The following is a 115,343-nucleotide window of genomic DNA, read 5'->3' on the forward strand; positions in this document are numbered from 1 at the left end:
GAATACACGGTCCTGGTCGACGACAACCTCTACACCAATCAGATGGCCCGGTTCAACCTTCTGGCTGCTTACAAGGCCTACCGGCACCTGCGCGAGAAGCACTCCGACCTGATTGGCGCCATCCGTGAAAGGTTGCACTTCGACGACGCTGAGACCGACAAGTGGTCTCGTGCGGCCGAGGCCATGTTCGTCCCCTTCGACGATCAGGAGGGGGTCCATGCCCAGGATGCCCAGTTCATGCAACGTCCCCGCTGGCACTTCGGCCAGTTCACGGCCAGGCCCCTGCTGCTGCACTACCATCCGCTGGTCATTTACCGGCACAAGGTGCTCAAGCAGACCGACGTGGTCATGGCCCTCTACCTGCTCAGCTCCTGGTTCACCCCGGAGCAGAAGCTGGCTGACTTCGACTACTACGATCCGCTGACCACCGGGGATTCGACCCTGTCTGCAGCCTCCCAGTCCATCCTCGCCGCCGAGGTGGGGCATGATCAGCTGGCCATGCAGTACTTCCGTCGGTCCTTGTTTACGGACGTGGACGACCTGCATGCCAATACGACCGATGGCATCCACCTGGCCGCCTGCGGAGGCGTCTGGTCCAGTCTGGTCTGTGGTTTTGGAGGCCTGCGCGACACCGGTGGGACCGCGCTGAGCATTAATCCCCGCCTGCCTTCTTCTTGGCGCTCGCTGACCTACGAGCTGGAGGTGCGGGGCACCAGGTTCCAGGTTGCTGTAACGACAGACGGTGTCGATCTGAAGCGCTTGTCGGGACCGGAGCTGGACCTTCTGGTTCAGGGGCATCCCCGCCATATATGACCTACGGATTTCGGGCCTAGACACGCCCGGAATCCGGGGTTGCATCTGCTCCGGGCTCCAATAAAATAGGCAACGCTTGACGAATCCAGGGCGGACATGCGCGGCGTTGCAGAGGCGGGGAACATAGCCGGGCGTCATCATCGGTCAGTCACTCTCCCGGACGGTCACGGCAATGAGAAGAGACCAGATCAGAGAAGTTCAACAGGGAACGTGAGGGTGTCCTCCAATGTATGTCGATTCTGCGAAGAATCAGCACAGCAACAACCTTCGATGGATTCTCCCCTACTGCAGGCCGGACGCCGGTAGAATAGCCGCCGCCCTCCTGCTCTTTGCGGGGGATAAGGTCCTGGTCATGCTTATGCCCATTTTGGCGGGCATGATCGTGGATCAGGTCATCGGCCAGGGGCACGAGGACCGGCTGCCCAGGCTTTGTTTCGCCATGATAGCCGTCACCCTCGGGCGCAGCGTCTGCCGCTACGGCTATCAGATGTTCATGGAGCGTTTCGGTCAGAACACCATCTATCGACTGGTCAGCGACGAGTACGAGAAGCTCCACGACATGGACTTCACCTACTTCAATCACACCCGCAATGGCGACATCATGAGCCGGATGACCTCGGACACCGATGCCATCCGCCACTTCGTCTCCTGGGTCTCCTACAACATCCTGGATGCCGTCTGCCTCTTCGCCGGCTCCTTGGCCGTCATGTTCACCATCGAATGGCGGCTGGCCCTGGCCCTGCTGGCCGTGACGCCGTTCCTCTTCTACTTCACCTGGCAGCTTTCCAAGCACGCCCACCCGCTCTTCTATGCCATCCGCAACTCCCTGGCATCCCTTAATTCCATGGTCGAAGAGAACATCGAGGGCAACCGGGTGGTCAAGGCCTTCGTCCGCGAGCCCTATGAGACCGAGAAGTTCGATCGGCATAACGATGACTATATGCAGCGCAACATGGACTCCGCCCGCAACAGCCGCACCTATATGCCCTGGCTGGACGGCTGCTCCTACATGCTCCAGCTGATTACCCTGATTCTGGGTGGCTGGTTGGTCATCCGTCAGCAGATGACCCTGGGTGCCCTGGTCTCCTTCAACAGCTTCCTGTGGATGATTGACGGCCCGGTGCGCCAGTCCGGCTGGCTTATCAACGATGTGGAGCGTTTCAACGCCTCCTGTGTCAAGATCCGTCGGCTGCTGACGGCCGAGCCCAGGATCGTCGAGCGCAAGAATGCCCAGGCCGGTGTGGTCCAGGCGGCCAAGGTCCGCGCCAAGGTCAACGGCGAGCAGACCGGTGACCCGGTCAGGATTCACGGGGACATCCGTTTCGACCATGTCAGCTTCGCCTTCCCTGACGACCCGGAGACCCCCATCCTCAAGGACATCGACTTCCACGTGGCGGCCGGCACCCGGCTGGGAATACTGGGGGAGACCGGATCGGGCAAGTCCACCCTGGTCAGCCTGGTGGCCCGCTTCTACGACCCAACCGTGGGCCATGTGCTCATCGATGGAATCGACGCCAGGCAGTGGCCTTTGGACCTGCTGCGGCGGCAGGTCAACATCGTGGCACAGGACACCTTCCTCTTCTCGGACACCATCGGCGACAACATCGCCTTCGGAGCTCACCGCGACGACGAGCAGTACGTCAGGACCATGGCCTCCATGGCCGGCGCTGACTCATTCATCAACCGGATGCCCGAGGGCTATGACACCGTGGTGGGCGAGCGCGGGGTTGGCCTGTCGGGTGGACAGAAGCAACGGCTCAGCCTGGCACGGGCCCTGGCTGACGACCCGGCCATCCTGATCATGGACGACACCACATCGGCTGTCGACATGGAAACCGAGGCCACCATCCAGCGGCATCTGCAGGAGATGGAGGGCACCAGGACCATGGTCACCATCGCCCACAGAATCTCCTCCATCAAGGATTCCGACCTGATCCTGGTCCTGGACCACGGCAGGATCGTGGAACGCGGGTCCCATGAGGATCTGGTCCACGCCCACGGCCGCTACTACCGGATATACCGCAAGCAGTTGGGACTGCAATCCGGACAGTCGGCAGGATTCTGACACATCAGCAGGTTTGACAAGGTGAGACGATGAAGCAGCAAGAGCAACGTTCGGCTGGCACCGCTCGCAGGAACACCTTCCGCGAGGACGAGGACCTGGAAGAGCAGATCGACTTCGGTGACATCAAGCGCATAGGGGCCTATCTGAAGCCCTACCTGCGCCAGGGGGTGATCATCCTGGCGGCGGTCCTGTCCATGAGTGCCATCGCCGTGGCCATTCCCTACATGACCAAGACCATGATCGACACGGTCATCCCTTCCAAGGATCCGGTCCGGCTCTTCGCGCTGGGCGCGGTCTTCCTGCTGGCAATCGTGGTCTATGAGCTCCTCCTGCGCTACCGGACCGTGGCCATCACCCAGGTGGGCCAGCTCATGCTCAAGGACATGCGCAGGGACCTCTTCACCCACATCCAGACCCTGCCCTTCTCCTACTTCGACTCCCGGCCCCACGGCAAGATTCTGATTCGGGTGGTCAACTACGTCAACACCCTCTCGGATACCCTGAGCTCGGGTCTGATCAACGTCATTGCGGACATCTTCACCTTCCTGCTGACCCTGGTGGTCATGTTCGTCATCGACTGGAGGCTGACCCTCTGGTCCCTGGTCCTCATGCCCCTGCTGGTGCTTTACGTGCTGGTCCTCCAGCGCTTCCAGCGGCGGGCCTTCCAGCGTCTGTCCAACAAGCAGAGCAATCTGAACGCCTACATCCATGAGTCCATCGCAGGGGTCAAGACCACGCAGACCTTCGTCAGGGAGCGCGAGCAGTTCCAGACCTTCCAGGAGCAGCAGGGCCAGGTTCGCAGCGCCTGGATGCGGGCCGTGCACATCCAGTACCTGATGTGGCCAGGAGTGCAGAACATCTCCACCATCACCATCGCACTGATCTACTATCTGGGGATCACCGGCCTGGGTGGCGTGCAGGTGACCACGGGCATGTTGATCGCTTTCGTCGGCTATGCCAACAACTTCTGGAACCCCATCATCAACATCGGCAACTTCTACAACCAGCTGATTACCTGCTCGGCCTACCTGGAGCGCATCTTCGAGACCCTGGACGTCCACCCGGAGATTGAGGACCGCCCCGGGGCCATAGAGTTGCCACCGATCAAGGGCAGGGTGGACTTCAACGACGTGGTCTTCAAGTACGAGCCCGGAGGCCGCAACATCCTCAACCTGGTGGACTTCCATGTGCCGGCAGGCAGCACGGTCGCCCTGGTAGGGCCCACGGGCGCCGGCAAGACCACCATCGTCAACCTTCTCTCGCGCTTCTACGACGTGACCGAGGGCAGCGTCTGCGTGGACGGGCATGACGTGCGCGACGTGACCCTGGCCTCCCTGCGCCGGCAGATGGGGGTCATGCTTCAGGACACTTTCATCTTCACCGGCAACGTGCGCGAGAACATCCGTTACGGCCGCCTGGATGCGACCGACCAGCAGATCGAAGAGGCCGCCAAGGCCGTCCATGCCCACGAGTTCATCATGGAGCTGCCCGACGGCTACGATACCAAGGTCGAGGAGCGCGGATCCACCCTCTCCGCCGGTCAGCGGCAGTTGATCGCCTTTGCCAGGGTCCTGCTGGCCGACCCCCGCATCCTGATCCTGGACGAGGCGACCAGCAGCATCGACACCCGCACCGAGGAGGCCCTCCAGGCAGGACTGGCCCATCTGCTCAAGGGGCGGACCTCCTTCGTCATCGCCCACCGGCTGTCCACCATCGAGAATGCGGACCAGATCTTCTATATCGATCACGGGCAGATTGTGGAGCACGGCACCCATCAGGAGCTCCTGGACAAGAGGGGCGCCTACTATCGGCTGCACGAGTCCCAGTACGCCATGATCCGCACAGCCAACGGCGATTAGGCGCAATCGGCACAGCCTGGCGATGATGCAGGACAGGATAACCAGGTTCGACAGGATTCGGCTGTCTCTGCCCAATAGCAGGCTGACCTATGTGCTGGTTCTGGTCTCTAGCTAGCAGAATTACATCGTTATAAAATCAGTAGCGACAAGTCAAAGCCGACAGGTTCGGCAGCCAGGGCAAAGGAGCAGACCTTGAGCAATACGGTTCATAAGGACGTCGAAGGAGCCGACCCCTACGGGTATCTGATGGTGCACTTCATCGAAGACCCCCAGGGGTATGCCGAGCGCCTCTACTTCGACCTGTCCCGGGGTGACGACCCTCTGAAGTGGGATCCGCTGTACGGGGGCAGGCCGCTGCTGACCTCGAACCTGGGCACCACCGGTCTGCGGGATCCCTACATGGTGCGTGACCCGCGCAACGGCCGGATCTATGTCATGGCCACCGATCTGCGGGTGTTCGGCGGCGATCAGTCGCAGGGTAGCGGTTGGGAGCACTGGTCCCGCCATGGCAGCACCAAGCTGATGATCTGGTCCACTGACGACCTGATCCATTGGTCAGGTCCCTGGCCCTTGGATGTGTCCTTGCAGCAGGACGGCAGCAGGGTCCCGCTGGGCATGGCCTGGGCGCCGGAGTGCCTATGGGTGCCCGACTATGAGGGACCGGGACAGGGGGCCTTCGTCCTCTACTGGTCATCCAAGCTCTTTGACCGGGATGATCCTGACCATGCCGACCCGTCGGCCTACGACCGGGTGCTCTGGGGCTCGACCACCGACTTCAGCCAGGAGCATTTCCGCTATGGGGGAGTCCTTATCGATACCGGTCGTAATGCCATCGACACCACCATGGTCCAGTGCCCTCTGCCTGGGGGCGGCCTGCGCACCTACCGGGCCACCAAGGACAACGGCTTTGGCAGGGGCATCTGGCTGGACAGCACCGACAATCCTCGATGGTGGCTGCCACAGGCCCGGTGGACCACCATCCAGGAGCGAATCGGCGCCGGCTGGTGCGCCGATGGCAACCCCTCGGGTGTAGAGGGTCCGGCCCTCTATGCCGACCATGCCCGTAACCGTTGGTATCTGCTGGTGGATGTGATTCCTTCAGTGGGCTACAGGCCCATGGTCAGCGACGATCCGGACACCGGGTTCGACTATGCCCGGGAGCAGGACTTTCATCTGCGCCCCCATACCAAGCACGGCGGAGTCCTGTCCCTGACCCGGCAGGAATACGAACGTCTGCGCCCTCTGGCGCAGCAGAACTGAAGCAAAAGAACTGGGAAAGGAGCAAGATATGGACAAGGCCTGGAGACCACCTATGGGGTGGAATAGCTGGGACAGCTACGGGACCACCGTCACTGAGCAGGAGGTGCTGGACAACGCACAGGTCATGCGCGATAGGTTGCTTCCGGTGGGCTGGGATACGGTTGTCATAGACATCGCCTGGTACGACCCGACCGCCAGGGCCCATGGCTACAATGCCAAGGCGCCTCTGGTCCTGGACGACTACGGCCGGCAGCTGCCGGATCCGGTCCGGTTCCCATTGGCGGCCGAGGGTCAGGGGTTTGCCCCTCTGGCCGCTCGAATCCACGATCTGGGGTTGCGCTTCGGCATCCACGTCATGCGGGGTATCCCCAGGCTGGCGGTCGAGCGGAACCTGCCCGTCCTCGGCACCTCTTATACAGCCGCCCAGGTGGCTGACACCACCCACGTCTGTGCCTGGAACCCCGACAATTACGGCCTGGACCAGTCCCATCCGGGAGCCCAGGCCTGGTACGACGCCCAGGTTGACCAGTTTGCCCGTTGGGGAGTGGACTACCTGAAAGTGGACGATATGCAGGCCCCCTTCATGGACCGTGAAATCGACGCCTATGCCCGGGCCATCCGCAAGGCCGAGCAGGCCCATGGGCATTCCATGACCCTCTCTCTGTCCCCGGGCACCCGGGTGCCCACCACCCACCTTGGTTTCCTCCAGGATCATGCTCAGCTCTGGCGGATTTCGGACGATCTCTGGGATCGTTGGCAGGATCTTTATGCCCAGTTCGCCCGTCTGGCCCGCTGGGCTCCCCTGCAGCGCACAGGTCACTGGGCTGATGCGGACATGCTGCCCCTGGGGCATATCGGCCTGCGGGCCGAGCGGGGCGGGGACCGGTCCAGCCTTCTGACAGCCGACGAGCAGCGCACCATGCTGACCTTATGGGCCATGGGGCGTTCGCCGCTTATGGTGGGCGGCGACCTTCCCAGCAGCGATGAGGCCACTCTGTCGCTGCTGGACAACCCGGTCCTGCAGGAGGTTACCGCCGGCTCGGCCGACAACGGTGAGATCATCCGGGAGCCGGTCGAGGGCGGGGACGGCCAAGACAAGAAGGTCTTAGGCGAGGAGATCGTCTGGAGGGCTCTGGCCAGCGACTGGGCTGACGGAACCCCCTCGGCCCATGCCGACGGGGTCTATGCGGCTGTCTTCTGGACCGGGGATCGCCCCCGGCGGATCAGGACGGCCCTGTCCTCCCTGGTGGGACTGGATAAGGCGGACGGGACCTGGACCCCGGTCGATTTGTGGCGGGACCGAACCACCGAGCCTGCCCAGATCAGCCTGGAAGGACAGGGTGTCGATCGGGAGCTGGTGGCCCTTGTGCCCGCACACGGCGTGGTCTGGGTGGCGCTGGATCCCCGCTGAGACTGCTCAGCGCTTGGAACCCCAGATGCAGACGTTGTCGCCCAGGGCGCTGAAGGTCATGACCGTCCGGTGATCCTTGTCCCTGGGTAGCCGGGCGAAGACCCCCTGGTAGGTCACGGTCCCGTCCTCCTCCTTGAGGTCCATGGACAGCCGTCCCTGGTCGTCGACCTGCCAGTGGCCCTGTCGCGCTCCGGTCACCTGGCCGCCGGGCTCCAGTCGGATGTCCACGGCCTTGACCACGCCCCGGTATCGGGTGCTGTGAGTGTCGGTCACCTTGCGCGGCCCCTTGAAGAAGATGGTCGGATCATGCTCCACCAGCTCATAGGTGCCGGCCTCGTCCTTGGCGGGGCCGCCGGCCTTGGTGCCCAGATACTCATAGGGGGCAGCCACCAGCCACCCGTCCGCTGTGGGCATCAGCTGCCGGACCCGGATCTGATGCTCCTCCTTGCGGTCGGAGAATCTGGTGTGGTAGACCACGTAGTCCCGGCCGTCCTTGTCATGCAGGGCCGTGTTCCCGCCCTGCGAGACCTCGATGTCGCTCTTCTTGTCCCCGCTCCACTGGTAGGAACCCATCAGGCGGATGCCTGTCTTGCTGGTCCAGTTGTCGGCCTCGCCGCTGGTGGCGATGGCCGGGTTGCCCTGCTGGTCCAGGTAGGGGCCGGTAATGGAGTCCGAGCGGAACATCCGCATCTGGTAGCCGCCGGTCTGCACCAGCTTGCCATAGGAGAGGAAGAGGTACCAGTGGCCGTTGGTGTGCAGCAGCGCCGATCCTTCGCCTGAGTTGCCGAAGCCTCCGGCGAGTTTGTGCCCGTAGTAGGCGTCGGACTGGTTGGTCTGGGTGGGGTAGGTGGTGGAGTAGTCGCGCAGCCCGGTCTTGGGGTCCAGGCGGATCATCCAGATGCCGCCGAACCAGGAGCCGAAGCTCATCCACAGGCCACCCTGCCCGTCATCCTTGACACAGGCGTCAATCGCATTGATACCCGTATCCGTGTAGGACTGGTAGCGGTCCAGCTTCGGGTCAGAGCCCAGCACCTTGGGAACGTCGGTGCTCATGTAATTGGCCCGGGTGAAGCCGGAGTAGACCACTGGTCCCACATAAGTCCAATCGCCGTCCACCCGGTCGGCGGTCAGCAGGACGATGACCGAACGATGCTCTGCCCCGTTCAGGCTCAGGTACATGCACCACTTCTTCATGGTGGCGTTGTAATAGACGTCGGGCGCCCACATGTTGCCGGTCACATCCGGATTGGAGGACTGCTTGGGCCAGTCCTTCCATATCTGTGCAAAGATCTTCTTGTAATCGCGGCTCAGATTGTTGGTGAAGGGGGTCCAGTTGACCAGGTCGGTACTGCGGGCATAGGCCCGATGCGAGCCGAAGACGTAGTAGTTCTTGCCTGAGCGAACCACGGAGGGGTCGTGGACCGAGACGCGCTTGGGCTCCTGGGTGGCGGCATTTGTGCCGCTGGCCGATGGCTGCTGGTTAGAGCAGGCGCCCAGCGCTCCTGTCAGCAGCACCGCCAGACCCGCCGTCAGGGCAGTCAGGGCCTTCATGGCCCGTCCGGTGCGTTTGGGTCTTCTCATGGTTCCTCGCTTTCCGTGGAGGCAGTCCGATCGACATCGATGACGACCCGCGGCGTATGGCCGACCTTGCGGCTCGGTTCGAATGAGCGAACAACCCGGCCTCATCCATGCGGGCGTCGGGCGTCGGGGGACTGATCTCCATGTATAATTTCTATCGTTAGAAACGATAGTCGTCGGCGTTGAAGCCGGCAAGCCGGATGGAAGGAATCGTCATGGGTGAGGATGCTCTGGACGGTGGACGAGATTTCGGGGATGGGGTTGCACTCATGTGCTACACCCGGCATCCCACTGATCGGCAGGAGGCCAACAACGAGGATATCGCCCTGAGCATGCACCTGGCGCTGCGCTCGCGGGCGAATGGCCATTGGGAACCCCTGAACGGCGACTATGGCATCTTCTTCGCTGCGGCTGTACCCACCAAGGCAGTGCCGGATAGTGCCCGCGGGGCCTGCACGGCCGGGGCCGCCCTGCCAGGCGAGGAGGCACCGCAAGAGGGCGAACACAATCCTGGACTGGACGCTCACCAGGCATCGCAGGCGGCCCAGGAACTTGCGGTGGTACCAGGGCAGGATCTGATCCTTAAGAGTCTGATCGACCCGTTCCTGCTGCCTCTGAGAGACGGTACCTTCGTCATTCTGGCCACCAGGGTGGCCAGGGGCGGTCAGCAGGACGGCTCCCAGGCTGACTCCTTCCTGATGGCTCTTTCGCCGGATCTGTTGACCTATAGACGACTGCCGCAGGTCCATATCCTGGGCGCTCATGGTGTCCACCGGCCCAGGGCGCGGCTTCTGGACGATGGCCAGGGCTGCCGGCTTTACTGGGACGACGACCGCGGGCGGCTGTGCACGGCCACGGCGGATGACCCGACGCGGATGGGCACAGTGACCGGCATGAAGGTCCTGGAGGATGACGCTCCCCTGGCCCAGGGCGACCCCCTGCCCCTGGATCGGCGGCGCGCCCTGGAGGAGGACTGCGGCATGAAGGGCATTCTGGCTGGCAACGTCGTGTCGGTCAGCGCCGATTGCGAGCGTGGCCTGCTGGAACGCTTCGGCCGCATCTACAACACCGGCGTGAAGGTGGATTCGGTTCAGGTCCGTCGGGGCGACGGCCTGGAGTCGGTCCGGCAGGCCCAGGCGCGGCTCCTCTACAGCGACGGGTCCACCGCCTTGCGCGGGGTGGACTGGGACCAGGGCCAGTTGGATCGTCTGGCCGGTGACCTGGCGCAGGGTCGTCTGAATCCTGGAGCGACCAGGCTGATCGGCGGACGGGTCCGGCAGACGGCCTACCCTGTACCCTTCGCCCGGCAGCGTGCCGATCCCTCCATTTTCCGCTGGTCCTGGAGGGGCGAGCGCCTGTTCATGTTCATCGCCACCGAGGATGCGGATGGCAATTGTGTCGACCCCTTGAACGGGCACACGCACATGCCTCTGCGGGTTGCTGACACGATCGAGGGTCTGAGCGATCAGGCCGGGGGCCATGAAAAGGAAGTGGACCTGCTGCGCAGGGGCGATCGCAACAGCGAGGGCCGGGTCATGACCGGCTGCTTCTGGGCTCCGGAGATTCACCTGATTGGCGGCAGGCTCTCCATCCTCTTCATGCCTTGCTTCGATGGTCCGCAGACCAACCCGGACGGGACTGCCAACGATCGGGCTGGAAAACCGGACATGTGGACGGGCTGCTGCCACATCATGCAGTTGCGCCGCGACGACCAGGGCCGGGATCTGGACCCTCGCCGGCCTGAGAACTGGGACAGGCCCCGACCCATCCTGCGGGCTGAAGGCACCCCTCTCAACCCCATCCAGCGCATCAGCCTGGACATGACGGTCCTGCATGATACCGGCCGCTGGTATTACGCCTGGCAGCAGCTGGGTTCGGTCTGGATCGCCGCCTTCGACCCGGCCCGCCCCGACCGTCTGACCAGCACGCCGCGCCAGATCATCGTCCCCGAGTTCGCATGGGATAACATGATTGCCGAAGGGCCCAACGCCGTGGTTCATGACGGCCGGATCTTCCTGATCTATTCCGGCTCCCTGGTGGGCATCGACTACACCACTGGACTGGTAACTGCACCGGCCGGAGTCGGTGCCGATCTATGCGATCCCGGTGTGTGGAAGAAACTGGACTACCCATTGCAGAAGTCCGGGAAGTACAATGGTCACTGGCAGCTGGGCACCGGCCACGGCATGTGGTCCCAGGACGAGGACGGCACCATGATCTACGTCTTCCATAATGCCGAGCATGACCAGGACCGTTACCTCGGCCGCGACAGTCAGGTACGGCGGGTACATTGGTCTGCTGAGGGGATGCCCGTATTGGATATGCAAACGGGTGAGGAGCTCGACCCCACCCGCGCCACGGTAACCTTGGAGGTCAGGGTCTTATGAGTTTAGCCGCTTCCCCGGGCACCGGACGTGGTTCCACCCCGACCATGAAGGATGTGGCCCAGGCTGCAGGAGTGTCGGTCAAAACCGTTTCCAACGTGGTCAATGATTACGAATTCGTTTCCGAGGCCACCAGGGGCAGGGTCAATAAGGCCATAGAGGAGCTGGGCTACCGGGTCAACGTACCGGCCAGAAATCTGAGGCTGGGCTACACGGGAATGATCTCCCTGGCCATACCTGATCTGACCATGCCCTACTTCGCTCAGCTCTCTTCCCTGGTCATCGAGGAGGCCAAGAAACTGGGCATGAGGGTGCTGGTGGAGCCCACCCTCTACTCACGTGAGGGTGAAATTGAGTCCCTGCACGGCTCCCAGCGGTCCATGATCGACGGCCTCATCTACAGCCCACTGGAGCTGGGCATGGAAGACCTGGACCAGCTGCGGGTGGACTACCCCCTGGTGGTCGTGGGGGAGCGGATCTTCAGCGATCAATTTGATCATGTGGCCACGGAGAATGTGGAGGGTGCCAAGCACGCCACCGCCTATCTGATCAATACCGGCTGCCGTCGTGTGGCGGTCATCGGCACCCACCCTGGCGAAAAGCTGGGGTCGGCCGCTCTTCGCCTGGAGGGGTACAGGCAGGGTTTGGAGGAGGCAGGCCTGGACTACGATCCCCGGTTGGTAGCCCCATCGCGCATGTGGCACCGTATCGACGGGGTCAATGCCATGAACTCCCTGCTGGACCAAGGCATCGTCCCCGACGGGGTGGTGGCCCTGAATGACATGCTGGCGGCAGGGGTTCTGCATTCCATACAAATGCACGGTATGTCGGTGCCGGACGACATCTCGGTCATCGGCTTCGACAATTCGGACGATTCCCAGTATCTGTCGCCTTCGCTGACCAGCATCTCGCCCGGGCTCAAGGCCGTGGCAAGGCTCTCCGTCCGGGTCCTCAAGGACAGAATCAATGGGGTGCGTCCGCTGAACACCAAGGAAGGCCAGCACGTCTTCCGGAAGGTGTCCTCCTCGCTGGTGGTCCGTAAATCAACCCGTGCCTTGCCTGGAAACGAAATCGCCGTCTGAGTGCTGACGTTCTTTTTCGGGTTCTCTGGGTTTCTTGATTTCTAACGTTGTAATATACTGAAGAAGATTTCGAATAATTTGAGGCAGCATCGGCGGACCACGGAGGCCTGCCGGTCGGAGCGAGGTCGCTTCGATGCCGATATGGAAAGGTGTGAGCATGCGTCATCAATCGTCATCAGACGCGGGACGACGAAGCCGAGGAGGGGTTGCAGCGGCGGCCCTCGTGGGCATGGGCATGATACTGGCGGGCGGTACAGTTGCATCTCCAGCCTGGGCGGATCAGTCCCAAGCCGGCGGCGGAGCCACAGCCACGATGCCGACCAGTCAGCCGCAGCCCCTGCTTGGCTATGATTTTTCAGCTCTTGCCCCAGAAGCCAGGGAGGCAAAAAATACCGTCTCAGGCTCATCCTTTGGCCCGGCCCGCATCCTGGACGCCGATGGTCGGCCGGCCGGGGCGGTCAAGGCCGACGATGCGCTCCTGCTCGATGGATCCACCTATGTCAAGCTTCCTGATGGCATACTGAGCGGACACGCCAGCGCCACGGTGTCCATCCGCGTGCGCAACGACCGATTCAATGCCTCAGGCCCCTGGACCTATCTCTGGTCACTAGGGGGGACCGGCCAGCGGGCTGTCGGCTCCTGGACCGCCTCCACCCACACCTCCCTGTACACCTCCATCACTTCCAAGGCCAACGGCCAGGGTGAGACCTATCTGCCGGCATCCAAGGACCTGCCCGACAACCGCTTCTCCACGCTGACGGCCACCATCGATGGCAAGGACAACATGGTCCGGCTCTATATCAACGGTCTGCAGGTGGCTGAGGGCAAGGCCACGGTCAATCCAGCCGCCTTTGGCGACCACCATCACAACGTAATCGGCCAGTCCCGATACCCTGGCATAGGCGACGCGCTCTTCCATGGCGCAGTACAGTCATTCGCCGTCTACCCGCAGGCCCTGGATGCCGATCAGATCGCTGCCACGCTGCCCTCGGAGGACCTGGGCGAGCTGATTGACCAGCAGGCCACATCGCTGGCGGTCCCAGCCGCTGTGGACGGTGATTTCAACCTGCCGGTCTCAACTACTGTTGCCTCAGTGGTGTGGACCTCTTCGGCTCCCGGAACAGTCAGTGTCGATGCAGCCACCGGCATGGCCCATGTGGTCCGCGGCAAGCGGGATGTCCCCGTTACGCTGACGGCCCGGCTGCAGGCGAGCAAGGCCTCGGGGCCCTCCCTGGACGCTGAGGCCATCCAGCAGGACTATCGGCTTATTGTCAGGGGCACCTCCAAGGACGGTCAGAATGCCTACTCGCGCGTCTCCGTGCATGACCCTTCCGTGGTCAAGGCCGGTGGGCGCTACTACATCTTCGGCTCCCACCGGGCCTGGGCCCGCAGCACCGACCTCAAGCATTGGGAGCCCTTCACCAACAATCTGAGCTGGGATTACCAGCGCATTCTGGATCCCATCTGGAAGGCATGGCCCAAGCAGTCCTCCAATCCGGATGTGACCGGCAACATGTGGGCGCCCGAGGTCTACTACAACGCCACCATGAAGAAGTGGTGCATGTACCTGAGCCTGAACGGGGGAGGATTCCCCTTCCAGAAGTCGGTCATCGTCCTGCTGACCGCCGACGACATCGAGGGGGACTGGAGCCTGGTGGGCCCGGTGGTCTACTCCGGTTTCCAGAAGTCCAACGTGGCGGCGACCGACGTTCCCAAGGTGCTGGGCCCCAATGCCGATCTGTCGCGATATGCCAGCCTCACGGATACGGGTATCAATGCGATTGACGCCTGTGTCAAGGATGACGGGCAGGGGGGCCTGTGGATGAGCTTCGGCTCCTGGTTCGGCGGCATCTGGATGATCCGCCTGGATCCCAAGACCGGGCTGCGCGACTATTCCACCACCTACCCCACCCAGGCCAACCAGTCCGACGCCTACTACGGGCACAAACTCGCCGGAGGCTTCGGCAACTCAGGCGAAGGAACCGCCCTGGTCCATCAGGGCGACTGGTGGTATCTGATGCTTTCTTACGGCGGACTGGGGCAGACCGGGGGCTATCAGATGCGGGAATTCCGCTCCCGTTCCATTACCGGCCCCTACCTGGACCAGAATGGCAAGCCGGCCGTCTACGCGCGTGAAATGAATGATCTGGATGCCAACCGGGGTCTGCGGATCGACTCCTCCCTCGCCCAGCCCGGACAGGACCAGGTGCTGACCTCCCAGGGGGGCAACGCACTTTTGATTGACGAAGATCTCGTCTTCAACGTCTACCACACTCGCTTCGTGCGCGCTGAGGGCAATCTTGAAGAGCACCAGGTCCGGGTCAAGCAGATGGTGCAGACCTCTGACGGCTGGTTGGTCATGACGCCCTTCGAATACCGGGATTCGGTGGGCAGGGTCTCCTCCAGCCAGGTGGTCGGCGACTACCAGGTGGTGGTTCATGACCCTGTCCACTACTATGCGGGATCTGGCTTGTCCAGTCCGGCCATCTACCGGTCGGTGTCAGTGAGTCTGCTGACCGACGGTCGGCTGGGCGGCCAGGTGCAGGGCTCCTGGACGGCGACCGGCGGCGATCTGACCATCAAGGTGGACTCGGCGGATCCGGGCACTCTGTTGCATGGTCTCTATCGGGCCAGACTGGGCCGACAGCTTGATGAGCAAGGCCATCCGGTCGTCTTCTTCTCAGGGCTGGGCGGCGATGTCTTCACCGATGCCGGTGCCGATGTCTCCAAGACGGCAGGCGCCGCGGCCATCTGGGGTTCGCGTCCCCTGACCGATGCCAAGGTTCAGGAGGAAGTCGACAGTGGCAACGGTCATGCGACTGTTCCCGCCTCGAACTCCACTCGTGAACCCGCAGGCCGGTCCGGCAAGGAAGGCAAGGCCGGTCGCCTGCCCTCGACTGGATCGGCCCTGTCGGCTCCCGTCGCGGCCGCATCTGCGGCCCTTGTATTGGGTCTGGGAGCACTGGTCTTCACTGCAATTCGCCGAGCCCGGGGCTGAACCCGAACGGGCGCTGCCGAAGCCGCCCTCCGCCTTCGCCTTCGATCGCCCCGGCGGATGGTGAGCCGTCCAATAATATTCAACGTTGTATATTGGTCGTACAGACCAGTACCTTCGTCTTCGTGATAGGAACACATGATGAGCGCATACCACAATCCCCTGGTACTCCAGAGGGCCGATCCTTGGGTCATCAGGCACAAGGGCCTCTACTATTTCACCGCCTCCTACCCGGCCTATGACAGGATCATCCTGCGTGCCGCCGCCAGGCTGAACGACCTGCAGGCCGCACCTGAGCACACCATCTGGCGCAAGCACGAGTCCGGCCCCATGAGCAAGTACATCTGGGCACCTGAACTCCACCGGATCAACGGGGCCTGGTACATCTACTTCGCGGCAGCCGAGCAGGACTTCGGTTCTGCTGATCTGCCCACCCACCGCATGTACGTACTGGAGAATACCGGCGAAGATCCCATGGATGGCGAGTGGACCGAGAAGGGGCAGATCCACACCCCGATCGATTCCTTCTCCCTGGATGCCACTACAGCGGTGATCGGGGGCAGCCAGTACCTGATTTGGGCCCAGAAGGATCCGGCCATCGAGGGCAATTCCAATCTCTACATCGCCCGCATGGCCAACCCCTGGACCCTGGCCACCAATCCCGTCCTGCTCTCCAAGCCCGAATACGACTGGGAATGCATTGATTTCAAGGTCAACGAGGGGCCGGCTGTCCTGCTTCACCAGGGTATGGTCTACCTGACCTACTCGGCATCGGGCACCGGGGTCCCTTATGCGGTGGGCATGCTGACCGCCCGTGAGGAGGCCGACCTGCTGGATCCGGCCTCCTGGATCAAGAGTGACCATCCCGTCTTCAAAACGGCAGAGGAGAACCATCAGTACGGGCCCGGCCACAACTGCTTCACAGTCAGCGAGGACGGCAGCCAGGATCTGATTGTCTACCATGCCCGCAACTACACCCAGATCGAGGGGGACCCCCTCTTTGATCCCAACCGTCATGCCAGGGTGGGGCTGGTCACTTGGACCGACCATGGCCCGGACTTCGGGCGGCCTTTGCCTGACGATCGGTGGACCCCGACAAGTCGTCAGATCCTGCCTCCCGACGGTAGTCATTGAGCGGCATTGCCGGGCCATGCCCGACACGCTTGTACATCGTTGGAGAAGCGAGTATTATATAATTTGCAACGTTAGAAAGATGTCGGTTTACAAAGGCGTGGGCTACGTTCACGTATCTGGGAGCGTGACCAAGCGATGCAAGCCATTGGACCAGATGGGCAGGACATGGCTGTTCCGGCCGCCATCGGTTCCTTTGTAACCGTTGCTTGATGTCGAAAGGACAGAGACAATGAAGGCAATCAGAAAGGCTGCGGTAGCCGCAATCGCGCTCGCCACGCTCAGCACCGTAGGGCTCTCGGCCTGCGGTTCCGGCAGTGGAGGCAAGGATGCCAAGGGCAAGGACGGCGTCACCAACATCGTCATGTGGCACGGATTCTCCGAGGCTGATGGCAAGACTTTGAAGAAGATCGTCGAGAACTTCAACAAGTCCCAGAAGCAGTACCACATCGATGCCCAGCTTCAGCCCTGGAGCACCATCGGCGAGACCATGGTCACCAAGGTCACCTCGGGTGACGGCCCCGACTTCGTCACCACCGGTGCCGACAACGGCCAGGGCTGGTCCATCGACGGCACCTTCCAGTGCGTGCAGGACTTCTATGACGATCCCTCCAACGAGACCAAGAACTACCTGCCCAACGTCACCAAGCAGACCGAGTTCACCATTGACGGCAAGAAGCAGCAGTGCGCGGTCCCCATGGGCTACGCGCCCTCCACCGTCTGGTACAACACCGATATGTGGAAGGCCGCTGGCCTGACCGAGCAGGACTATCCCAAGACCTGGGACCAGCTCCTGGATGTGGCCAAGAAGCTGACCAAGGGTGATGGTTCCCAGTACGGCATGGCCCTGTCCGACTCCGGATGGGCGGCCTTCATGAAGGGCAACGGCACCGGTCTTTACGACACCAAGGGCAAGGTCACCATCAACTCCGAGCAGAACAAGGCCTTCCTGCAGAAGATGCGCGAGTTCTACAAGGGCGGTTACTCCAAGACCGGCATGGATGACACCGCTGCACGCGAATCCTTCGAGTCGGGCCAGTCGGCCATGGTCATCGTCGGCCCCTGGGAGGATCAGGCAGCCACCGACAAGGGCATCAAGCACGATCTGTTCCCCGTGCCCAACGGGGACGGCACCTATGTCTATCCCGATGGCAGGAAGGGCTCCAACACCGGTTCCACCGGCCTGTATTGGTGGGTCACCTCGCAGGTCAAGGACGAGGCCAAGAAGAAGGGCATCTACGCTTTCTTCAAGTACTACAACAATCATGACAACCAGGTCATGTGGTCCCTGGGCTCCGCCTATCCGCCGAACAACAAGACCGTGACCACCGAAGAGCTCTCCAAGCGCCCCCTGATCGCCAAGGTCTCCGAGAACACGGACAACTCCTACATCGGCATCGCCGGCCTCAAGGGCGGCTTCGGGGATATCTCGGCCACCCTGGATTCGGTGACTCAGAACACCGCTCGTACCAACGATGACATTTCCGCCTCGCTGTCCAAAGCCTCCAACAAGATCCAGAAGTATCTGGACGAGTACAAGGCTGAGGACTGATTGACCATCCACCCCTGAGGAACCGGTTTGGCGGCCAGTAGTGCCGCCGGCCGGTCCCCTCATGGCTGACCGTCGCCCGGGCCCGGCGTCCGGGCGGCACTTTGGAGTACTTATGTCCACTACCACTGGGATCCCACCCGCGCAGGGCGCCGACGCGGTCATCAAGGACAACAAGAAAACCCTTTCAAGGCGCAATATCCGAATCGGGCTGAGCTTCATAGCCCCGGCCCTGATCGTCCTGTCGGTCTTCGTTTTTTACCCGACCATCAAGACCTTCTTCACCTCGCTGACTACAGACCGCATCAACCGCAAGGGCATCTTCGTCGGTCTGCACAACTACGCCGAGCTTTTCACCAACGCGGACTTCTGGACCGACTTCCGCAACACGGTCGTCTACGCGGTCGTCTACGCGCCGCTGGTGGTCATCGTGGCCCTGGCCTTCGCCCTGTTGCTCAACCGCAAGGACATCAAGGGGGTCGGCTTCTTCCGCACCTGCCTGTTCATGCCCTACATCATTTCGCTGACTGTGGCGTCCATCGCCTGGAGCTTCCTCCTCTCGCCCTCCCTGGGTCTGATACCCTACTGGGGCAAGGTGCTCTTCGGCATCCAGCACATGGATCTGCTGGGAACCAAGTCCACGGCCCTGGCCACCATCATCTTCATCACCGTATGGAAGAACTTCGGCTATTTCATGGTCATCTTCCTGGCCGGTCTGCAGGGGATCAACCCGGACCTGTACGAGGCGGCCTCACTGGATGGGGCCAACGCCTGGCAGCGTTTCCTGCACATCACACTGCCCGGGTTGATGCCCACCTTCAACTATGTGGTCATCTTCGGGCTGATCGGATCCTTCCAGGTCTTCGACCAGGTCTTCATTCTGACCTCCGGAGGCCCCGACCGCGCCACGGAAACCATCGTCTACCGCATCTACACCGAGGCCTTCGGCAACGGCAAGATGGGCTACGCATCGGCCCTGTCCTATGTCCTGCTGATCATGACGCTGATCATCGGCATTATCCAGCTGGTCTGGAACAACAAGCATGAGAAGGAGGAAATCGGATGAGCCAGTCGACTCCTACCGCAATCGAGCACGATAAGTTGCTCAAGAGGGCCCATGCCCGACACATGGTGGCCAGGGTTCTGACCTACTTCCTGCTGATCCTGATGACGGTGATCATCATCTTCCCCTTGCTGATTGTGCTGATCACCTCCTTCACGCCCAACAAGCTGACCCAGACCTGGCCGCCCAAGGTGATTCCTTCCTCATTCACCCTGGACAACTACACCTCGCTCTTCCAGCGGATGCCTATCGGCAGGCAGCTGATGAACACGGTGATCTTCGCCGGGGCTGTGACGGTCTTCTCGGTCTTCTTCGACTCCCTGGCCGCCTACGGGCTCTCCAGGATCGACTTCAAGGGGCGCGGGTTCCTGCTGGGAATCCTGATCGCCACCATGATGATCCCTGGCATGGCCCTGCTGATCCCGGTTTACAAGCTGCTGGCAAGCATGGGGCTGGTCAACTCCTACTGGGGCATCATCATCCCCAGGCTGGCTGATGTGGGCGGCATCTTCCTGATGCGTCAGTTCTTCATCTCCCTGCCCAAGGATCTGGACAACGCGGCCCGCATCGACGGTGCCGGCGAGTTCCGCATCTTCTGGCAGATCATCCTGCCCAACGCCAAGTCCTCGGTGCTGGTGGTGACCATGTTCAACTTCATGGGCAACTGGAATGATCTGCTCTGGCCGTTGATCATGACCAGCCGCCCGGAGACCAGGACCATCACCGCCGGTCTGGCCATGCTGACCGGCCATGGCTCCTCGGTCACGCCTTACGGCGTGGTCATGGCGGGCGCCCTGATCTCGGCGCTGCCCCTGCTGATCATCTTCTTCTTCATTCAGAAGAGCTTCGTGCAAGGCATCGCCATGACGGGCATCAAGTGACCGACGAGGCCGTCATCATCGGCACCAGGTACAGGGTTCCTTGAGGATGGACCTCTCTGACTGGCGCCCAAGGGGCCGACGGGGGATAAGCAACCTCCGTCGGCCCCTTGTTCGTTCTGGATTTAGACTGGGCTGGTGAACGTCGCGGACGGGGAGGTCAGGTATGGATGAGCGTCAGGACGATCAATATGGGCTGAGCTCCGAGCAGGAGGATGCCCTAGGGGTTCTGGCATCGGCGGATCCCCACGCCGGACAGTCCAAATGGACCATCCTCAGGCAATTGCCGCCGGATAAGCGTTGGCCCTACTTCGCCCAGCACTTCCTTCCTGGTATTCTCGCCGCTGTTCTGGTGCTGGCCCTTGTGGTCAGCCTGGTCGTCACCAGACTGACCAGGCCGCCGGACCCGCTTATTTCAGTGCAAGGCTTCAATATGAGCGCCCATGAGGAGGGGTTCGACCGTCTCAAACAGGGATTCATGCGCGATCGGGGAATCAAGGATGGTCGGCTGGTGGACATGGAGGCGACCATGACGCTGAACGGCCAAGGCTACGACGATTCGGCCAAGGCCCTGACCCGGGTCAGCGCAGGCCAGATCAACATGGTGATCGCCCCCGTGGGCATCTTTCCGACTCTGTGCAAGCGCGGGCTGGTGGCCAAGCCCTCGCAAGGATTGAAGGGCGACGACCTGCGTCGGTTGGCTGGCCAGGGTGTTCTGGTGGATTCCAAAGGCCGACAGGTATCGAATCCGTCCCATGCCATGGGTCTGGATCTCTCCCGCTCATCGCGCTGGCGGCAGGTGCCTGGTCTGCCCGATCATGCCATCCTAGGGCTGAGCAAGGTAGCCGACACCATAACCTACGTCCGGGCCTTCGTTGACTATATGGATTTCGACTGAGTTCCCGGATCCCTTTGAAGCGTGTTTGTGGTATGAATTCCCAGGGCGGATTCCCGCCCTAGCAGGTGGTAGCCCACGATCACTGCGCGAGGGGTTCGGCCCGAATCTTCCTGTCTTTCCTGCTGACGGACATGATCCAGCATCATGAAGATGGCCATCCGCACCATCTCAGCGAAAAGTGAAATCCAAGGCCACGATGGTCAGGGTGGGGAGGGAGTGGGCTCCGGTTCAATCCCGTCTCCGCAGGCAGCCAATTCGGGTGAATCTGCTGCTACGCCACCGAGGCTTCGTCCACTGGCGTGACCTGGGCTGTGCCCTGCCAGTGGGGGCGCCGGGAGGAATGACCTCTCCGGAGCGGATTGTGGACAGACACCGGGTGCTGCGCTGCCGGACATCGGACTCCATGACATGCGGAGGCATATAGATGGGGAGGAGGATTGCCTTTACCCTCATGTGGGCAAGGCTGACTGGTATGGAGCTGTATATGCACGAACCTGCAAAGAAGCGAGTCAGCGGGTCAGAGTCCGCTTCAAAATCCGATACTCGCTCTCGGTGATGGGCATAATGGAGCCGTGGCGCTTGGTCAGCCGGCCGAAGTTCATGTCGTTGACCAAGGTCCAGTCCTGCTGCCGTCGGGATGACAAATCCGCAGAGCGGAAGGGCAGGTAGCCCCGGCCCTCGGCGAACTGGTCGCAGATCAGGCCGAAGGGCATGGTCCGACCGTCGGGTACGGCGGCATCCGTATCGTTGTAGAGGAAGAGCTCGGGTCCCTCCAGATAACGCGAGGAGTAGCGTCCTTGGCCGAAGATGTCGGTCAGATTGGATAGGTAGGACCAGGCCTGGTCGTCGTCCGTACGCACCAGCTCATGGGTTACCGCATAGGGGTTACGGGTGCGTTCCAGGGTGATCTGGTCATCCTTGGAGGCCCGGTACCACCAGCCGTCGGGCGCCTTGAGCATGGTTGTGTCGATGATTCCGTTGCTGCGGTCGATCCACTTGACTGGACGTGAGAAGGTGATCAGGTCAGCGCTGGTGGCGTAATACATGTTGATGCCGTCGCCCAGCTCGTTGACCAGGTCGGCCGCGGCCGGGTCCTCGGTGCTGTCGGCGGCAGCCGTGGCCCAGAAGACTATCCATCGCTTCCTGTCGGCATCCCAACAGGCCTCCGGCGCCCAGGCCATGCCGGCCTTGGGAATGGCCGAGGCCACATCAACCAGGCGGGGTCTACCCCAGTGGGCCAGGTCAGGCGAATCCCAGATGACCAGGCCGGTGGATCCGTTTACGGTGGCCCTGCCCTCCTGCCAGCCGCCCCTGTGGTAGACGGATAGGTCGGTGGCGATGATGTGGAAGAGGCCGTCTGGTCCACGGACGACATAGGGGTCGCGTACGCCGCCCTCGCCTTCGCTCCAGGTCAGCACCGGGTCTCCCTGGGCCCGCAGGTCATGCCAGTGCAGGCCGTCGCGGCTGAGGGCGAAGTAGAGCTGCTCGTCCGTCTCGGCCTGTTCATGGCCGGTGAAGTGGACGAAGAGGTAGGCGCTGGTAGCTTCGAACGAGGGCTGCCAATCCATAGACATAATCCACCTTTCCTGCTTGCGACAACGGTACCGCGGCGGCGGGGGACTGGCGGACGGACGGCGGATGCTTCTTCGCTCTTCCGTTCCTGCCGTTCGAGGGCCGCCATGGGTGATTTTAGCTGCCGGCGTTCCCTTTGTCGGCGCCACCCACCCGGGCGGGTCGTGGTTTGGGTCGCACGGGACTCTAGACTGTGGACCATGAGCAGGCATCATCGCGACCGCAGCTGGGCTCCCGACCCGGAGCCCCTGCCCGAAGGCATTGGAGTCATCGACGATCACACCCACATGGCCTCTGTTGTTCCTTTCGCCCAGGAGATGGACCGGCAGGCCAGGGAGCGCGGGCAGGATCCGGTCCCCGTCCGCACGGTCGACCAGCAGCTGGAAAGGGCTGGGGCCGTGGGCGTGGTCGGGACCATCGACGTGGGCTGCGAGCTGCCTAACCTGCAGACGGCTGTGGACCTGGCCCTGGCCCATCCCGGGGTGGTTCACGCAGCTCTGGCCATTCATCCCAATGAGGCCGTTCTGCATGGTCATCGAGGGGTGCCGGGACCGGACGGACTGCCACTGAAATATCAGCCCTGGCATGAGGTCCCCTTCGAGCAGGCGCTTGAGGAGGTCACCCGCCTGGCTCGCGCATATCCCGACCAGGTGGTGGCCATCGGGGAGACGGGCATGGACCTCTTCCGAACCGGTCAGGGGGCTGAAGAGATCCAGCGGCAGGCCTTCCGGGACCACATCGCCCTGGCCAAGGAACTGGATCTGCCCATGCAGATCCACGACCGCGACGCCCACCGGCAGGTCATTGAGACCCTGCTGGAGGATGGCGCTCCCGAGCGCACGATCTTCCACTCCTATTCAGGTGATGCGCAGATGGCCCAGGTGGCCGCCGAGCACGGTTGGTATCTGAGTTTTTCCGGGACGGTCTCCTACAAGGGCAACGAGGGAATCCGCCAGGCCCTGTCCGTGGTCGGCATGGACCACATCATGGTGGAGACCGATGCACCCTACCTGAGTCCTATGCCCTACCGGGGACGCACCAACTCCCCATACATGATTCCTTATACCCTCCGAGCCATGGCCGATGCCTTGGGTTGCCCCCTGGCCCAAGTGGCCAAAGCGACGGCGGCCACCACGTGCCGGGTTTATGGCTTGTGAGGGATGTCCGACGGACGCTGCCAGGCGGTATTAAGCTAATGGTGTGTCGCGGTCTGAATCGCCCCTGCCGAGTGTGGGGGGAGAGTGCTACGGTTGTCGTCGCACGTGTGCGCGAACAGCAACATACGGCACCCGGAAGTAGATGAGTGAAGGCATTGGCCGATGGAGGGCTCTATGGCGGATGAGCGGCATGAGTTGGCGGCTCAGGATGATGGCAGGGGCGCTGACGAACCACCCCGGTTATCCAGCGAAAAAGCGGCGAAGCCGACGGCGGCCTCCCGTAAGGGTCGGCTGACGAAGGAGTCGATACTTCCCCCGGAGAGCTTTACCAAGGCCCCAAAGATCTCGGCCAAATCCCGCACGCGCGAGGAGGAGAACGAGCTCAAGCGGGTCCGGCGCGAGGCCCAGCGTGCGGCCCAGCGTCGCCGCACCCCGCCAAAGGGCCCTCTGGGCCGCTGGTGGCGACGGGTGCAGTCCTCGCCTGACAGGATCAGCCTGGGCATGTGCATCGTGGCCCTGGGTGTGGTCTACGGCGACATCGGCACCTCGCCCCTGTACACCATGCAGGCCTTCGTGGCCGGGCAGGGCGGCATGGCCCGTGTGGACAGGGCTGCAGTGCTGGGTATGCTCTCCCTGGTCTTCTGGTCCATCACGCTGATCACCACGGTCAAATACGTTCTGGTGGCCATGCGCATCGACAACAAGGGCGAGGGTGGCATCTTCGCCCTGTATACCCTGGTCCGGCACTACGGCAAATGGCTGGCCATCCCTGCCATGGTCGGTGGCGCAGCCTTCCTGGCTGACTCGGTGCTGACTCCGGCGGTCTCCATATCCTCGGCAGTCGAAGGCCTGAAGACCATCCCCGTCCTGACTCCGATCTTCCGCGAAAACGGAAACCTGACCATGGTCATCACCTTAGTGATCATCCTGATTCTGTTTGCGGTCCAGTCGCGCGGAACGGAGCGGATCGGTAAGGTCTTCGGAAGCGTGGTCATGGTCTGGTTCGCATTCCTGGCCTTGATCGGCATCTACTGCATAGGCAACGACTGGTCCATCTTCGAGGCCCTGAATCCGGTCTACGGGATTCGCTTCCTCTTCAGCCCGCAGAACCCGGTGGGTCTGACCATCATGGGCACGGTCTTCCTGTCCACCACGGGAGCCGAGGCTCTCTATTCCGACATGGGTCACGTGGGTCGGGGCAACATCTATGCCACATGGCCCTTTATCAACGTCGCCCTGGTCTTCAACTACTTCGGCCAGGGGGCCTGGATCCTGCGCAACAGCGACAATAAGGCCCTGCAGGGTGTGGACGGGCTCAACCCCTTCTTCCAGATGATGCCCACCACCGTGCGTTACGTGGCTGTCCTCCTGTCGGTGACGGCCGGCGTCATCGCCTCGCAGGCCCTGATAACGGGTGCATTCACCATGGTCTCGGAGGCCACCGGCCTCAACTGGATGCCGCACCTGCAGGTGCGCTACCCGGCGCGGACCCGTGGCCAGCTCTATATCCCAACCATCAACTGGGTCCTGTGCGCGGCCACGCTGACGGTGCTGGCCATCTTCAAGGATTCCGAGCACATTTCTGCCGCCTACGGATTGGCCCTGACGGTGACCATGATCACCACCACCGTTCTGCTGGCCGACTATATCTGGCACGACGGCAAGCGGGCGCTCTCCCTGCTCTTCGCTGCTGTCTTCCTGGCCATCCAGATCCTCTTCTTCATGGCCTCCATGGCAAAGTTCATGCACGGCGGCTGGTTCACCATGCTGCTGACCGCGGCCATCCTCTACATCATGTACACCTGGGATGTGGGCACCAAGGTGGAGCGCTCACAGCGTCGGCATATGACGGCAAAGGAGTGTCTGCCCGCCCTGGAGATGCTCCACAACGACTTCCGTGTCCCCTATTACGCGGACAATCTGGTCTATCTGACCTCGGACGCGGAGATGCGGCGGCTGGACACCGATATCTTCTTCTCCATCTTCGCCAACCGGCCCAAACGTGCTCGCGCCTGGTGGGCGGTCTCGGTCCAGACCACGGATGCTCCCTACACCCGCAAGTATTCGGTGGAGAATTTCGGCACCAACTACCTCTTCCGTGTGCGCATGAGGCTGGGCTTCAAGGTTGACCAGAATGTGGCCACCTACCTGCACCAGATCATGCATGAGCTGATCGACAGCGGCGAACTGCCCAAGCAGCCATCCATCTACCCCAAGGTGGACGAGGATCCGCAGATCGGCACAGTCACCTACGTGCTGGTCCACAAGGCCCTGATGCCCGAGTCGAAGATCGATTCCCGCGGTGCCTTCTCGCTGAAGGTCAAGTACGCCATCCGCAAGGTGGCGGGCTCGCCGATCAAGTGGTTCGGTCTGGCTCCCTACAACCCCATCGTGGAGGTGCAGCCCCTGTTCGTTTCCACCAGGGCGGTTCCCAAGCTGACGCGAGTGGTTCTGCCTTCCCGCAAAATCAAGGGCGGCAAGCATCACAAGGACTGAGTGAGTGGAATCTCACCCTATGGATCCTGGCCCAAATCGGGTCCGGGCCATAGAATTGACGGCATGGAACCTGGTGCCCGGCCTTTCCGGGCTACCGTCGAAAGGTGATGTGATGACACAAGCTCAAGCCAATATCGGAGTCGTGGGTCTGGCCGCCATGGGCGCCAGCCTGTCCAGGAACCTGGCACGGCACGGCAATACCGTAGCGGTTTACAACCGTCACTATTCGCGCACCGAGACCCTGATCAATGATCATGGCCAGGAGGGGCGGTTTGTCCCGGCCAAGACGTTGCAGGAGTTCGTGGCCTCGTTGACCAAACCCCGCACCGCCATCATCATGGTCAAGGCCGGTGATCCCACCGACCAGATGATCAACGACCTGGCCGACCTGATGGAGCCGGGGGACATCATCGTCGACGCCGGCAATGCCTACTTCAAGGACACCATCCGCCGGGAGAAGGCCATCCGCGCCCGTGGATTGCACTTTGTTGGCTGCGGTGTCTCCGGCGGCGAGCAGGGCGCACTCCTGGGGCCCTCCATGATGCCCGGTGGAACCGATGAGTCCTGGAAGACCCTGGGACCCATCCTGGAGTCCATCGCCGCCAAGGTCGACGGCGAACCCTGCGTCACCCACATCGGCACAGACGGTGCGGGTCACTTCGTCAAGATGGTCCATAACGGCATCGAGTACTCCGATATGCAGGTGATCGCCGAGTCCTATGACCTGATGCGTCGCGGTCTGGGCATGGAACCCGAGGCCATCGCCCAGGTCTTCGAGGAGTGGAACAAGGGGGATCTGAACTCCTACCTGGTGCAGATCACCGCCGAGGTACTCCATCACACCGATGCCGCCACCGGCAAGCCCTTCATCGACATCGTCACCGATCAGGCCGGCATGAAGGGCACCGGTACCTGGACTGTGCAGACCGCACTGGATCTTGCCGTGCCCGTGACCGGCATTGGTGAGGCCGTCTTCGCCCGGGGACTTTCCTCTTCGTCTGAGCTGCGCAGCCAGGCTGCACAGGAGGGACTGAAGGGTCCGCAGCCCAAGGCCGTCATGGCCGATCTGGCTGCCGACCCCGAGGCCCGCAAGTCCTTCATCGAGGACATTCGCCAGGCCCTCTATGCTTCCAAGATCGTGGCCTACGCCCAGGGATTCAACGAGATGCAGGAGGGAGCCCGGGTCTATGGCTGGAAGCTGGACATGGGCGCCATCGCCCGCATCTGGCGCGGCGGCTGCATCATCCGGGCCAAGTTCCTGAACCGGATCTCTGATGCCTACGCCTCTGGCCGTGAACCGGGCTCCCTGCTCTTCGACCCCTTCTTCAAGCAGGCGGTCGAGCAGGCCCAGGATTCATGGCGGCGTGTCGTGGCCAGCGCCACCCAGGCCGGCATCCCCATCCCCGTCTTCGCCAGCTCCCTGTCCTACTACGACGGACTGCGTTCCGATCGGCTCCCCGCCGCCCTGATCCAGGGGCAGCGTGACCTCTTCGGCGCCCACACCTATGGGCGCGTGGATCAGCCGGGTGTCTTCCACACCCTCTGGGCCGAGGACAAGTCCGAGATCAAGCAGGACTGAGCTTCTCGCCGGAACCGCAAGGGTCCGCACAGCCGCTGAAACGGCTGCGCGGACCCTTTTGTCATCCTGTCAGCGGATCCTGGCTGTGGATTCCCGGACCACCAGCCGGCATGCGGCAGTCGTCCGAGTGGGAGGACGATTATCGTCCTCGCCCTGCAGACGAGCCAGGAGGGCATCCACCGCCTTGCGGGCCAGGTCCTCCTTGTCGGTGCTGATGGTGGTCAGCGAAGGTATATAGGACTCTCCCTCCTGGATGCCGTCGAATCCCACAACGGCCAGGTTCCGGGGAACCTCCACTCCGCATTCGTGCAGTCCTCGGATCAGGCCCAGGGCCAGGGAGTCGGTCATGCAGAAGATGCCGTCAAAGGGCAGGTCGGACGTGTCGGCCAGATGATGGCCCAGGTCGCGGGCCATTTCCCCGTCCCAGCGGTCCAGGGACAGGAAGTCCTTAGGTTGGGCCTCGATTCCGGCGGCCTTCAGGGTCTTCAGGCAGCCTGCCACCCTACGGCCACGGACCGAGTGCAGTTGGACCGGATTGGTGCTGGCCGCCATGTCGGCACCCACCACGCCTATTCGTCGGCATCCACAGTCCAGCAGGTGCTGCACGGCCATGGCGGCTCCCTCGAATCCGGCCGTCATGACCGAGTCGAAGACCGGCTCGGCTGAGGGGTCGTCCAGCAGGACCAGAGGCTTGCCATCGGCCAGCTCCTGCATCTCTTCATTGGTGATGCTGCCTGGGCTGAAGATGGTGCCGTCGCAGAGCTGGCTGGTCACATGCCGGAGGATGGAGACCTCGTCCTGTTTGGAGTTGGAGGTCTGCTGGATGATGGCCTGCATGCCGTGGGCATTGATCTGCCGGGAGATGGCCGCGCTCATCTGCGCGGGGTAAGGCTTGTCTAGTTCGAAGATGGCCACACCGATGATGCCGCTCTTGCCTGAGCGCAGGCTTCTGGCCGACAGGTTGGCCGAGTAGCGGAGCTTGTGGGCGGCAAGCAGGACCCTGCGCCTGGTGTCATCCGCTATGCGTCTATCGCCTCGAAGGGCATAGGAGGCAGTGGCCCGAGAGACCTGCGCCTCCTTGGCCACATCGCTCATCGTCACCATCTCGCACCTTTCACGGGGTTCAGCCATCATCTTAGGCACACAGGGGTCTTGTCGGCATATAATTGACACGATTCAACCAACGTGCTATACCATATTGTGACAGCAGTTGAATCGTGTCAATTCCCGGGTCTCGACGTTGAACAGCCCGGACGGATGTTCAGAGGATTGATTGCAAGGAGGAGTCATGAAGCTGAAGCGAGCATGGAAGGGCATAGCTGCGGCGTTGGGGGTCGGCGTGTTGGTGTCGGCCATGGGTGCCTGCGGGGCTGGTGGCGCTGACGGGTCCAAGACCACGCTGACCTTCCTGTCATGGAACAACGAACAGGTCATGAGGCCATACATCGACCAATTCGAGCAACAGAACCCGGGGATCAAGGTGGACTTCAGCTACTCGCCGCCGACCCCCGAGTACATCCAGACCCTGCAGACCCGACTGGTCGGCAACCAGGCCCCGGATGTGTTCATCATCACCTCCGAGAACAAGGCCGACCTGATCAAGAACGGCTACGTGCGGGACCTGACCAACGAGCCCTTCATGCGCAACATCTCCCAGGCCAACAAGGACTTCGTCAGTCATGAGGGCAAGGTCTACGGTATGTCCGTGTCCTCCTGGGCCTCCGGCATCGTCTACAACAAGGACCTGCTGGCCAAGGCTGGCGCCAAGGAGGTACCGGAGACCTGGGACGGGTTCCTGCAGCTGTGCAAGAAGCTCAAGGCCGCCGGGGTCACGCCCTTCCTGGAGACCATCGCCGATGGCCCCAGCAGGATTCCCGACGCCTTCATGGGCTCGCAGTTCGACAGGGACAAGGTCGACGTGACCAGCCTGATTGACCGCCGCCCTCAAAAGCCCGGCAGCGACCAGCGCGAGGCGGCTGCGGCCTGGATGAAGCTTTACGACCAGGGCCTGGTCACACGGGACACGGTCGGCATCAGCGGCGACGACATGAAGACCCAGTTCATCAACGGCCAGGTGGCCATGATCTGCACCGGCCCCTGGGATCTGCCATCCATCGGCCAGTCCGGGCTCAAGTATGGTATGGCCCCCATGCCGCTCTTGGAGAAGGGCATGGTCAACTACGCCCAGGGATCGCCATCGCCCGCCTACGCCATCTACTCCCACCTCAAGGGCGACAAGCTCAAAGCGGCCCGGAAGTTCCTGACCTTCATGGACAGTCACTGGGCCCTGCAGCGTTCGGCCGACAACGGGGATGCCATCACCGTCCAGGGGTTCAAGGCCAAGGTCAAGCCCGAGTACGAGCAGGTCTACCGGGCCAACGTGCAGCCAGGCCACTACTTCCTGCTCATGAACTTCTATGCCAAGCCGGATGTGCTGACAACCGTGCGCCAGTCCGAGACCCAGCAGCTGGTGCAGGGGTCCATCAATCTGGATCAGTGGGCCAAGGCCATCGACGACAAAATGGCCTCGGTCAAGTAGGAAGGGCTGGATCATGGCTTCCCAATCTGCGGCAGAGCGTGCCAACGCCCATCGGCGGCGCATGGTCGGCCTGCGGCAGGATCTGACCTCTTTCTGGTTCCTCCTGCCCATCCTGGCCGTCTTCGTCATCCTCTTCGCGGTGCCGCTGGTGCAGACCATCATCTACTCGGTGACCGACTTCAACGGCTACAGCCTGAACATGCACTATGTGGGCTGGAAGAACTATCACAGCGTGTTCACCGATTCCTCGACCATGCAGGGTCTGGTGTTCACCATTCTGTACGCTGTGGCCCAGACGGTCCTGGTGACCATCTTCGCCATCCCCTTGGCCGTCACCCTGAACCGGAAGTTCTGGGGCCGCAACTTCGCACGCTCACTGTTCTTCTTCTTCAGCGTGCCATCGTTGGCAATCATGGGCATGGTCTGGAAGTACATTTTTTCGCCTATGAAGTCAGGTGTCATCAACACCATCCTGGGCGTCTTCGGCCTGGGGCCGGTGCCCTGGCTGTCCAACTCGACCCTGGCCCGGTGCTGCGTCATCTTCATCGCCGTCTGGGCACAGATCGGCTGGCATGCCACCCTCTACCTGGCTTTCCTGCAGTCCATTCCCGGAGACCTCTATGAGCAGGCCACAGTGGACGGGGCCAGCAGCCGCCAGCAGTTCGTCCACATCACCCTGCCCCAGCTGATTCCGGGCATCGTCACCTCAAGTTTCCTCCTCATGTCAGGTGGCCTCAAGGTTTACGATCTGCCCTACACCATGACCAAGGGCGGCCCCGGGTACTCCACCTATACGGTGACCCAGTCCATCATCCAGCAGGGCATCGGCCAGTCCCAGTACGGGTTGGGCTCGGCCCTGGCGGTTTTGTTCACCTTGGCTACGGCCCTCGTGGTCTTCGCTCAGATGGGTGCCGCCAGCCTGATTTCGAGGAGGTTCCAATGAGCAGCAGCAAGAGCTCGACTCTGACACTGAGCCAGCGGGAGCGGCGGCGTTCGGTGGTCAGAAGCGTGGTGGTGCTGATCATCGCCCTGATCTGCGCTGTGCCCCTCTGGTACATCCTGATCAACACCTTCAAGACCGTCCCCGACATGGCCACCAATCCCCTGGGCCTGCCCAAGCAGTGGACGTTGCGCAACTACACGCGGGCCTTCGCCACGGTGCCCATCGTCCGCAGCCTGGTCAACACCCTGATCGTCACCTTTTTCGGTGTCCTCTTCCAGGTGCTGATCGGAGCTTTGGCTGCCTACGGGATGATCCTGCGCAAGTCGATCTTCACCTCGGTCATCGGGGTGATCCTCATGATTGCCTTCGTCATTCCCGCCCAGTCCACCCTGATTCCCCTCTACCGGATGGAGTCCAGCGTGGGGCTTGTCAACACGCTCCTGGGTCTGATCGTCATGTACCTGGGCGGGGCGGTCTTCTGCTACTTCCTGATCGTGGGCTACATGCAGTCCCTGCCCTTCGAGCTCATCGAGGCCGCCAGGATCGACGGTGCCGGCCCCTTGAGGATCTTCTGGAGCATCGTGCTGCCACTGATCAGGCCCATCCTGACTACGGTGGTGGTCTTCCAGACCATGTCGACCTGGAACGACTTCATGACGGCCAACGTTTTCATCAGCAGCTCCAACCTGCGCACCATCGTCCTGCAGGTCTACAACGCAGTCGGCCAGTTCACGACTGATTGGCCCAGCTTCATGACCATTACGGTCCTGGCCCTGATTCCGGTCTTCATCTTCTTCATCTTCTGCCAGAAGTGGATCGTTTCCGGGCTGGTTGCCGGAGCGGTCAAGGGGTAAGGCGCCCAGTCGAAAGGTCGTAGTCAATGGCGGCGGTCGGAGGTTCCGGCCGCCGCACTCATGAAGGATCGGAGTCATAGTCCATGGAGGAATTCGCAAGCGCACATCAAGGATCGAAGGGGACGGGATTGGCGAGCAACCCTTTGCATCGCTACTGCGCGGACCCGGATCTGGTCATGATCGGGGACCGCTGGTACCTCTATTGTACCGAGGACGGTCTAGCTGGTTGGTCCTCGCACGCCTTCTACGTCTATGAATCCGGAGATCTGTGCCACTGGACTCGCCGAAAGATCTTGGACCTGGACCAGGTCCCCTGGTGGCATGGGAGGCAAGGTGCCTGGGCTCCCTGTCTGCTGGTGCGCCAGGGGCGCTGCATCCTGTATTTTGTGGCAGACGGGCAAATCGGCCAAGCTGTCGCTCCCGGCCCAACCGGCCCCTTCCGGGTGGCCCAGGAGCCATTCATCGCCCGAGGGGACTATGACTGCGTGCCCATTGATCCCTCGGTCTTTGTGGATGACGACGATATACCCTACCTGCTCTGGGGCAATGGCCGTGCCTACATGGCGCGGCTGAGCTCGGACGGCATGTGCCTGGAAGATGGCTCGGTGCGCTCCGCCGTACCCGACAATTTCCGCGAAGCCATCACTGTTTGCCGACGGGGAGACACCTACTATGCTTCCTGGTCGGAGAACGACACCAGGGATCCGAACTACCGGATCCGCTGGTCCAACGCGCCATCGCTGGATGGGCCCTGGACCGCACCCCAGATCCTGGTCAAGGCTGATTATGACAAGGGGATTCTAGCCACGGGGCACCACTGCATCACCCGTGTGCCGGGCCGGGATGATTGGATCGTGGCCTACCACAGGTTCGCCAGGGACGGCCAGGGCGACGGCTGTCATCGCGAAATCGTCTTTGCCCCCTTGGATTTCGCTGATGACGGTGCCATGGTCCAGGTCCGTCCGCAGGTGGGATCCTACTGGTACCCGGCCCGGGACCAGGTCACTCCCTGACGATGGGGTGGCCGCCGAAGGCGCTGCGCAGAGCGGAGACCACCTTCATGGTCATGGGATCCTCAATCTTGGAGGACTGACGGGCGTAGAGGGCCGAGGTGATGGCCGGTGTGGGCACCCCCAGCTCCAGGGCGTCCGCAATCATCCACTTGGTCTCACCGGTCTCATCGGCCTCGCCGGCGATCCCGCTCAGGTGCGGATCCTCCTTCAGGGCCTGGGCCAGCAGGTCCAGCAGCCAGGACTGGATGACCGAGCCCTTGCGCCAGGACTCCACCACTTCGCCTGGCTCCCTGATCAGGTCGGAGGCCTCCAGGACCGCATACCCCTCGGCCAGGGCCTGCATCATCCCGTACTCGATGCCGTTGTGGATCATCTTGGCATAGTGGCCCGCGCCGGTTCCTCCAGCGTGGACCAGGCCGTAGTCGCCCTCGGGCTTCAGGGTGTCAAGAATGGGCTGGATCCGGGCCACGTCCTGGTCAGATCCGCCGACCATCAGGGCGTACCCCTTCTCCTTGCCCCAGATGCCGTTGGAGGTGCCCACGTCCACCAGGCCTATACCCTTGGCGGACAGGGCTTGGGCGTGCTCCTGGTCCTGGGTGAAGCGGGTGTTGCCGCCATCCACGACCAGGTCGCCACGTTCCATCAGCTCGCCCAGCTGATCAAGTGTGGACTCGATGGGCTTGCCGGCCGGGACCATGACCCAGATCACCCTGGGGGGCTCCAGCGCCTGGATCAGGGCCCCAAGGCTGCCGACATCCCTGCCCGAGTTCGGAGCGATGTCGTAGCCGATCACCTGGTGGCCGCCGGTACGTAGGCGGTCTGCCATGTTCTTGCCCATGCGTCCCAGGCCAATCATGCCAATCTTCATAGTGTCAGTTCCTCTCCTTGACTGCAACAGTGTGAAGTTGACCGCGGCGGTTGGTTCTCGGCTGCGGTCGGGCCGAATCGTCGGTGCTACTGGCGGGCTGCCTGCCGGGCACGCTCGGCCTGAACCTGGGCGGTGTGCGCCTTGACGTAGCTCTGAAGGCCCAGGGTGTCGATGACCTCTTCGGCCTCGATCTCAGGAGACATGCGCAGACCCACGTCGATGGTCAGGTGGACTTCGTCCGGTCCCAGGGGTTCCAGGTCATCGAACTGGGAGCGGAGCATCTGCGGCTTCATGAAGTGGCCCTTCCGCTTGGAGAGCCGTTCCATGATGGAGTCGTAGTCCCCGCTCAGGTGAATGAAGACTACCCCCGGCATCCGCAATCGTTCACGATAGATCCGCTTCAGGGCCGAACAAGTGACCATTCCGGGCACTCCTCGCCGCATGTGGTCCTCGATCCAATCATGGATACTGTCCAGCCAGGGCCATCGGTCCTCGTCGTTCAGGGGGATGCCGCGAGCCATCTTGTCGATGTTGGCCTGCGGGTGGAAATCGTCGGCCTCGGCCATGTCCCAACCCAGCTTGTTGCCCAGGTGCTCGTTCATGGTGGTCTTGCCGCAGCCGGCGACCCCCATGATGACCAGAATGGGGGTGCGGCCTTGGAAGTAGTCCGGGGGAACCGTGTTGTCCACTGCTGAGGGCACCTGCGGCTCAGGGTGTTCTTCTGCGCTCAGCGCGTCGGAGTTCTTCAACGTTGTGTCGACCATGTGTAACCTTTCTGAAAAGTGATTTGACAATGACGCTCAGGCAGTGATGGGCACAAAGATGCTGGCGACCATGACCAGAACCAGGACCACTACCGACAGCAGGCATTCAAGAACCGACCAGGTCTTCAGGGTCTCGCCGACACTCAGGCCGAAGTACTCCTTGATCAGCCAGAAGCCCGCGTCATTGAGGTGGGAGAGGAAGATGGACCCAGCGCCGATGACGATGACCAGGAGGGTAGTGGCCATGGAGCCTGCATGCATCATGGTCATGGCATTGCTGAGGATGCCGGCCGTGGTCAGGATGGAGACGGTGGCCGAGCCTGTGGCGATGCGCACGAAGACGGCGATGACCCAACCCAGAAGGAAAATGGAGATGTTGGAGTTCTCTACAAAGGTACCGATGATTTTGCCGATGCCGGTGGAGACCAGAACGCCCTTGAAGCCGCCGCCTGCGCCCACAATCAGCAGGATGCCTGCCACGGCGGGAAGCGAGGCTCCCAGGGAGTCATTGACGGTCTTCCAGGAGATGCCCGAGGCTGCCTTGAGGACCAGCATGGAGACAATCAGCGCTATGGCCAGGGCCATGACCGGGTTGCCGATGAAGTTGATGGTCTGTGCCAGGCCGTCCGTGCGGTCCATGAACCCGGGAATGGCAATCTCGAAGATGGAGGTCAGCAGCATGAGGACTGCTGGCAGTAGGATGCAGCAGACCGAGAGGCCGAAGGATGGCAGACGGGTCTCTTCCTTGCCCGCCTGTTCGCTCTTGGCCACGAAGTCAGCCGGGGCTTCGATGGGTACCCAGCGGGAGGCCAGTCGGGAGAAGGCCGGGCCCACGACGACCAGGGTGATCAGGGCGAAGGGGATGCCGAACATCATGGTCAGGCCTACGTTGCCGGTCTGCTTGAACTGGCTCAGGGCGGCCAGGGGACCAGGGTGAGGAGGCACACAGGCGTGCATGATGGACAGGCCTGCCAGGGTGGGGATGGCCACACGCATCAGGGGAAGCTTGGTGCGGCGGGCCACCAGAATGATGACCGGGACCAGAATGACCAGGCCAACCTCGAAGAACATGGGCAGGCCGATCAGGGCGCCGATCAGGGCCATGATCCAGGGGATGGTTGCGGGCTTGGACTTGGCGACCAGGGTGTTGACCACCTGGTCAGTGGCTCCAGTGTCCATGAGGACCTTGCCGATCATTGCTCCCAGGCCGATCAGAATGCCCACCGAGCCCATGGTGGAGCCGAACTCGCCAGTGAAGCTGGCCAGGGTGGCCACGGGACCGTAGCCGGAACCGATGCCGACCACCAGGGCGGCACCCAGCAGGGAGACAAAGGGATGGAGTTTGACGACAGTGACCAGGAAAATGAGCACCACCAGGCTGAGCACCAAGCTGATGCCCAATTGGGTGGTGTTCAGGGAAACGGCCTGACTCGCCGCCAGGGTTAGGTACCCGTCGGCTGTCGGCTGCGACGCTAAAAGCATGGCTACCTCTTCTCTGAGGGTGCGAACCATTCGGCATTATCAGCTTTCCGGCTCTTTTTTTGCATTACTTAATATCAACAGAGTGATATTAAGTATGCCTTAACAAACAATATCCTACACGAATCTGGGACGGATTGGAAGATGGCATGCTGAAAGCAGGGTTGAGCCTCTACTTGTTTGCTGAATCGTCTGATCGCTCTGAATACGGGACCGATTGCTAGAGTGGAATCCGTGGAAAGCGCGAGTAAGCCTGATGACGAAACGGCTACAGAAGGCACCCTGCATGACCGGCTGCTGGACCAGTGGGGGGCGGCCATCGTCGATGGCACTATCGCACCGGGCGACAGGCTGCCCTCCCCGGATCTGGATAGCCAGAGGCCTTCGCGCACAGTGACTCGGGAGGTTACCAGTGTTCTTGAGGCCATGGGTCTGGTCACTGTCAAGCGCAAGGTCGGTGCCACAGTCAATCCTTGTCAACATTGGAATATTTATGATCCACAGGTGATCGAGTGGAGGCTGCGCGGACCCGACCGGGGGCGGGCCCTGCATGAGCTGTCCGAGCTCAGGGCATGCGTGGAGCCCATGGCTGCCCAGCTGGCGGCCGGCCATGCTGATCAGGATCAATGGGCGAAGCTGACGCGGGCCGCTATTGATATGGTGGCCAACGCTGACCGGGCCGACGGGCCGGACTATCTTCGGGCTGACGAAACCTTCCATCGAACCCTGCTTGAGGCATCGGGCAACGCTATGTTCGCGGCGCTGGGCGATGTGATTGCCTCAGTGCTGTCCGGGCGGACCCGGCATGAGCTTATGCCCAGAAAGGCCGATGAGAAGGCTCTGCGGCTGCACGGCGACGTGGCTGCGCTGATACGTCGGGGCGATGCAGAGGGGGCACGGCATGCCATGGAGTGGATCGTCGACGAATCCGATCGGGCTGTCGAGCAAATGACAAGAAAGGACTCCGAAGATTCCGTCCGTGCTGCGGGTAAGGAATCTTCCGAGTCCTGAGATCCGTGGAGGCTCTTGGTGCAGAAGGCTCAGTTCAGTTTCGAGGCGGCATCAGCGTCCAGGAGCCAGAGGGTCTCTCGGGTGCCCCTGGCATAAGAGGAGGGGACATGGGGATTGTCTGTGGTTCCCAGGGCGGCAGCGACGGCCGAAGCCTTCTCGGCAGTTGAGGTGAACAGCCAGACCTTGGGGGTCCGGTGGATGAATGGCGTGGTCATGGTGACCCTGAGCGGGGGCAGCTTGGGGGAGTTGCTGACACCCGTCACCAGCAGATCGTCGTCCTGCAGCCTGACCTCGGGGCGGTCGGGGAAGAGGGAGGCATAGTGGCCGTCGGGGCCTACACCGAAGACGGCCAGATCCATCCGGCCCTCAGGGCCCAGTTGGTCGATGATTTCCTGCTGATACGTGGCTGCTGCCTGGGTCAGAGCCCGTTCGTTCTCCTCCTGGTCGGCGGCTTCAACCTGAGCTGGGCTGCGAGTGTCCACGGGCATGGAATGCACGTTGGCCTGCGGCAGCAGCCCCTGGTTGATCAGCGAGCCATACCAGGCCCGCCGTGCCTGTTCGTCGTTGCGGTCCGGGTCTTCCAGGCCCACGAACCGCTCATCGCTCCACCAGAGGTGGACCCGGCTCCAATCCACACTCCGGCTCAGGGGATCAGCACCCATCAGGGCATAGACATCCGCTGCGTCACGCCCACCGGTCAGCGCCAGGTCTGCCCGATCCTGACGGGCCAGGAGGTCTCCCAGCTCCAGCAGGATGCGGGCTGCGGTGGCCTGATTGAGCAGCTTGGTTGTGGCATAGGTAACGATACGACGCTCGGTCATCTGATCCTCCTCGCATGCAGGTGATGCTTGCCTCAGCCTACACCCCTGCGTTTGCATATGAATTGGGTTGCCGCCTGGGTCTACTGGTGGTCGACCATTCCCCAGCCGGTGTGGATGACCTCCTGATAGACCTCATCAGGGTCCAAACGACCCAGTTCCTCGCTCATGCAGTCCACAGCGGTGCGCAGGGGCATGGAGATGGTCTGTGGGGCTTGGTCAGGCTGGTTGATTCGGGCCTGATCGTCATTGTGGCGCTCCATACTCATGACTCCGTCAGGACGTTCGAAGTAGACACCGGTGACGGCCCGGGCCTGCGGGTCACGCTCAACGGTGACCGGCACCTTAAGTTTCAGTGCCAGCCAGGAGGCCAAAAGCTCCAATGGCAGGTAGTGGGCCTGGCCGGTCACCCTGACCGAACGGATGGGCAGATGGGGCGGCTGCTGCACCATGGATGTCAGCTGTGCCCGCCAGATGGTGATCCTGGTCCAGGACAGGTCCACGTCCTGATCGCGCGAATGGGCCAGCAGTCCAGCGAAGGCAGCCTGGCGATCGTCGGCTTCCATGGCATCGGTGATTCTGCTTGCGGCCATGGTCCCGATGGAATCCTGCGAGGGATCCAGGGGCGGATTGGTTGGCCACCAAACCACCAGAGGGGCATCAGGCACCAGGAGGGGGATGACCAGAGCATCGGAATGGTCCAGCAAAGCCCCCACTGGTCGCAGGACCACCACCTCGCCGGCGCCGGCATCCGAACCGAAGCGGATTTCGGCATCCAGTGTGCGCTCGCCGTTATGGTCGGTGTTCTTGTAGGAGACGCAATCTTCAGAGGACTGCGCTGCAGCGAACCTCTGGTCCGCTTCCTGCTCGGCCTGATGGTCTTCGGCGTCGGTCACCATGGCGATGACCCGGCAGGGGTGTTCACGGCTTGCTGCGTTCACGGTTTCCAGGGCCGTCTCCAGATGGGCCTGCTCGGTGACGATGACCAGGGTCAGCACTCTTCCCTGGGCGGCCTCTCCCCGCTCCACGTGGAGCTCGTCAATCTCCCGGGCGATGGCGGAGGTAGTGGTGTTGTTCAGTCTGACGATCATGGCATCCTCCAGTGGTATCCGTCGCGGGCCAGCATCAGATCTGCCTCCCGCGGACCCCATGTGCCGGCGCGGTAGGGCTGGGGCTGGCCCTGTCCGGCCCAGAACTCCTCGATCGGGTCCAGGATCTTCCAGGACAGATTGACCTCCTCGGTGGTGGGGAAGAGGGGCGGGTCTCCCAGGAGCACGTCCAGGATCAGCCGCTCGTAGGCCTCCGGGGAGGCCTCGGTGAAGGAACGCCCGTAGGAGAAGTCCATGTTGACGTCGCGAACCTCCATGGCCGAGCCAGGGGTCTTGGCCCCGAAACGCAGGGTCACGCCTTCATCGGGCTGTACGCGGATAACCACGGCGTTGGCGCCCAGTTCCCGGGTGGCCGTGGCCTCGAAGGGCAGGTGGGGGGCACGCTTGAAGACGATGGCGATCTCGCTGACCCGCTTGCCCAGGCGCTTGCCTGTGCGCAGGTAGAAGGGGACGCCGGCCCAGCGTCGGGTGTCTACATCCAGTCTGATGGCCGCATAGGTTTCGGTGGTGGAGGAGGGATCGATCCCGTCCTCGTCCAAGTAGCCGACCACGTGCTGGGAGCCCTGCCATCCGGCCGTGTACTGGCCTCGGGCGGTGTGGGCCGCCAGATCCTTGGGAAGATGGACAGCGGAAAGAATCTTGGTTTTTTCGGCCGTCAGATCCGACGCCGAGAAGGAGACCGGCTCCTCCATGGCTGTCAGGGCCATCAGCTGGAGGAGGTGGTTCTGGATCACATCCCGGGCTGCTCCGATTCCGTCGTAGTAGCCGGCCCTGCCGCCGATGCCCATGTCCTCGGCCATGGTGATCTGCACGTGGGAGACGTAGTTGGAGTTCCAGACCGGCTCGAACATCATGTTGGCAAAGCGCAGGGCCAGGATGTTCTGCACGGTCTCCTTGCCCAGGTAGTGGTCGATGCGGAAGACCGAATCCGGCTCGAAGACCTCGGAGACCACCCGGTCCAGCTCCTTGGCCGAGGCCAGGTCGTGGCCGAAGGGCTTCTCGATGATGACGCGGCGCCAGGCCCCCTGGGTGGAGTGGGAGAGCCCCGACTCGGCCAGCTGACGGGCCACCTGGGGGAAGGCCTTGGGCGGCACCGACATGTAGAAGGCATGGTTGCCACGTGTGCCCCGGACCCGGTCCAGCTCCGAGACGGTGGCCGACAGGTTGCGGAAGGCCTCGGCATCGTCGAAGCTGCCCTTGACGAAGCGCATGCCCTGGCTCAGATGTCGCCAGGTGGACTCGTTGAAGGGGGTGCGGCAGTGGGCGCGGACGTTCTCCTCCGCAAAGGCGACGAACTGTTGGTCGCTCCAGTCGCGCCGTCCGAAGCCGATCAGTCCGAAGCTGGCCGGCAACAGCCCCCTGTTGGCCAGGTCATAGACGGCCGGCAATAGCTTTTTCTTGGCCAAATCGCCGGTGACGCCGAAAATGACCAGTGAGCTGGGTCCTGCGATGCGCGGCATGCGCAGATCGCGCGGGTCCAGCAGGGGATTGTGCCAAGGCGCCTGTCGGCCGCCGCCCTCGTCGGGGGGAGTGGGCTGGTCGGCGGAGCGCGCAAGTGGTGAAGTGTCCATAGTGCTCCTCGTGAAATACCGTGGCTCCCAGTCTACTGTCGGCAGTAGAAGGGCAGGGCTGAATATCCGCTGAAGTGTGCATAAGCGTCGCAAAGGTCACATTTACGGATGGAATCCCTAGAATGGTCCGTATGATTCCCAATGTTCCCATGGCCGAGGACCTGCACCGTCAGTACGCGCCCTCCCAAGCCGCCTATGAACTGATACACACCCACTGCCAGATCGTCGCCGCCCTAGCGGTGCGTATGGCCGATCAGGTCAACGAACACCTGTTGCGTGGTGATGACCCTGAAGGGGTTCTGCCCGAGCGGCCCCTGGATCGTGATCTGGTACGCATAGGCGCCCTGTTGCACGACATTGGCACCTATCGGATCCTCAAGGATGACGGCTCCCAGGGTCGGCCCCTGACCTTCCAGGGCGATCGGTACATCGAGCACGGGTTGGAGGGCTACCGCCTGCTGCTGGGTGCTGGAGTGGACGAGTCGGTGGCCCAGTTCGCCCGCAACCATACCGGAGTGGGGCTGACCCGTCGCCAGGTGGAGGAGGAGCATCTGAACCTGCCCCCGGACGACTACCTGCCGGTCAATCCTGAGCAGGAGGTGGTCATGTATGCGGACAAGTTCCACAGCAAGCACCAGCCGCCTATCTTTGTCTCCGAGCCCACTGCCGCCAAGCGCACGGCCAAGTATGGTCCCGACAATCTGGCCCGGTGGAGGCAACTGGTGGCCCGGTATGGGGTGCCGGACCTGCAACCCCTGGCCAATCACTATGGCATGACCATCGTCTGATCCGGCTGTACCGGACCCCAGGAACTGCGGAAGCGACTGCCGAATTCCCGCAGCATCCACGGGTCTGGTTGATAAGGGTCGACTGGATTGGTCCGGCATGCCGCAACGGCTTTCAGGAAAGAGATCATCCCCTGCGATCCGTAAGCGTAAGGGGCTGCGCACCAGACCGGGTTTCCTTCCAGAACGAGAGGCCGATCCGATCCACGGAGGAAGGCCAGATCCACGCTGATCGGAGCAGGAGATTGACCCTCGGTTGCCTGGAGGGCGCAGTCCTCGGCGATTCTTCGATGCCTGGGGTTGAAGACGGCACCGTCAAAGACCGTGGTGATGGTCCGAGAATTTTCACCCTCATGCAGACAGTATCCGCTGGAGGCCGCAATCCGATTCTTGTCGATGATGACCCGCCACTCCTCATGAATATCCGGCAAGTGGGTCTGGATGCGAATCAGCGATTGCGCAGGTGCTGTTCGTAGGTCATGCTGCAGGTCTGCAAGGGTTCGTCGGGCTGCAGGAAGGCCCGATACCCGTCCGGCAGCCAGTTGCGACCAGGGGCGCTGTCCTAAGCCCGATGGCAGTCGGCGCCAGGTCAGGATGGTTTCGGCCGTCACGGTCAGAATCCTGCGTCCGGTCAGGGATTGATCCAGCTCATCCAGCCACAAGGTCGGTGGGGATGACAGGACCCAGGAAGGACGGCCATGCGAGGCCAGCCAGACGTTCTGGGCGATCAGCAGCCCTGGGGTGATCCATATGGCTTCCTTGACGCCGACTTCCCGAATGGGTCCGAATCCATGGTGATGATGCAGGATGACCCCTTGTTGCGGGCGTGGGCCCTTGCTGCACAAATTGATTTGCTCGGCCACGACCCGGGGTATCCACTCCTCATGGGTGATGACCGAACAAATCAGTGCAGTGCCGTCCGTCCCCGGCCCGGAAGGTTGGGGTTCAATCGACGATGAACCGGTCGTCGTAGGTGCCCTCGTCTACAGTGTCCGAACCGCCCGAGGTCAGGATGATCACGGTGCAGTCATGACGCCGGGAGACCCGTTTCAGGGTGGCCAGCAGGGTGTCCCAGTCACCCGGCTCAAGCCCCTCGGTGGGTTCGTCGGCGATGAGCACATCGCACTCGCAGCACAGGGCACGGGCCACGGAGGCCAGACGAAAGTCCAGGTGGCCCAGATCAGCGGTCGTCTTGTCCTGCAGACGCTCCGGGAAGCCCACCTCGTCCAGCAGGTGACGGGCCAGATTGTCCTTGGGTCCCAGGAAGGTGCGCCCGCTGGCATCCATGGTGTAGACAAGGTTCTGCACGGCGGTCAGGTCGTGCCTCAAGGCATCGGTGTCAAATATGGCCCCGATCTGGTGGCCGCGATAGTCGGAGGCCAGCAACTGGCGCAGGTCCGTGCCTCGGAAGAGCACGCTGCCTTGCGTGGGGGCTCGCAGACCGGTTATCAGAGCCATCAGTGCGGCCCGTCCGGAAGGCGAGGTGGTCTCCACTGAGTAGATGCGGCGGCGCTGGAAATCCAGATTGACATCGTCCAGAATCTGTTCGGGGCGACCCTGGACCTTGCGCGTGTAATCCACGTGCTTCAGGGAAAGCACCGGGTAGCCGCCAGGAACCAGCACCCGTTGGTCATCGGTCTCCAACAGCGGGTCCTCTTCCTGGTCGCCATCAGGATCTTCGGCATCTTCATGCTCGATGACCACTTTGAAGGCAGCCAGCGAGGCATCTTCTTCCGAAGAATCACCCTCCTCGGACCTTTCGTCTGTCAGGGTGGCTGTTTCTTGCTCGGATTCGGGCAGAGGTTCGGCGCCGGTGTTCTCGTCGGCTTTTTGATTGGTTTCGGCCCTTGTCTGAGCAGCTTGCTTCTGATTGGCCTGCTTCCGATCAGTCTTTGCCTGGTCAGCGGTCTTGGTCGCAGCCTTTTCCTGGGACTCTTTGTTAGGTTGCTGGTTCGATGTCTTTTCGCTCATGCCTCGTCCTCCAGGTCGTTGGTGTATAGCTGGGCGGTTCTGAAGGCCGCTACCCGGGCGGCTGCGGCCAGAGCGAGAACCAGGCAGACGGCCAGACCAATCAGGATCATCTTCCAGATCAGACCAGCATCAGGCATGCTGGCCAGGTTCCCCAGCCGGAAGAGCGACCGGCCCAGCGGCCGACTGATCACGGCGCCCAGAGCCAGGCCCAGTGCCAGTCCGGGCAGGGTGAGCAAGAAGGTCTCCAGGGCGAACTGCCAGCCCAGCCGGGCTTTGTGGACTCCGATGGTGACAGCCATGCCGATTTCGTTGGCACGGCCGCGCAGCATGAGGATCAGGCAGCCCAGCAGAATCAGCCCGCCCAGCAGGCAGACCAGGATGATGGTGGTTCGCGCCTGGTCGGCAGCCTGGTGGACTGGCTCCATCCGCCGCTGGTAGTCCTTCAGGCCGGGGGAGTCGATGTCGTACTGCGAGGCTTTGAGCCCGTCCTTGCGCAGCTCCTTGATGAACTTTTGGTAGGTGCTCGGCGAATCCAGGACGAAGGCCACCAGCAGCTCATGGCCAGGATCACCGGGTTTGCTGGCCGTATCCAACCCCAGCATGGCAAAAGTGGGATAGGCCGTGTAGATGGCACGGTTGGCTGCCTGGTCGGCGGCCTTGCGGTAATGATAGATGCCCGAGACGGTCAGTTTGACCTGTTGATCCTGCTGGCGGGGATCCTTGATGGTCAAGGGATCGCCCACCTTGAGCTTGTTGGACTGTGCCATCTGCTTGGAGATCAGCACGGTCTGGGTGCCCGAGGCATTCTGTGAAGCGTAATCCAGCCCCTTACCCTGGTCCAGTACGAAGGGGCCGTGAGGCAGGGTGGGCTCGGCCTGCTTGTCGGAAACACCCACCAGGGAGTAAGTGCCTGACTGGGGCAGTCCCTCCGGGCTGATGTCGGCGGTCTCATGGAAGTAGGCCTTGTACTGCATGCCATCCATCTGCAGGCGCTGGGCATACTTGGAATACTCGTTCCAGCCCAGGGGAGAGGCCTTGGTTCCCTTGCGCGGACTGATAACGGCATCCACCTGTTGGGATTCGTAGTCTGTGGTACGTGCCCTGGTGTCAGCCTGGAGCACGGTGGCCGCCGTCGTGGCCGATGCCGCCACGACCAGGCAGACCAGAACCATGACCAGGCTCCGCGCCGCATGCCGCCTGATGGTGAACCAGGCGTTCTTGAGAACGAACATGACACCCTTCCTGATAGCGTTCCAGGGATGACCGGGCGGCCCGCGCTGACGGGCCTTGAGTCCGGTCGCCGTCCTCCAGTCTAACCAAGGACGTTCCCAAGCTAGCGGTGCGAACTTGGAGCTTGCTGAATGTCCTGTTCGGTCTCTGCCAGGTCGGCATGGGAGAAGTTGCGCACCTTCAGGGAGACGGCCAGAGCAGCCAGAATCAGCACCAGGGTGAAGATCAATCCGTAGTGGGTGCCCCTGGTGAAGGCCTGTGCTTTATCAGCTCCGGATGCCTGCCCTTCACCCATGGCCAGCAGGGAGGTGGTGATGGCCGTGGCCACGGCTCCTACGATCTGTTGCATGGTGTTGATGATGGTGCTTCCATCGCCGGACTGCGGGCCGCTCAGAGAGTTGAGCGCGTAGGTCTGGGCTGGTGACATGGCCAGGGGGCAGCCGATCATGAGGATGATGTGGGCTGCCACCACCAGGGCTACAGGGGTGTGGGGGCCGGTGAACAGTAGGATGACGGTTCCAAGCAGAGCGACGATGAATCCGCAGCGGACAGGCATCCGGGCTCCAAAGCCGTCATAGAGCCGGCCGGCGAAGGCTGAGACCAGGGCGTTGATGGCGCCACCGGGCAGCATGAGGATGCCGGTCATGGCTACGGGCAGGAGCAGTCCCCGCTGCAGGAACTGGGGCAGCAGATACATGGAGGAGAGGATGACTGCGAAGTCCAGCATGACCAGGGTGGCGCCGTAGCGGAAGGCTGGGATGGAGAAGATGCGCAGGTTGAGCACCGGGTGCTCCAGGTCCAGCTGACGACGAATATAGAGGACCAGGGCAGCCAGGGCCACAACCAGAATGATCAGGGTGACCGGGGAAAGCCAGCCGTACCTGCTGGCCAGGCTGACGCCTGCCACAAGTCCGCCGAAACCGACAATGGATTCCAGAATAGAGGCCAGGTCGGGCCGTTGGTGGGTGATGGTCCCTACATTCTTCAGGAAGCAGACGGCGAAGATCAGGGCTACAACCAGGAAGGGGGTGAAGAACCAGAAGATCCAGTGCCAGGTCAGCTTGCCCAGGATGATTCCGGTCAGGGTCGGGCCGATGGCGGGAGCGAACATGATGACGAGGGCGCACATGCCCATGACCGTGCCCAAACGGGCCGGCGGGAAGATCAGCATGGCCACGGTGAACATGAGCGGTAGGATCAGGCCGGTGCCGATGCCTTGAATCAGCCGTCCTGTCAGAAGGACGGGGAAGGTGGGGGCCATGGCCGAGATCACCGAGCCCGCCAGGAAAGCGACCAGACCGAAGATCACGGTCTGCCTGGTGGTGAACCACTTGGAGATCAGGCTGGAGAAGGGCAGGACGATGCCGATGACCAGCATGTACCCCGTCACCAGCCATTGCACGGTGGCAGCGGGGATTTGGAAACTCTCCATCAGGTTGGGCAGGGCGATATTGAGCGAGGTTTCACTCAGCATGCCCACGAAGGCCCCGATCATCAGCGCGGCGATGGCCGGCCAGGGGTGGGGGACGGCCGGGCGTGACCGGTGAACGGAGGCAGAGGTGGACGTGTTTTGCACGATAATGATCTCCTTCTTCAGACAAACAGCACGCCATCTTAGGGAGGCGGCACTTTTTTCGTAAGCCGGCATGTCTACTCGCTTCGCCGAAGGCGTGCCGCCTCGGGACGGAAAAGGTTATGCTCGGGAATGGTCGTCAGAGACCATAAGGAGGGTGCGTGTGGATTGGCATGCAACGGTCTACGGGTCAAGAGCCGGCGGTTCGGGAGGCCATGGTTTCTATGATCCGGGCGACGAGGAGGAGGGACGGATCTTCGGCGACCCGGACACCATCTCTGACGCCGCTCTGCGTCGATTGGGCGGCAAGGCCTACTTTCGTGCCCATCAACTGCTGGATGACCGCCGCTTTACAGACCTGCGCCTGCGGCACCTGGGGGCTTTGACCGTCCTCAAGGGACGTGTGCCCGCCACCTATCAGCCGGATGGCGACTGCATGGTTCAGGCTCGGCTGGACGAGCAGGCCCATCGGGTCATCGACTCCTCCTGCACCTGCCGGTCCTTCGGGCGCCAGGGTCCTGCATGCAAGCACGTAGTCGCCTTGATCATGGCCTACAACGAGTCCAGCCAGGCCTTTGCAGGATCGGATGACTGGGCCGGTGACCAGGGTCGATCCCGGTCCGCCCGGTCGACTTCGGGATCCCTGGCGGCTTATATGCACCGGCAGGAGGGTCGGCGGCGGCAGGCCTTTCGTGACCGCCAGCTGAGCCTGCTCAAGCAGGAGAACGGTCCGGTCGGCGGTCGTCACCTGCCCATCGGCTCGGTTGGGCTGATCCCCGATCTGACCAGTGAACGCGGCGGGTGGCAGGTCCGTCTGCACATCACCCTGTCCTCCCACGGTGTCGCCTACCTGGTCAAGGACCTGCCGGCCCTGTTGCGTGCCGTGAACCAGGGCGAATTCATGTCTTACGGACGGCGGCTGGCCTTCATCCATTCTCGTGACACCTTTGATGACCGGGCACAGGCTCTGCTGACCATTCTGGAAAGGGCCGGCGCCATCCGTCGCAGCCTTGCCGAACAGGAGGGGGGCATGCGCCGCCGTCTTACACGTGCAGGATTGGCGGGGATTCGGCTCAGCGACGACGAGGTGGCGCAGATTCTCGATCTGTTCGTGGATTCCGGGCTCACCCTGGACTACACGCCTCCCGAGGACTCCTTCCTGCAGACCATGCCTGCCCCCGTGGTCGACGGAGACCCAGACCCCGGCATCGCGGTCCGCAAGGAGGCGGATGGCTACCGAATCACCCATGCCCTGGCCGTGGAGCGCTTCATCGTAGGTCAGGCCTCTTCCTTCGTGATCGTGCGCCCTTCGCAGCCCGGCTTAGGGCTGGATCCGGGGCCGGTCATCCACCGTTGCAGCGCGCGTTTCATGCGGCATCGGGACCTGTTGGAGACCCTCTGCCGCCCTGGCGAGGATCGGGATCTGCATCTGGATGCCGACGACCTGGATCTTTTTGCCCGGACCGTACTGCCCGACCTGGATCAGGGTGCCCAGGAAGGATCCGGGCTCTCCGCCAGTCTGCCCGAGGAGTTGGATGCCCGGCGGCGGCCGCCCTGTAGGATCGAGCTTTACCTGGACAGGGATCGGCAGGGGGTCAGCTGCGATCTCAAAGCCCGTTATGGTGACCGTCTTCTGTCTATAGGCACCGACCCTGCCTCGGAGGATGAACCCGGCAGGGATCGGGAGAGCGAGTCTTTGGCCAGGCAGACGGTCCGCCGCTATTTCCCTCTGATGGAGGAGGGACTGGCGCGCATACCCGAGGAGAACGAGGAGGCTATCCACACCCTGCTGACCCGGGGCCTGCCAGTGCTCAAGGGTCTGGGACGGGTCTTCTCCACCCCGGCCTTCGACGGACTGAGCGTCGTCTCTCATCCACAGATTCGCGTGGGCGTGCGGGTGCGATCCGGACTGGTCGAGATTTCGCCCATCGCCGATGAGGTACGGCCTGAGGAGGCTGCCGCCATTTTGGCTGACCATCGCCGTCGTCGGCGCTTCCATCGTCTGCGCAATGGGGCCTTCGTCGAGTTGGCTGATCTGGATACCGAGGCAGTGGACACCCTGGCCCAGGATCTGGGCATCGACCCGGCTGATCTGGCCAAGGGGCCGGTCCGGGTGCCTGACTTCCAGCTCGGCTACCTGGATGCGCTGGTGCCCGAGCAGGACCGCGATCCCAGCTTTCGCGACTACCTGAAGGAGCGCAGGCCCGACCCGCAGGGGTTCAGGGTCCCTGACGGGCTGCGCGGACAGCTCAGGCCCTACCAGGTCGAGGGGCTGCGTTGGCTGTGTACCCTGAGCGATCGCGGATTCGGCGGCATCCTGGCCGACGAGATGGGCCTGGGCAAGACCATACAGATGCTGGCCTACCTGCTCTCCCGTCGGGATCAGGCCAGAGATCGGGGACCCTCGCTGATCGTCTGTCCGGCCTCCTTGGTCTACAACTGGGAGGCCGAGTGCCGCCGCTTTACGCCGGATCTGCGGGTGGCGGTCCTGGCCGGAGGGCGCAGCCAGCGTCAGACTCTGCTGGATCGGGCCAGATCCTACGATCTGCTGATAACTTCATATGATCTGCTCAGGCGGGACCTGGACCGGTATCGGCGGCTGCCCTGGTATGCCTTGGTCTTGGACGAGGCCCAGTACATCAAGAACCATGCCACCAAGGCGGCCCGGGCCGTACGCGCTCTGGACAGCTTGCACCGGTTCGCCCTGACCGGTACGCCCATTGAGAACCGGCTGTCTGAGCTTTGGAGCATCTTCGACTTCCTGATGCCGGGGATGCTGGGTCCCTACTCCCGGTTCCGGGACCGCTTCGAAATGCCCATACTCAGCGGCGATCAGGATGCCCAGTCCCGGCTCCAGGCCCTGGTTGGACCATTCATTCTGCGCCGGCTCAAGTCACAGGTGCTGACGGATCTGCCCGAGAAGATCGAAAACGTGATCAGCGTGCCCCTGCAGGGTCGTCAGCGCAAGCTCTATGCGGCTCTGGAGCAGGAGCTGAGGGCCACGCTCAACAAGGAAAGGGATCAGGAGTACGAGGTCGGTAAAATCCAGGTGCTGGCCCAGCTGACCAGGCTGCGGGAGGTTTGCTGCGATCCGCGTCTGGTCTACCAGGATCAGGGTCGGGACCGGCGCGGCGAGTCGGCCAAACTGGATGCCATCGAGGATCTGGTGGTCTCCTGCCAGGATGCCGGGCGTAAGATGCTGATCTTCTCCCAGTTCACCTCCTACCTGGACCTGATAGCACAACGGCTCCGTCGGCTGGACGTGCCTTACGACCTGATCACCGGCGCCACATCCAAGAAGAGGCGGCTGGAGCTGGTGGAACAGTTCAATAGGGATGCCACGCCGGTTTTTCTGATCTCCCTGAAGGCCGGCAATACCGGGCTCAACCTGACCGGAGCCTGTGTAGTCGTCCATGCGGACCCCTGGTGGAACGCCGCAGCCCAGGAGCAGGCCAACGACCGCGCCCACCGGATCGGTCAGACCCAGGACGTCAACGTCTACCAGATCGTGGCCAAGGACACCATCGAGGAACGCATCCTCAACCTGCAGCACAGTAAGAGCGACCTGGCATCACGCTTTGTCGATTCGGCCGCCTCCACCGGCGCTTCCAGCGTGGCAAGACTGAGCAGAAAAGACCTCCTGGCACTGCTGGGCTGAGCGGCTTGGACTGGGTGTTGGTAATCTTGAAATTGTATATGGCTTCATACTCTGTGCCGTTGATGGTGAGGTTGATGGATACCAGATACAGGTGCAGGAAAGATGACTTTCATACGATGAGGTGTTCTCCATGCGTTTGTCGTCGGTGTTCAGCAATGGAATGGTGCTGCAGCGTGATGTTCCCTCTGTGATTTGGGGATGGTCCAGACCCGGAACCCGAGTGGATGCATCCATTGCGCATTCCAAGGGGAGCGCTCTGTCTGACCGCTCCGGTCGCTGGCGGATTGTTCTGCCTGCGCATGCTGCTGGAGGCCCATATGCGCTCCATGTGACCTCAAGAACACAGTCCGGGGTTAGTGAAGAGAAGATCGTCATCGATGATGTCCTCTTTGGGGATGTCTGGATTCTGGCTGGCCAGTCGAATATGCAGCTCTGGATGGGACGATTAAAAACCAAATATCACGATGAAATCGATATGGCCAATGACGATGGCATACGGTTCTTTCTGGTTGGCGAATCTGCATCGCCCTGTGAGCCCTCCATCGATTTGCCTGAGGGGCGCTGGCAGGTCGTCGGTTTGGACGATATCACCAATTTGTCCGGCGTAGGCTACTTCTTCGCCCGGAGGATCAGGAAAAGCCAGGATGTGCCTCTCGGCTTGATTCAGATAGCCATTGGCGGTACGCCCATCGAGTCCTGGATGAGCGCTTGTCGGTTGAAGAACCTGGGGTATCTTCAGGCGGATCCCACGGATTTTCCTTCCAAAGACGGCCTTACGGCCTTTCAACAATCAGAGCATGACGCTGTTCAAAAATATCGGCGTAGCCTGGATCAGGCCGATCGCGGTCTGGCTGGCAATTGGTACGAGCGGGACTATGATGACTCGGACTGGAAGCCTCTTGCACTCAGCCAGGCATGGTACCTGCATGATGCCTTCGCGGGTCCAGGAGTTGTATGGATGCGGTGCAAGGTGGAGGTTCCGCCCTTGTATCAAGGACATCCCGCTGTGCTGGATCTGGGTACTCTGGTCGATTCGGACCAGTGCTATGTTGATGGGCAATTAGTGGGTGAGACTGGATATCGATATCCTCCTCGGTTGTATCCCGTCGGACACTTGGGCGCTCAAATGCAGATAACGGTACGGCTTCGCATTGACACCGATCAGGGGGGCGGGTGGACGCCGGGCAAGCGCCATTGCCTGAGAATCGTCGATATGGATCAGGCGCAGATTGATTTGGATGCTTCTGGGTCGTGGCGCTGTCGGAGGGGTCTATGGGCGCCGCCGGCTCCAATCGAGCACTATCCTACGCGGATGCCGGCTGCGTGTTTCAATGCCATGGTGGCGCCACTGGCTGGTTTGCAAATGTCAGGCGTTCTGTGGTATCAGGGCGAATCAAATGCTTCTCGTTCGTCAGAGGGGTATGGCAGAAAATTAATTGGTTTGATCCAGGATTGGCGACGCCTTTTCCATCGGCCGGATCTTCCATTTATATATGTGCAGTTGCCAAACCTGAAAATCGAAGGTCAGCAATGGCCTCGTCTGCGTGATGAACAGCGCAAGGCATTGATCCTTGACCATACTGCAATGGTGGTCTCCTGCGGCTTAGGCGAGGATAACGATCTGCATCCGCTGAACAAAAAAGCTGTGGGGGAGCGATTGGCCTATGCGGCACAGTCCATTGTCTATGGTGCCGACCATCCGGCAATGGGCCCGCGGATCAGTCACGCGGAGCGCAGGGAGGAGGGCATCGTCCTCCATTTCGCTGAAGCCGGGTCCGGTCTGGTTGCAAACGGCCCGCTGAAGTTTGACCTGGTCGATTCTTCATCTGGCGGAGTACCTGAATCCTTAAGCGGAATCATCGCTTCTTCTGACATGATTCTCATTCCTTTGGATTCGGACCGGGCTCTGGGCAATCCGGTCTTTGTGCGATACGCCTGGGCGCACTCGCCACGTCTGCCTCTGGCCGGCGAGGATGGTCTGCCGGTTTCCCCCTTTGAAGTCCCGCTGGATCAAATTCTCCCCTCCCGGTGAATTTCGGGGCGGCGTATGCCAGTCTTTGCCTGATGGACCTGTTTGGTAATGGATTTCTCATCAGATTGCGGAAACTAGTCGAAATTGTCGTTAATTTGAGCGAGAAACATACTATCAATCCCTTCTGATGCTTGCTGAGGTGAAGATTGCAGGTGACACAAAACCGTGAAAAATGCCAATGCTTCCTTAGACGGATTGTGACCTGTCCCAGTATCGCTATCTTATAGACTTTGTATCTTTGAGAACCATACATATGAGCCTTTAGGCAGGTATTTATTAGGTGGGGAATATCCGATCAGTTAGTACGAAAATTTAGATATGAATAATGAAAAGATTAGGTTTTTTCCTTAAAAACTGATACACTGTCTTTGGTTGCTGAGCAACAAAGAACCTGACGGAGTTGTCGAACGACCATGATCGGTCTTCGTTCAGTTCTCACTCTTTCCAGGAAAGGACGGCAAGGGATGATGGTAGGTCTTCGCGCTGGAGGTGGGTTGAAAGAAATTCGACAACGCATGTATTCAGTGAAAGGGGATGAACGGCTGTGAGCTATGCCGCTGAGTTCGCTTCATTGGTGAAGGACAGGGAAAGGGAGAAGCGGAAGCATCCTGACAATAAGGCAGCATGTGCTTTTATGGCCCCATGGGTCATCGGGGCTGTCTTTTTGTCGCTTATACCAATGATCGCTTCCGTTGTCTTGTCGTTCACCAAATACAACATGCTGACCAGTCCAAAATTTGTGGGCCTGCAGAATTTTGCCACCCTGTTCAAGGATATAAGATTTCAGCATTCGCTACGAGTCACCTTCACCTATGTCATTGTGTCTGTGCCGCTACAGCTTTTGGCTGCGCTGGCACTCGCAGTGATCTTGGATCGCGGAATGAAGGGGTTGACATTTTATCGCTCCGCCTTCTATTTGCCTTCAATGCTCGGCGGTTCCGTGGCCATAGCAGTCCTATGGAAGATGGTGTTTGGTTCGGAAGGACTATTTAACAATTTCCTGAATATGTTCGGCCTTCACATGACTCAGTCCTGGATAGGAAATCCCGCCACTGCAAATTGGACCTTGGTGGCTTTGCATGTCTGGCAATTCGGTTCCGCCATGGTGATCTTCCTGGCGGGATTACGGCAGATTCCCCGGGAGCTCTACGAGGCCGCGAGTGTCGATGGGGCGGGAAAGTGGAGGCAGTTCCGGTCAATTACCATGCCGATGCTGTCGCCCATAGTCTTCTTCAACTTGGTCATGAGCATCATCAATAGTTTTCAGACCTTCACCCAAGCATTCGTGGTCTCCGGAGGCACGGGTGGACCATCCGACTCCACGCTGTTCTACACCCTGTATCTCTATCAACAGGGTTTTGGCCAGCTGAAGATGGGTTATGCTTCCGCAATGGCTTGGATCCTGGTGCTCATCGTGGCTGTATTTACACTGATCAATTTCGCTCTTTCAAAGTACTGGGTGTATTACGATGACTGATTCGCACAAAAATTTGAAAACAGGCTCTCCGTCCGCTGCTCTTCCCGTTTTTGGTCATCGGAGCGCGGATATATTCAAGCAGCTTATCAAGCAGATTCTCCTGTTTGTCTTTGCCCTTGTCATGCTTTATCCAATCTTGTGGATGATAGCTTCAAGTCTGCGCGGGCAAAATGAGATTTTCAAGAATATGGGGCTCTTGGTAACCCACCCAATCTGGTCGAACTATGTCAAAGGCTGGAATGCGCTAAGCTACCCGTTCAGCAAGTATTTCATCAATTCATTCATCATTGTGATCTTTGCCATCATTGGCAACATCATCACCTGTTCGCTGACCGCCTATGCTTTTGCACGATTGGATTTCAGCTTCAGGAATATCATGTTCGGCTTTATGCTGCTCATGCTGATGGTCCCAATCCATGTCATTGTGATTCCGCAGTACATCATTTGGAATTCCCTGGGCATGATCAACACGATCGTGCCGCTGGTCCTTCCCAAGTTCCTGGCCATGGATGGGTTCTTCGTCTTTCTGTTTTATCAATTCATACGAGGCATACCCCGGGATTTGGATGAAGCGGCGAAGATCGATGGAGCCGGTCATCTGCGGATATTCTTCCAAGTGCTTCTGCCATTGATGAAACCGGCCATCGGGACAACTGCCGTATTCACCTTCATGTGGACCTGGAATGATTTCTTCAGTCAGCTCATCTATCTGACCAAACCACAGTATTATACGGTCCCCATTGCTCTCCGTACTTTCATCGATGCCCAATCACAGTCATCCTATGGCCCCATGTTTGCCATGAGCGTCCTGTCGATTGTCCCGCTCTTCCTGGTCTTCTGCTTCGGACAAAGATACCTGGTCGAGGGCATTGCAACAACCGGCGGCAAGTAGCGATATCCGTGTCGAGTGTGGAGGAATGCGGTCTGTCCGGAGGGCAGGGAGGTAGACGTGAGCATGTTGCGGTACAAAGACGCATCACAGTGGCGAGGTGGTAAGCGCTCAGATGCCCAGCCGTTGACAGGTATAAGACAGCTGGTGCATGTAATGGCAACAAGGCCGTGGCAGCTTATCCAGGCGAGCCTGGTCTTCACCCTCGCCTGTCTGCCAATAATCACCATACCCTTGGCCTGTTCAGCCCTGTGCCGGGTTTGCGATATGTTCATGCAACGCCGGATCTGCAATCCCTGGCATGATTTTCCAAGGGCCATGATCCAAGATTGGAAGCGCGTCATGTGCGCAGGATGGACGCTGCTGGCCTTTCAGGTGGTTGCTTTCACGGGGATTGTCTTCTGTTCCCGGGCTGGAGGACCTGGCGGCGACATAGCCATGATGGGATTCATCCTTATATTCGTCTTGTTCTGCATGGCTGCCACTTATGTTTTTCCACTCATATGGGCGACTGATTTGCATTACCGTAATCTGGTCCGCGATTCCCTGTTATTGACCATGATCAGGCTGCCCCGGAACATGTTGGTTCTCCTCGCGGGGCCTTGCCTGATCGTGATCACGGCCCTTCTCGTTCCGGATCTGCTCTGCATCCTGCTCCTGCTTGCCTGGGGTCCGTTGGCTCTTGTCCATGTATGGAACGCTTCTGAAGGCATCAGGCAGTATGTCATTGTTGGACGAACTTCCGCATGAAAGGAGGTGGAGTTCAATTGACGATGCCTCAACCCAGTGGTCATAGCCCAGGATTTGCTGCTGGAGAAGGCATCGTCCGGAATACGCGCTTCGAGCTGGTTTTTATGAAGACGGGTGTGAAACCCTGTCTGCTTTTCAAGGAGGAATGGCAATGAAATACAAAAGTACGCTGATCGCAGCCGTTGCTGCCGCTTCTGCTGTGGTTATGGCTCTGTCGGGCTGTGGTAGTTCAGTCAGCGCCAGTGGTGGCGGCGATGACCCGACTTTGGCCCCCAAAGGGGAGAAGGTCTCTATCACGCTGAACTGGTGGGGCTCCGACGCTCGCGTTAAGCTGACCGAATCCGCAGTGAAGCGATTCGAACAGGCCAATCCCAACATTCACGTAGATATGCAATACTCCGATTGGGGTGGATATTGGGACAAGCTGGCAACCTCGGTGGCTGGGGATAACGCTCCTGACGTGATGCAAATGGATGAAAGTTATTTTTCCTCCTATGCCTCGCAAGGATCGCTCTATGACCTTTCCAAGGTTTCGAAATACCTGGATCTGGGAAACATGGCTGCGGAAAACAAGAAAGCCGGACAAATCGATGGAAAGCAGTATGCAGCCGAAACAAGCGTCACTTTGATTGGCGTAATCGTCAATATGGACATACTGGAGAAATTGGGCATCACCCTTCCTGACACATCGAAGTGGACCTGGAAGGAGTATGAAGATGTCTGTCAGCAGGTGGTCGATAAGTCCAATGGTCAGTATGTGGGCACCCAGCCTACCTTCGGCGGCTATGACTTCCAGCTTTGGCAGCGACAACATGGCAAGAGGACAATGTTCACTGGCAACAAGGTCACCATCGATAAGAAACTGATGTCAGACTACATGCAGAAAGCCTATGACTGGACCCATGGCAAGAACCCCATTGCCGGCAGTCCCGACAGGTGGAGTGAGCAGTTCTCTGCAGTAAACGGAACCCTCCAGGATTCGGATATGGCCAAGGGCAAGCAGGCTCTCTCATTCGGATCTGGCGGCCTCTCATCCCAGCTGGCTCAGTATGCAAAGGCACTGGGAACTGAAAACTTCAAGATAGTTCCCATGCCTGCTGACAAGTCGGCGAGTAAGAAGTACTATTACATGAAGCCGGGGATGTACTGGTCGATGTCGGCGAAGACCAAGCACCCCGCAGAATCTGCCAAGCTGATCGACTTTCTGATCAACGATGATGAAACCGGCAAGGAGTTTGGCACGGACCGTGGCATCCCCTCCAACAAGAAAATTCGCAAGGAACTGGACAGCGTTGCGAATCCGCTTGATAAGCAGCTGTTCGCGTTTGTGGATCAGATGAGCAAGATTTCTGGTCCCAATCCAGACCCGACCCCTAACGGAGCCAGTGGGTTTACCAACGCCTTCCTACGCAAGCTTCAGGATGTCGTCTTTGATAAGTCCAAGCCTGATAAGGCTGCAGATGAATTGATCAGCGAAATTCAGAATTCGGTAGATACCGCATCCTGATAAAAACCGCTGGAATTCAAGGGTGGGAGCAGCAGAGCGGTATGCCGCGATGTTGCTTCACCCCTTGTTTTCACGTGCTGGCGCCGTGCTGTTCCTGACAATAAGTTTGGTGGGAAATACGTTTTCGTTCTCCACCTTTTGCCCATCCTTCATTTGCAGAATAAGTTTAACGGCATGACGGGCCATCTCGGAAATCGGCTGTTCAACCGTGGTCAAGGCTGGACCCAGGTATTCCGAGGTTCGGATGTTGTCGAATCCGACTACCGACAAATCGCCTGGAATGCTGATGTCCAACTGTCGGGCCGCTTCATAGATGCCCATGGCCTGAAGGTCGTCACCAGCAAAGATGGCTGTTGGCCTATTGTCCATGGAGAGCAGGGACAGGGCCTGTGCGCGACCGTCGCTTTCGGTGAATTGACCTGAACGCTTCAAGGCGGGATCCACAGGAATGCCTGCCTTGGCCATGGCTGAGCAGTATCCGTCATAACGTGCCATGGAACAGGTCATGTCTTTCGGACCAGTGATGATTCCGATCCGGGTGTGCCCCAGGGAGATTAGATGTCTGGTTCCCAAAAGTCCACCAGTCCAATTGTCCGCCCTGAGCGTGATGGAGTCCTGTGCGACTTCGCCTCGTGCATCCACTGTGACGAAAGGAATATTGCGGGATGTGAGCAGGCGTCTTTCCTTCTTGTTGCCTTCCAGAAGCACAAAGATAACCCCAATTGGACGCCGTCCCAGAGTCCCGTAGACCCAGGAATGATTGTCGCTCTCGTCACCGGTCTTGGCCATCGTCAGAGTGACGCTCAGGTCGTTTTCCTGAGCCATTTCGCTCACCCCTTGGAGGATCTCCAAGGACCATACGGTATCGATTCGTTCGAGAATGACTTCAATCGAATTGCTGTTGGCGGTCTTGGTCAGCGATTTCTTGTATCCTGCCGAGTCTAGCAGCTTCTCGATATGGTCGCGTGTGGTCTTGGCTACATCGGATCGTCCATTGACGACCTTGGAGACAGTGGCAGTGGAGACTCCGGCCTCTTTTGCAATGTCAGCGAGTTTCACAACTTTCCTCATGATTCGGGAGCCTTTCCGAGTAAGTGTGCGATTGAATTCATCGAAACTTTCTAAGTAATTACTAGATTACTGCTCACCTGTGTCTAATAGAAAGGTAGTGGACTCTTTTGTGTCGTCTAGGACACTGTCTGGGAATCATTGTACAAGGTACGTATATAATAAAATTACGAAGCTAGTAACGAAATTTACGTTATCAACTATGCCAAGTCTGCAGCGAAGAAGGAATGAGCATGTTTGAGCCAATGTGGCTATCGCCAAAAGTCATAAGACCCATAGTCGGCACCAGCAGGTTCTATATTGAGGGTCTTGATTTTCAAGATCCTGTCGCGACGCGCATATATAGAGAACTGCTTGATTTCTTCGGGGCTAGCCAAGCGGCTGACCGGGAGTGCGCGGATTTGGTCTTCATAATGAATTCCGCTGCCTTACCCGCGGAACAGGACGGGGCCTATCGCATCCACACAGAGGGGGATTGTGTCTGCATCGAAGGCAATACGGCCACGGCCCTCCTCTATGGCCTCTACGGATGGGTGCGCAGAAAGGCATGCGGGCAGCAGATCGATGACTTTGAGTCAGTGCCGAATCAAGCATTGAGAATGATCGACCACTGGGATCAGACGGATGGTTCGGTTGAGCGCGGGTACGCAGGCGAATCCATCTTTTTCGGCGTTCTGGGTTCTAATAGCCATGCTGATTTCCGTAATTTTCCTGATCGGCACCAGGACGATCCCTTCCGAGGTGATCTGGCAAGGGTGACCGCCTATGCTCGTCTTCTGGCATCAATCGGTATCAATGCCATAGCTTTGAACAATGTGAATGTGCGAGGCCAGGCCAAGAAACTGATTGTCGAACCATACCTCGACCGGGTTGCAGTGCTCGCGGGCATCTTCGGGCAATTCGGCATTCGGGTCTTCCTGTCGGTGAACTTCGCTTCGCCCATCGATGTCGGAGGTCTGTCCACGGCGGACCCCCTTGATGATGAGGTGTCGGCTTGGTGGGAAAAGACAGTCGATGATATATATGAGCGCATTCCCGCCTTTGGCGGTTTCCTGGTCAAAGCGGATGCTGAAGGAGAGCCGGGCCCCATGCGGTACGGGCGCACCCACGTCGATGGGGCCAATATGCTGGCTCGACCCCTGTCCAGACACGGTGGCCTTGTCATATGGAGGGCCTTTGTCTACGACTGCAATCAGGACTGGAGGGATAGGAGCCTGGATAGGGCCAAATCCGCATACGAGAACTTCATTGGTCTTGATGGGCTGTTTGCCGAAAATGTCGTTCTCCAGGTCAAATTCGGCCCCATCGATTTCCAGGTCAGCGAGCCTGTCAACCCCTTGATAGGTCGCATGACCCGTACGAATCTTATGATCGAGTTCCAAATCACCGCTGAATACCTAGGTCAGCAGATTGACGTCAACTATGTTCTGCCGCAGTGGCTGGCAATGACCAATTGGGATACCTGTGCCCAACAGACTGATGCACGTGTCAAGGCCGTGGTGCCGAAGCTGTGCCTGGTTTCCGCTCATACGGGTTTCGCAGGAGTCAGCAATGTGGGCATGGATGACAACTGGACAGGAAACACCCTGGCTCAGGCCAACCTTTACGGGTTCGGTCGTATGTGCTGGGATCCCGAGGCCACGGCTGGCTCCATTCTGGATGAATGGATGACGCTCACCTTTCCTGATTTGCGCGGCCCGGCAAGGGAGGCCGTCAGTGAGATCATGCTCACTTCGAACAAAACCTTCAAGAACTACACCGCTCCTCTGGGTGTAGGGTTCATGGTCAAGCCCGGTTTGCACTATGGCGTGGACGTGAACGGATATGAATACGACCGGTGGGGCACGTATCATTTTGCTGACCGAGACGGAATCGGCGTGGACCGAACGAAATCAACCGGGACAGGCTTTACGGCCCAGTATCATAAGGCTCTTGAGGAGCGGTTCGAACATGCGGAGACAACCCCGGAGGATCTGCTGCTCTTCTTTCACCATCTGCCTTATGACCATGTGCTTCATGATGGGCAGACGCTCATCCAGCACATCTACAGCTCCCATTTCGAAGGCGTAAAGGAAGTTGAGCGATATATAACGCTTTGGAAGAAAGTCAAGGGCACGATTCCCCAGGCTGACTGGGAGAACGTGGCAGACAGACTCCAGGCGCAGAAAGCCGACGCAGTCGAATGGCGCGATCAGATAAACACATACTTCCATCGCATGAGCGGAGTGCCCGACAGGCTCGGCCGCAAGATTTACGCATAAGAGGGAAATACAGATGATCATTGACAATCCGGTGTTAAAGGGCTTCCATCCTGATCCATCCATGATTCGTGTTGGGGACACCTACTATATAGCCACTTCCACATTCGAGTGGTTTCCCGGCGTACGCGTCCATTCTTCACGTGACATGGTCCATTGGCAATATGTGACCAGCATCCTGAATTCCGAGAGAATGGTCAATCTGCGTGGCGACCCCTCCTCGGGCGGCGTCTGGGCTCCTGACCTCTCCTATTCCGATGGACGGTTTTGGCTGGTCTTCTCGGATATCAAGACCGTCACGGGCACCTTCAAGGATGGCACCAACTATCTGACCAGCGCCGAGCGCATAGAAGGACCCTGGACCGATCCAGTGCCCATCAACTACGTGGGATTCGACGCATCCCTCTTCCACGACGATGACGGCAGAAAGTATCTGATTCAGCAGACCTGGGATCATCGTGAGTATCATCATCACTTCGACGGAATAACACTGACTGAATTCGACACATCCACCATGCGGCTGTTGCCTGAGACATCCAGAACCATATGGAGGGGAACGGATGTCAGGTTGTCTGAAGGCCCTCATCTTTACAAGATCAATGGGTGGTACTACCTGTTCGCGGCCGAAGGGGGCACGACTTTCTCTCATCAGGAGACCGTCTCTCGTTCGCGGACGCTTCAGGCTGACTCTTTCGAAACCATGCCGGGCGATGAACCCTTCCTGAGCAATTTCGATACCCCCCGGTCCTACCTGCAGAAGCAGGGGCATGGATCGCTGGTGGACACCCCCACGGGAGAGTGGTATTACGCATCGTTGTGCGCTCGTCCCTGGCACCGACCCCAGGAATCGGTAGTGGATCCTCGAGGGTGGTGCACCTTAGGTCGCGAGACATCCATCCAGAAGGTGGAGTGGGACGAGGACGGATGGCCTCACATCAAGGGAGGCCACGGAGGCAGTCGGTATGTGGAGGCTCCCAAAGATGCCCCAGTGTCTTCGCAAGAGCACGGGGAGGGCCATCAGCATGATGATTTCGAATCGGACACGCTTGGTCCGGATTGGTGTACATTACGGGTGCCCTTCAATGAAAAAATGGGCTCAGTGGGTGCAGGCTCCCTCCGCTTGAGGGGCCAGGGGTCGCTGCATAATCTTTTTGACTTGTCTCTGGTGGCCAGACGCTGGCAGGCCTTCGACTTCGACGCTCAGGTGCGGATGGATTTTGAACCGAGATCCTATCAGGCTATGGCGGGGTTGACCAACTATTACAGCGACGCAAATTTCAGTTGGATATTTGTCACCTGGGATGAAAGGCGTAGCACGCGGGTGATTGAGGTCGCCCAATCTGATGGAAATCGTTACGTCTCATACCTCAAGGATGAAGCAATTCCTGTGCCTACGGGCGCTCATGTCTGGTTCAAAACCAAAGTCCGCACCTCGTCCTACTCCTATCAATACTCATTCGATGGTCGTCACTGGGCCACGGTTCCGGTTATCCTGGATGCGGCAGTCCTTTCGGACGACCATGTGTATAAGCAGATTGACGGTTACTTCACCGGTGGTTTTGTCGGCTTGGCAGCGGTTGATTATTCGGGTTATGGGAGCCTGGCCACTTTCAGCTCCTTTGATTACAGGGAGCTAAAGGAGAGAGCATGATCAGCGGTGTGCAGATGTTCTGCTCGGAGTTCATGGGCACCGCCCTTATGATGGCCATCGCGGTCATGGTTGCCGCCAGTAGGTCGCTCCCCAAGACAGGGGCCTATCGAGCCGACTGGATCAACGCGTCGTTGGGCTGGGGTCTTGCTGTCTATGTAGGCGTATATGCGGGGTGGAGAACGGGCGGCCATCTGAATCCGGCGGTGACCCTGGCCAGGGTGGTCGGTCACTGGATTGACCCACAAGCAACCCTGAACGGCCTGGCAATGGGCAAGGGTGGCATTCCGGTCACCATGGCCAATGTGGCCATCTTCATTTCCGCCCAGTTCCTTGGGGCTTTCTTAGGTTCCTGTCTGGGCTACCTGGGCACTCGCAAGCATTTCGAACTTTCGACCGATACAGATACCAAACTCATGATTTTCTGCACCAAGCCGGCCATACGTTCGAATTTCTGGAATCTGACATCGGAGGCCATCGGCACGGCCATCCTGGTTTCCTGGGTTTTCCTCAATGGTGGGACTCCTACGCAAGTCGGGCCGCTGGGCGTGGCCCTGGTCATCACGGTTCTGGTTATGGCCCTGGGAGGGGTTTCTGGTGCGGCCATGAATCCTGCACGTGACTTTTCCGCCCGATTGGCTTACTGCCTTCTGCCCATGTCCGGCAAGAAGGATGCGGACTGGAGCTACGCCTGGATACCCTTTGTCGGGCCGATCGTCGGAGCCTGCATCGGTGTGCTAGCTCCTGCCTGGATGGGGCTTCTGCCTTGATCGTCGACATGGAAAAGCCCCTGGCCCTGTCAGGGGGTTATTACGACAGAACCGGGGGTCGAGTTAGTTAGGTAGCTCGAGCTCAGTAGCTGGCTGAGGTGGGCTCCTGGAAGCGGACTGTCAGCCCGCGGCCGTGGTGAAGGAACATCTCCGCACCGTGGCGGTCGACGTCGCGATGGGTGAAGAGCATGCGGATGGCGAAGGCTGTCTGGGCATCATCAGGCAGGTCCAGGAAGGCCTTATGCGCATCCCAGCCATCAGCTGCGACAGCCTTGTTGGGTACGTAGGCATATCCATAGCCGTCCTCGTCCACGTAGCCCAGGAAAGGCAGGTCCCATGCCTGGTGGTAGCTCAACTGATTCTTGTAATCCTCGACCTTCTTGAGGGCCTCGTCGCTGATACCATACTTGCGGGCGACCTCGTTGGCCTTGGCGGTCTTCGCGGCGGCATCTTTTCCGAACATGGAAGTATCAACAACAATGACTGTATCGTCTACCATGACTGACCTTTCTGTGTGACGGCCTGCACGTGTGACAATCGACGTCATGACCGTGCAGGGCCATGACCGTTCAGGTGACCGTCCATCGTCGACGGTGACCTCTGGATGCAAGATTCCTTCCACTTGCAAGAATACCAAATTTCGTCTGCAGATAGGGGCAGGGAACCGTGAGGTTCGCCATAGGCGCCTGTCGTCAGTGAAGAAGAGGCCCAGCTGTGTTCTCATGCAGGGAACGATCAGCCCAGGTCAGTATCCTGATCCCTGCGATGCCCCAACAGGCACATCAGTGCCAGGCCTAGTACGGCAGTGCCGACAGTCAGTGCTACAGGCATGACTATGTCTGCGCCGGAGGCGGCTAGGGCCTGGGAATTCGTAGAAGATTTCGCTTGGTCACTAGAAGACTGGTTTTCTGGTGCCGGTTTTTGGCTATTGGAACTAGTTTGATCTGTTTTGTTGGGCGCATTATTAGATTCGCCCGGCTTGCTCGGTTCTACCGGTTGATTCAGCTTGTTATGTTCTCCGGAGTTGCCAGGGTCGTCGGGGTTATCTGGCTTATCAGGCTTATCAGGCCGGGCCCGGTAGGTGTTGGTGAAGGTGGGGTTGTTGCCGTCGATGGCGGCTTGGAGCTGGCCTTGCTGGTCGTCGGTGACGTGGACGGTGATCTTGGCTTCGTTCGTGTCGTAGGCGATGCCGGGCAGGCTGCCCTGGACCTCGTTCACGGAGTACGTGTACTCGCCGGCCCTATCCAGGATCAGGGGCTTGAAGGCGATCTTCCCCTGGGCGTCGTTGGATGCCTCGTCCAGCTTCCCCTTGTCCTTGTCCCACAGGCGGAAGGAGAACTCCCCGGCCTTCAGGCCCCGGCCTTCCAGGTGATTGAAGGCGGTGAGCCTGACCGTGGCCGGCTTGGCCCGGTAGGTGTTGGTGAAGACCGCCGTGTCTATCTTGCTGCCCTCGCTGTCAGTCCACTGCGTCTTGGCGGCACGGTGTAACTGAGCTGCATCGGTTGTCAAAGTGATGGTCAGGGTTGCAGTGCTCTGATCATACGTCAGACCAGGAATGGAGCCGGTTTCCTGGTGTATACGATACTCGTAGCTGCCATCGTCGGGCAGAGCAGACACGTTGACAGGCACCTGGGTATTTTGGTTGTCGGCGTCTATGGTGATTTGGCCGGGCAACGCTGCGGACGGTGCGCCACGCAGGGGGTCGACAGCCAGTGTGAAGGAGTCTGAGTTAAGCCAGTTCCTGCCTTGGATCTGTACTTTGACTCCGGCAGACACTTCATTGGTGCCCATTGTTCCTGTCAGGCCGCAGTTGTTGAAATCCAAGGATTGGCTGGCCGTGTCCACCATATCCTCGGCATTCTGGAACTCAATATCGTTGATGACGGCACCTTTCATGGTTCCGCCCTCCAGTATGTCGCTGGCTGAGGAGTTTTCGCTCGGGCTGGCTCCGCCGGCCTTTTGGATTGTTGTAGTCAGGTGGGTCCAGTTCGTGTTCGGAGCGGGGTCGAAGCGCAGGTGGAATTTCCCTGCCGGTATATTGGTCAGTTCGTACTTGCCCTGGGAGTCAGATTTTGTGCTCAGATCATCATGTGGGGTGACGACCGACTTGGCGGGCTTGTCGTCAGTATCGTCGAGCAGGGTCACTTTGACATCTTTAAGCAGAATATCGTCCGAAGAGCGGGTGCCGTCCCCATTGACGTCGTACCATACGATGCCACTGATGGAACGTTGAACAACCATGGCCTGGGCAGGCATTTGGTTCAGTGCATTGCCCCAGCGATTCCGATAGAGGTCGCCGGAGGAGTTGTTTCCGGGATTTATATGGAAAGTAATGTCATAGCGGAATTGGTTGGGCTGCCCATCGATGATGAAGGCCCAGGCGACCACGTTTTCAGGCATTTTCACTTCGCCACTTGTTGTGTTGAAGTCAGCCTCGTCCCAAGAGAGGTAATCCTGGGATTGTATGGAACTCGTGTCATTCACCCGCCATCGAGAATCTGTGGTGTAGCGGATGGTGATTCCGCTCAGACTAGCCCCCGCCGAAGCTTTTACGTTCATATCGGCAAAAGTAGGTTCCCCGTGGAAGTCGGGTTTGCCACTTGTCTGTTTGTACGGCATGATGTCGATGGCATAGTGATGCTGCTTGCCACTGCCCGAGGTGCTGCTCAGCATGTTGGTGAAGCCGATTGGTGCACCGACTTCATTAGTGTCCTGTACGGCCGAGGTGGAAAGGCTGGTTGTGTTGGTTCGCCAGGCGTGGATGGTGAAGGAATCGGCAGTCTTCAAGTATGTGTTGGGCTGGGACATATTCTGTTTTGACTGAACTGTGGCAGAGGTCGTCAGATCTTCGTTGGAGCCGATGTCTTTGCTGGGGTCAGTCAGGTCGCCCAGGGAGGTGGAGAAATGAATGACGCGGTTGTTGCCGTCCACAGGGATGTTGGTCAGTGTCCAGGACAGAGTGGTGATTCCGGTTACGGGGTCCGTGCTCACTGATGGCTCACAGGCGGTTCCGCCCTCTATGTGGCCCATCTCAGGCGTGGCTTCCGTATATGTGCCGCCCAATCGGGCGCTGCCGGGGATGTAGTGGAGCTTTGCCGGTAGTTTGTCGGTGATGTAGAGTTCGGTTTTGGCGCCCTTGTTGGCTTGCGAAGCTGAAGTGCCGGTGTTGATGGTTAGCCGCCAGTCAACGAACCGTTGATCGCTGTCTATGTCAAAGTATTCTTTGGGTTTGGAATTGGTGCTTGTTTGTGCTACGGCGTTGGAGATGGTGTTGGTTTCGCCGGCTACATAGAGGCTGTCCCCGTGCTCATTGCCGCCGGTGTCTCCGCCCAGGTAACCGTTTATTTGGTCATAGCTGGCCTTGGTATAGCCTCCGGCGGATGTAGCTAAGACGGGAGATTTGATTTTGGCCAGCTCGTAGGGGTTCTGTTGCTTGGCCCAGTCCTCCCATTCCTGATCGCTGGAGTTCTCGGGGCTCAGCCCGGCCATAGCTGCTAATTGGCTGCGGGTGAAGGTGCGCGAAACTGATGTCAGCTGGGCTACAGAACCTACTTTGGCGTCGGGGAGGACATTGATCACAAATCCGCCGAAGCCGAATCGGGAATTCTCTTCGGCAAACTTGGAGGGCGCGGCGGTGTGCCCGCCCAGCAGCATGCCTACAACCGTGCCATGCTCCTTTGCATCCTTCTGCGTGCTATAAAAGTTCAGATCCTCTATGTCGGCATTGGCTTGCTCAGTGTCGTTTTTCCAGTCCTTTCCGTCGGGTTTGGTGGCGTACATGACCAGTTCCTGTGACGGGTTTTGATCGCTCGTTGACTCGTATTTATCGTATTTGCCGTTCTGCCAGATGCCATTGATCCAGGGAATATCCAGACCTGCGGGGTCCGGTAGTCTCACGACCTTTGGGTCGATCTTGACCAAGGACATTCCCAGCAGAGGCAGATCGGCCTTGCTGGTTTTGAAGTTAAAACCGGCCGTTACCCGCACTTTGGTCCCTGCGACTGCTGAGTCGGTCCCCCGTAGGTTGTCAGGAGCATTCCACCACCCGCAGTCCACCCCGTCATCAAAATAGTTAGGAGCCGTCATGCAACTGTACTGAATGATGTTGCTGATGCCTGCCTTTGATGTGCTGGAGCCTAGCGCGAAGATGACGTTGTGCCACATGTCATCGGACTGGTCGGGTTGGTTTGACGTGTCCGTGGGGCCGGTGGCAGAGGGTAAAGACTGGTTTGATAGCGATTTCGCACCCAGGTTGCCGTCGTCGACCTTGCTATGCAAGCTGAGACCGGTCTGTCCATAGTAGTTGGCCACGTCCTTGTCGCCGACAGTGGAGGGGTTGAAGACATATAGGTAACCAGTGGAGATTTCGGCCACTTCCTGTCGCGTGCAGTCAGTCGAGGCCAGGGCAGTCGTGCACTTGGCGTCTAGTGCGTAGGTGTGTCCCAGATAGGGGAAGGGGTCGTTGGTTTCATAGTCCTTCAAAGTCAGGTCCAGCCTGAGGCCCTGGCTGTTGCGCTGTTCAGCCACGGTGTAATGACCATTGCCTTGGACTCGGTCCTTCCCAGCCGTGCCACCCGTGGATCGGGCATAGCCATAGTTGCTGAGAGTGGGTCTCCAGCCCTGATCGCCGGTGTTGCGCCCGCTGTTGTTGAAGTCGCCGTCGATGGTGCCGATGTCCCAGAAGTAGGGTTGCAGATCCTCTATCTTCGGATAGGCATCTCCTCCAGCGGTCTGCCACAAATTGCTCAGTGACAGGGAAAAGGTAATGGGGCCAGTGGGAACCTCCAGACCCTTGAGGCCCTTGGTCCGATCGGGCCAATGCATGTCAACGGCCCAGTCGAACTTGCTGATGATCCCCTTGCGTTTACCCAGCTCATGGTTGGGGTAATTGCTGGCGGCTGGGGTGTTGAAGTCGAAGGTTTGGTTGCCGGAGCCTTCATTGGTTCCGCCAGTGATTCGCAGGTTCAGATTGAGCTTGGCCGATACGGTGACAGGCTCGGACGTGGCCGAAGCAGGATCGGTCTTGGTGGTGGCATCCGGAGCGCCCCAGGCTTGGACCTCTGGGGCGAATTTGCTGCCATTGGGCATGCTTCGGACCCGGAGGACCAGAGTGACGCTGGAGGATCCCGGAATAACGGTAGGCAAATTCTGTGGGGCGGTGAGTAGCCTGTAAACGGTAAGCACCTGTGTCGGATGACCGTCGATGGTCTCTGTAGTTTGCCTTGGCAGGTATCCCTGCGTATTGTCCACCCAGCCCATGGAATCCACATCAAAGGTGACCTGGTCCTCAGGCTGGCTCAGTTTGAATTGGAATCCTATTCGGCCTCGGCGATAACTGGTTGTCTCACTGCGGGTATTTACGGCAAAAGAGTAGGTGTAGGACACCTTATCGAAAGTGCGCACTATGTCATTGTCTGCATCGTGGTCGTCGCCGGGGCTGTTGTCGTTGTCGAAAGGAGCCGTGCCGGTGGAGCGGGATGCCTGGGACAGTGTGGTGACTACGGCGTCGTCGGTGTCCAGCATCTCCTTGATTGCCGATTTGGAGGTCGGCCTTCTGCTGGGTTGTATGGGCGCGGCCTGGTTCGAGGGGGTCGACTTCGACTTCTGAATGGTTTGCGCTGCCCCGGACGTGGCAGTGTCTAACTGTGGAGTCGAGGTTTTGGTCTACGTGGATGACACCTGGTTTGTCCCAGTCGCCTGTTGTGCATGTGTCGTTGCAGATGTTGATGTGGAGGTGGTGGTCTGGGCATCAGCTGTCTGTCCACCATCGGCTATGGCCATGGTGGGTATCAACATGGCCATAGCCAACAGGCCGGCCAGGACTTTTCCGCTCAAATTACCCTTTGCCACGTTTCTCCTTTTGAGCGCCGACGACCGCCTAGGGCGTCGGTCCGGGCATCCCCTTCAGGTCATCCGGTCGACTGTCTACGATGGTTCTCGAGTCATTCGATACTAGTTTTATAGAACAGTATACAAAGTCATTGGTTATAATTCCGCTATTAATATGCGCCTCCGGAGAAAAGGGCCAACTATGGACATAACAGGGAGGTCTGCATGAGTGAACGGGATCATCATGAGCTCTCGCCTGCCGATTTTCCAGGCCACGGAATGCGGGAGCGGTTGGCTGTCTACGGGTTCTTCATCATCATGGGCATCGGTACTTCGGCCTGGATTTCTCGACTGCCAACAGTCAAGGCCAGCCTCGGTCTGCAGCCTTCGGGCCTGGCTCTGATGACCATCCTGGGCGGCTGCGGCGCTCTGGTCGGCATGCTGGTCTCAGGAGTGTTGACTGATCGGCTGGGCGTGCGGCGGGCCATGCTGCTGGCGGCCTCCACCTGGTGCCTGGGCATGGTAATCGCGGCCTTGGCTGTCACTCTGCGATCAGTGCCTGGGGTGGTTTTGGGGTTGCTCTTTAACTCGGCTGGGATTAGCCTCTGGGGAACGGTCAACACGGTCGAGGCCGGGGCAGTGGAGCGCTTCTCCTCTCGGTCTATAATGCCGCGCTTCCATGCTTCGTACAGCCTGGGCATGTTTCTTGCCCTGGGGCTGGGCTCGCTCCTGTCTCATCGGGGTGTGGCCATAGGCGTGCACCTGGCTGTCAATGCTTTGATCAGCCTGGCTCTGGTGGTCGCCTGCGTCCTGCTCTGCCCGGCTCAGCCTCTAGGGGATTACAGGGGCGGCGCTGACGACGAACGTTCGGATCAGCAGGCGGGGTCGGAGCAATCATCCTCCTTGGGCAAGCAGTTGGCTGCTTGGGGCGATGCACTGGTTCTCATGCTTGCCCTGATCAACGTGGCCTTGGAGGCCAGTGAGGGTGCCGTCAATGACTGGAGCGGAATCGGCCTGGTCGATGCCTTCGGTGTCCCTGAGTCTCAAGCCGGTCTTGCTCCCACGATCTTCGCTGCAACCATGATTGTCTCAAGGTTGCTGGGTACGCATCTGATTGAACGACTGGGGAATATGCGCTCGTTGGTCCTGACCCTCCTGGTCTCGGCTCTGGGCATCCTGGTCTATGCTCTTTCGCCCTCTTTTGTGTTTAGTCTTGTGGGCACTGGGATCTGGGGTGTCGGAGCCGCTCTGGGCGTGCCCATTGTCACCACTTTGGCAACCAGGGATCCAGCCGTGGCGGCCCAGCGTGCTTCGGTAATCTCCACTGCCTACTACGGGGTCTCATGGATCATTCCTCCGGCTATCGGATTTTTGGCCGACCATACCGGTGTCAGGCCTGCTCTGCTGCCCTTGGCGTTCTTGCTGGCGGCGGTTACCCTCTTGGTGCCCACGGTGTCCAGGCTCACTCGGGAATGACGCCCTTCGGTTTGCAAAACTCCGCCAACCGGTCGTCGGGCGAATACAAGAGATGGAGACCGGCAGCATGGTCTTTGGGCAGATACTCGGATTCAAACAACCGTTCCCAAATATTGCCGTACACGTCAGTGAATTTTATGGCTACTGCATTCAGTCGGCACCGGTCCTGAGGATCGTTTTTGTCTAAAAAGCGGGGGGATTCAAAGATGTTCCCAGGGCAGATGGTAGGCAGGCTCCAGGTAAATCGTGAATCTGGATCCATCGAGATTATCCAATCCGCTGTTGGCAATGTCCGCCAGGCGTGATGATGGCCGAATCCAGGGACCCTGTAATAGTTGATCGTATTGTTTTTAAGTTTGATGGGCCGTAAATGGGAATTCTTCAGCAAATCCCAGTGAACCAGGATCGAAACCTGGCGTATGGTGCCCTCGCTGTGGTTGGTGATGATCAGGTGCTCGTCGCTCCCTTCTTTCTGTTTATCTTTCCAAGATGTCTTGGACTCCCAGACATCAACGCGGGAGGCCTGTTTGAGCATGGTCTGGTAAAGGTCATAGCTGCGACGTTCATCGTCCTTGGCGAATGTTCTTCTCGTCTGCCGGGCGGAGTACACGATGGTCGCAGGAATAGCCACAACTGTGGCTATGGCTGTAGTGGAGTTAATGATGAGATTGATAATGTCGATAATGGGCATGGACACTCCCCTGAATATCTGCAACATAGTCCCAAGCATGATCGTACATCTTTGCCATAAGTGATCCTGTATCTTCTAGAGGTGACCATCAGATGGTCAGGTGGATGCCTTTCCCTGCGAGATTCTCCAAGCACTCCTGCAGATAGGATGCATCGTGCTCGGGGTAGATGGGGTCCGTCAACGGCTCTACAGCCAGATCCTCATAGGGAGGGCAGTGTCTGCCGCGGTAGAGCGGATCATACCAGGCGGGATCAGGATGATAGCCGCGCTCGCGCATCGTTGCCATGACCAGAAGATGAAATTGAAAGAGCTTGTATGGGCAGTGGTTGAAGACGTAGTCAACGGTGGCATGCCGTCGACCCCACCCCAGGCCCCGCAGTGCAGTGATCTCCCGATGCTGGCCCAGCAGCTGCTGTCTGGGAAGCAACGGGATCAGATCCTGATGCCACAATCGCATGACGACCCCCTCGTTGGGGTCATAGATGAACCCCTCCTTCAGCCTAGCCGCTTGCATCACTGTAAGCGGACTGGCAGAGGGAGGGGTTCCGGCAATTCCTTACTGGAATTCCTTACTGGGCGATGAATCCACCGTCCACAACAAATTCGGCACCCAGCGCGAACTTGGATTCGTCGCTGGCCAGATAGACGCAGATTTCTCCGATGTCCTGGGGCTCTCCGATATGGCCCAGAGGCGTCAACTTGCTCATCCTGTCCTCAAGGCTCTGGCTGATCAGAGGGGTCTTGATGAATCCGGGATGGACCGAGTTGATGCGAACACCGTAATTGTTGTTGGCGGAATCCAGGGCGGCGGACTTGGTCAGTAGCCTGGTACCGCCCTTGCTGGCGTTATAAGCTCCGGCTCCGCTCAGGCCTACGAAGCCCTCGATGGAGGAGATGTTGATAACGGAGCCGCCGCGGCCCTTCATCACCCTCATGCCATGCTTGGTGCCCAGGAAGGTTCCGTTGAGATTGATGGCGATGACCTTTTTCCAGTCCTCGTAGCTCTCCTGGTCCATGGTGGCCCCGCTGCCGCCTATGCCGGCATTGTTGACCACGGTGGTCAGTGGGCCCAGCTCCTTTTCAACGGTGTCGATGGTGGAGACCCATTGGTCCTCGTCCGTCACGTCCAAGGTGTGGAAAACGACCTGCCCGGGGTGCTCCTGCATGAAGCTGCGTGAAGCATCGCTCTCCTTGATGTCGGTAAGGGCCACCTTGGCTCCCTCGCGGACGAAGCATTCGGCTATGCCCACGCCCATGCCGCCGGTTCCTCCGGTGATGATGGCTACCTTACCTTGTAGTCGATCAGTCATATCCACTCCTTTATAGAGATGTGCTGTCGTATTCCATCCTATGGGATGGCATGCCCACGCTGATGACCGCGTATGGATGACCCTGGTCCCACCAACGTTTCGAAGTTGTCCATGAGGTGCCGACGGTTCCGCGGGGGTCACAATATATTCCCCGCTGAAGCAGCGTGCCTGTTCTGCTGACTGTGTTGCGCTTAGACGTCGAGCAGATGACGGTAGAGTTCATGATCCACAGGTCGGTCAAGACCGAGGTTGGTGATGGTGACAGGTACTCGGCCCTTGCCGTCCGGCCCTGGTTTCTCCGCGGCTCGCGATGGCCCCATCGCGCTGACATGACCAAGATAGTAGTAGCGACGGTTTGCCGCCTCCTATCGACGCATGACGGAAAGCGGAATGGTTGTGAAGGCCGTCAGTTGCAGGGCCAGGTCAGGCGATCTGATCGGTCGACTTGCGCGTACCTTTCAGGGGGATAATGCCCAGGAACAAGGCCACAACCATGATCAGGATGCTCAGACCGAACATGATGATGTAGCCGTGGGGCTGGTCAGCGATGGCGCCCCAGAAGAGAGCTGCGAAGGCCGAGGCTAGGGACCCAACCATCTGGATGCGTGCATAGATGTTGGTGTAGTCGCGCGAGCCGAAGACCGCTGTAACCAGGATCGGTGTCTGCACAGTAGTGCAGGCGTAGACAAGGCCGAAGGCAAAGGCTCCCAGCAGGAGGAGCACGGGCAATCCGGGGAAGGCGACCATGAGGCAGACGCCGAGAATGCCGCCGCCGATGCCCAGACAGAGACCGCCTACGATGCTGCCGTCGTTGACCATGCCCAGGATGATCTTGCCGATGGCCTGGCCGGCCATGCAGGAGGAGGCGATCAGTCCCGTGTAGGCTGCCATGGATGGCAGGGATGCCGCGTAGGAGGGTAGGAACTGGTAAATGGTCTGATTCATGGTGATCAGACCGCAGAAGAGCGCCAGCGCCCAGAAGGCAGGGGAGCGCAAGGCCTGGGAGGCGGTCATGCCTACGGTTGACGCTGCAGGCTCAGGACTCTTTTGGTCTTTGCTCCCGGTGCCTGCACTATTGGTGGCCGTCTCAGCTGCATCAGGCTCCTGGTCGGCGCCGTAGGGATGCAGACCCATCTGTTCGGGTGTGCCGCGAATGACGAAAATGGTGAAGGGCAGAGTGACCACCAGGATGAGAATAGCGAAAACCAGATATCCCCGCCTCCATCCATCAGGGGCGGATCTGATGATCATGGTGCCTATCTGGTTGAAGATCACGCCGCCTATGCCGGTGAAGGCCATGCACAGGCCGATGAAGAACCCGACCCGCTTGCGGAACCAGGCGTTGATGAGTGTTGGCACTGACAGATAGAGGATGGCCGGCATGCCGATTCCCAGAACCACTCCGCATAGATAGAACTGCCACATGGCGGATGATCGGGACATACCCAGGCAGCCCAGTCCAGCCAGGACGGTGCTTGCCGTCAGTACGATGCGCAGATCGTAGCGGTGCATCAGCCATCCGGCCACCGGCAGGAAGGCGACCATGGTGATGCTGAATATGCTGAAATATCCGGTGAATGCGGCCTTGGGAACATGGAAGTAGCTGCTGACAGGCGTGAAGAAGATACCTGCGCAACTGCAGACCAGCGATACCGGGATGGCCGTGAAGACGATGCCCGACAGCACGATCAAGTACGGGTAAACAGCCTGTTTTCGTGATGATGGCTGTGTCGGTGTGGTCGACATGACTGCGACCTTCCTCTCGCGGAATCGGGACTGGCCAACTGCTGCTTGGTTTGTATGCTCCCATTGTTCTGCGGTTTGTCTGCTTTGAATGTCCACTATGGGGAATTTAAGAACTGATTGTAGTTCAATATTTGACCCTCACCTATCGTTACAATGCAGACTATGAGGTTTTTTGTCGTCGCTGTTGTTGTCTCCTACAACCGCTCCAAACTCCTTAAGGAGTGCCTGGATGGCATAAGCAGTCAGTCCCGCAAGCCTGATCAAGTCCTTGTCGTAGACAATGCCAGCGAGGACGGACCGGTGGATGTGGTTTTGTCGCACCCCTCGAAACCTGACTTGGTCCGTTTGCATCACAATATGGGCGGTGCGGGGGGATTCGTAGCTGGCATGGCAGCGGCCCTGGCGAATATTCCTCCCCGGTGTGAAGCTTACCTGTGGCTGATGGATGACGATGTGGTGCCGCAGCCTGATGCTCTGTCTGGTTTGCTGGATGCTGCTTCCGAAGCTCATACCGACAATGGCTCTTGGCCGGCCCTTTTGGGCTCTGAGGCTGTCTGGGTCGACGGCCGGGTGCATGGGATGAACAAGCCCCGTCGACGTCTGCCGATCAGGAACGGCAGGCCACAGTTGCGGGTCAGCGCTCATGCCTACCAGGTGCGCTCCTTGTCTTTCGTCTCTTGCCTGGTGAATGTCAGGGCCATCCAAGCTGCAGGAACTCTGCCGCGTGCCGCCTTCTTCCTTTGGAATGATGACTTCGAATATACTTCCAGACTGCTGAAAACGGGTATCGGCTATTACGTTCCTGCCAGTCGGGTATGGCATAAAACCAAGGTCTTCGGCTCCAGCGATGCCGACCCGGGTTCTCGCTTCTTCTATGAGGTGCGCAACAAGATATGGATGTTCCGATTCAGCAGGGGCAATTTCACAACGATTGAATTTCTGGCACTGCTCGTTGCAACTGGCAGACGGTGGCTTCTTACCTTTGTCAGGGCGCATGATCGGCGGCAGATCTTGCATTGCTTGTCTCGTGGATTTAAAGCCGGCCTGGCTACACGCCCTAGCAGCAACCATGATCTGTTTGCCCGGGAACCCGAGGTTCAGGCGCTGATCGACCGTGCCGATCAGGGACGGCAGGCGGTGATCCGGTAGAGCTTCGCCCGGCCTTGGCTGTCAACCAGTTGAAGGGCTTGCGGAACGGGTTGGAGTCCATTGAAGATCTGATGCTGGGGATCGTTGGCAACGTATGGTCCGCCCATATCCGCATACCAGTCAATGTGATGAGCGGTCAGGATCCTGCACACCTGCGGGTCTGAGTCTATGTGTTCGAAGTTTGTGGCCAGGTAGGCATGGTCATGGTCCCAATTCATGTACAAGTGGGCGTAGAAGGGTGTGGTGCCGCCAATAGCCAGCATGTATCCGCTGCCATTCCATGGATCGGACAGGACTTGCTCGCGATCTGATACATGGCGGCCCATTCTCTTCATCAGCAGGAATTCGTCAGTTGACAGCATCGGAGCATCGGCATTGTTGGCTGCGAAAGTATATGTTGAGCCTAAAGTCTTCTCCATGGAGTCCAACTGCGGATTCACGGTGCAAATCAGCACGGCTACCGTGGCTGCCAACATCATAATTGGCATCGATATCATCTTCTCGGCCTGCGGCGTATACCTTTTCAAGGCCTCGATGCCATGTTCCAAGGCCATGCCCATGATGGGTATGGCTACTACAGGCCAGGCGGAGAAGAGGCGGCGTTGATCCTTGTACCACAAGGCTGTAAGGATCTTGGCCCAATCGGCATGGGTGCCCGCGCAGGCGACGAAGACCAGGCCCAGCAGCAGGAAGGATGACACTAGGAGCATGTCCTTTCTGCTGTGGTGCAGACAAAGCACAATCAGGGCCAGGAGCAGGGCCAGAGCCAGGGGCCAGTATACCGGTAGCCGACGGTTGCCTGAATCGATGGGCTGTCCCAACAGGAAGCGCACTATGGCGGATGGCAGGTCTTCCGTAGGCTGTGCCGGGCCGCCGTTGAGATGATCCGATATTTTCCGGGCAGGACCATGCAGGTACAGATTATGGAAGATCTTCAGGCCTATAGCCAGCAGGACCAGGAAGCCTGCAGTCAATACACCGGCGGCCACATGGAAACGATGCTTGTTGGTTTGGGCCAGCTGCCTCCCTGCCCTGATCAGCCAAGACAGAATCACTGGCAGCACAAGAAGAGCACTGGTCATCATGACTCTGAAATGGCAGAAGGAAACGGCGACGACGCTGAGGAGAATCCAGACAAGGCCGACTACGGATTGGCGGCTTTCCCGCCACCCGTCTATACACCAGGACCAGGTAAGCGCGACGAAGACGGGCAGTATGACCTGGCCGGCGAACATGGAATATAAGGTGCCCCAATCCAGCAGGAGGAAGGGGAAGCCCGCGCAGCATGAGGCGAGTACCGGTGTGAGCAGATCGCTCCAGGCATGTCTACCCAGCAGGGTTCTGACCAGAAAGAGCATGGAGACCGGCCAGATCAGAGCGGCAAAGACCAGCCAGGTGCAGGTGACTGCGCTGACTGCTGTGGCGGGCCTATAGGCCATTGCTCCCATGGCAGCGAATTCCTGAAAAGCGATGGGGTATATTTCCCTGATGGGCGGAAGAGCGTGCAAGGATGAAGCCTGACCGGTGAGCACAATTCGTGCCACAATGTTGTAGTGGAAGACCGAGTCGTAATTTTGCGTGACCTGATCCGGTGAAGGCGCGGCATGCATCAGCCTGATGCCGATGTTGCAGGCGGCTATTGTTGTGCCGATGACTGCGGTAAGGAAGGGCTTCAATCGAGGTTTGGTTTTTTCGTCATTACCTGCCAGTGTCGAGGATTCTCGGCCAGCTCCATCAGGATTACGAAAATGATTGAAGAGCTTACGCGCTAGAAGAACGATGGCAATGAGTACCATGGCCGAAAGCCCGTAGGATCGCCAGTTCCAGGATATGCCGAAGAGCTGGAAGAGCACGCCATCGATGCCCGCGAGTGCGATGGAGACCACAGGGCCAAGTGCCGTCACGAAGATGGGTTTGCGGCTGCCCAGTGCTGTCACCAGCAGGCAGCCAGGCAGATACAGGGCTGCGATGATGAACAGCAACAGTGGCCAGGATTGTTGCCAGGTCATCAGGGTTGATTGCATGAGTCACTTCTTTCGGCTGTCATTCACCGACTTCCCATGGAACCGGTTGAGCAGGGTGGTCATGATGGCGTACAGACAGCTGCGGACTTGGTCGGGCAGCAGACGGTAGCAGGCGCGGATGAGGATGTTTCTGACATATTGTATAGGGCTGATGAAGCCGTCATGCAGAAAATCCTTTTGTAGACGCAGCTCGTCACGAAACATGCGCATGCCGCCTCTGCGGTGATACATAGCCGTATCGGATCGATAGAGGACCAGGGGTTTCTTGATGTTTCCGATATGCTCGCCGGCGACCAGCATGGTTTCCCAAAGACGGTAATCCTCAAAGCGCCCGGATCCCTCCGGATAACCGCCAACCCTGCACACGCTGGTCTTGCGAAAGGCCACACTGGGGTGATGCAGTGGGGAATGCAGGGTGGCGTATGTTCGAAGTTCGGATCCTCCGCTCGGCAGATAGCGGATCCGGCCGGGGGTGTGCTCGTCGTTTGAAAACTCCTGGATGGCGCTACCCAAGGCGTCTAGACCCGATGAGGCCAGCAGGGGGATGAGAACGCTGAATCTTGATGGCCGGGAGATGTCGTCGCTGTCCGCCCGGGCCACCAGTTCGTACTTACAGGCCTTCAACCCGAAATTCAGTGCGTGGGCAAGGCCTTTGTTGGTCGGCAGCCGCACGATCGTGAACTCGGGCATTTCCTCGGCTCTATTGGCATGGAGCAACTGTGCCTTCAGCTGAGCCGGATATTGATCAATCAGCTGAGCCAGTTCTCTGCTCAATGGACCGTCGCGCACAATGACGACCTGATTGGGCATGAGGGTTTGTTCAATGGTGTCGGATTTCAATGCACGGGCAACGAAGGAGGGCGTGTCCCCGGCATAGACCGCCATCAGGAGGGAAAACGGAGTGCGACTCTGGTTCCTTGCGCTCATGGCAGTGCGGCCGCCTTTCTTCATGGATTACTGCGTCGATTCTACATGTGCCCATGCTGGCGTGGTCCGGACTGATCTTTCCTTGTCAAAAGGCTCAGCCCCTATCTCGTATTTGATCATGGTTGTGGATGTGGGTCTGTTTGTAGTGAAGACTTGCACCTCCAGCGACTCGAGGTTGTAGCATCAGGAAGACTGAACATCAAGGAAAGGCGGGACTATGACAGTTGCAGATAAGACAGTGTTGGTCACTGGAGCTTCGTCCGGCATCGGGGAGGCCACGGCGAGGCTCTTGGCGCAGCGAGGGGCCAGGTTGGTGCTGGGCGCTCGCCGCAAGGATCGGCTGGATACAATCGTCAACGACATCGTCCAGGCGGGTGGCCAGGCAGTCTCCATGGCTTTGGATGTGACGAATCGACAGGCCAATGAGGACTTCGTGGCTTTCGCCAAGAAGCAGTTCGGCGGTGTGGACGTGGTATTCCTCAACGCTGGCCTCATGCCTAACTCGCCTCTGTCGGCTCTGCATGTGGACGAGTGGGATCGAACCATTGATGTCAACCTGAAAGGCGCACTATACGGCATTGCTGCGGCCCTTCCGGAGTTCACCGGGCAGCGACACGGACAGTTCATCGCCACCTCTTCGGTGGCTGGACTCAAAGCCTATCCGGGTGGAGCGGTCTATGGGGCAACCAAGTGGGGTCTGCGGGACCTGATGGAGGTGCTCAGGATGGAGTCCGCCCAAGAGGGGACCCATATTCGCACCTCTACCATTTACCCGGCGGCCATTCGAACCGAGTTGCTGGACACCATCACGGACAAACAGACCCTGGCCGATATGAATAAGACCTACGACAGCTACCAGATCGATCCCGAACGGGTGGCCCAGGTGGTGGCCTTTGCCATCGATCAGCCTGAGGATACCAATGTATCGGAATTCACCGTAGGCCCTACCATTCAGCCCTGGTGAATTCCTCTGCCACTGCCTTAGTCGCCCTTGGAGGAAAGAAGATGAATGCCTGCTTGGGCCATGGCCTTTCGAGCCTCGACGCCCTGATCCTCACTGACAGGGACGGTCAGATCCTCGAAGACCGTGACCTGGTAGCCAATTTTTGCAGCATCCAAGGCCGTCTCCTTGACGCAGTGGGATTCGGCGATGCCGACTACGTCCACCTGGTCGACGCCAGCTTGCGCCAGGGCGTCGGCCAGGGTGACGCCTGATGATTTGGCCGCAGCGAACCCCTCCCTGCTCTGGATCCGATCGGTGTTGTCCTCGATGCCCTCAAATCCGGAGTAAGCGGCTGAATACTGGCCCTTTTTGAAGTGGTGGACGATGTCCAGCTCCCGAATCCTGGGATGAAGCTCCGCACCAGGTGAGCCAGCCACGCCGTGCTTGGGCCAGGTGTCCACAAAATCAGGATGGTCGGACCAATGAGATCCAGGTTCGATGTGCCAATCCTGGGTGGTGGCCATGTAGGCGTAGTCCCCGGCATGGTCGTGGACATAGTCAGCGATTTTGCTGGCTGTGGCATTGCCTCCCTCAACTCCCAGCTCACCTCCTTCGCAGAAGGTCGGTTGAACATCCACGACAATCAAAGCCTTGGACATGATGATCACTCCCTTGGTCGATGCTGACGGTAGGCAGGGGGAATACCGGTTGAAGCTCGGCGAGCATTCCTCTTATGCATCAGTCTAATTCTCGCGGAGCCGTCAGTTCTTCGGCTTCTGCCCATGTGGATAAATATGCCTGAGAATCTGCATCGTGTGCTCAGGATGACCAGGAAGGCAGCAAAGAGGATTGAATGTGGCCGTTTGTGGTTGTACCTATGCGGATTTCCAGGGTGTTTGCTTGGTATCCTGAGTGCAAGGATTATGTGCAGTTATGACAGGTGATTCTTTTGTCCTGTCTCTTTACAACGAAGGCAGAGCCAAGCATCATCCCAGAGGAGGAGATGCGGATATGAGAATCAATGAGTTCGAACAGCCCATCGGTGATGTGGTCTCGTTCGCGGGGGCTATGATGCCGGAGCCTGCCAAGTTGATAGGCAGGACGGTTCTGGTGACGCCCTTGGATGCGAACCAAGGCGATGCCTTCTACGAGCGGATTTTTGGCCCGGATTGCGACGAGTCCATCATGACCTACAGTAGCCATGACCTCTATCTTGATAGGGCCTCGTTCGACTTGGGTTTTGCTTCCATGACGGCAAGCCGGGATCCACTCTTCTTTGCTATTCTGCGTAAGCCGTCCGCATCCGATCTTTGTGTTGGCCAGCCTGCGCGTGGGAAGAATTCGGATTTACAGGAGCCGGTGAAGCTTCATGATTCGTCGGATCTGTTGGGCATGTATGCTTTGATGCGGATTCGGGCGGATATGGGAAGCGTCGAGATGGGACACGTTATCTATACCCGAGAGTTGCAAAGAAGCAGGCAGGCTACCGAGGCCCAGTATCTGATGGCTCGGCATGTCTTCGAGGACTTGGGCTATCGCCGATATGAGTGGAAGTGCGACAGCCTCAATGCGCCCTCCCGGGCGGCTGCGCTGAGGCTGGGATTCAAGGCTGAAGGCCGGTTCAGAAACGATATGGTCTACAAGGGCCGCACTCGGGATACGGATTGGTTTTCCATATTGGATAGTGAATGGCCGGCCGTAAAAGAGCGTTTGGAGACCTGGCTGGACGATGACAATTTCGACCAGGATGGCAGGCAGAAGCGCCGTCTGCAAGATTGCTGAACTCTTGCTGATCTGAATGCAGCAGCCTATGGTTGCACCGCGGCTTCCTTGATAAAGCCGAAATAGGTATTCATGGCTTGGGCCGTAGGAGTGTCATTGCGGCACATCAGTGCAAGCGGAGTTCCTTCAAACAAGACCTTGCCACCCGCGCTTCCGGCTCCTGGGCCCATATCGATCACCCAGTCGGCCTGACCGATGAAGCGCAGGTTATGCTCTATGGCGACAACAGTCAGATTTTTATTGGTGATGAGTTTGCGCAAGAGGGCAATCTGCTGCAGGATGTTGGATTCATGCAGGCCGCTGGTAGGCTCATCCAAAATCAGGGTCTCATGAATTCCGTCTTTGAGCAGCTTGGCCAGCTTGAGACGTTGCAACTCACCGCCCGAGAGTGTATCGAGAGCCTGCCCAAGGGATAGATAAGACAGCCCGACATCTTCCAGGGCTATCATGGCTGGGCCCAGCACCTCACGATATCGATTCACGGCCTCGCTGGCAGTCAATTTCAGCGCCTGAGCGATGCTGAGGCCGCGATATCTGGCAGACAGAGCCTGTGTTGAATACCTGGTTCCGCGGCAGCTTTCGCAGACAGTGCTGGTGTCGCCCAAGTAGGCAATATCCAGGGTGACAACCCCCTTGCCCTTGCAGACCGGACAGGCTCCGGCGGCGTTGAACGAGAAGAGCGAAGCGGACTTGCCCGTGGCCTTGGCAAAGGCCTTGCGAAGCGGGTCGAAGACACCCAAGTAAGTCAACAGGTTGGAGCGTCCGCTGGCCTTGATCGGCTTCTGGTCCAGGAGTATGGCATCATGCTGAGCCATGAAGCCTTCCCTGATCAGCGTGCTCTTACCTGAGCCGGCCACTCCGGTCACCACAGTCAGCATTTGCCTGGGTATCTTGGCGTGGGCTTCTCTGACGTTGTGGGCAGTGACCTTGTCTATTGCATAGAAGCCATGCGAAGGCGCCGATGGTTCGTTTACCACGCCTGGATCTGACAGGGTTCTGCCAGTCGCTGTGCCGCTTCTCAGTAGAGACTGATAGTTCCCCTCAAAGATGATCCGCCCGCCTTCACTGCCTGCCCCTGGCCCCATGTCGACGATATGGTCCGCAATGGCGATGAGCTCGGGGTCATGATCCACGATCACCACCGTATTGCCCTTGTCTCGCAAGCCCTCAAAGATTTTCTTGATACCAGTCAGGTCACGTGGGTGCAGTCCAATGCTTGGTTCGTCGAAGATGTAGAGAACGTCATTCAAGGGGCTGTTCAGGCAGTTGGCGATTTTCAGACGTTGCCCCTCTCCTCCGGAAAGCGTAGAGGTGCCACGCTGTAGGCTCAGGTAGCCCAGACCAACCGTTATCAGGTTGGCTATCTTGCGCATTAGGTCCTGCAGAATGGTTTCAGCTTGATCGTCATGAATCTTCCCGAGCCATTCCTGCAGGTCTGCCACGCTCATGGCGGAGTAGTCAGCTATGTTCAGTCCGTCGATTCTGGCTGAGCGCACCTTGGCGTTGACCCTGGCCCCCTGGCAGTCGGGACACTGGGTGATTCGCGTAACCTCCTCCAGCTCATGCTGGTACTTGTCGTTGCTCTGGTTGATGAAGGTCCTGGTGATCCTGGGCACCAATCCCTCATACATGGCTGTCTTGTGCCAGTTGGGGCCAGGGTGTGCCGGTTTTTGCCTCTTGCCATAGAGCAGGAAGTCGAGGTCATCTCTGTCCCACTCCTGTAGGGGCAGATCGTTGTCAAAGTAGCCTGAATCCGTATACCTGGTCAGTCTCCAACCGCCCGGCTGGAAGGTGGGAAAGTTGATGGCTCCCTGGTTCAGCGAAAGATCCATATTGAGCAGGCGATCAAGCACCAGACTGCGCACAGTTCCCAGCCCCTGGCAGGTCGGGCACATTCCCGCAGGATTGTTGAAAGAATACGTCATGGAGTACCCGATGAAGGGCTGGGCCATACGGGAGAACAGCAGGCGCAGAGCGGTGTAGATATCGGTGTAGGTGCCCACGGTTGATCGGGCGTTGCCCGATAGCTGCTTTTGGGTTACGGCAATGGAGAAGGGCAGGTTGTCGATACGCGCAACTTCCGCAGGTTCATACTTGGGCAGGAGTTGCTGAATGTAGGTGCTATAGCTGCGGTTGATCATGCGCTGTGATTCGGCAGCCAGAGTGGAAAACACGAGAGACGACTTTCCCGAACCCGACAGGCCGGTGACCACAGTGATGGCCCGTTTGGGTATGGACAACGAAATCTGCTTGAGGTTGTGCGTGGAAGCTCGATCAATAAGAATGCACTCGGTCCTCATTGGGCGACTCGCTCCTTGCGCAGCTTGGTGATGAGCCTGTTGGCAAGAGCTGTGAACTCTTTCTGCTCGTCTTCGGACCAGACCTGTCGGGCATCCTCCTCGAGCGTCTTGTGCTGTTGATCGATGATGCCGAGCATGTCCCGGCCATCCGGGGTCAGGCTGGTTTCCAGCTCGCGCCGGTCATGAGTATCGGGCGTTTGTTTGATATATCCGAGGTCGCGCAGCGTGCTCAGGTTCTTGGAGACCTTGGATCGGCTCATGCCGAGCCTTTGGCCGATCTGTGAGGGCATGGACGCTCCGGTGCGCAGAACGGTGAGGATGTCGAACTGTTGCCAGGTTATGTTTCCCGGGTTGACCCTGTTGCGTTCTGCTACGAATTCGCACTGCAGATACATGAGCGCATCGTAGAGGGAGGACGGCTTATTTGATTTCATTATAGAAACTATATCATGTTGGAAACTATCTATCTCCCAGATAGGCAGCTACGCTCTGGCTTCGGTATTGTCTGACTGTATCGGACCGATGAAGTCGGGTCTCAGGAGGTTCGATATTCGCTGTGTTTTGTTGAAATAGCGCAGGATATTTCATGGAACGCTTAATCGGACCTTTCTGTGCAAAGGACGCTCTTCCATGCCTCCATTGCTGCTCGAAAGAGCTTCTTGCATGAGAGTAGGCGTGTGTTTGCCGGGTGGATCCCTTGAGGCGGGTTAGCGGTTCTTTGTATCGGTCGCTCCAAGGCAAAGAGGGGCTGTGGGACTCAAGGCTCGTGATTTGTTGACAGGGGGTGGTGGGACGGAGTGTCAACTTATCGCCCTATCAGTTTTGCTTAGTCGGTCGGTTATGCAGAACGATGATACTGACACCTCAATGCCAGGTAAGCCAGCATGTCCACCGGTCGGAGAGGCTGAGCTATGGCTCTTCTTTGGCTCGAGCATCCCCTCGTCTCCTGTATTACGAACGTTGTTGGATAGGTTTTGTAGTTCCTTGATTTGACAGCCAGGCTTTCTTTCTTAATAATGTAGCACGCTACATTTTAGGGAGGCGGTAACTTTTGGAGCTCTCGGAGAAGCGGCCAGAGGGACTGGTCAAAATAGCCAACACTCTGCTGGAAAAGCACATGAATGAGTGTGTGCGGAGCATCTTTCCCAATCTGACTGGTCCCCAATTTGTCATGGTTTATTACCTGTTTGAGCATGAGGGCCTGGAGGTGACGCAGAAGACTGTGGGCGACAGGTTCCGTTTGAGCCATCCCACGGTTCGGGGAGTTGTCAAACGGCTGGTCAAGGCAGGATGGCTGACGGCAAAGCCGCAGAGTGATGACCGACGTCAGATGGTTCTTGAGCTCACCGGGCAGGCGCGCAAGGAGCTGAACGCCCACCAGGTCGAGATCCGGCATGTATTAGAGGCCACGGGCGAGCTTGCCTTGAAAGGGTTCGATGAGCAGGAGAGCAGACAGCTGGTCGGCTACCTGGAACGAATCATTAGAAACATGGAATCCTGATCTGCTTTTAGTCGGATCACGCAGGCTTTGGCCCGAGCCGGTGAAGGACGGAGAGGATGCGATATGAATAAGGATGGCGCCAAGGGGGAAGGCAGCCAAGGAGGGGCTGAGGGAAGTCGCACTGCGATGATGGGTACGCTTTTGGCAGGGGCTTTCCTGGCCTTGATGGCGGAGACTTTCCTTAACAATGCTCTGCCCACCATCATGGCGGAATTCCATGTGTCCCAATCCATTGCTCAGTGGCTGAGCACCTCCTACCTGTTGGTGGTGGGGCTGATGATACCCGTATCGGCTTGGGTGTTTTCCAACTTCCGATCCAAGCACACCTTCATGGTCATGATGGCTATTTTTCTGACCGGCTCCCTGGTCTGTGTCCTCTCCGAAGGGCATTTCGCGCTGTTGTTGGCGGGCAGGATCATCCAGGCTGTGGCCGCTGGATCGTTGATGCCTTTCATTCAGAATGTGGTGCTGCTGCTTTTCCCGCCGGATAGGCGCGGTGTGGCCTTGGGCATGGTGGGCCTGGTGGTGGCCTTAGGTCCTACGGTTGGCCCCACGCTCTCAGGGTTTGTTTTGGAGCACTGGTCCTGGAGGGCTTTGTTTGTGCTGCTTGCTGCCTTGAGCGCTGCGATTCTGGTGGCCTCGTTCTTCTTGGTCTACACGGTTAACCGCCAGGTGAGAACCCGGCTGGACACGCCTTCCGTGGTTTACTCCTGCCTGGGTTTCGGGCTCATTCTGTACGCCCTGTCCGACATTGGGGAGGCGGGCGGTGTCTCAGTGCTTGACCTCGGATTGCTTCTGGCCGGCTTGCTGGTGGTGGCCCTGTTCTGTCGTCGTCAGCTGCTTCTGGAGTCTCCGCTGGTGAATTTGCGTGTCTTCACGAACTTCACCTTCAATCTGACCAGCCTGCTGAGCACCCTGAGCAACATCGCCATGGTCGGGGTGGAGCTGGTCCTCCCTCTTTACTTGCAGAATACGCGCGGGTCAAGCGCGCTCATCTCTGGTCTGGTCATGTTGCCGGGAGCCATTGTCATGGCATATTCAACCCTCTCTCCGGGATGATCTACCAAAGAATCGGGGCGAGGAAGATTTCCCTTTTGGGGTATGCGGTGCTGTTGGCCGGAACCTTGCCGATGATATGGTTCGGCAACGCTACCAGTCTTATCGTTATCGCCTCCTGTTATGCTCTGCGCCTGGCAGGAGTGGCACTGGTCATGATGACTACTTTCACCGAGGGCATCAACGCTCTGCCGACGGAACTTACGGCTCATGGCAACGCGGCTGCCTCGACTGTCCGTCAGGTGGGCGGTTCGCTCGGTACGGCCGCCGCTATGATGATCGTAACCATCGGTGCCCAGCGTGGCAGTCTCAGTGGAGCCACGACAGCCCAGGCTCTCGACCAGGGCTACCAATGGGCCTTCATCTTCCTTGCAGTCATAGCCCTGATCGGCCTATGCGGCTCGCTCTTCCTTAAACCGAATAGAACTGCGACTGAGTAAGAAAGGTGTCTTTTCGTTTTCAAAGCAGGGACCGTTGCTGACATCGATTGGTTCATGATGCCAACGAGCAGGGATACAGGCATCGGTCATAATTTGATACTTAAAAAGGTATGACGCTTATATAGATGTACGAAATGGAAATTGATATGATGCCGATCATTACATTTGCAGATCATATAACCTTCAGTCTGCTGTGGACGCACTCAGCGCTCAGACCAGAAGAGGCGCCTATCAGCCTGTCCAGGAAACGACCGGTGATTCGCTTAAGTAAGATCACCCGTCGCAAAGATCTATGGGTGCCAACTTGTAGCTGGTGACGGGGCTGAGCGTATCCTCTCTCACATTTGCCGTAAGTCTTCAACGGCATGGCCTTGAACTTTCTTTGTCTCGCTCTGCTCGCAGCGTCTTGTCGCCTCCAGACATCCCTGTCTTGCCAAGTACTTAGGTGATCAGGCGCCTTATCGTAACAAGACCGCCTAGCTCACTATAGTAAACGACCTGCTAAGACCAGACATAGTGGAAAGGAACAGGATAGACAGCGCAAAGGATGGTGATGCCGATATTGCGCATACAAAAAGAGTCTTGGGTCACTGTCCAAGACTCTGCTGGCGGAGGATACGAGATTCGAACTCGTGAGGGCGTGAACCCAACACGCTTTCCAAGCGTGCGCCATAGACCACTAGGCGAATCCTCCAGGTGCTGCAAAAACCATTGGCTTTCGTAGCGGCACAAAAGAAAACTATAGCATAGGCGGCGGATCTTACCGCTCCTGGCGTGTGGGGTCATTGGAGCCCGATTAGCCTGGGCTCCAATGACCCATGTTCACAACAGATACGGCAGCAGCAGGCCGGTAATCCGGCGCCCGAGCCGTTGGTAACCCTCCTGGCTGTAGTGCAGGCCGTCAGGCATGAAGCGTTCATGTCCCTCTATGAAGGGGCTGATGCCGCTCTGTGCAAACAGATCGACGACCGGGATGCAGTAGCTGGCGCATATCTCCTTCATCCTCTGTACATAGTCCTCCTGCAAAAGATTGCAGGCGTTGTGTTGACGGGTGTTGGGGTAGTTCTTGGTCGGGTGGACGAAGTTGTTCTGCGTGGCCGTAATGATGACCAGGTTCTGTGTGGGATACATCTTCAGCAGACCAGTCAGCATGACATTCAAGGCACCTGAGAATGTATGGCTGTCCGTGCTGTTTTCCTCGCCCAGCGGTACATCATGTTGGAAGTCATTGACTCCGCCGAAGACTACAACATCGTCCGCCTCAGTGTCCATCTGCTCGAACCGTTCGATGAAGGAATCGTCCCTGTCCTCGCAGACGGCGATGCGCGACCCGCAGACACCGTAGTTCCTCACCTTCTTGAAAGGTATGAGCCGCTGGAGGGTCTGGGTCCAGGAGATGCTTTGCCCTCCTGAATCCAGACCGTTATCGCCCCAGGTCGTCGAATCTCCGAAGCAGTTGATGATCTTGTCCTTGAAGTAATCCTCAGACAGCATCATGTCTTGTCTTATTCCCTTTCTTTTTCTTTCCTTGCCTGATCGGGTTTACTTCTGGAATTCGGCCTGGATTTCCTCCAGGGTCTTGCCGTTGGTCTCGGGCAGGACGTTCCTGGCGAACCATGCCATGACAAGGCAGAAGAGGGCGAAGATGATGAAGGTCCATGTGGCTCCGATTCCGTTGAGCATGATCGGGAAGCCCTGTCCAACGAAGAAGGAGGCCAAGAACATGGTCAGGGAGCAGAGGGACTGCGCGCGGCCACGAATGCGGGTCGGGAATACCTCAGACATGATGACCCAGGCGCCGCCGCCCCAGGACAGCTCATAGAAAGCGGTGTGGGCGAGAATCCCGATGACGATCAGGATGTTCATGAGCGTGTTGAACTTGCCGATGGAGAAGAAGAGTGCCAGGGCCAGAAGGGCGCCGGCCATGGCCACTGCGCCCCAGGTCAGCAGCTTCTTGCGGCCCAGCTTGTCAATGTAGACCATGAAGATGGCCACAAAGATGATCTTGACCACGCCGATGCCGATGGTTTCGATCAGGGAGGCGTTGGCGCCGATGCCGGTCTTCTGGAAGATGATGGGAGCGTAATACCCGACGGCTATGGTGCCAGTGAGCTGCTGGAAGGCGGCTGCCAGGAGGGCGATGAGCAGGGCGAAGCGGATGCCGGGCTTGAAGAGTTCGCTGAAGAGGCCCTTCTGCTCGGTCTGGACCGTCTTACTGATCAGGTCTACCTCGTCCTTAGCGGATTTGGCGCCGTTCATGCGAGTCAGGACCTTCATGGCCGTCTCGGTGCGGCCCTTTTCGATCAGGTAGCGCGGGCTCTCGGGAATGATAGGCGTCAGGACGAAGAAAATGATTGCGGGAACCATGCCTGAGCCGAACATGAACCGCCAGCCCCAGGCGTTGTTCCAGTCAGGCGGGTTCAGGTTGGCAATGGTGGCATTGACTATGTAGACCACGGTCATGCCGATGGCGAAGGCCAGCTGGTTGGCGCTGACCAGAGTCCCGCGGATCCTGGCTGGTGCAACCTCGGAAATGTAGAGCGGGACGATGGTCGAGGCCATGCCGATGGCGATGCCGGATAGGATGCGGCCGATGATCAGTACCGTCACCGTCGGCGAGACGGCCATGGTCAGGCTGGAGAGTGTGAAGAGGAGGCCCGCAACGATCATGACGGGTTTACGGCCTACATGGTCGCTCATCCAGCCGGCGATCAGGCACCCGGCCATGGCTCCCAGAGCCAGCACGGCCGACACGAATCCCACCTGGGCCTGGGACAGTTTGAAATGTACCGAGAAGAAACTGATGGCACCGGATATAACACCCTGGTCGTATCCGAAAAGCGAACCGCCAATGGCTGCTATCAGTACGACGAATATGACATATTTGGAACCGCTGGTTTCCTTTTGCTCTGAGTATCCTGTGCTCACGCTGACTCCTTTATCAGGCATACACTTTCATACACTAAATGTGATATATCTGACATTTTTTAATCTCAGTAGTTGTTGCCAGACTTTGCACTCATAAAGGAGTCAGCGTGAACAGGGATTGAAGAACCTACTTGATCTGATCCATGGAAAGGCCAAGTGCCTCGGCCACCCGCTGGCCATAGTCAGGGTCGGCCTGGTAGAACTGCCTGGTCTCAAGGATCTGGATTTCCTGGTCATCAACGGATCCCAGGTTGTTCTTGATGGTCTGGATCAGACGGTCCTTCTCTTCCGGACTCATCAGCCTGTATAGACGGCCGGCCGCGGAGTAGTAGTCCTTGTCATAGGGGCGGGAATATTCGGTTTGCCCTTGGACGGCATCGCCGTGCATACGGGCATCGTTATCCTCCACGGGGCCGCCCTTGCTGTTGGGCTCGTAGTTGACTGATCCGTCCTGCCCCTGGGACATGAACCCATCCCGCTCGTAGTTGTGGACCTCGTTGACCGGTCGGTTGATGGGCAGCTGTTCGTAGTTGGCGCCCAGACGGTAACGCTCTGCGTCCTTGTATCCGAACAAGCGGCCCTGCAGCAGCTTGTCGGGCGAGGGCTCGATGCCGGGAACGAAGTTGGCGGGGGAGAAGGCCGCCTCCTCCACATCATCAAAATAGTTGGTCGGGTTGGTGTCCAGCACGAACTCGCCTATTTCAATGCGCGGATAGTCCTTCTTGGAGACCACCTTGGTCACGTCGAAGATATCGTCCTTATAGTCCAGGCCCTCCTGGTAGGGCAGGATCTGCACGCAGACCTTCCACTTCGGGTAGTCGCCCCGGTCGATGGCATCGTAGAGATCATGCAGGAGGAAGTCCGTGTCCTCGGAGGCGACCTTGGCGGCGGTCTCGTCGGTCATGTTCTTTACGCCCTGCTCGCTCAGGAAGTGGTACTTGACCCAGAACTGCTCGCCCTTGGCATTGACCCACTTGAAGGTGTGGCTTCCGTAGCCGTTCATGTTCCGATAGCTGGCCGGGTTGCCCCTGTCGCCCATCAGGTAGGTCACCTGATGTACCGACTCGGGGGAGTGCGACCAGAAGTCCCACTGCATCTCCTGGCTGCGCAGGTGGGTGGCGGGGTCGCGCTTCTGCGAGTGGATGAAGTCGGGGAACTTCAGGGGGTCGTTGACGAAGAATACTGGGGTGTTGTTGCCCACTACGTCATAGTTGCCCTCCTGCGTGTAGAAGCGCAGGGCGAAGCCGCGGACGTCGCGCAGGGTGTCGGGATAGCCGGATTCACCGGCCACCTGGGAGAAGCGCAACAGGATGGGCGTGGTCTTGCCGGCTCCTTTGAATACGTCGGCCTTGGTGTAGGCGCTCATGTCCTTGTTCAAGGTGAAGGTTCCCTTGGCTCCAGCCCCCTTGGCGTGTACTACGCGCTCTGGTATGCGCTCGCGGTTGAAGTGGGCCAGCTTTTCGAGAAGCTGGTAGTCCTGCATGAGGATGGGTCCGCGGGTGCCCGCCGTCTGGCTATGGTTGTTGTCTGCCCAGGGCTGCCCTTCGTTGGTGGTGAGTTTGTCGTTCATATCTGCTCGATTCCTCTTACATCTATGATTTTTGCGATCGACGGTCCCATGCGAGCCAGGTCTGTGAACCTGTTTCTGGTCGGCCGTCCGGTCGCTGATAGCAAGACCCTTGATAAAATCCTGCTATCATCCACCGTATCTGACAGGAAAGGGAGTTGGTGGATATGCGCGCTGAGCGAGAGTCAGATATCTCACTAATCAAGCCAGTGCTTTATGAACCCTAAGGGTGATGGGTCTGATGCAGAAAGAATTATAGGAAAGCCGCCGGCACTGCCTCATTCATTCGGCAAACGGCGGCGGCTCTCATCAGGGCATTGGCGCTCAGAGCATCTGTATCAGTTCGCCCACATCCTGGATGACCAGTTGGAGGTTGAGCCCGGTCAGGACGGCTACGACAATCCAGGCCAGGAAGACCATCCATCGAGGGTTGGCGTACTTGCCCATGATCTTCTTGGAGGAGGTGAACCAGACCAAGGGGATCATGGATATGGGCAGGGCCACGCACAGGAAGACCTGGGAGTAAACCAGCAGGCTATCCAGGGCGGACTCCTTGCCGCCGAAGGCTATGGTGCAGATAAGCACCGGGATGATGGAGATTACACGGGTGACCAGCCTGCGCAGCCAGAGAGGAATCCTCATGCGGATGAAGCCCTCCATGACGATTTGCCCGGTCAGGGTGCCGGTGATGGTCGAGTTCTGGCCTGAGGCCAGCAGGGCTACGGCGAAGAGGGTGGAGAGCAGCCCGGAGGCGACCGGCCCGGCGATGGTCTTGTCGCCAAGGGCGTTGTAGAGGGCCGTGAAGGTATCCAGCCCCTCGCCATGTCCGAAGAACATGGCCGCACCCAGCACCAGCAGCAGGCAGTTGACTACGAAGGCGGCGGACAGCTGGATGTTGGAATCCCAGGTGGCGAAGCGGACCGCGTTGGCAACCTGACGGTCATCGCTTCGGTCGAAGTCGCGGGTCTGGACGATGGATGAGTGCAGGTAGAGGTTGTGGGGCATGACCGTGGCGCCCACGATGCCCAGAGCCATGGTCAGCTGGCCGTTGCCCAGGATGGCCTTGTCGGGGATGAAGCCGCGGAAGACCGCGGGCAGGTCGGGTCTTGCCAGGAAGACCTCGTAGAGAAAGACCGCCATGATGACCAGGATCAGTGTGGCCACGATGGCCTCGATGCGTCTGAAGCCGATCTTGGTCAGCAGCAGGAGGATGAGCACATCCAGGACGGTCAGCGTTACGCCTAGGATCAGCGGAATGCCGAAGAGCAGTTTCAGGGCGATGGCCCCGCCGATCACCTCCGCGATGTCGGTGGCCATCACAGCCAGCTCCGTACAGATCCAGAGGGCGAAGCTGAGCCGACGGCTGGTGTGCTGGCGGGTGGCCTGCGCCAGATCCAGACCGGTCACGATTCCCAGCTTGGCCGACATGTACTGCAGCATCATGGCGATCAGGCTGGAGATGAGGATGACGCTCATGAGCAGGTAGCCGTACTGGGCGCCGCCGCCGATGGAGGTGATCCAGTTGCCTGGGTCCATGTAGCCGACTGCCACCAGAGCGCCAGGGCCGGAGAAAGCTGCCAGGTTCTTCCAGAAGGAGCTGGTCGAGTTGGGCACGGAGATCGTGGCGTTGATCTCCTCCAGGGAGCGTCCGTTGGCCGTTTCGATGATGGGATGGGATTGGTGCTGCCGACCGGATGGCGGATTCCTGACTTCGGATCCGGCTGGACTGGCGGACCCTGAAGCGGGTCGGGTCTTAGTGTTCGGCATGTCACCTTCCTTGTTTCTGGACCTTGGCGGTCGTACGGCTGGCTATAGACTTCGACCCTTCGAAGTCTAATGGCGCTTGACGAAGAATACCAGAGGTGATCTGTGACAATGTCGAAATATGCCTGCTGGGTTACCTGCGGGTCGTGCCATGGAGCTGTGCTATAGACTGTGGAACATGGGAATTGCCGAACTGTCCTCCAGCGCCCAGGATTATCTCAAGGTCATCTGGGATCTTCAGGAATGGGACAAGGGGCCTGTCCAGCCCACTGCGGTGGCCGACAGGACGGGCATGAAACAGTCGACGGTATCAGGCGCGCTGGGCCGTCTGGTCGATGCCGGTCTGGTCACCCACAGGCCTTACGGCAAGGTCGAGCTGACCGAGACCGGTCGTCGCTACGCGGTCACCATGGTCCGGCGCCACAGACTGCTGGAGACCTTTCTGGTGCAGGTCCTCGGTTACGGCTGGGATGAGGTGCATGAGGAGGCTGACAGCCTTGAGCACGCCGTCTCCGATAAAATGATCGACCGCATTGACGACTATCTGGGACACCCCACAGCTGATCCACATGGTGATTTCATACCCTCGGCCGCAGGGAATCTCCCCCCTATGCCCACAACTACAAGGCCCCTTTCAGAAGTATCCTCCGGTTCGACGGTACGTGTGCAACGAGTCAGCGATGAGGATTCACGAATACTGCGCACGCTCGGCAATTACCATATAGGACCTGGCTGTCTGGTGTGGGTGGAAAGTCGGCAGGCTGATGATGAATTAGCCATAAGTCGGACGGATATGCCTTCCACAACCAGCTCCACTTCGGGGGACTTCCTAGTGCTGTCCAAAAAGGAGGCCGCACTGATTCAGGTCAGTCTTGACTGAGCAAAGAACCACTCGGTGATTTGTCGTACTGAACAGCGTTACTGTTCACTGAGGTCGGCCTCGTGCTGTCTGTGCGCTATGCGAGTAAATAGCCATCGGGTTATTGCTGGAGATATTTCAGGAGTTCTTCGTGAGTTGGATCCGTCTGTAATTTTCTGCGATACAGCATGATGAGTGCATGACTGTAGCGACTTTATTGGATAAATAACATATAGCGAAGTGTGGTGTGAGTATTTCTTGGGATTATGAAACTTATGGGTAATAGCGAGTTACATATCAGAACTGCGTACCACGCTCAAGTTACTATTAACCACATGCAGAAGCTATTTGAAACCGGACCTGATATCTGGAAGCAACTTAATGGCTTGAGCAAACGGCAGTGTCGTTTGATTATTTCCGCAGTCAACTACCATTCATTGATGCAGCCCAACCGAGAACTCCTCTATCGGATCTACATGGGTGAGGACTGGCAGTATCCCCGCTTAACCGATACCTCGACCCTGAATGGTTCGCTGACCAAGGATGCTGGTCTTAAACCAATGATTGAGTTCAAAGCCAGGTCAGTATCCAAACCCAAGACGGCCTTCACACCTCATTACTTTGACCTGCATCATCAGATAGTCGACTGGAATGAGCGCTACATACTTTTGACTCCGGACGATGCTACAGATATGACGGTCAAGAGTCGGCATCTATCATCCCGACTGCCTATGCGAAACCAGATTTACAATTACTGTGAGTTCCATTTCCCTCTGCTGTTCGATCAAATACGTGAACTGCTCAGGAAGATTCGTGAAAAGGCGAGCTATAAAGATATTCGAGTATATCATCCTGAATCAATTAACGAGTTGTTCGCTCATAAGGCCATACATCACCCCTATCAGCCTGTTGAACCAAGCCAACCGGATTCTTCGGCTCCCAAAGCTGTAATCATAGCCATGCATTGGCTACAGCCCGGAGGAGCTGAGCGTTGGGCCATGGAAACAGTGGCTCTTGCCCGTAAGGCAGGGTTCTTGCCTATCGTCATTACCAATAATGACAGTCATCAACCTTGGATTGTAAGTAAGGACTTGGATGATGCCCTCGTCATTAATCTAACTTTTCCGGCACAAGATAGCATTGGCGACGTACCGCTGCTCAGGGCATTGTTTGAGCAATACAATATTCGCGGAGTTATGATTCATCACAATCAGTGGATGTACGACCGTCTCTGGTGGATTAAGCGGTATTATCCGAGTACGTTCATTGTTGATTCTTTGCATATTCTTGAATACCACGATCGGGGTGGGTACCCGAACCAAAGCGTGAGCCGCGACCCATATATTGATTTGCACCATGTCATTTCACCCCAGTTGCAAAATTGGTTGGTAAAGCGTCATGGAATAGCAGAGGAAAAAGTGGTCATGGCACCTTTGGTCGGTCTAACCGCCGACCAAATGCATCCGAGGTATAAGGATCGGGTGCAGCGGGATGTCTTCCACGTGGCCTTCGTAGGGAGAATGACCAGGCAGAAGCGACCTGAGGCTTTTATCAACGTTGCCAGAACACTAGAACGTCATCATCCCGGCTGTTTCCGATTCATCATGCATGGCAGTGGCGATATGGATTCGGAAGTGTCCAAGCTTCTCAAGAAGTACGGCCTGGATAATGCCGTAGAGCGCCGTGATGTCTCTCGGCCGGTTTCCGAAACTTATGATTGGGCAGATGCCCTGCTCGTTACTTCGATTAACGAAGGCATTACCCTTACGACCATTGAGGCCATCAGTCGGGGTATGCCTGTGTTGAGCGCCGATGTCGGCTCACAGTCGACCTTGGTTCCATCTCAGGGGCTGTTGCCACGACAATCGCTGGAGCTGGTCAGGCAGGCTGATCGATCCTTGCGACGGATGGATGATAGTGAAGAGGACCGCAGGCGGTTGTGGGAGGTTGAGCTGGAAAGGCTCCAGGAGTTTTCGAGGAAGGAATCAGCTGACTCCTTCTTCACGCGAATGTTGGGAGAATGGGCAAAGTGATAAATACTCCAGTTAACCAGCAGAATGTGGCCGCCGTTGTTGTCACTTTCAACCGTCTTGCGAAATTGAAGAAGGTACTTGCCTCCTTGGAGGCGCAGACCCTTCTGCCCAAGGCCCTGATCATCGTAGACAATGCTTCGACGGACGGGACAGCGGATTACTTGGATGAATATAAGAATTCATTTCCGCTAGAGGGCAGGACAGAACTTCGTATTGTCACTCTGGCGGAAAATGTCGGTGGGGCTGGTGGTTTCTCTGCGGGCATGCGCGAGGGATACCGAATGGGTGCGGATTACGTCTGGATTTTCGATGACGATGGCTATCCCGCCCCGGACGCCTTGGAGAAATTGCTTCAGGGATATGAGCGTGCCGCTACGGCCTTCAGCCCAGATATTCCCTTTGCGTGCTCCTTGATCAAATATATTGACGGAACCATCTCGGAAATGAACAATCCTGAGCCAACCTGGGATTGGGGCAGGCTCCGGGCTATGGGGCTTAGGGATCTTGTGCTGATCAATCAGGCATCTTTTGTATCAGTACTCATACCACGTTGGGTCATGGAGGCTTACGGTCTGCCCTACAAGGAGTACTTCATCTGGTTTGACGATGCCGAATATACACGGCGCATCAGTGGAGACTGCCCCGGAGTTCAGGTTCTCGATAGCGTAGTGGTGCACGATATGGGCGAGAACAAGGGAGTCAATTTCTCGATGATCAACGAGAAGAATGCCTGGAAATTCGCCTATGGTATTCGCAATCAGGGATCTTATAGATTGCATCACAAGAGTCTGGTGCATTATTTGCTCTTCTGCGCCCAGGTTAGGTATGCCATGCGCTCTGGGGGAGTTGATAAGAAGTTGCGTTGCCAAATGTACAAGAAGATGGTCGAAGCAATACGGTTCAACCCTTCGATTGATTATCCGCAACTATAAGCGGTCCAGAGGGGATTTACATGGCTTTGGTGGAGAAAAGAGCGCGATTCGGCAAAACGCGATGTCTTTTGTCTGTGGGCATTGGAATCCTTGCGGCCCAATCCCTGACGTTTAGGAACGTGGATTCTTCGGCTTTCGATAATTTCGGCAATCTGGCGGCACTAGGCTTAGACTCCATTGCCCAGGTTGGCCAGGTGGGTTCTGTTGCACTTGCCGTGGGAATAGGGTTTTTATTTTACAAACTTTATCCTGAATTTGAAAAAGCAGAAAGGCGGAATCGTCTAACGGCTTCCATCGTTGCCTGCTTTTTGGCTTTCACTGTTGTTCTCCCTCGGCTAATGAAGCAGGCAATCACGCCTTTTAACTCCTATCCAAACTATTTGGGCGGTGTACCTCGATGGCAAGAACCTATTTTTTGGTTGGTGGCACTTGTTCAAGTGTTGTCTATAGGTTCCGCACTTGCTGTCGGCATCTGTTGGTTAATGCACAAGGCGGCTGATTTAGGTGAATCCGGAAAACCCGAGGATGGGGATGCCATTACTACTCCAGGGCACGACAGTATCTGGGGAAGAGGGGCCCGACTATTTGATGGTGCATCTGGTCATTTGGTTTTAGCCACTGTTGCCATGGTCCTTTGTTGGACACCAATGCTAATAATCCAGGGGCCCGCGAAACTTGGCCTTGACACTATGGTCCAATTGATCCAGTTTCGTACCGATCATGTCTGGGATCCCATAATGATGGTTGAATTGCCAGGGTATGCGGGACAGGATCATCATCCTTTTGCGGATACCTACTTGTATGGGTTTTTTGATGAGCTTGGATTGTGGCTTGGCCATGAGATTCTCGGCTTTTGCATTCTGATTGTGCTGCAAAGTATTGCAACCGCATTCGCTCTTGTGGTGTCTTTCATCTGGCTTAGAAAGCGCACTAATCTTCCGGACTCCTGTGTCTGCATCTGCTGGTGTCTAGCGGCTTTTTTGCCGGCTTTCCCCATGTATATGAGCACTATAGTCAAGGACTCGACCTGGATTCCACTCTTCTTGTTGTGGCTTGTTGCTTTTTTCGAAGCTCTCTATCGATGCGGCAATCATCAAGCGATCGGTTGGAAACTGGTGACGTGCCTGATAGTGCTGGGTGTGCTTTCTGGACTAACTAAAAAAACTGGTATTTACGTCACAACCCTGTCGCTCTTATTGCTAATAATTTTTCTTAGAAAACAAATCATTTCCTTGTTTCTGTCTATGTTAGTCCCAGCTGTGCTGGTGATGGGATTTGTGCCGATGGTGGTCCTTCCTGCCTTGGACATCGCACCTGGAGGGCCTCAAGAGGCTCTTTCTGTTCCAATTCAACAGCTGTCGAAAGTAGCAATGGTCCATAAAGATGAATTGTCCGAATCTGACCGACAGGCAATCGATAAAGTTGTGGACATTAAGCGTATGGAGCCGCAATGGAGGGACAGCTCAGCCGATTACGCCAAGCATTATGGGTACAAGATAAATTCGAGCTCTGAAGACAGGATACAATTCATCAAGACGTGGGTCCGGCTTTTCTTCCATTACCCCAAGGATTACATTGCCGCAGTACCGTACTTGGTAGATTCATTTGTTTTTGGTGATACCTATTATTACAGCGGCCCTGTGCGTTGTGGTTGGTGGGAAGCCGGTGGCTATAAGATACTTCCGGGGTACTCTGAATGCAAGCCCAGTTATACGCAGGAAAAGATCGGCATTCCTTTAAATGATGCTTTGAATAAGCTACCCCCATTCTCCTTCCTGGGCAGTGAAGCTTTATATACGGTATGGCTGCCTCTGATGGCTATGGCGCTTGTTGTGGCGAACAAACGGTACCGGAACATGCTGTATCTAATTCCCAGCGTTGTGAACTGGTGCAGTCTGCTGCTATTGGCTGCGAGTAGTTCCAGATATTCGCTCTGTTTTCTTTTCATGTTTGCGCTGACGATTGCAGTGCCATTCGTCAAAGTGGAACGTCATGAGTTGCATCTTGAGCAGGCAGCACCAGCTAAAAGATGACCTATCAGCTCTTATGGTCAGGTCCTTGAATTCGTTGAACCTTGCCAATGACGAGATTCCGCAAAGGGTGGGCAAGCATTCGGTCAACGAGCATGGCTATTGCATCAAGAACTGCAAAGGTCAACAGGCCAGTGATTACGAAAATCAGGATTAGGCTTATTTTGCCTGATATGTTTGGTAGCCAAGAGGCGACGACACCCCAGATGAATCGGAAACCGAATGTGTTCTCATGCAGGAGGTAGACACCGAAAGTCCCTGCTGAAACCTGCAGTAGGAAAGTGCTCCATCTGTGCGGGAGGCGGAGCTGCGGAAGCCGACAGGCTGCCACAAAAAGGCAAAATGCAATGCAGATAGGCAGTATTTGCAGGCCCTCATGGATTTGTGCCGTCCAGGTCAGTCTCTGTGCCCAGTATGATTCCGACAAGACAAAATGATTGAACCCCAGCATGAGTGCTGTGCATAAGACCGTGCAGATGGCCAGCGCACCATTTGATATGGCGTGCAACGAATCTCGGTAGGTCTGGATATAAGCGCCGATGATGTATCCCAGAACGGCATATACTACGTTGTTCCAGTGATTGGCTCTGCCGAAAAACAGGGGCCATGTACCGATGAACATGAGAAGAGCGATCAGCGCAAGAATCTGCTTCCGGGACATGTGCGCATATACGGTATTGATAAATGGACTAAGAAGCAGCATGAGAATATATGCATCTATAAACCAGTAGCTGTTGTACAAAAATGGGAATAAACTCCATAGGACTGTATCCAGGGTCTGGGAACCAGATAGCAGCTCATTGGTGCCAAAGGGCAGGGGTCGGAATTGCTTGGCAATGATTGCAATTACCAGGCATAGAGCTGCATAGAGAAACATCTGGAACCAGGTCGAGAAAATTCGCCGCCATGAAAACTGCTTCTTGACAAGGAAATATCCTGAGATCATAAAGAAGATTGAAACGCCAACCTGACCGTACTGTACGATGGTGAAGCTGATCGCGGATTTCCATCCTGGAAACATGGGTAACACGATGCGTGAGGTGCCGTTGGTGAAATCAACGTGGATGATCATATGACAATAGACGACCAGCAGCATTGCCAATATGCGCAGGAGTTCGATATTGAGGTTGCGGGCTGATCGGCCTGTTACCTTATCCGGTTGAGACATCACTATGATCTCCCGTCGAGCTGACATGAATATGTCACAGGATAATGCTTGGTGCCTACCTGAAGCAGTGACTGAAAAGTGTCAACAAGCCGTTGTTATTTGTGAGGATGCAGAGATGGAAGGATATCTTTCACGGCTGTTTGGTAGTCTGTACGTTTGTGAGAAGCATCGTAGATAGATTACGCCAGCGATACCACTATTCGTTGGTTATCCTGCGTGAACTTGTCAAGACCGATTTCAAGCTCAGGTATCAGGGATCCTTCCTTGGCGTGGCCTGGTCGGTCCTGCAGCCCTTGATGCTCTTCGTGGTCATGTATCTGGTCTTCGCCAAATTCCTCAGGATGACCGATGGCACGCCGACCTATCCCGTCGTGCTGCTTCTGGGCATCAGCTCCTGGCAGTTCTTCAACGAGTCAACTTCCATAGGCCTGCGTTCTATTGTGGATCGTGGCGACCTCCTGCGTAAGGTGCATTTCCCCAATTACATTGTGGTCGTGTCGGCCACCATGGGGGCGCTGATCAGTTACGGCATCAACCTGATCGTGGTTCTCATCTTTGCCATCTTCTGCCGGGTGCATTTCACTTGGAGGGTTCTGTTGCTGCCCATTAGCGTATTCCAGCTGTATATTCTGGCTTTGGGCTTCACGCTGATCATGGCTACCATGTACGTCTACTTCCGTGATGTGTCGCATATCTGGGACGTTTTGCAACAGGTGATCTTCTATTCCATTCCTGTCATCTATCCTCTGACAGCGGTGTCGGGAATCCACCATTGGTGGGGCCCCGTCGTAGCCAAGCTGCTCCTGCTCAACCCCATTGCGCAATCCATCCAGGATATCCGGCATTCGTTCATCGCTCCGGAAACCACTCCGACTGTGTGGAATCAGGTCGGCAATCCATACATAACCATGATCCCCATCCTGCTCACCGTGATCATGGTGGTGCTGGGTGTATGCGTATTCCGTAAGTACAATCACAAATTCGCCGAGGTGATGTGATGAGCAAGGCTGGGGAAGCAATCCGTCAGAAAAAAGACGATCGGCCCGTGGTCCTGTCAGTGGAGCATGTGGACAAGGTCTTCCGGCTGCCTACCGAACAAGCCACAGGACTCAAACAGGCCTTTATCAACTGGACCCGAGGAATCAAGGGATACAAGGAGCAGCAGGTGCTGCAGGACGTGTCCTTCCAGGTGCGCCGGGGCGACTTTTTCGGAATTGTCGGACGCAATGGCAGCGGCAAGTCAACCCTGCTCAAGCTGATTTCGGGCATCTACTATCCTGAGCGCGGCCATATCTCTTATACAGGCAAACTGGTGCCCTTTATCGAATTGGGCGTGGGCTTCAACCCGGAGCTGACTGGTCGCGAGAACGTCTACTTGAACGGAGCGCTGCTGGGATTCACCCGCAGCGAGGTCGATGACATGTACGATGACATCGTGGATTTCGCTGAGCTGGGCGAGTTCATGGATCAGAAACTGAAGAACTACTCCAGCGGCATGCAGGTGCGCCTGGCTTTTTCCGTGGCCATCAAGGCCCAAGGCGACATACTGATCCTGGACGAGGTCCTGGCGGTCGGCGATGAGGCCTTCCAGCGTAAATGCGATGATTACTTCACCGAAGTCAAGAAGGATCCCAGCAAGACGGTCATCCTCGTCACCCATGACATGGGCGCCGTGAAGAAGTACTGCGACAGGGCAATCCTGATCAAAGATGGCCATGTGGTGATCAACGGCGACAAGGATGATGTAGCCAATCGATACACCTTGGAGAATCTTAAGAATACGGACCAACAGTCCGATAATGATAAGTTGGGTGAGAACGAGTATCCAACTGGTCTTAGCGCCCAGGTCCCCACCCTGCGTTCCTACCCGGTATCATCGTCGGTCTGCAAGAGTTCAGATATCCTCCGCTTCGATGTGGAATACGAATGTGCACAATATGACCATCTCTATATGGCTATTGCCATGCACGACACCCGACGCGGCGGTATTGCCTATGACACAGGTTCCATTCCTTTGAAAGGTTGTGGTCATCGAATAGTGCATTGCTCGATGCCATTGAACATTTTCAACAATGGCGAGTTCCGTCTTGTCGTTTCCTTGCGCGTCAATGATTCCGGACAGACGGATAAAGATGCTCCAACGCAGATGATTGCATTTACTAGCGATGAAAATTCGTGTGTCTTTGCTATTCGTGACAAGCGGAATAGGGACTATGCGATGCTGAGCGATCGCGGTCTGCAAATCAAAGTGCTGGGCGGGGAATCCCTATAGCTGATTGTCATGTGTGCCTCTTTCTCAAAAGTCGGGAATTTATAGGCTGATATGGGCCGAGCAAGCATGGATACTTCTGATAAGGTCTGCTCTCTAATCCTGATTGCCGACGTATAGGGTTGCGTACATTGTCTGATTGCTTATGGTTCCTGCTGACCTCTATACCTTTGGCCTTTATGCCAGAGCTTCAGTGAGAATGCCGTCATTATGGTTTCGTGGTGTGGATGTGCAAGGTTCCCATGAATGTGTGAAGGATTTATCAGTGGGCACGAGCTGACCCAGGTCTGGTTTGGCATGTCTGGCATTGTCATTGGCTTCGAACTCGCTCATTGCCGACCTCTACATTGAGACAAGCAGTACGAATTTGAAAAATATTGGAAAATATTTGTTTTATTCATAAGGTTCCCATGTGCAGTGAGCCGAATGTATGATCGATCTCGGTAGGATTAATGCAGAGAATAATGGTAATTCCGTCACCGTAGCACGTGAGAGTTCCTGTGACTTGGCAGTATAGGCCACAGATTGATACATCTATGCGTTGCTCTCAGACGAGTGGGAACGGGTACTTGGTGATGAGCGAGGGTAAGAAGTTTGAGCGTCATGCGGACAGAGTCGGCGGCTGTGAATCAAGCGGTCCCTCATGCCTGATGGTGACGGGGGGTGCCGGATTCATCGGCACGAATTTTGTGCGCTATGTGCTGGCCCGGCATCCCGACACGCACATCGTGGTGTACGATCTGCTCACCTATGCAGCCAAGATGGACAACCTCCATGGCCTTATTCCCGATCGGATCGACATGGTCCATGCCGATATCTGCGATGCCGAATCCGTGGATCGTGCCATCCGCCGGTTTCGTGTTGATGCCATCGTTAATTTCGCAGCCGAATCGCACAATGACAATTCCATCCAGGATCCGGCGCCCTTTATCAGGACCAATCTCTATGGCACCTATGTTCTGCTGGAGGCGGCCCGTCGCCACGACCTGCGCTTCCATCAGGTGTCCACTGACGAGGTTTTCGGCGATCTCGACTTCGATGATCCGGACCGCTTCACTGAGACCAGCCCCTACCGGCCATCGAGCCCATATTCGGCCACCAAGGCTGGGGCTGACCATCTGGCGCGAGCTTGGTGTCGCACCTATGGGACCCGGGTCACCATCTCCAACTGCTCCAATAACTACGGCCCCTATCAGCACATCGAGAAGTTCATTCCACGGCAGATCACCAACATCCTGTCAGGAATCCGTCCGCGGATTTATGGGCATGGTCGAGCGATCCGGGATTGGATCCACGTGGAGGATGATTGCCGGGCCATTTGGAGCATCCTGGTCCATGGAGCGCCTGGATCGACCTACCTTATCGGCGCGGATGGCGAGTTGAGCAACATGGAGGTGCTCAGGATGATTCTGCGCCTCATGGGGCGCCGGCCCGACGAATTCGATTTAGTGGCAGACCGCCCTGGAGGTGATCGTAGGTATGCCATCGATGCCGGAAAGATACGGCGGGAGCTCGATTGGCAGCCTCTGCACCGAGATTTCGAGCAGGGTCTGGCAGAGACAATCGACTGGTATCGTCGTCACCGCAGGTGGTGGGCGGATGACAAGCAGGCGGTCGAGGCCCGCTATCGGGAACAGGGACACTGATATTTGTGGCTGTACCACCCCTGGATGTAAACTAGCCGGGTTACCGTCGTGGTCAGAGGATTGTTCTGCCACTGGTGGCGTGCAATACACCCTCCTGTCACGGAAGGTCCGTGACCTGTAAGTCCAAAGGAGGTGGGTGATGTCTGCGCATAAGTATGAATTGATGTTCATTGCCGATCCGGCCATGGATGAGCGCTCGCTGAAGAAGCTGACCGACCAGTATCTCGAGGTGGTCACCAAGGAAGGCGGCTCCGTCGACAACATCGACGTCTGGGGCCGTCGCAAGCTGGCCTACGAGATTGACAAGCACAAGGAAGGCAACTACGTGGTGGTCGAGTACACCTGCGAGCCTTCCGCCAGCGCTGAGCTTGATCGTGTGCTCAACCTGAACGAGTCCGTCATCCGCACCAAGATTCTTCGCAAGGATGACAAGTAAGCAAATAACAAAAGGACGTCGAAGCGTCGGCTGACATTCACGCCCCGCGTCGAAGGTCCAAGGGTGCGGGATTCGCCCCAGCAGGCCCATTCCCAAGTCCTCATTCCGAGGAAAGGTCGTGACATGGCGGGAGATACATACATCACCGTGGTGGGTAATCTCACTGCGGATCCGGAGGTGCGTACGACCTCCAACGGAGGCACGGTGGCCAACCTGACCATCGCGTCCACGCCCAGGCAGTTCAACAGGAACTCGGGGCAGTGGGAGGACGGCGACTCGCTCTTCATGCGTTGCTCGGCCTGGGACTCCACATACAGTCCCATGGCCTCCAACATTCAGGCCAGCCTGACCAAGGGCATGAGGGTGATTGCCCAGGGTCGTCTGGTGCAGCGCTCCTATCAGGATCGTGAGGGCAACAACCGCACGGTCGTGGAGCTGCGTTTGGACGAGATTGGACCCGCACTGACACGGAATACTGCCCAGGTCACCAGGAACGCCAACACTGGTGGCGGTGGATCCCGTGGAGGCTTCGCCGGCTCCAACAACGGCGGCTACCAGGGTGGGGCATCCTACCAGGGTGGCGCTGGCGCGGCATCGGCCCCCATGGGTCGTCAGCAGCCGGCGCAGAACCAACAGGCTCCCGCTCAGGATCCATGGTCATCGACCGGGTCCGGCGATTCCTTCGGATCCTTCGGGTCCACCGGCGAGTTCGGTGGTTCCGGGGACGAACCCGAATTCTGAAGTTTCATAGCGTCATCATTCATTTAAGGAGTACCAATGTCACGTAAAAGGCCGCAACCGCCGGTCAAGCCCTTCAAGAAGAAGCCGAATCCTCTGAGGGCCGCCAAGATTCATACCATCGATTACAAGGACGTTGCTCTGCTGCGCAAGTTCATCTCCGACCGTGGCAAGATTCGTTCCCGCCGTATCACTGGCGTCACCGTCCAGGAGCAGCGTGAGATTTCCAAGGCGATCAAGAACGCCCGCGAGATGGCCCTGCTGCCTTACGCCACCAACGGTCGCTGAGGGAGGTCCGGATTATGGCAAAGGAAACCAAGGTTATTCTGACCGATACCGTGACCGATCTGGGCCACAAGGGCGACGTTGTCGCCGTCAAGCCTGGTTATGCGCGCAACTTTCTGATTCCTCAGGGCCTGGCTTTCGCCTGGTCCAAGGGCGCTGCTGCGCAGATCGAGTCCCTGCAGCGGGCCCGTCGTGCCAAGTCCATGGCCACCCGTGAGGATGCCGTGGCTGCTAAGGCTGCCATTGATGGGCAGACCGTCGAGATCGCTGCCAAGGTGTCCGATTCGGGCAAGCTCTTCGGCGGCATTTCCAACGATGCCATCGCCCAGGCTCTTCGCCCCCTGGCCGATGTGAATCCCCGCGCCATCTCCGTGGAGACCATCAAGGCCACCGGCGAGTTCCCGGCCACCGTTGCCCTGCATCCTGAGATCTCGGCCGCTTTCACGGTCAAGGTCGTCGCAGAGTAGCAAACCTGGGGTCGGTGTTGGTTTCCAACTCGCCGACCCCGATCATCCCCATAGCGATTCTTTTGAAATAGGGATTAGGGCTTAAGCAGAAGGCCTTCCCGCAGCAGATCATGCGCAGGAAGGCCTTCTTATGTATTACAGCGGATTATTCAATTTAGAAATTGCCGCCGTTCCAGCCCCAGTCAGTAGTGGCCGTGTAACGGATGTAGGTACGGTCCTTAGGAATGGACAGCTCCGATTCCAGCGCGTCCATGATGGTCTTGGTCAGACTTTCCCAGGCGGACTTGGGCACGTCACTGCCGAAGACGTTGACCTCCACATAGGCTGCGGGCTTGCTGTCGTCACCACCGAAGTAGATGGGCATGTCCGACTCGAAGGGGCACATGAGCCAGCCCTCGGACTTGCCGGGGACGGCGGTGATGGCCTTGCCATAGGCGGTCTTGATCCGCTCGCGCTGTTCGGCGGTGATGGGTGTGCTCACATGAGTGTGGATAACGGGCATGATGCTTCCTTTCCTGTCCGTCAGGCATGACCAATCAGAATGATTCGATCCGCCTGACGGATGGCTGACTATTCCCGTCCCATAGTAGCCTCGACCGGGTGGAACGAGCTCAGCGCCAGCCGAAGGGACGATGACGCAGGGACCAGGCTCCTAGACGATGGGCCACCGAACGCTTGTTGACAGGTTTGTCGGGCGCGGGTGCGTCCAGCAGCCACTTGCGGATCAGGAAGTTCCAGATGGCCACTACCACGGTGGCCGTGATTTTGGCGATATTTGAGTAGAGCAGATAGCGGGCGTGCATGGTGGTGATGGCATCCGATGGCAGCATGGCGGTACCCAACCATAGGATCACCTCGTTGATTCCCAGACCGATGACCGAGGAGACCAGGAAGACCGTCATCTCCATCCACCGGGCCATGTCCTCCCGATGCTTGAAGACGTAACGCATGCTGGCCAGATAGTTGAAGACCAGAGAGATCAGGAAGGAGATGGCTCCTGCCAGGACATTGTTCAGGTGTGGCCCCATGATCAGCAGGTTCATGATGCCGATGTCAATCAGAAAGGCGATGACGCCCACGATGCCGAACTTGAGCAGCTGTCCGATTAATCTACGCACGGTAGCCCATTCAATCATTCCTCCTGTGCTGTCAGGGTACCAGGAGCCGCTTGTGTGCAAAAGCCTTACGTTACGCCCTCAGGCGGGCAGCTCGGTCAGAATGGGTTCCTCGGTGCTGTTGCGGATCTGACGGAAGCCTACAAAAGCGATGGCCAGCGAGGCTAGGGCCAGGGTAGTGACTACACCGAATCCGCCCTGGGATCCGTAGCGGTCGATGAACTGCCCGGCCACAGCCGAACCGGCCGAAGACCCGATTGAATTCATGGCGCTCAGCCAGGCCATGCCTTCGGTGAAGCGGATGGGTGGCACCAGGTGGAGCATGAGCTGGTTGCCGTTGATCCAAGTGGGTGCCTGGCAGACGCCGATGATCAGATAGATGACCATGATGGTCCACAGATTCCTGGCGAACATGAAGGTTCCGATGCCCAGGTTGACCACCAGCAGGCAGAAGTAGAAACGCTTCCAGAGGGTGATGGTCCAGTTTTTGGCCCCGTACAGCAGGGCACCGACCAGGGAGCTGAAGGAGAAGCAGGCGAAGACGAACCCGGTCATCTGCTTCATCCCCTGCTCGGTGGCGAAGGCGATGATGGAGATTGATGCCGCGCTCTGGAAGGCTCCCAGACCGAACCAGGTGGCGCAGACGGCAATCATGCCGGCGCTCCAGAAGGCGCTGCTGCGGTCGTTCCTGCCCTCCTGTGCCCGCAGATGAGACACCTGCTGAGCCTGCCGCTCCCGGTACTCCTTGCGGGTGATCCCTTGGGCGCGGGCCATGTCCGTCTGCGAGGGCGGCTCGGTTTCCCGGCAGGAGAGAAACATAAAGGCTCCGACCAGCACGCAGATCCCGGTGAAGGAGAAAGCCAACACGCCTGAAATGACCGCCAGTATGGAAGCCAGTGGATTACCGATCACCCACATGGCTTCGTCGAAGACGCCTGACAGGGACAGGGCCTGGTTGGTGGCCCGGTGGTCGCCTCGCAGCAGATGTGTCCACCGGCTGCGGCTCATGGCGCCCCAGGGCGGAATGGCTGCCATGAAGGGGGTGACCAAATAGAGCACCCAGGTGGGAGCGTGGGCGGTGATGGCTGTGATCAGGACCGTGGCGGCCACAACCCAGACCAGAACCGTGGGGATGGAGACCTGTCGCTGGCCGAACTTGTCAACCAACTTGCCCAGCATGGGGCTGACCAGGGCCAGGGCCACGGCTTGGATGGCGGTCAGTGCTCCGGCCAGGGAATAACTGCCGTAGTAATGCTGCACCGAGATGGTGATGGTCATGCCCACCATGGGGAAGGGCATGGAGGCAATGACCGATCCGACTGCGAACCGCGCCGTATGAGGCAGTCGCAGAAGCGCTGAGTATCCTCCGAAGACTCTGTGACCGGCTTCGACCAGAGCCGCCTTCAGTTGCCGTGGCATGGGCTGTTCGTCTCGCTTTCCCTGGGTGTTTTCACGGTCCCGAAGCATGTTTTCCACAAGACCTTCTAGACGCACGAAAAGGAAGTGGGGATGCTGGGGGGACTGCTACAGTGGTAACCATATTGGCGCCTGATCGGTGCCATTCGGATAGTGATAATTCTACCCCCCGCCATGGTCACTTAAGGGGCCCGTCGGGGAGCTTGGGAGGTGGGTCGTGCCTGCGACGACCATTCATTTCGTCCGTCATGGCCAGGTTGATAATCCCGATCATATTCTCTATGAGCGATTGCCGGGATTCCATCTGTCTGACAGAGGCAGGGCCATGGTCGATGCGACAGCCCGCTTTATGGCCGAGGCTCCCGGCATGCGCAATCTGGAAGCCGTCTATTCCTCACCACTGGACAGGACCAGGGAGACCACGGACATCCTGCTTGAGCAGATCAATCCCGCTCGTGTCCGGCACGGATTGAAACCGTTGGAGCCTATCTACGACCGTCGTCTGATTGAGGCTGGCAATGAATTCCGCGGCAAGCGCGTCGGGCACGGGCAGGGGGCCCTCTGGAGACCCTCCAACCTGCGGCTGATTCTGGATTTGCGCCGTCCCAGCTGGGGGGAGTCCTATCGGCAGATCGCCCGGCGAGTGGGGGATTTCGTCCGGCAGGTGGTTCGCAGCCATCCTGACGCACAGGTTCTCGCCGTCTCGCACGAATCGCCTATCTGGTCGTATCGTCATCTCTTGGAGACCGGCCATCCCGAGCACAATATGCTCCTTAGAGCCACTGCCTTGGCTTCGGTGACCTCCATTACCCTGGACTGTGAAACCGGCAAATTGCTGGGAATCGCCTATGCGAACCCGGCGGCAGGCGTGTAAAGACCGCTTGAGCGGCCTAGGATAGCTGGGGATACTGTCGTGGATGACTGTCCGAGAACCCGATGAAGGAGTGTGATGATCATGGTGGATGTACAGGCGGGCGCGGAGGCAATAGCCGGACGGCCCACTGTGGCCGAGGCGGCTGAACAGGGGGCCAGGCTGGTCGACCTCTGGCCCTTGACGAGTGCCGAGCATCTGGCCAACGACGCCAAATACGCGGAGGATCTGCAGGTGCGCATCAGCATGGTGCTGGCACAGCTGATGACGGGTGAGGATGTGACCATCCCCGACGCTGAATATGTCTATGAGGGCGCTGAGGATATCCCCGGTCGTCCCCAGGATTTAGTGGATGCGCTCATGGCGGCCAACGATGCCATCGAGGCGGCTTCACAGGCGCAGGACGACCAGTCCCGGATGCTTGCGGATTTGGCCGAAACCTTGGGCAGCGGCTGGGACCAGGCTCGGCGGCAGGATGTGGTTGCGGGTGCGGCCAAGGCTGAGCAGTCCCTGGACGATCGGAACAAATCTCCCGAATCCCCTCAGAACAAGGAGGGGGTGGCCCAGGCCCTGGCTACGAGTCTGGAGATATGCCGGGACTTGCTTCAACGCGCAGGCGCTGACCCTGACCATGCTGCAGCCGCCGCGCCGGTCCTGGTCTATGTCAATGAGCTCAACGAGCGACTGGGCATTCCCCGGGCCTTCCTGTCTGACGAGGATGTAGTCCGTGCCTTGAAGGTGCTGGATGATCCCCAGGCTTTCGCCGACCTGCTGGCCCCTCTCGTGGGCGCTGAGTGGGACCATCATCGTCAGGAGGTGCTCTGGGACCCCGAGGAGGCCAAGCGCAAGGCCAAGGAGGACGACGAGCGTAAGAGCCGCGAAGCCCTGCAGGCCAAGTTCGCCCATGTGCCCGAGGATCCCAACAAGCCTCCTGTGGAGCTTTAAGACCTTCTGCCCTTCGCCTTGGCATCGGTCAAGGCGAAGGGCAGGGTGGATTCAGCGATCGAAACGGGCTCCTCGTGGATCGCTGGGTCGGGCCAGCAGAATGATCCCGGCGACTGCTCCGGCGATCATGATCAATGCGCCCAAGCCAAGCAGGGAGAGCGAGGACCCTGGATGTCCGTCGATGATAGCCACGATGGCGAAGACCAGAGGGATGCCACCCACCAGCTCGCTTATGAAGGGCAGGAGTATCCAGAATCCGGACATGTTGGTGTCGTGAAGTCGCCGTATGCCCACGGCCAGATTCGGTATGAAAAGTCCAAGGGCGACCAGGAAGGATAGGATCCGTCCCACAAAGACGGATCCTGAGGTGATGATCGAAATCGCAAAGTCGATGAGGAAGATCATTAGAAAAACCCACCAGAATTCCCCGCGGGAGGCCCTCCCGGAGAAGACGGAATATTTGGCGAAGAAACGCTTGCAGGCGTTTACGAAGTCAATGCCGTACCAGGGTGCGTTCAGCGGAGGCTCGCCGTTGAAACCGGCATCCGCATAGGGATAGGCCGGATACTGAGGGACCTGAGGTCCGGGCTGGTACCCTGCCTGATATCCCGATTGGTAGCCTGCCTGCGACCAACCTTCAGGCGATTGATAAGAGTTGTCCGATGCATAGCCAGACGGCGGGGTCGTACCATTGGGCTGGCCATTGGCCTGGCCGGGATTCGGAACTTGACCGTAGGGTGCCTGCTGCTGTCCGTAGTACTGCTGTTCATTGGACTGTTGACCATAGGGTTGTTGCTGGTTGTAGCCTGACTGTTGAGCCTGTGGCTGTTGACCGTATGGCTGCCCTTGATATGGCTGTTCCCGGCGGTAATCGTCGGCAGGTCTTTGCGTTTCCTCGATCGGATGGTAGATGTCGCTCTGATCCGAAGCTGCCGGCGCATAGCCGGATTGTCCTGGTTGGGGCTGGTTCGGGTAGGCTGTGGGTCCTGAGCCGGATCCGTCTGCGGGATTGTTCCGGGGCCAGCCGTAGCCCGGACCCTGATCAGCTGAACCCTGGTCATTGGGGGCCTGGTTCACACTGTTCGTATCGTCTGTATGGCTCATGGTATCGTCCCTCTCATCTTCCGTTGATTATTCCGGATCTGACTTCTTCATATATCCCTATTATGGCAGGCCTGCTCTTCTGCTTGCCGGTCATGGATAGCTCAGGGGATCGGGAACTCGTCACATTTACTCGGACCGGTCTGTCGGATTCGGTATGTGATTGCTGTTGCAAGACTCTTCACTCGTCGTCCGGATTGACCATATGGTCGTCGCCGGCATCGCCTAGAAGTAGCCGCTCGGTCAAGGTGATCAGGCCCAGCAGGAGGGCGGTCAGCAGGATGATGACCAGGGTGGCCGAGAAGATCAGCGGGGTTCTGAAGGAGTTGAAGGCTGACTGCAGCCATATGCCCAGGCCGTTCCTGGCGCCCAGATACTCCGAGGTGGCCGCGGTGGCGAAGACATAGGCGGCGCTGATGCGCAGACCGCCGAAGATCTGCCCAGCGGCAACCCTCAGCTTGACGTGCCAGAGGGTCCAGGTCCGGGTTGCCCCGCAGTTCAGCGCCACGTCCTGATAGAAGCGGGGCACGGACTTGAGTCCCCGGTAGGTTTGGACCACTACGGGAAAGAGGGCGAAGACGGCCACGATGACCACCTTGCCCAGGGGTTCGAACCCGAACCAGATCACAAACAGGGGAGCGATGGTGATGAGAGGAATCATCTGGGCGCCGGCGATCAGTGGGTAGAGGGCATCGTGCAGGGTTCGCCAGCTATAGAGGGCCAGGCCGACCACTATTCCCAGGACTGAGGCCAGGAGGAAGCCCAGCAGGCCCTCAAGGGCGGTGATGGCGGTAGCGGGCAGCAGGTCCTCACGGGACTGCGCCGTTGCAACCAGGATTCGACTGGGCGCTGGAAGAACCTGTTCGCTGACTCCGCCCAGGCGGGCGGCAAGTTCCCAGATGATCAACAGCGTCAAGAGGGTGAGAGTCGGAGGCAGCGCCCGGGTTCTGCTCTGCTTCCGCACACTCATCGACCGGCTGCTTCCCGAACGTAGCGATCGGTCCACAAGTCCGTGGCCTGAGGAGCCTTGTTGGGGTCGCCCTTCTTGGCGTCCCGATAGGTGCCCGCTTTGAACTGGAAGTCCAGATAGTCCTGGGCATCCTTGACGTTGATCAGTCCGGTAATGCTTCTTTGATCTGCACTGTCAACCCAGTATCCCTCCTTGACGATGCTCTCCATGGAGCGCTTGGCCAGGGTCGGGTCGATGGCCGATCCCTTGGTCTCCTTGACCAGGATGTCCGCCGCCTGGTCGGGATGGCTCAGGGCGTAGTTGTATCCCTTCAGGCAGGCCTTGACGAATGCCGTCAGGGCGCGACGGTGGCCGGCCTGCTGCAGCCAGGAATTCTTGACCACGAAGCCCAGCTGGTCGGGGTTGCCGGGAACTCCCCAGTCGGCCTGGGTGAAGCAGTGCAGTGCCGGACCCTTGAGTTCGCTCTCCACGCCCTCCCAGTTGGCGTAGAAACCGGCGAAGTCGCCCTTGCCGCTGGTCAGGGTGGCGAAGGTGTTGGTGCCGCTGGTCACCCGCTTGAAGTCACCCTTGCCGCCTGCATAGCGGATCATCTGCTTGACCACTGCCGTCTGCTCGGCCGAGCCGAAGCTGACGAAGGTCTTGCCGTCGAAGTCCTTGGGTGTTTGGATGTCGGTGCGCGAGGCCAGCGAGCACCAGCGCGCCACGGAATGCTGGCCTATGTTGAAGACCTGCCGCAGGTCGGCTCCCTGGGAGTTGAAGGTGGCCAGGTTGCTCAGCTTGGAGAAGCCGACGTCGGCGACCCCGTTCTGAACGGAGGTCTCGGCTCCTGCCTGGGCCGTCGGCAGGATGGTCAGCTTCAGGCCGGCCTTGTCGAAGTAACCCAGGTGCCGGGCCACGTAGATGCCCACATGATTGGTGTTGGGCGTCCAGTCCAGCATGAAGGAGAGCTTGGAGCTGTCATCGGCCTTGTCGTCTGCCCCCTTGGCCCCGCAGGCTGCGCTCGTAGCCGCCATACAGAACGCTGCTGCCAAAGCGAGCGCCCGTACGATCAGTTTGTGGCCGGGAATTCTCCTGAAGCCGCTGTTCTCCGACATGCTCATCACTGTCACCTTGCCTCTCCGGCACCCCTGGTGCCCATCCGCATCGGGGCCGCTACGGGAAGGTGAGGAGCCCGCGCGACGATCCGGTACGGTCTTGACCGATGGAATTCTGCGATGTGTGCTACGGCTGCTGCCACCAGCCGCGCGAACAAGACCACTCTAGTCCAACCCAGCCGGTCCTGCCTCGCCGTGATGAAAGGTTGCATCATTTGCCCTTATACTGGAGACTCACGAGAGGTCCGTGCGGGCCGACCGCTGTCGGTCTCGTCCGGAGCAAGACAACCGATTTCGGTAGGGTTCGACGGAGGGTTCCCATGTCGGTGACCATCAGTGATGTGGCCAAGCAGGCGGGCATGTCCGTATCCACGGTCTCCCAGGCGCTCAACGACAAGGGACGCATCTCCCCGCCCACCAAGGACAGGGTCCGCAGGGCGGCCATGGAGCTGGGATATATCCCCGACAGCCGAGCCCGTTCCATGCGATCCTCGCGCTCGCATGCCGTAGGCCTGCTGGTCCCCGACATCCGCAACCCTTATTTTTCCGAGCTCGTCTACGCCGTCCAGGACCAGCTCTATTCGGCAGGCTATGCGCCCCTGATCGGCGTGTCCTCTTGCCAGGCCAGCAGGCAGGAGGACTATTACCGCACCCTTCTGTCCCGGCATATGGACGGTGTCCTGGTTGTTCCTGACGGGCCAACGTCGCCCATGCTGCGCACCATGCTGGCAAGGGAATTCCCTGTGGTCTTCGTGGACCGTCCCGACCGGACCCTGCCCGGTGTCCCTCTGGTGGATTCCGACCCTGTGCCCGGCCTGGAGGCGGCCTTGGACGCTCTGGCAGCCAGGGGATGCAGGCGAGTGGCCTTTGTTCCGGGCCCGGAGAGCCGCTCCTATACTTTCCGCGAGCGTGAGCAGGCTTTTCTGTCCGGCGTGGATGCCCGTCAGGGGCTGACGGGGTTGGTGGTACGCCAAGGATTCGCGGACCGTCCCCGGGCGGCCGCGACCATGCGCCGCCTGCTCGGTCAAGGGGTGGACGCGGTCATCTTCGGCTACTCGGCCGATGCCATCAAGGCCGTCGCTATGGAGTGGGACAGCGACCAGCGTTCGCGTGTGCCTCTGGTCTCCTTCGATGACCTGGAGGTCTTTCAGCTGGTCAGTCCCCAGGTTTCGGTCATCTCCCAGCAGGTGGATCGCATGGGCCGGCAGGGCGTTGACATGCTCCTGTCCATGATTGAGCCGGGGCGGCAGGCTCCGGAGGGCATGAGCGTGGATCGCCGGCTGCGCACCCAAACCCTTTTCGTGCCACGGGGTCTGCTGGCTTAGGCCGGTTCCCGCCTGATGCAGGGGTCGGGTCTCGACAAAATATGTGCGTGTCGGCTGGTTGCCTCCTTCCTGTAAATGACCTCTACCGGCCTTTCGGCCATTTGCCGCCCTTGTCCAGACCCCGCTCTTTGTGACTCAGGTCACAAAACCTGGGAATTACTAGATGTGGGAAACGAATCATTCTCGGGCACTACATATGGTGGTCACGACGTGATAGAGTGAGTCTTGTCATTAAGAATGACATCCATGTGATTCGCCGTTCCCAGTACGGAATCTGGGAACGCCAAAGTAACCGCACATGAGTAACCGCATGAACCGTATGAGGAGTGACGATGGATACTGAGGTCATGACCGATAGCGTGAAGGAGCGTGGCATTTCGGATCGCGATGCTGTCGATGGCATTCTGGTCGAGAAGCGCGACGGCCGGATCGTCGATTTTGATCCCGTCAACATCATGAATGCCATCGAAGCCGCCTTCAAGGATGTCAAACACGAGGTCAGCCCCGAGGATCGTCAGCAGATCCGGGGTATGGCCCTGACCGTTCAGTCCGAGATCACCGATCGCTACACCAACCCGGTCAAGATCGAGGACATCCAGACATTGGTCGAGCATGCCCTGGTCAATGCCCATCTTTATGGGATTGCGCGCGCCTATACCTCATACCGTTTAGACCGTGACATTCAGCGGGCCAAGGCCACCGATGTCAACGAGGCCGTTCACCGCCTGACCAGCAAGGACGAGACTCTGGTGCGCGAGAACGCCAACAAGGACGCCAACGTATACGCAACTCAGCGCGACCTGCTGGCTGGCGCGGTCTCAAAGGCCTCGGCCTTCGCCATGCTGCCCAAGGATGTCTCCAACGCTCATATGAAGGGCGACATCCACTTCCACGACGCGGACTACTCGCCCTTTACGGCCGAGACCAACTGCTCCCTGCCCGACTTCGGCGATATGCTGGCCCACGGTTTTGAGCTGGGCAATGCCATGATGGATTCGCCCAAGTCCATCGGTACGGCCGCCACGCAGATCACCCAGATCATCAAGGACATCGCCGGATCCCAGTACGGTGGCCAGACCGTCAATCGTTGCGACGAGATGCTGGACAGGTACGCGCGTCTGGACTACAAGAAGAACTATTCCATGGCTGAGGCCGTCCTACCGGACGAGGAGCCCATTGACGTGGCCAAGGATGTCGTCCGCGGCCTCAAGGCCCGGGAGGCCGACTGGCTCCACCTGGATGATCGTGCCCCTATCGGCGAGGACGCCCCCTTCGATCTGGACGCTCCGCAGATTGTCCGGTTGCGTCAGGTCTATGCCAAGATCCTGACCCGCAAGAACATCTACGATGCCATGCAGACCATGGAGTACCAGATCAACTCCAACCGTGTCTCCAACGGGCAGACCCCCTTCGTCACCGTGGGCTTCGGCCTGGGCACATCCTGGTTCGCCCGTGAGATTCAGCGGGCCATCTTCCTGATTCGTATCCGCGGACTGGGCAAGGACCGTCACACCGCCATCTTCCCCAAGCTGGTCTTCACCATCAAGCACGGCCTCAACGCGGACGAGGGCGATCCCAACTACGACATGAAGCAGCTGGCTCTGGAGTGCTCGACCAAGCGCATGTACCCTGACGTGGTCTTCTACGAGAACCTGGTCAAGATCACCGGTTCTTTCAAGGCCCCCATGGGCTGCCGCTCCTTCCTGCAGGCCTGGACCAACCCCGAGACGGGCGAGGATGAAGAGGACGGCCGCATGAACCTGGGTGTCGTCACCGTCAACATTCCCCGCATTGCTCTGGAGTCCCGAGGCGACAAGGATCGCTTCTGGAAGATCTTCGACCAGCGCATGGAGGT

90 protein-coding genes, 1 tRNA gene and 1 pseudogene (2 of these 92 cut by a window edge) are annotated in these 115,343 nt (G+C 58.7%); 54 read left to right on the forward strand and 38 right to left on the reverse strand.

The features are described from left to right. The 5 genes from H3T89_RS04910 to H3T89_RS04930 form a co-directional block, all read left to right on the forward strand. A protein-coding gene (locus H3T89_RS04910) for an HAD-IA family hydrolase (RefSeq protein ID WP_198216389.1) crosses the window boundary here: on the forward strand, positions 1 to 813 show its 3' end. The gene continues 2,208 nt to the left of window position 1, outside the view; the window shows 813 of its 3,021 coding nt (coding positions 2,209-3,021); its start codon lies off the left edge, out of view; the stop codon is at positions 811 to 813. 226 nt (positions 814 to 1,039) lie between these two features. Continuing rightward, the gene (locus H3T89_RS04915) at positions 1,040 to 2,878 is read left to right on the forward strand and encodes an ABC transporter ATP-binding protein (protein WP_110416737.1); all 1,839 of its coding nucleotides are present in this window, start codon (positions 1,040 to 1,042) and stop codon (positions 2,876 to 2,878) included. 29 nt (positions 2,879 to 2,907) lie between these two features. Next, on the forward strand, positions 2,908 to 4,737 hold the full coding sequence (locus H3T89_RS04920) for an ABC transporter ATP-binding protein (protein WP_110416738.1): 1,830 nt from the start codon (positions 2,908 to 2,910) through the stop codon (positions 4,735 to 4,737). 192 nt (positions 4,738 to 4,929) lie between these two features. Next, positions 4,930 to 5,997 (forward strand): glycoside hydrolase family 43 protein, encoded by a 1,068-nt coding sequence (locus tag H3T89_RS04925; RefSeq protein WP_232348471.1) that lies wholly within the window; start codon positions 4,930 to 4,932, stop codon positions 5,995 to 5,997. A gap of 52 nt (positions 5,998 to 6,049) precedes the next feature. Further along, positions 6,050 to 7,408, forward strand: a complete 1,359-nt coding sequence (locus H3T89_RS04930) for a glycoside hydrolase family 27 protein (RefSeq protein WP_198216390.1) — start codon at positions 6,050 to 6,052, stop codon at positions 7,406 to 7,408. Between the two features lie 6 nt (positions 7,409 to 7,414). Here the strand turns inward: H3T89_RS04930 and H3T89_RS04935 are convergent, their stop codons facing one another. Next, complete coding sequence (locus H3T89_RS04935) at positions 7,415 to 8,989, reverse strand: glycoside hydrolase family 43 protein (RefSeq protein ID WP_232348472.1); 1,575 nt, start codon at positions 8,987 to 8,989, stop codon at positions 7,415 to 7,417. Between the two features lie 212 nt (positions 8,990 to 9,201). Between H3T89_RS04935 and H3T89_RS04940 the strand changes: the two genes are divergently transcribed. The 8 genes from H3T89_RS04940 to H3T89_RS04975 all read left to right on the forward strand — a co-directional run bounded on the left by H3T89_RS04940 (position 9,202) and on the right by H3T89_RS04975 (position 20,966). Further along, a complete protein-coding gene (locus tag H3T89_RS04940) occupies positions 9,202 to 11,373 on the forward strand; it encodes a family 43 glycosylhydrolase (protein ID WP_198216391.1) in 2,172 nt (723 codons plus the stop codon). Next, complete coding sequence (locus H3T89_RS04945) at positions 11,370 to 12,452, forward strand: LacI family DNA-binding transcriptional regulator (RefSeq protein WP_110416742.1); 1,083 nt, start codon at positions 11,370 to 11,372, stop codon at positions 12,450 to 12,452. The genes H3T89_RS04940 and H3T89_RS04945 overlap by 4 nt, the downstream gene beginning before the upstream one ends. Before the next feature lie 157 nt (positions 12,453 to 12,609). Further along, complete coding sequence (locus tag H3T89_RS04950) at positions 12,610 to 15,450, forward strand: family 43 glycosylhydrolase (RefSeq protein ID WP_198216392.1); 2,841 nt, start codon at positions 12,610 to 12,612, stop codon at positions 15,448 to 15,450. Between the two features lie 138 nt (positions 15,451 to 15,588). Next, entirely contained in the window at positions 15,589 to 16,581 is a 993-nt protein-coding gene (locus tag H3T89_RS04955) for a glycoside hydrolase family 43 protein (RefSeq protein WP_198216517.1), read from the forward strand. A gap of 229 nt (positions 16,582 to 16,810) precedes the next feature. Further along, positions 16,811 to 18,130 carry an ABC transporter substrate-binding protein gene (locus tag H3T89_RS04960; protein WP_015021243.1) on the forward strand — a complete coding sequence of 440 codons (1,320 nt, stop codon included), beginning with the start codon at positions 16,811 to 16,813 and terminating at the stop codon, positions 18,128 to 18,130. A 112-nt stretch (positions 18,131 to 18,242) separates the two neighbouring features. After that, on the forward strand, positions 18,243 to 19,193 hold the full coding sequence (locus H3T89_RS04965; RefSeq protein ID WP_198203579.1) for a carbohydrate ABC transporter permease: 951 nt from the start codon (positions 18,243 to 18,245) through the stop codon (positions 19,191 to 19,193). Next, complete coding sequence (locus H3T89_RS04970; RefSeq protein WP_015021245.1) at positions 19,190 to 20,071, forward strand: carbohydrate ABC transporter permease; 882 nt, start codon at positions 19,190 to 19,192, stop codon at positions 20,069 to 20,071. Before H3T89_RS04965 ends, H3T89_RS04970 begins: the two co-directional genes overlap by 4 nt. Positions 20,072 to 20,234: 163 nt before the next feature. Beyond that, the gene (locus H3T89_RS04975; protein WP_198216393.1) at positions 20,235 to 20,966 is read left to right on the forward strand and encodes a hypothetical protein; all 732 of its coding nucleotides are present in this window, start codon (positions 20,235 to 20,237) and stop codon (positions 20,964 to 20,966) included. Positions 20,967 to 21,475: 509 nt separating this feature from the next. Here the strand turns inward: H3T89_RS04975 and H3T89_RS04980 are convergent. Beyond that, positions 21,476 to 22,534, reverse strand: a complete 1,059-nt coding sequence (locus H3T89_RS04980; protein ID WP_232348473.1) for a glycoside hydrolase family 43 protein — start codon at positions 22,532 to 22,534, stop codon at positions 21,476 to 21,478. A 204-nt stretch (positions 22,535 to 22,738) separates the two neighbouring features. On the opposite strand from H3T89_RS04980, the gene H3T89_RS04985 reads away from it, so the two are divergent. The 3 genes from H3T89_RS04985 to gndA all read left to right on the forward strand — a co-directional run bounded on the left by H3T89_RS04985 (position 22,739) and on the right by gndA (position 27,770). Then, the gene (locus H3T89_RS04985; RefSeq protein ID WP_198216395.1) at positions 22,739 to 23,695 is read left to right on the forward strand and encodes a TatD family hydrolase; all 957 of its coding nucleotides are present in this window, start codon (positions 22,739 to 22,741) and stop codon (positions 23,693 to 23,695) included. Positions 23,696 to 23,869: 174 nt separating this feature from the next. Further along, a complete protein-coding gene (locus H3T89_RS04990) occupies positions 23,870 to 26,191 on the forward strand; it encodes a KUP/HAK/KT family potassium transporter (protein WP_198203583.1) in 2,322 nt (773 codons plus the stop codon). Between the two features lie 112 nt (positions 26,192 to 26,303). Continuing rightward, a complete protein-coding gene (gene gndA, locus H3T89_RS04995) occupies positions 26,304 to 27,770 on the forward strand; it encodes an NADP-dependent phosphogluconate dehydrogenase (RefSeq protein ID WP_198216396.1) in 1,467 nt (488 codons plus the stop codon). A 69-nt stretch (positions 27,771 to 27,839) separates the two neighbouring features. Here the strand turns inward: gndA and H3T89_RS05000 are convergent, their stop codons facing one another. After that, the gene (locus tag H3T89_RS05000) at positions 27,840 to 28,874 is read right to left on the reverse strand and encodes a LacI family DNA-binding transcriptional regulator (RefSeq protein ID WP_198216397.1); all 1,035 of its coding nucleotides are present in this window, start codon (positions 28,872 to 28,874) and stop codon (positions 27,840 to 27,842) included. Between the two features lie 184 nt (positions 28,875 to 29,058). On the opposite strand from H3T89_RS05000, the gene H3T89_RS05005 reads away from it, so the two are divergent. The 4 genes from H3T89_RS05005 to H3T89_RS05020 all read left to right on the forward strand — a co-directional run bounded on the left by H3T89_RS05005 (position 29,059) and on the right by H3T89_RS05020 (position 33,119). After that, positions 29,059 to 30,309: an ABC transporter substrate-binding protein gene (locus H3T89_RS05005; RefSeq protein WP_015021252.1), complete on the forward strand. Its 1,251-nt coding sequence runs from the start codon at positions 29,059 to 29,061 to the stop codon at positions 30,307 to 30,309. 13 nt (positions 30,310 to 30,322) lie between these two features. Further along, on the forward strand, positions 30,323 to 31,252 hold the full coding sequence (locus H3T89_RS05010; protein ID WP_015021253.1) for a carbohydrate ABC transporter permease: 930 nt from the start codon (positions 30,323 to 30,325) through the stop codon (positions 31,250 to 31,252). Further along, positions 31,249 to 32,106, forward strand: a complete 858-nt coding sequence (locus tag H3T89_RS05015; protein ID WP_198203587.1) for a carbohydrate ABC transporter permease — start codon at positions 31,249 to 31,251, stop codon at positions 32,104 to 32,106. Before H3T89_RS05010 ends, H3T89_RS05015 begins: the two co-directional genes overlap by 4 nt. 83 nt (positions 32,107 to 32,189) lie before the next feature. Then, the gene (locus H3T89_RS05020) at positions 32,190 to 33,119 is read left to right on the forward strand and encodes a family 43 glycosylhydrolase (protein ID WP_015021255.1); all 930 of its coding nucleotides are present in this window, start codon (positions 32,190 to 32,192) and stop codon (positions 33,117 to 33,119) included. Here the strand turns inward: H3T89_RS05020 and gnd are convergent. From gnd to H3T89_RS05035, 3 genes are all read right to left on the reverse strand, one after another. Beyond that, complete coding sequence (gnd, locus tag H3T89_RS05025; RefSeq protein ID WP_198216398.1) at positions 33,109 to 33,987, reverse strand: phosphogluconate dehydrogenase (NAD(+)-dependent, decarboxylating); 879 nt, start codon at positions 33,985 to 33,987, stop codon at positions 33,109 to 33,111. The two genes, H3T89_RS05020 and gnd, sit on opposite strands and share 11 nt — an antisense overlap. An 86-nt stretch (positions 33,988 to 34,073) precedes the next feature. Then, positions 34,074 to 34,751, reverse strand: coding sequence for a gluconokinase (locus H3T89_RS05030; protein WP_232348474.1), 678 nt, complete (start codon positions 34,749 to 34,751; stop codon positions 34,074 to 34,076). A 36-nt stretch (positions 34,752 to 34,787) separates the two neighbouring features. Further along, positions 34,788 to 36,233, reverse strand: coding sequence for a GntP family permease (locus H3T89_RS05035; RefSeq protein WP_198203590.1), 1,446 nt, complete (start codon positions 36,231 to 36,233; stop codon positions 34,788 to 34,790). Positions 36,234 to 36,464: 231 nt separating this feature from the next. Here H3T89_RS05035 and H3T89_RS08970 point away from each other — a divergent pair, with 231 nt between their 5' ends. Continuing rightward, complete coding sequence (locus tag H3T89_RS08970; protein WP_198203591.1) at positions 36,465 to 37,241, forward strand: FadR/GntR family transcriptional regulator; 777 nt, start codon at positions 36,465 to 36,467, stop codon at positions 37,239 to 37,241. A gap of 29 nt (positions 37,242 to 37,270) precedes the next feature. Here H3T89_RS08970 and pgl read toward each other — a convergent pair whose 3' ends face one another. The 3 genes from pgl to zwf all read right to left on the reverse strand — a co-directional run bounded on the left by pgl (position 37,271) and on the right by zwf (position 40,628). After that, positions 37,271 to 38,062, reverse strand: a complete 792-nt coding sequence (gene pgl, locus H3T89_RS05045; RefSeq protein ID WP_198216399.1) for a 6-phosphogluconolactonase — start codon at positions 38,060 to 38,062, stop codon at positions 37,271 to 37,273. 80 nt (positions 38,063 to 38,142) lie between these two features. After that, positions 38,143 to 39,150 carry a glucose-6-phosphate dehydrogenase assembly protein OpcA gene (locus H3T89_RS05050; RefSeq protein WP_198216400.1) on the reverse strand — a complete coding sequence of 336 codons (1,008 nt, stop codon included), beginning with the start codon at positions 39,148 to 39,150 and terminating at the stop codon, positions 38,143 to 38,145. After that, positions 39,147 to 40,628 (reverse strand): glucose-6-phosphate dehydrogenase, encoded by a 1,482-nt coding sequence (zwf, locus tag H3T89_RS05055; RefSeq protein WP_232347162.1) that lies wholly within the window; start codon positions 40,626 to 40,628, stop codon positions 39,147 to 39,149. Before zwf ends, H3T89_RS05050 begins: the two co-directional genes overlap by 4 nt. A 233-nt stretch (positions 40,629 to 40,861) precedes the next feature. Here zwf and H3T89_RS05060 point away from each other — a divergent pair, with 233 nt between their 5' ends. Next, positions 40,862 to 41,527: an HD domain-containing protein gene (locus H3T89_RS05060; RefSeq protein WP_198216401.1), complete on the forward strand. Its 666-nt coding sequence runs from the start codon at positions 40,862 to 40,864 to the stop codon at positions 41,525 to 41,527. Here the strand turns inward: H3T89_RS05060 and H3T89_RS05065 are convergent. The 4 genes from H3T89_RS05065 to H3T89_RS05080 all read right to left on the reverse strand — a co-directional run bounded on the left by H3T89_RS05065 (position 41,506) and on the right by H3T89_RS05080 (position 46,301). Then, complete coding sequence (locus H3T89_RS05065; protein WP_198216402.1) at positions 41,506 to 42,387, reverse strand: hypothetical protein; 882 nt, start codon at positions 42,385 to 42,387, stop codon at positions 41,506 to 41,508. The two genes, H3T89_RS05060 and H3T89_RS05065, sit on opposite strands and share 22 nt — an antisense overlap. An 82-nt stretch (positions 42,388 to 42,469) precedes the next feature. Next, positions 42,470 to 43,495, reverse strand: a complete 1,026-nt coding sequence (locus H3T89_RS05070; protein WP_198216403.1) for an ATP-binding cassette domain-containing protein — start codon at positions 43,493 to 43,495, stop codon at positions 42,470 to 42,472. Further along, on the reverse strand, positions 43,492 to 44,727 hold the full coding sequence (locus tag H3T89_RS05075; protein ID WP_198216404.1) for an FtsX-like permease family protein: 1,236 nt from the start codon (positions 44,725 to 44,727) through the stop codon (positions 43,492 to 43,494). Before H3T89_RS05075 ends, H3T89_RS05070 begins: the two co-directional genes overlap by 4 nt. Before the next feature lie 101 nt (positions 44,728 to 44,828). Continuing rightward, positions 44,829 to 46,301, reverse strand: a complete 1,473-nt coding sequence (locus H3T89_RS05080; protein WP_198216405.1) for a DHA2 family efflux MFS transporter permease subunit — start codon at positions 46,299 to 46,301, stop codon at positions 44,829 to 44,831. Between the two features lie 160 nt (positions 46,302 to 46,461). Between H3T89_RS05080 and H3T89_RS05085 the strand changes: the two genes are divergently transcribed. The 7 genes and pseudogenes from H3T89_RS05085 (at position 46,462) to H3T89_RS05110 (ending at position 56,611) form a co-directional block, all read left to right on the forward strand. Then, positions 46,462 to 49,956, forward strand: a complete 3,495-nt coding sequence (locus H3T89_RS05085; protein WP_198216406.1) for an SNF2-related protein — start codon at positions 46,462 to 46,464, stop codon at positions 49,954 to 49,956. A gap of 160 nt (positions 49,957 to 50,116) precedes the next feature. Further along, positions 50,117 to 50,650, forward strand: a pseudogene (locus H3T89_RS09195) (sialate O-acetylesterase); the annotation flags it as partial. A 312-nt stretch (positions 50,651 to 50,962) separates the two neighbouring features. Then, entirely contained in the window at positions 50,963 to 51,988 is a 1,026-nt protein-coding gene (locus H3T89_RS08975; RefSeq protein ID WP_332461489.1) for a sialate O-acetylesterase, read from the forward strand. Between the two features lie 544 nt (positions 51,989 to 52,532). Further along, complete coding sequence (locus H3T89_RS05095; RefSeq protein ID WP_198216408.1) at positions 52,533 to 53,465, forward strand: carbohydrate ABC transporter permease; 933 nt, start codon at positions 52,533 to 52,535, stop codon at positions 53,463 to 53,465. After that, complete coding sequence (locus H3T89_RS05100; RefSeq protein ID WP_110416764.1) at positions 53,458 to 54,357, forward strand: carbohydrate ABC transporter permease; 900 nt, start codon at positions 53,458 to 53,460, stop codon at positions 54,355 to 54,357. Before H3T89_RS05095 ends, H3T89_RS05100 begins: the two co-directional genes overlap by 8 nt. Before the next feature lie 153 nt (positions 54,358 to 54,510). Beyond that, the gene (locus tag H3T89_RS05105) at positions 54,511 to 55,104 is read left to right on the forward strand and encodes a DUF624 domain-containing protein (protein WP_198216409.1); all 594 of its coding nucleotides are present in this window, start codon (positions 54,511 to 54,513) and stop codon (positions 55,102 to 55,104) included. Between the two features lie 151 nt (positions 55,105 to 55,255). Continuing rightward, the gene (locus tag H3T89_RS05110) at positions 55,256 to 56,611 is read left to right on the forward strand and encodes an ABC transporter substrate-binding protein (RefSeq protein WP_015021273.1); all 1,356 of its coding nucleotides are present in this window, start codon (positions 55,256 to 55,258) and stop codon (positions 56,609 to 56,611) included. Between the two features lie 57 nt (positions 56,612 to 56,668). Here the strand turns inward: H3T89_RS05110 and H3T89_RS05115 are convergent, their stop codons facing one another. Next, positions 56,669 to 57,682 (reverse strand): LacI family DNA-binding transcriptional regulator, encoded by a 1,014-nt coding sequence (locus tag H3T89_RS05115; RefSeq protein WP_015021274.1) that lies wholly within the window; start codon positions 57,680 to 57,682, stop codon positions 56,669 to 56,671. A gap of 410 nt (positions 57,683 to 58,092) precedes the next feature. Here H3T89_RS05115 and H3T89_RS05120 point away from each other — a divergent pair, with 410 nt between their 5' ends. The 3 genes from H3T89_RS05120 to H3T89_RS05130 are packed head-to-tail and all read left to right on the forward strand — an operon-like array spanning position 58,093 to position 62,355. Continuing rightward, the gene (locus H3T89_RS05120) at positions 58,093 to 59,940 is read left to right on the forward strand and encodes an alpha-glucuronidase (RefSeq protein ID WP_232348475.1); all 1,848 of its coding nucleotides are present in this window, start codon (positions 58,093 to 58,095) and stop codon (positions 59,938 to 59,940) included. Between the two features lie 13 nt (positions 59,941 to 59,953). Beyond that, entirely contained in the window at positions 59,954 to 61,588 is a 1,635-nt protein-coding gene (locus tag H3T89_RS05125; RefSeq protein ID WP_198216411.1) for a glycoside hydrolase family 43 protein, read from the forward strand. After that, positions 61,585 to 62,355: an MIP/aquaporin family protein gene (locus H3T89_RS05130; protein WP_015021277.1), complete on the forward strand. Its 771-nt coding sequence runs from the start codon at positions 61,585 to 61,587 to the stop codon at positions 62,353 to 62,355. Before H3T89_RS05125 ends, H3T89_RS05130 begins: the two co-directional genes overlap by 4 nt. Before the next feature lie 82 nt (positions 62,356 to 62,437). Here H3T89_RS05130 and H3T89_RS05135 read toward each other — a convergent pair whose 3' ends face one another. From H3T89_RS05135 to H3T89_RS05145, 3 genes are all read right to left on the reverse strand, one after another. Then, positions 62,438 to 62,854 (reverse strand): hypothetical protein, encoded by a 417-nt coding sequence (locus H3T89_RS05135; RefSeq protein WP_015021278.1) that lies wholly within the window; start codon positions 62,852 to 62,854, stop codon positions 62,438 to 62,440. Positions 62,855 to 63,090: 236 nt separating this feature from the next. Beyond that, complete coding sequence (locus tag H3T89_RS05140; RefSeq protein WP_198216412.1) at positions 63,091 to 67,878, reverse strand: Spy0128 family protein; 4,788 nt, start codon at positions 67,876 to 67,878, stop codon at positions 63,091 to 63,093. Positions 67,879 to 68,019: 141 nt separating this feature from the next. After that, positions 68,020 to 68,205 (reverse strand): hypothetical protein, encoded by a 186-nt coding sequence (locus H3T89_RS05145; protein ID WP_198216413.1) that lies wholly within the window; start codon positions 68,203 to 68,205, stop codon positions 68,020 to 68,022. A 204-nt stretch (positions 68,206 to 68,409) separates the two neighbouring features. Here H3T89_RS05145 and H3T89_RS05150 point away from each other — a divergent pair, with 204 nt between their 5' ends. Then, positions 68,410 to 69,660: an MFS transporter gene (locus H3T89_RS05150; RefSeq protein ID WP_198216414.1), complete on the forward strand. Its 1,251-nt coding sequence runs from the start codon at positions 68,410 to 68,412 to the stop codon at positions 69,658 to 69,660. On the opposite strand, the gene H3T89_RS05155 is transcribed toward H3T89_RS05150, so the two are convergent. The 4 genes from H3T89_RS05155 to H3T89_RS05175 form a co-directional block, all read right to left on the reverse strand. Further along, positions 69,647 to 70,351: a hypothetical protein gene (locus tag H3T89_RS05155; protein ID WP_146210901.1), complete on the reverse strand. Its 705-nt coding sequence runs from the start codon at positions 70,349 to 70,351 to the stop codon at positions 69,647 to 69,649. The genes H3T89_RS05150 and H3T89_RS05155 overlap by 14 nt on opposite strands. Before the next feature lie 88 nt (positions 70,352 to 70,439). Further along, on the reverse strand, positions 70,440 to 70,808 hold the full coding sequence (locus H3T89_RS05160; protein ID WP_198216415.1) for a TIGR02328 family protein: 369 nt from the start codon (positions 70,806 to 70,808) through the stop codon (positions 70,440 to 70,442). A 112-nt stretch (positions 70,809 to 70,920) separates the two neighbouring features. Continuing rightward, positions 70,921 to 71,661, reverse strand: coding sequence for an SDR family oxidoreductase (locus tag H3T89_RS05165; RefSeq protein WP_198216416.1), 741 nt, complete (start codon positions 71,659 to 71,661; stop codon positions 70,921 to 70,923). A 423-nt stretch (positions 71,662 to 72,084) separates the two neighbouring features. Further along, positions 72,085 to 73,407, reverse strand: coding sequence for an MFS transporter (locus H3T89_RS05175; protein WP_198216417.1), 1,323 nt, complete (start codon positions 73,405 to 73,407; stop codon positions 72,085 to 72,087). A 153-nt stretch (positions 73,408 to 73,560) separates the two neighbouring features. Between H3T89_RS05175 and H3T89_RS05180 the strand changes: the two genes are divergently transcribed. Continuing rightward, a complete protein-coding gene (locus H3T89_RS05180; protein WP_198216418.1) occupies positions 73,561 to 74,556 on the forward strand; it encodes a glycosyltransferase in 996 nt (331 codons plus the stop codon). Here the strand turns inward: H3T89_RS05180 and H3T89_RS05185 are convergent. Both H3T89_RS05185 and H3T89_RS05190 read right to left on the reverse strand, forming a co-directional pair. Continuing rightward, positions 74,529 to 76,580, reverse strand: a complete 2,052-nt coding sequence (locus H3T89_RS05185; RefSeq protein ID WP_198216419.1) for a DUF6541 family protein — start codon at positions 76,578 to 76,580, stop codon at positions 74,529 to 74,531. The two genes, H3T89_RS05180 and H3T89_RS05185, sit on opposite strands and share 28 nt — an antisense overlap. A 3-nt stretch (positions 76,581 to 76,583) precedes the next feature. Further along, positions 76,584 to 77,507, reverse strand: coding sequence for a glycosyltransferase (locus H3T89_RS05190; RefSeq protein WP_198216420.1), 924 nt, complete (start codon positions 77,505 to 77,507; stop codon positions 76,584 to 76,586). A gap of 217 nt (positions 77,508 to 77,724) precedes the next feature. Here H3T89_RS05190 and H3T89_RS05195 point away from each other — a divergent pair, with 217 nt between their 5' ends. Further along, positions 77,725 to 78,471, forward strand: a complete 747-nt coding sequence (locus tag H3T89_RS05195) for an SDR family oxidoreductase (RefSeq protein ID WP_198216421.1) — start codon at positions 77,725 to 77,727, stop codon at positions 78,469 to 78,471. Between the two features lie 17 nt (positions 78,472 to 78,488). Here H3T89_RS05195 and H3T89_RS05200 read toward each other — a convergent pair whose 3' ends face one another. Then, on the reverse strand, positions 78,489 to 79,109 hold the full coding sequence (locus H3T89_RS05200; protein WP_198216422.1) for an isochorismatase family protein: 621 nt from the start codon (positions 79,107 to 79,109) through the stop codon (positions 78,489 to 78,491). Between the two features lie 352 nt (positions 79,110 to 79,461). Here H3T89_RS05200 and H3T89_RS05205 point away from each other — a divergent pair, with 352 nt between their 5' ends. After that, positions 79,462 to 80,232 (forward strand): GNAT family N-acetyltransferase, encoded by a 771-nt coding sequence (locus tag H3T89_RS05205; RefSeq protein ID WP_232347128.1) that lies wholly within the window; start codon positions 79,462 to 79,464, stop codon positions 80,230 to 80,232. Between the two features lie 26 nt (positions 80,233 to 80,258). Here H3T89_RS05205 and H3T89_RS05210 read toward each other — a convergent pair whose 3' ends face one another. Together H3T89_RS05210 and H3T89_RS05215 are read right to left on the reverse strand one after the other, a co-directional pair. After that, the gene (locus H3T89_RS05210) at positions 80,259 to 82,532 is read right to left on the reverse strand and encodes an ATP-binding cassette domain-containing protein (protein ID WP_198216423.1); all 2,274 of its coding nucleotides are present in this window, start codon (positions 82,530 to 82,532) and stop codon (positions 80,259 to 80,261) included. Then, positions 82,529 to 82,966: a MarR family winged helix-turn-helix transcriptional regulator gene (locus tag H3T89_RS05215; RefSeq protein WP_198216424.1), complete on the reverse strand. Its 438-nt coding sequence runs from the start codon at positions 82,964 to 82,966 to the stop codon at positions 82,529 to 82,531. Before H3T89_RS05215 ends, H3T89_RS05210 begins: the two co-directional genes overlap by 4 nt. Positions 82,967 to 83,649: 683 nt before the next feature. On the opposite strand from H3T89_RS05215, the gene H3T89_RS05220 reads away from it, so the two are divergent. From H3T89_RS05220 to H3T89_RS05230, 3 genes are all read left to right on the forward strand, one after another. Then, positions 83,650 to 84,033, forward strand: coding sequence for a MarR family winged helix-turn-helix transcriptional regulator (locus H3T89_RS05220; RefSeq protein WP_198216425.1), 384 nt, complete (start codon positions 83,650 to 83,652; stop codon positions 84,031 to 84,033). Positions 84,034 to 84,096: 63 nt separating this feature from the next. Further along, positions 84,097 to 85,092: an MFS transporter gene (locus H3T89_RS05225; RefSeq protein ID WP_198216426.1), complete on the forward strand. Its 996-nt coding sequence runs from the start codon at positions 84,097 to 84,099 to the stop codon at positions 85,090 to 85,092. 35 nt (positions 85,093 to 85,127) lie between these two features. Continuing rightward, positions 85,128 to 85,529, forward strand: a complete 402-nt coding sequence (locus H3T89_RS05230; RefSeq protein ID WP_198216427.1) for a hypothetical protein — start codon at positions 85,128 to 85,130, stop codon at positions 85,527 to 85,529. Between the two features lie 606 nt (positions 85,530 to 86,135). Here H3T89_RS05230 and H3T89_RS05235 read toward each other — a convergent pair. From H3T89_RS05235 to H3T89_RS05255, 5 genes are all read right to left on the reverse strand, one after another. Further along, a tRNA-Ser gene (locus H3T89_RS05235) sits at positions 86,136 to 86,223 on the reverse strand. A 128-nt stretch (positions 86,224 to 86,351) separates the two neighbouring features. Then, positions 86,352 to 87,026: an SGNH/GDSL hydrolase family protein gene (locus tag H3T89_RS05240; RefSeq protein WP_198203621.1), complete on the reverse strand. Its 675-nt coding sequence runs from the start codon at positions 87,024 to 87,026 to the stop codon at positions 86,352 to 86,354. Positions 87,027 to 87,071: 45 nt separating this feature from the next. After that, positions 87,072 to 88,457 carry a sugar porter family MFS transporter gene (locus H3T89_RS05245; protein ID WP_015021297.1) on the reverse strand — a complete coding sequence of 462 codons (1,386 nt, stop codon included), beginning with the start codon at positions 88,455 to 88,457 and terminating at the stop codon, positions 87,072 to 87,074. Between the two features lie 127 nt (positions 88,458 to 88,584). Next, on the reverse strand, positions 88,585 to 90,027 hold the full coding sequence (locus H3T89_RS05250) for a catalase (protein ID WP_198216428.1): 1,443 nt from the start codon (positions 90,025 to 90,027) through the stop codon (positions 88,585 to 88,587). Between the two features lie 321 nt (positions 90,028 to 90,348). Continuing rightward, a complete protein-coding gene (locus H3T89_RS05255) occupies positions 90,349 to 91,791 on the reverse strand; it encodes an Nramp family divalent metal transporter (RefSeq protein WP_232348476.1) in 1,443 nt (480 codons plus the stop codon). 175 nt (positions 91,792 to 91,966) lie between these two features. On the opposite strand from H3T89_RS05255, the gene H3T89_RS05260 reads away from it, so the two are divergent. The 4 genes from H3T89_RS05260 to H3T89_RS05275 all read left to right on the forward strand — a co-directional run bounded on the left by H3T89_RS05260 (position 91,967) and on the right by H3T89_RS05275 (position 97,645). Continuing rightward, a complete protein-coding gene (locus H3T89_RS05260) occupies positions 91,967 to 92,668 on the forward strand; it encodes a metal-dependent transcriptional regulator (protein WP_198216429.1) in 702 nt (233 codons plus the stop codon). A 254-nt stretch (positions 92,669 to 92,922) separates the two neighbouring features. Further along, complete coding sequence (locus H3T89_RS05265) at positions 92,923 to 94,680, forward strand: glycosyltransferase (protein ID WP_198216430.1); 1,758 nt, start codon at positions 92,923 to 92,925, stop codon at positions 94,678 to 94,680. Next, entirely contained in the window at positions 94,668 to 95,612 is a 945-nt protein-coding gene (locus tag H3T89_RS05270; protein ID WP_044090870.1) for a glycosyltransferase family 2 protein, read from the forward strand. The genes H3T89_RS05265 and H3T89_RS05270 overlap by 13 nt, the downstream gene beginning before the upstream one ends. Before the next feature lie 20 nt (positions 95,613 to 95,632). After that, positions 95,633 to 97,645, forward strand: coding sequence for a DUF6020 family protein (locus H3T89_RS05275; protein ID WP_198216431.1), 2,013 nt, complete (start codon positions 95,633 to 95,635; stop codon positions 97,643 to 97,645). 4 nt (positions 97,646 to 97,649) lie between these two features. Here H3T89_RS05275 and H3T89_RS05280 read toward each other — a convergent pair whose 3' ends face one another. Next, positions 97,650 to 98,810 (reverse strand): acyltransferase family protein, encoded by a 1,161-nt coding sequence (locus H3T89_RS05280; protein ID WP_198216432.1) that lies wholly within the window; start codon positions 98,808 to 98,810, stop codon positions 97,650 to 97,652. Between the two features lie 158 nt (positions 98,811 to 98,968). Here H3T89_RS05280 and H3T89_RS05285 point away from each other — a divergent pair, with 158 nt between their 5' ends. The 7 genes from H3T89_RS05285 to rplI all read left to right on the forward strand — a co-directional run bounded on the left by H3T89_RS05285 (position 98,969) and on the right by rplI (position 104,651). Further along, a complete protein-coding gene (locus H3T89_RS05285; RefSeq protein WP_033511263.1) occupies positions 98,969 to 99,808 on the forward strand; it encodes an ABC transporter permease in 840 nt (279 codons plus the stop codon). After that, a complete protein-coding gene (locus H3T89_RS05290; RefSeq protein ID WP_110416795.1) occupies positions 99,808 to 101,082 on the forward strand; it encodes an ABC transporter ATP-binding protein in 1,275 nt (424 codons plus the stop codon). The genes H3T89_RS05285 and H3T89_RS05290 overlap by 1 nt, the downstream gene beginning before the upstream one ends. A 572-nt stretch (positions 101,083 to 101,654) precedes the next feature. Continuing rightward, positions 101,655 to 102,725 (forward strand): dTDP-glucose 4,6-dehydratase, encoded by a 1,071-nt coding sequence (rfbB, locus tag H3T89_RS05295; RefSeq protein ID WP_110416796.1) that lies wholly within the window; start codon positions 101,655 to 101,657, stop codon positions 102,723 to 102,725. Between the two features lie 139 nt (positions 102,726 to 102,864). After that, positions 102,865 to 103,161, forward strand: a complete 297-nt coding sequence (rpsF, locus tag H3T89_RS05300) for a 30S ribosomal protein S6 (protein WP_015021308.1) — start codon at positions 102,865 to 102,867, stop codon at positions 103,159 to 103,161. A 123-nt stretch (positions 103,162 to 103,284) separates the two neighbouring features. Next, the gene (locus H3T89_RS05305; protein ID WP_015021309.1) at positions 103,285 to 103,902 is read left to right on the forward strand and encodes a single-stranded DNA-binding protein; all 618 of its coding nucleotides are present in this window, start codon (positions 103,285 to 103,287) and stop codon (positions 103,900 to 103,902) included. Between the two features lie 36 nt (positions 103,903 to 103,938). Continuing rightward, a complete protein-coding gene (gene rpsR, locus H3T89_RS05310; protein WP_015021310.1) occupies positions 103,939 to 104,187 on the forward strand; it encodes a 30S ribosomal protein S18 in 249 nt (82 codons plus the stop codon). 14 nt (positions 104,188 to 104,201) lie between these two features. Further along, the gene (gene rplI, locus H3T89_RS05315) at positions 104,202 to 104,651 is read left to right on the forward strand and encodes a 50S ribosomal protein L9 (protein WP_015021311.1); all 450 of its coding nucleotides are present in this window, start codon (positions 104,202 to 104,204) and stop codon (positions 104,649 to 104,651) included. 154 nt (positions 104,652 to 104,805) lie between these two features. Here the strand turns inward: rplI and H3T89_RS05320 are convergent, their stop codons facing one another. From H3T89_RS05320 to H3T89_RS05330, 3 genes are all read right to left on the reverse strand, one after another. Next, on the reverse strand, positions 104,806 to 105,153 hold the full coding sequence (locus H3T89_RS05320; protein ID WP_015021312.1) for a phenylpyruvate tautomerase MIF-related protein: 348 nt from the start codon (positions 105,151 to 105,153) through the stop codon (positions 104,806 to 104,808). Between the two features lie 109 nt (positions 105,154 to 105,262). Further along, a complete protein-coding gene (locus H3T89_RS05325; RefSeq protein WP_110417105.1) occupies positions 105,263 to 105,769 on the reverse strand; it encodes a GtrA family protein in 507 nt (168 codons plus the stop codon). Between the two features lie 78 nt (positions 105,770 to 105,847). Continuing rightward, a complete protein-coding gene (locus H3T89_RS05330) occupies positions 105,848 to 107,185 on the reverse strand; it encodes an MFS transporter (RefSeq protein ID WP_198216433.1) in 1,338 nt (445 codons plus the stop codon). 214 nt (positions 107,186 to 107,399) lie between these two features. Between H3T89_RS05330 and H3T89_RS05335 the strand changes: the two genes are divergently transcribed. After that, the gene (locus tag H3T89_RS05335) at positions 107,400 to 108,056 is read left to right on the forward strand and encodes a histidine phosphatase family protein (protein ID WP_015021315.1); all 657 of its coding nucleotides are present in this window, start codon (positions 107,400 to 107,402) and stop codon (positions 108,054 to 108,056) included. Between the two features lie 81 nt (positions 108,057 to 108,137). Next, positions 108,138 to 108,998: a hypothetical protein gene (locus tag H3T89_RS05340; protein WP_232348477.1), complete on the forward strand. Its 861-nt coding sequence runs from the start codon at positions 108,138 to 108,140 to the stop codon at positions 108,996 to 108,998. Positions 108,999 to 109,049: 51 nt separating this feature from the next. On the opposite strand, the gene H3T89_RS05345 is transcribed toward H3T89_RS05340, so the two are convergent. The 3 genes from H3T89_RS05345 to H3T89_RS05355 form a co-directional block, all read right to left on the reverse strand. Beyond that, positions 109,050 to 110,102, reverse strand: a complete 1,053-nt coding sequence (locus H3T89_RS05345) for a DUF805 domain-containing protein (RefSeq protein WP_198216434.1) — start codon at positions 110,100 to 110,102, stop codon at positions 109,050 to 109,052. Between the two features lie 178 nt (positions 110,103 to 110,280). Further along, positions 110,281 to 111,069, reverse strand: coding sequence for an ABC transporter permease (locus tag H3T89_RS05350; RefSeq protein ID WP_198203631.1), 789 nt, complete (start codon positions 111,067 to 111,069; stop codon positions 110,281 to 110,283). Beyond that, entirely contained in the window at positions 111,066 to 112,082 is a 1,017-nt protein-coding gene (locus tag H3T89_RS05355) for an ABC transporter substrate-binding protein (RefSeq protein WP_232348478.1), read from the reverse strand. Before H3T89_RS05355 ends, H3T89_RS05350 begins: the two co-directional genes overlap by 4 nt. 401 nt (positions 112,083 to 112,483) lie before the next feature. Between H3T89_RS05355 and H3T89_RS05360 the strand changes: the two genes are divergently transcribed. Together H3T89_RS05360 and nrdD are read left to right on the forward strand one after the other, a co-directional pair. Continuing rightward, entirely contained in the window at positions 112,484 to 113,488 is a 1,005-nt protein-coding gene (locus H3T89_RS05360; RefSeq protein ID WP_198216436.1) for a LacI family DNA-binding transcriptional regulator, read from the forward strand. 347 nt (positions 113,489 to 113,835) lie between these two features. Continuing rightward, positions 113,836 to 115,343, forward strand: partial view of an anaerobic ribonucleoside-triphosphate reductase gene (nrdD, locus tag H3T89_RS05365; protein WP_232348479.1) — the 5' portion only. Its footprint extends 889 nt past the window's final position; 1,508 of the gene's 2,397 nt are visible here — the first part of the coding sequence; the start codon lies at positions 113,836 to 113,838; its stop codon lies off the right edge, out of view.

This window comes from Bifidobacterium sp. W8114, assembly GCF_016101165.1.
Lineage (GTDB): Bacteria > Actinomycetota > Actinomycetes > Actinomycetales > Bifidobacteriaceae > Bombiscardovia > Bombiscardovia asteroides.

What these genes read in the sequence shown, in the direction of transcription:
- gnd (WP_198216398.1), bottom strand. Translation starts at nt 33,987, where the DNA reads ATGAAGATTGGCATGATTGGCCTGGGACGCATGGGCAAGAACATGGCA.
- H3T89_RS05035 (WP_198203590.1), bottom strand. Translation starts at nt 36,233, where the DNA reads ATGCTTTTAGCGTCGCAGCCGACAGCCGACGGGTACCTAACCCTGGCG.
- H3T89_RS05105 (WP_198216409.1), top strand. Translation starts at nt 54,511, where the DNA reads ATGGCAACAAGGCCGTGGCAGCTTATCCAGGCGAGCCTGGTCTTCACC.
- H3T89_RS05355 (WP_232348478.1), bottom strand. Translation starts at nt 112,082, where the DNA reads ATGGCGGCTACGAGCGCAGCCTGCGGGGCCAAGGGGGCAGACGACAAG.
- H3T89_RS05200 (WP_198216422.1), bottom strand. Translation starts at nt 79,109, where the DNA reads ATGTCCAAGGCTTTGATTGTCGTGGATGTTCAACCGACCTTCTGCGAA.
- H3T89_RS05250 (WP_198216428.1), bottom strand. Translation starts at nt 90,027, where the DNA reads ATGAACGACAAACTCACCACCAACGAAGGGCAGCCCTGGGCAGACAAC.
- H3T89_RS05265 (WP_198216430.1), top strand. Translation starts at nt 92,923, where the DNA reads ATGGGTAATAGCGAGTTACATATCAGAACTGCGTACCACGCTCAAGTT.
- H3T89_RS05120 (WP_232348475.1), top strand. Translation starts at nt 58,093, where the DNA reads ATGAATTCCGCTGCCTTACCCGCGGAACAGGACGGGGCCTATCGCATC.
- H3T89_RS05350 (WP_198203631.1), bottom strand. Translation starts at nt 111,069, where the DNA reads ATGAGTGTGCGGAAGCAGAGCAGAACCCGGGCGCTGCCTCCGACTCTC.
- H3T89_RS05240 (WP_198203621.1), bottom strand. Translation starts at nt 87,026, where the DNA reads ATGATGCTGTCTGAGGATTACTTCAAGGACAAGATCATCAACTGCTTC.
- H3T89_RS05185 (WP_198216419.1), bottom strand. Translation starts at nt 76,580, where the DNA reads ATGCAATCAACCCTGATGACCTGGCAACAATCCTGGCCACTGTTGCTG.
- rpsR (WP_015021310.1), top strand. Translation starts at nt 103,939, where the DNA reads ATGTCACGTAAAAGGCCGCAACCGCCGGTCAAGCCCTTCAAGAAGAAG.
- H3T89_RS05255 (WP_232348476.1), bottom strand. Translation starts at nt 91,791, where the DNA reads ATGCCGAACACTAAGACCCGACCCGCTTCAGGGTCCGCCAGTCCAGCC.
- H3T89_RS05280 (WP_198216432.1), bottom strand. Translation starts at nt 98,810, where the DNA reads ATGTCTCAACCGGATAAGGTAACAGGCCGATCAGCCCGCAACCTCAAT.
- H3T89_RS04965 (WP_198203579.1), top strand. Translation starts at nt 18,243, where the DNA reads ATGTCCACTACCACTGGGATCCCACCCGCGCAGGGCGCCGACGCGGTC.
- H3T89_RS05165 (WP_198216416.1), bottom strand. Translation starts at nt 71,661, where the DNA reads ATGACTGATCGACTACAAGGTAAGGTAGCCATCATCACCGGAGGAACC.
- H3T89_RS05020 (WP_015021255.1), top strand. Translation starts at nt 32,190, where the DNA reads ATGGAGGAATTCGCAAGCGCACATCAAGGATCGAAGGGGACGGGATTG.
- H3T89_RS05345 (WP_198216434.1), bottom strand. Translation starts at nt 110,102, where the DNA reads ATGAGCCATACAGACGATACGAACAGTGTGAACCAGGCCCCCAATGAC.
- H3T89_RS05190 (WP_198216420.1), bottom strand. Translation starts at nt 77,507, where the DNA reads ATGAGCGCAAGGAACCAGAGTCGCACTCCGTTTTCCCTCCTGATGGCG.
- H3T89_RS05050 (WP_198216400.1), bottom strand. Translation starts at nt 39,150, where the DNA reads ATGATCGTCAGACTGAACAACACCACTACCTCCGCCATCGCCCGGGAG.
- H3T89_RS05275 (WP_198216431.1), top strand. Translation starts at nt 95,633, where the DNA reads ATGGCTTTGGTGGAGAAAAGAGCGCGATTCGGCAAAACGCGATGTCTT.
- H3T89_RS04930 (WP_198216390.1), top strand. Translation starts at nt 6,050, where the DNA reads ATGGGGTGGAATAGCTGGGACAGCTACGGGACCACCGTCACTGAGCAG.
- H3T89_RS05155 (WP_146210901.1), bottom strand. Translation starts at nt 70,351, where the DNA reads ATGCCCATTATCGACATTATCAATCTCATCATTAACTCCACTACAGCC.
- H3T89_RS05205 (WP_232347128.1), top strand. Translation starts at nt 79,462, where the DNA reads ATGAGAATCAATGAGTTCGAACAGCCCATCGGTGATGTGGTCTCGTTC.
- H3T89_RS04985 (WP_198216395.1), top strand. Translation starts at nt 22,739, where the DNA reads ATGAGCAGGCATCATCGCGACCGCAGCTGGGCTCCCGACCCGGAGCCC.
- H3T89_RS05115 (WP_015021274.1), bottom strand. Translation starts at nt 57,682, where the DNA reads ATGAGGAAAGTTGTGAAACTCGCTGACATTGCAAAAGAGGCCGGAGTC.
- H3T89_RS05210 (WP_198216423.1), bottom strand. Translation starts at nt 82,532, where the DNA reads ATGAGGACCGAGTGCATTCTTATTGATCGAGCTTCCACGCACAACCTC.
- H3T89_RS05305 (WP_015021309.1), top strand. Translation starts at nt 103,285, where the DNA reads ATGGCGGGAGATACATACATCACCGTGGTGGGTAATCTCACTGCGGAT.
- H3T89_RS05360 (WP_198216436.1), top strand. Translation starts at nt 112,484, where the DNA reads ATGTCGGTGACCATCAGTGATGTGGCCAAGCAGGCGGGCATGTCCGTA.
- H3T89_RS04975 (WP_198216393.1), top strand. Translation starts at nt 20,235, where the DNA reads ATGGATGAGCGTCAGGACGATCAATATGGGCTGAGCTCCGAGCAGGAG.
- H3T89_RS05150 (WP_198216414.1), top strand. Translation starts at nt 68,410, where the DNA reads ATGAGTGAACGGGATCATCATGAGCTCTCGCCTGCCGATTTTCCAGGC.
- H3T89_RS04980 (WP_232348473.1), bottom strand. Translation starts at nt 22,534, where the DNA reads ATGGATTGGCAGCCCTCGTTCGAAGCTACCAGCGCCTACCTCTTCGTC.
- rplI (WP_015021311.1), top strand. Translation starts at nt 104,202, where the DNA reads ATGGCAAAGGAAACCAAGGTTATTCTGACCGATACCGTGACCGATCTG.
- H3T89_RS05110 (WP_015021273.1), top strand. Translation starts at nt 55,256, where the DNA reads ATGAAATACAAAAGTACGCTGATCGCAGCCGTTGCTGCCGCTTCTGCT.
- H3T89_RS05260 (WP_198216429.1), top strand. Translation starts at nt 91,967, where the DNA reads ATGGGAATTGCCGAACTGTCCTCCAGCGCCCAGGATTATCTCAAGGTC.
- H3T89_RS04935 (WP_232348472.1), bottom strand. Translation starts at nt 8,989, where the DNA reads ATGAGAAGACCCAAACGCACCGGACGGGCCATGAAGGCCCTGACTGCC.
- zwf (WP_232347162.1), bottom strand. Translation starts at nt 40,628, where the DNA reads ATGCCGCGCATCGCAGGACCCAGCTCACTGGTCATTTTCGGCGTCACC.
- H3T89_RS05290 (WP_110416795.1), top strand. Translation starts at nt 99,808, where the DNA reads ATGAGCAAGGCTGGGGAAGCAATCCGTCAGAAAAAAGACGATCGGCCC.
- H3T89_RS05215 (WP_198216424.1), bottom strand. Translation starts at nt 82,966, where the DNA reads ATGAAATCAAATAAGCCGTCCTCCCTCTACGATGCGCTCATGTATCTG.
- rpsF (WP_015021308.1), top strand. Translation starts at nt 102,865, where the DNA reads ATGTCTGCGCATAAGTATGAATTGATGTTCATTGCCGATCCGGCCATG.
- H3T89_RS05100 (WP_110416764.1), top strand. Translation starts at nt 53,458, where the DNA reads ATGACTGATTCGCACAAAAATTTGAAAACAGGCTCTCCGTCCGCTGCT.
- H3T89_RS04960 (WP_015021243.1), top strand. Translation starts at nt 16,811, where the DNA reads ATGAAGGCAATCAGAAAGGCTGCGGTAGCCGCAATCGCGCTCGCCACG.
- H3T89_RS05015 (WP_198203587.1), top strand. Translation starts at nt 31,249, where the DNA reads ATGAGCAGCAGCAAGAGCTCGACTCTGACACTGAGCCAGCGGGAGCGG.
- H3T89_RS04945 (WP_110416742.1), top strand. Translation starts at nt 11,370, where the DNA reads ATGAGTTTAGCCGCTTCCCCGGGCACCGGACGTGGTTCCACCCCGACC.
- gndA (WP_198216396.1), top strand. Translation starts at nt 26,304, where the DNA reads ATGACACAAGCTCAAGCCAATATCGGAGTCGTGGGTCTGGCCGCCATG.
- H3T89_RS05160 (WP_198216415.1), bottom strand. Translation starts at nt 70,808, where the DNA reads ATGCGATTGTGGCATCAGGATCTGATCCCGTTGCTTCCCAGACAGCAG.
- H3T89_RS04990 (WP_198203583.1), top strand. Translation starts at nt 23,870, where the DNA reads ATGGCGGATGAGCGGCATGAGTTGGCGGCTCAGGATGATGGCAGGGGC.
- rfbB (WP_110416796.1), top strand. Translation starts at nt 101,655, where the DNA reads ATGAGCGAGGGTAAGAAGTTTGAGCGTCATGCGGACAGAGTCGGCGGC.
- H3T89_RS04940 (WP_198216391.1), top strand. Translation starts at nt 9,202, where the DNA reads ATGGGTGAGGATGCTCTGGACGGTGGACGAGATTTCGGGGATGGGGTT.
- H3T89_RS05010 (WP_015021253.1), top strand. Translation starts at nt 30,323, where the DNA reads ATGGCTTCCCAATCTGCGGCAGAGCGTGCCAACGCCCATCGGCGGCGC.
- H3T89_RS05140 (WP_198216412.1), bottom strand. Translation starts at nt 67,878, where the DNA reads ATGCTGGACACCGACGACGCCGTAGTCACCACACTGTCCCAGGCATCC.
- H3T89_RS04955 (WP_198216517.1), top strand. Translation starts at nt 15,589, where the DNA reads ATGAGCGCATACCACAATCCCCTGGTACTCCAGAGGGCCGATCCTTGG.
- H3T89_RS04970 (WP_015021245.1), top strand. Translation starts at nt 19,190, where the DNA reads ATGAGCCAGTCGACTCCTACCGCAATCGAGCACGATAAGTTGCTCAAG.
- H3T89_RS05125 (WP_198216411.1), top strand. Translation starts at nt 59,954, where the DNA reads ATGATCATTGACAATCCGGTGTTAAAGGGCTTCCATCCTGATCCATCC.
- H3T89_RS05225 (WP_198216426.1), top strand. Translation starts at nt 84,097, where the DNA reads ATGAATAAGGATGGCGCCAAGGGGGAAGGCAGCCAAGGAGGGGCTGAG.
- H3T89_RS05000 (WP_198216397.1), bottom strand. Translation starts at nt 28,874, where the DNA reads ATGGTGACGATGAGCGATGTGGCCAAGGAGGCGCAGGTCTCTCGGGCC.
- H3T89_RS04950 (WP_198216392.1), top strand. Translation starts at nt 12,610, where the DNA reads ATGCGTCATCAATCGTCATCAGACGCGGGACGACGAAGCCGAGGAGGG.
- H3T89_RS05175 (WP_198216417.1), bottom strand. Translation starts at nt 73,407, where the DNA reads ATGTCGACCACACCGACACAGCCATCATCACGAAAACAGGCTGTTTAC.
- H3T89_RS05340 (WP_232348477.1), top strand. Translation starts at nt 108,138, where the DNA reads ATGGTGGATGTACAGGCGGGCGCGGAGGCAATAGCCGGACGGCCCACT.
- H3T89_RS05075 (WP_198216404.1), bottom strand. Translation starts at nt 44,727, where the DNA reads ATGTTCGTTCTCAAGAACGCCTGGTTCACCATCAGGCGGCATGCGGCG.
- H3T89_RS05060 (WP_198216401.1), top strand. Translation starts at nt 40,862, where the DNA reads ATGGTCCGTATGATTCCCAATGTTCCCATGGCCGAGGACCTGCACCGT.
- H3T89_RS05005 (WP_015021252.1), top strand. Translation starts at nt 29,059, where the DNA reads ATGAAGCTGAAGCGAGCATGGAAGGGCATAGCTGCGGCGTTGGGGGTC.
- H3T89_RS05070 (WP_198216403.1), bottom strand. Translation starts at nt 43,495, where the DNA reads ATGAGCGAAAAGACATCGAACCAGCAACCTAACAAAGAGTCCCAGGAA.
- H3T89_RS04920 (WP_110416738.1), top strand. Translation starts at nt 2,908, where the DNA reads ATGAAGCAGCAAGAGCAACGTTCGGCTGGCACCGCTCGCAGGAACACC.
- H3T89_RS05270 (WP_044090870.1), top strand. Translation starts at nt 94,668, where the DNA reads ATGGGCAAAGTGATAAATACTCCAGTTAACCAGCAGAATGTGGCCGCC.
- H3T89_RS05135 (WP_015021278.1), bottom strand. Translation starts at nt 62,854, where the DNA reads ATGGTAGACGATACAGTCATTGTTGTTGATACTTCCATGTTCGGAAAA.
- H3T89_RS05320 (WP_015021312.1), bottom strand. Translation starts at nt 105,153, where the DNA reads ATGCCCGTTATCCACACTCATGTGAGCACACCCATCACCGCCGAACAG.
- H3T89_RS05030 (WP_232348474.1), bottom strand. Translation starts at nt 34,751, where the DNA reads ATGGTCGACACAACGTTGAAGAACTCCGACGCGCTGAGCGCAGAAGAA.
- H3T89_RS04915 (WP_110416737.1), top strand. Translation starts at nt 1,040, where the DNA reads ATGTATGTCGATTCTGCGAAGAATCAGCACAGCAACAACCTTCGATGG.
- pgl (WP_198216399.1), bottom strand. Translation starts at nt 38,062, where the DNA reads ATGACCGAGCGTCGTATCGTTACCTATGCCACAACCAAGCTGCTCAAT.
- H3T89_RS05330 (WP_198216433.1), bottom strand. Translation starts at nt 107,185, where the DNA reads ATGCCACGGCAACTGAAGGCGGCTCTGGTCGAAGCCGGTCACAGAGTC.
- H3T89_RS05130 (WP_015021277.1), top strand. Translation starts at nt 61,585, where the DNA reads ATGATCAGCGGTGTGCAGATGTTCTGCTCGGAGTTCATGGGCACCGCC.
- H3T89_RS05220 (WP_198216425.1), top strand. Translation starts at nt 83,650, where the DNA reads ATGAATGAGTGTGTGCGGAGCATCTTTCCCAATCTGACTGGTCCCCAA.
- H3T89_RS05195 (WP_198216421.1), top strand. Translation starts at nt 77,725, where the DNA reads ATGACAGTTGCAGATAAGACAGTGTTGGTCACTGGAGCTTCGTCCGGC.
- H3T89_RS05180 (WP_198216418.1), top strand. Translation starts at nt 73,561, where the DNA reads ATGCAGACTATGAGGTTTTTTGTCGTCGCTGTTGTTGTCTCCTACAAC.